The organism is Ulvibacter sp. 2210JD10-4, assembly GCF_058148525.1.
The window spans coordinates 173014-288356 of sequence record NZ_JBYVJZ010000005.1 but is presented as its reverse complement, the minus strand read 5'-3'; the positions used below and the strand labels follow the sequence as shown (position 1 = coordinate 288356).

General features: G+C 36.0%; 98 protein-coding genes and 1 tRNA gene (2 of these 99 only partly in view). 52 read left to right on the top strand and 47 right to left on the bottom strand.

Annotated features, from left to right (window positions below):
- Positions 1-50, top strand: the final stretch of a protein-coding gene (gene fsa, locus ACY2RT_RS13115; RefSeq protein ID WP_490156376.1) for a fructose-6-phosphate aldolase. 604 nt of this gene lie to the left of the window's left edge; 50 of the gene's 654 nt are visible here — the last part of the coding sequence; its start codon lies beyond the left edge, outside the window; it ends in the stop codon at positions 48-50.
- Here the strand turns inward: fsa and ACY2RT_RS13110 are convergent.
- The gene (locus ACY2RT_RS13110; RefSeq protein WP_490156375.1) at positions 47-1450 is read right to left on the bottom strand and encodes a TlpA family protein disulfide reductase; all 1404 of its coding nucleotides are present in this window, start codon (positions 1448-1450) and stop codon (positions 47-49) included. The two genes, fsa and ACY2RT_RS13110, sit on opposite strands and share 4 nt — an antisense overlap.
- A 154-nt stretch (positions 1451-1604) precedes the next feature.
- On the opposite strand from ACY2RT_RS13110, the gene ACY2RT_RS13105 reads away from it, so the two are divergent.
- The 3 genes from ACY2RT_RS13105 (at position 1605) to ACY2RT_RS13095 (ending at position 4755) form a co-directional block, all read left to right on the top strand.
- Positions 1605-3230 carry an ABC-F family ATP-binding cassette domain-containing protein gene (locus ACY2RT_RS13105; RefSeq protein WP_490156374.1) on the top strand — a complete coding sequence of 542 codons (1626 nt, stop codon included), beginning with the start codon at positions 1605-1607 and terminating at the stop codon, positions 3228-3230.
- A gap of 101 nt (positions 3231-3331) precedes the next feature.
- Positions 3332-3910, top strand: coding sequence for a fasciclin domain-containing protein (locus ACY2RT_RS13100; protein ID WP_490156373.1), 579 nt, complete (start codon positions 3332-3334; stop codon positions 3908-3910).
- A 200-nt stretch (positions 3911-4110) separates the two neighbouring features.
- On the top strand, positions 4111-4755 hold the full coding sequence (locus ACY2RT_RS13095; RefSeq protein WP_490156372.1) for an OmpW/AlkL family protein: 645 nt from the start codon (positions 4111-4113) through the stop codon (positions 4753-4755).
- Positions 4756-4903: 148 nt separating this feature from the next.
- Here ACY2RT_RS13095 and pheT read toward each other — a convergent pair whose 3' ends face one another.
- A complete protein-coding gene (gene pheT, locus ACY2RT_RS13090; protein WP_490156371.1) occupies positions 4904-7330 on the bottom strand; it encodes a phenylalanine--tRNA ligase subunit beta in 2427 nt (808 codons plus the stop codon).
- Between the two features lie 105 nt (positions 7331-7435).
- On the opposite strand from pheT, the gene ACY2RT_RS13085 reads away from it, so the two are divergent.
- The 4 genes from ACY2RT_RS13085 (at position 7436) to ACY2RT_RS13070 (ending at position 10867) form a co-directional block, all read left to right on the top strand.
- Entirely contained in the window at positions 7436-7645 is a 210-nt protein-coding gene (locus ACY2RT_RS13085) for a hypothetical protein (protein ID WP_490156370.1), read from the top strand.
- Positions 7646-7657: 12 nt separating this feature from the next.
- Positions 7658-8350: a hypothetical protein gene (locus ACY2RT_RS13080; protein ID WP_490156369.1), complete on the top strand. Its 693-nt coding sequence runs from the start codon at positions 7658-7660 to the stop codon at positions 8348-8350.
- Positions 8351-8435: 85 nt separating this feature from the next.
- Complete coding sequence (locus tag ACY2RT_RS13075; RefSeq protein ID WP_490156368.1) at positions 8436-9662, top strand: peroxiredoxin family protein; 1227 nt, start codon at positions 8436-8438, stop codon at positions 9660-9662.
- 95 nt (positions 9663-9757) lie between these two features.
- Complete coding sequence (locus ACY2RT_RS13070; protein ID WP_490156367.1) at positions 9758-10867, top strand: DUF2911 domain-containing protein; 1110 nt, start codon at positions 9758-9760, stop codon at positions 10865-10867.
- A gap of 99 nt (positions 10868-10966) precedes the next feature.
- On the opposite strand, the gene ACY2RT_RS13065 is transcribed toward ACY2RT_RS13070, so the two are convergent.
- Positions 10967-11542, bottom strand: coding sequence for a phosphatase PAP2 family protein (locus ACY2RT_RS13065; RefSeq protein WP_490156366.1), 576 nt, complete (start codon positions 11540-11542; stop codon positions 10967-10969).
- Positions 11543-11647: 105 nt separating this feature from the next.
- The gene (gene recG, locus ACY2RT_RS13060; protein ID WP_490156365.1) at positions 11648-13753 is read right to left on the bottom strand and encodes an ATP-dependent DNA helicase RecG; all 2106 of its coding nucleotides are present in this window, start codon (positions 13751-13753) and stop codon (positions 11648-11650) included.
- A 130-nt stretch (positions 13754-13883) separates the two neighbouring features.
- Here recG and ACY2RT_RS13055 point away from each other — a divergent pair, with 130 nt between their 5' ends.
- The 3 genes from ACY2RT_RS13055 to ACY2RT_RS13045 all read left to right on the top strand — a co-directional run bounded on the left by ACY2RT_RS13055 (position 13884) and on the right by ACY2RT_RS13045 (position 18347).
- Positions 13884-15272: a peptide-N-glycosidase F-related protein gene (locus ACY2RT_RS13055; RefSeq protein ID WP_490156364.1), complete on the top strand. Its 1389-nt coding sequence runs from the start codon at positions 13884-13886 to the stop codon at positions 15270-15272.
- 106 nt (positions 15273-15378) lie between these two features.
- The gene (locus ACY2RT_RS13050; RefSeq protein ID WP_490156363.1) at positions 15379-17436 is read left to right on the top strand and encodes a M1 family metallopeptidase; all 2058 of its coding nucleotides are present in this window, start codon (positions 15379-15381) and stop codon (positions 17434-17436) included.
- Entirely contained in the window at positions 17433-18347 is a 915-nt protein-coding gene (locus ACY2RT_RS13045; protein WP_490156362.1) for a patatin-like phospholipase family protein, read from the top strand. The genes ACY2RT_RS13050 and ACY2RT_RS13045 overlap by 4 nt, the downstream gene beginning before the upstream one ends.
- On the opposite strand, the gene ACY2RT_RS13040 is transcribed toward ACY2RT_RS13045, so the two are convergent.
- From ACY2RT_RS13040 to ACY2RT_RS13030, 3 genes are read right to left on the bottom strand one after another with little or no spacing between them, the layout of a single operon-like run.
- On the bottom strand, positions 18344-18868 hold the full coding sequence (locus ACY2RT_RS13040; protein WP_490156361.1) for a DUF7935 family protein: 525 nt from the start codon (positions 18866-18868) through the stop codon (positions 18344-18346). The genes ACY2RT_RS13045 and ACY2RT_RS13040 overlap by 4 nt on opposite strands.
- Before the next feature lie 4 nt (positions 18869-18872).
- Entirely contained in the window at positions 18873-20486 is a 1614-nt protein-coding gene (locus tag ACY2RT_RS13035; protein WP_490156360.1) for an FMN-binding glutamate synthase family protein, read from the bottom strand.
- A complete protein-coding gene (locus tag ACY2RT_RS13030) occupies positions 20487-21770 on the bottom strand; it encodes an amidohydrolase (protein ID WP_490156359.1) in 1284 nt (427 codons plus the stop codon).
- Between the two features lie 150 nt (positions 21771-21920).
- Here ACY2RT_RS13030 and ACY2RT_RS13025 point away from each other — a divergent pair, with 150 nt between their 5' ends.
- Positions 21921-24242 (top strand): ATP-dependent helicase, encoded by a 2322-nt coding sequence (locus tag ACY2RT_RS13025; RefSeq protein ID WP_490156358.1) that lies wholly within the window; start codon positions 21921-21923, stop codon positions 24240-24242.
- Here ACY2RT_RS13025 and ACY2RT_RS13020 read toward each other — a convergent pair whose 3' ends face one another.
- Positions 24243-25133: an alpha/beta hydrolase fold domain-containing protein gene (locus tag ACY2RT_RS13020; RefSeq protein WP_490156357.1), complete on the bottom strand. Its 891-nt coding sequence runs from the start codon at positions 25131-25133 to the stop codon at positions 24243-24245.
- Positions 25134-25261: 128 nt separating this feature from the next.
- Here ACY2RT_RS13020 and ACY2RT_RS13015 point away from each other — a divergent pair, with 128 nt between their 5' ends.
- Entirely contained in the window at positions 25262-25879 is a 618-nt protein-coding gene (locus ACY2RT_RS13015) for an L-threonylcarbamoyladenylate synthase (protein ID WP_490156356.1), read from the top strand.
- 2 nt (positions 25880-25881) lie between these two features.
- Here ACY2RT_RS13015 and ACY2RT_RS13010 read toward each other — a convergent pair whose 3' ends face one another.
- The 5 genes from ACY2RT_RS13010 to ACY2RT_RS12990 all read right to left on the bottom strand — a co-directional run bounded on the left by ACY2RT_RS13010 (position 25882) and on the right by ACY2RT_RS12990 (position 29679).
- Positions 25882-26358, bottom strand: a complete 477-nt coding sequence (locus ACY2RT_RS13010) for a nuclear transport factor 2 family protein (protein WP_490156355.1) — start codon at positions 26356-26358, stop codon at positions 25882-25884.
- Between the two features lie 101 nt (positions 26359-26459).
- Positions 26460-27065: a DinB family protein gene (locus tag ACY2RT_RS13005; RefSeq protein WP_490156354.1), complete on the bottom strand. Its 606-nt coding sequence runs from the start codon at positions 27063-27065 to the stop codon at positions 26460-26462.
- Positions 27066-27263: 198 nt separating this feature from the next.
- Positions 27264-28127 carry an OmpA/MotB family protein gene (locus ACY2RT_RS13000; RefSeq protein ID WP_490156353.1) on the bottom strand — a complete coding sequence of 288 codons (864 nt, stop codon included), beginning with the start codon at positions 28125-28127 and terminating at the stop codon, positions 27264-27266.
- 91 nt (positions 28128-28218) lie between these two features.
- Positions 28219-29214: a glycosyltransferase family 2 protein gene (locus ACY2RT_RS12995; RefSeq protein WP_490156352.1), complete on the bottom strand. Its 996-nt coding sequence runs from the start codon at positions 29212-29214 to the stop codon at positions 28219-28221.
- A gap of 15 nt (positions 29215-29229) precedes the next feature.
- Positions 29230-29679: a type I restriction enzyme HsdR N-terminal domain-containing protein gene (locus ACY2RT_RS12990; RefSeq protein WP_490156351.1), complete on the bottom strand. Its 450-nt coding sequence runs from the start codon at positions 29677-29679 to the stop codon at positions 29230-29232.
- Between the two features lie 53 nt (positions 29680-29732).
- Here ACY2RT_RS12990 and holA point away from each other — a divergent pair, with 53 nt between their 5' ends.
- The 6 genes from holA to ACY2RT_RS12960 all read left to right on the top strand — a co-directional run bounded on the left by holA (position 29733) and on the right by ACY2RT_RS12960 (position 35581).
- On the top strand, positions 29733-30737 hold the full coding sequence (gene holA / locus ACY2RT_RS12985; protein ID WP_490156350.1) for a DNA polymerase III subunit delta: 1005 nt from the start codon (positions 29733-29735) through the stop codon (positions 30735-30737).
- Between the two features lie 102 nt (positions 30738-30839).
- Entirely contained in the window at positions 30840-31742 is a 903-nt protein-coding gene (gene menA / locus ACY2RT_RS12980; RefSeq protein ID WP_490156349.1) for a 1,4-dihydroxy-2-naphthoate octaprenyltransferase, read from the top strand.
- A 27-nt stretch (positions 31743-31769) separates the two neighbouring features.
- Positions 31770-32450 carry a metal-dependent hydrolase gene (locus tag ACY2RT_RS12975; protein WP_490156348.1) on the top strand — a complete coding sequence of 227 codons (681 nt, stop codon included), beginning with the start codon at positions 31770-31772 and terminating at the stop codon, positions 32448-32450.
- Positions 32451-33500: an o-succinylbenzoate synthase gene (locus ACY2RT_RS12970; protein WP_490156347.1), complete on the top strand. Its 1050-nt coding sequence runs from the start codon at positions 32451-32453 to the stop codon at positions 33498-33500. It begins immediately after the preceding gene.
- 34 nt (positions 33501-33534) lie between these two features.
- On the top strand, positions 33535-34488 hold the full coding sequence (locus tag ACY2RT_RS12965) for a CPBP family intramembrane glutamic endopeptidase (protein ID WP_490156346.1): 954 nt from the start codon (positions 33535-33537) through the stop codon (positions 34486-34488).
- A 10-nt stretch (positions 34489-34498) separates the two neighbouring features.
- Entirely contained in the window at positions 34499-35581 is a 1083-nt protein-coding gene (locus ACY2RT_RS12960; RefSeq protein ID WP_490156345.1) for an AMP-binding protein, read from the top strand.
- Positions 35582-35613: 32 nt separating this feature from the next.
- Here ACY2RT_RS12960 and ACY2RT_RS12955 read toward each other — a convergent pair whose 3' ends face one another.
- The 4 genes from ACY2RT_RS12955 to ACY2RT_RS12940 all read right to left on the bottom strand — a co-directional run bounded on the left by ACY2RT_RS12955 (position 35614) and on the right by ACY2RT_RS12940 (position 39409).
- Positions 35614-36036 (bottom strand): DoxX family protein, encoded by a 423-nt coding sequence (locus tag ACY2RT_RS12955; protein ID WP_490156344.1) that lies wholly within the window; start codon positions 36034-36036, stop codon positions 35614-35616.
- 72 nt (positions 36037-36108) lie between these two features.
- Positions 36109-36450: an avidin-fold protein gene (locus ACY2RT_RS12950; RefSeq protein WP_490156343.1), complete on the bottom strand. Its 342-nt coding sequence runs from the start codon at positions 36448-36450 to the stop codon at positions 36109-36111.
- A 47-nt stretch (positions 36451-36497) separates the two neighbouring features.
- Complete coding sequence (locus ACY2RT_RS12945; RefSeq protein WP_490156342.1) at positions 36498-37781, bottom strand: MFS transporter; 1284 nt, start codon at positions 37779-37781, stop codon at positions 36498-36500.
- Positions 37781-39409, bottom strand: coding sequence for an acyl-CoA carboxylase subunit beta (locus tag ACY2RT_RS12940; protein ID WP_490156341.1), 1629 nt, complete (start codon positions 39407-39409; stop codon positions 37781-37783). The genes ACY2RT_RS12945 and ACY2RT_RS12940 overlap by 1 nt, the downstream gene beginning before the upstream one ends.
- Positions 39410-39537: 128 nt before the next feature.
- Between ACY2RT_RS12940 and ACY2RT_RS12935 the strand changes: the two genes are divergently transcribed.
- From ACY2RT_RS12935 to ACY2RT_RS12925, 3 genes are read left to right on the top strand one after another with little or no spacing between them, the layout of a single operon-like run.
- Complete coding sequence (locus ACY2RT_RS12935) at positions 39538-39714, top strand: CAL67264 family membrane protein (RefSeq protein WP_490156461.1); 177 nt, start codon at positions 39538-39540, stop codon at positions 39712-39714.
- 26 nt (positions 39715-39740) lie between these two features.
- Complete coding sequence (gene ettA / locus ACY2RT_RS12930) at positions 39741-41432, top strand: energy-dependent translational throttle protein EttA (protein ID WP_490156340.1); 1692 nt, start codon at positions 39741-39743, stop codon at positions 41430-41432.
- On the top strand, positions 41432-42124 hold the full coding sequence (locus tag ACY2RT_RS12925; protein WP_490156339.1) for an HAD family hydrolase: 693 nt from the start codon (positions 41432-41434) through the stop codon (positions 42122-42124). Before ettA ends, ACY2RT_RS12925 begins: the two co-directional genes overlap by 1 nt.
- Positions 42125-42141: 17 nt before the next feature.
- On the opposite strand, the gene ACY2RT_RS12920 is transcribed toward ACY2RT_RS12925, so the two are convergent.
- Positions 42142-44685, bottom strand: coding sequence for a T9SS type A sorting domain-containing protein (locus ACY2RT_RS12920; protein WP_490156338.1), 2544 nt, complete (start codon positions 44683-44685; stop codon positions 42142-42144).
- 90 nt (positions 44686-44775) lie between these two features.
- Between ACY2RT_RS12920 and ACY2RT_RS12915 the strand changes: the two genes are divergently transcribed.
- The gene (locus tag ACY2RT_RS12915) at positions 44776-46812 is read left to right on the top strand and encodes a S9 family peptidase (protein WP_490156337.1); all 2037 of its coding nucleotides are present in this window, start codon (positions 44776-44778) and stop codon (positions 46810-46812) included.
- Positions 46813-46817: 5 nt separating this feature from the next.
- Here the strand turns inward: ACY2RT_RS12915 and ACY2RT_RS12910 are convergent, their stop codons facing one another.
- From ACY2RT_RS12910 to hutI, 3 genes are all read right to left on the bottom strand, one after another.
- On the bottom strand, positions 46818-47759 hold the full coding sequence (locus ACY2RT_RS12910; RefSeq protein WP_490156336.1) for a GNAT family N-acetyltransferase: 942 nt from the start codon (positions 47757-47759) through the stop codon (positions 46818-46820).
- A gap of 104 nt (positions 47760-47863) precedes the next feature.
- A complete protein-coding gene (ftcD, locus tag ACY2RT_RS12905; protein ID WP_490156335.1) occupies positions 47864-49555 on the bottom strand; it encodes a glutamate formimidoyltransferase in 1692 nt (563 codons plus the stop codon).
- A 74-nt stretch (positions 49556-49629) separates the two neighbouring features.
- Entirely contained in the window at positions 49630-50865 is a 1236-nt protein-coding gene (gene hutI / locus ACY2RT_RS12900; RefSeq protein ID WP_490156334.1) for an imidazolonepropionase, read from the bottom strand.
- Positions 50866-50928: 63 nt separating this feature from the next.
- Here hutI and ACY2RT_RS12895 point away from each other — a divergent pair, with 63 nt between their 5' ends.
- The 3 genes from ACY2RT_RS12895 to ACY2RT_RS12885 all read left to right on the top strand — a co-directional run bounded on the left by ACY2RT_RS12895 (position 50929) and on the right by ACY2RT_RS12885 (position 53053).
- The gene (locus tag ACY2RT_RS12895; protein ID WP_490156333.1) at positions 50929-52101 is read left to right on the top strand and encodes a trans-sulfuration enzyme family protein; all 1173 of its coding nucleotides are present in this window, start codon (positions 50929-50931) and stop codon (positions 52099-52101) included.
- Between the two features lie 49 nt (positions 52102-52150).
- Complete coding sequence (bshB1, locus tag ACY2RT_RS12890; RefSeq protein ID WP_490156332.1) at positions 52151-52867, top strand: bacillithiol biosynthesis deacetylase BshB1; 717 nt, start codon at positions 52151-52153, stop codon at positions 52865-52867.
- A gap of 110 nt (positions 52868-52977) precedes the next feature.
- Positions 52978-53053: transfer RNA gene (locus ACY2RT_RS12885), tRNA-His, on the top strand.
- A gap of 102 nt (positions 53054-53155) precedes the next feature.
- Here ACY2RT_RS12885 and ACY2RT_RS12880 read toward each other — a convergent pair.
- The 8 genes from ACY2RT_RS12880 to ACY2RT_RS12845 are packed head-to-tail and all read right to left on the bottom strand — an operon-like array spanning position 53156 to position 68954.
- Positions 53156-53740, bottom strand: coding sequence for a class I SAM-dependent methyltransferase (locus tag ACY2RT_RS12880; protein ID WP_490156331.1), 585 nt, complete (start codon positions 53738-53740; stop codon positions 53156-53158).
- Positions 53733-54542 (bottom strand): 2-oxo acid dehydrogenase subunit E2, encoded by an 810-nt coding sequence (locus tag ACY2RT_RS12875; protein WP_490156330.1) that lies wholly within the window; start codon positions 54540-54542, stop codon positions 53733-53735. Before ACY2RT_RS12875 ends, ACY2RT_RS12880 begins: the two co-directional genes overlap by 8 nt.
- A 44-nt stretch (positions 54543-54586) precedes the next feature.
- A complete protein-coding gene (locus tag ACY2RT_RS12870; RefSeq protein ID WP_490156329.1) occupies positions 54587-55861 on the bottom strand; it encodes a glycosyltransferase in 1275 nt (424 codons plus the stop codon).
- Complete coding sequence (locus ACY2RT_RS12865) at positions 55858-56643, bottom strand: alpha/beta hydrolase (RefSeq protein ID WP_490156328.1); 786 nt, start codon at positions 56641-56643, stop codon at positions 55858-55860. Before ACY2RT_RS12865 ends, ACY2RT_RS12870 begins: the two co-directional genes overlap by 4 nt.
- 23 nt (positions 56644-56666) lie before the next feature.
- Positions 56667-56948: a hypothetical protein gene (locus ACY2RT_RS12860; protein ID WP_490156327.1), complete on the bottom strand. Its 282-nt coding sequence runs from the start codon at positions 56946-56948 to the stop codon at positions 56667-56669.
- A 4-nt stretch (positions 56949-56952) separates the two neighbouring features.
- A complete protein-coding gene (locus ACY2RT_RS12855; RefSeq protein WP_490156326.1) occupies positions 56953-61371 on the bottom strand; it encodes a beta-ketoacyl synthase N-terminal-like domain-containing protein in 4419 nt (1472 codons plus the stop codon).
- Between the two features lie 12 nt (positions 61372-61383).
- Positions 61384-68307, bottom strand: a complete 6924-nt coding sequence (locus tag ACY2RT_RS12850) for an SDR family NAD(P)-dependent oxidoreductase (protein ID WP_490156325.1) — start codon at positions 68305-68307, stop codon at positions 61384-61386.
- A 53-nt stretch (positions 68308-68360) separates the two neighbouring features.
- The gene (locus tag ACY2RT_RS12845) at positions 68361-68954 is read right to left on the bottom strand and encodes a hypothetical protein (RefSeq protein WP_490156324.1); all 594 of its coding nucleotides are present in this window, start codon (positions 68952-68954) and stop codon (positions 68361-68363) included.
- A gap of 412 nt (positions 68955-69366) precedes the next feature.
- Here ACY2RT_RS12845 and ACY2RT_RS12840 point away from each other — a divergent pair, with 412 nt between their 5' ends.
- Positions 69367-69717: a hypothetical protein gene (locus ACY2RT_RS12840; RefSeq protein ID WP_490156323.1), complete on the top strand. Its 351-nt coding sequence runs from the start codon at positions 69367-69369 to the stop codon at positions 69715-69717.
- 68 nt (positions 69718-69785) lie between these two features.
- A complete protein-coding gene (locus tag ACY2RT_RS12835) occupies positions 69786-71888 on the top strand; it encodes a TonB-dependent receptor domain-containing protein (protein ID WP_490156322.1) in 2103 nt (700 codons plus the stop codon).
- A 54-nt stretch (positions 71889-71942) separates the two neighbouring features.
- Here ACY2RT_RS12835 and ACY2RT_RS12830 read toward each other — a convergent pair whose 3' ends face one another.
- A complete protein-coding gene (locus ACY2RT_RS12830) occupies positions 71943-72965 on the bottom strand; it encodes a M28 family metallopeptidase (protein ID WP_490156321.1) in 1023 nt (340 codons plus the stop codon).
- A 152-nt stretch (positions 72966-73117) separates the two neighbouring features.
- On the opposite strand from ACY2RT_RS12830, the gene ACY2RT_RS12825 reads away from it, so the two are divergent.
- Positions 73118-74503 carry an MBL fold metallo-hydrolase gene (locus ACY2RT_RS12825; protein WP_490156320.1) on the top strand — a complete coding sequence of 462 codons (1386 nt, stop codon included), beginning with the start codon at positions 73118-73120 and terminating at the stop codon, positions 74501-74503.
- Between the two features lie 235 nt (positions 74504-74738).
- Positions 74739-75746 carry a T9SS type A sorting domain-containing protein gene (locus tag ACY2RT_RS12820; protein WP_490156319.1) on the top strand — a complete coding sequence of 336 codons (1008 nt, stop codon included), beginning with the start codon at positions 74739-74741 and terminating at the stop codon, positions 75744-75746.
- A 91-nt stretch (positions 75747-75837) separates the two neighbouring features.
- On the opposite strand, the gene ACY2RT_RS12815 is transcribed toward ACY2RT_RS12820, so the two are convergent.
- Positions 75838-77235, bottom strand: a complete 1398-nt coding sequence (locus ACY2RT_RS12815; protein ID WP_490156318.1) for an endonuclease/exonuclease/phosphatase family protein — start codon at positions 77233-77235, stop codon at positions 75838-75840.
- 825 nt (positions 77236-78060) lie between these two features.
- On the opposite strand from ACY2RT_RS12815, the gene ACY2RT_RS12810 reads away from it, so the two are divergent.
- On the top strand, positions 78061-79266 hold the full coding sequence (locus ACY2RT_RS12810) for a serine hydrolase domain-containing protein (RefSeq protein ID WP_490156317.1): 1206 nt from the start codon (positions 78061-78063) through the stop codon (positions 79264-79266).
- Positions 79267-79480: 214 nt separating this feature from the next.
- Here the strand turns inward: ACY2RT_RS12810 and ACY2RT_RS12805 are convergent, their stop codons facing one another.
- The 4 genes from ACY2RT_RS12805 to ACY2RT_RS12790 form a co-directional block, all read right to left on the bottom strand.
- Entirely contained in the window at positions 79481-80380 is a 900-nt protein-coding gene (locus ACY2RT_RS12805; protein WP_490156316.1) for a polysaccharide deacetylase family protein, read from the bottom strand.
- Between the two features lie 17 nt (positions 80381-80397).
- Positions 80398-82791, bottom strand: a complete 2394-nt coding sequence (locus ACY2RT_RS12800) for a TonB-dependent receptor (RefSeq protein ID WP_490156315.1) — start codon at positions 82789-82791, stop codon at positions 80398-80400.
- Between the two features lie 112 nt (positions 82792-82903).
- Positions 82904-84229, bottom strand: a complete 1326-nt coding sequence (locus tag ACY2RT_RS12795) for a peptidoglycan DD-metalloendopeptidase family protein (protein ID WP_490156314.1) — start codon at positions 84227-84229, stop codon at positions 82904-82906.
- Positions 84222-84605: a BlaI/MecI/CopY family transcriptional regulator gene (locus tag ACY2RT_RS12790; RefSeq protein WP_490156313.1), complete on the bottom strand. Its 384-nt coding sequence runs from the start codon at positions 84603-84605 to the stop codon at positions 84222-84224. The genes ACY2RT_RS12795 and ACY2RT_RS12790 overlap by 8 nt, the downstream gene beginning before the upstream one ends.
- A 470-nt stretch (positions 84606-85075) precedes the next feature.
- On the opposite strand from ACY2RT_RS12790, the gene ACY2RT_RS12785 reads away from it, so the two are divergent.
- The 4 genes from ACY2RT_RS12785 (at position 85076) to ACY2RT_RS12770 (ending at position 88670) form a co-directional block, all read left to right on the top strand.
- A complete protein-coding gene (locus tag ACY2RT_RS12785) occupies positions 85076-86476 on the top strand; it encodes an AraC family transcriptional regulator (protein ID WP_490156312.1) in 1401 nt (466 codons plus the stop codon).
- Between the two features lie 53 nt (positions 86477-86529).
- The gene (locus ACY2RT_RS12780; RefSeq protein WP_490156311.1) at positions 86530-86943 is read left to right on the top strand and encodes a hypothetical protein; all 414 of its coding nucleotides are present in this window, start codon (positions 86530-86532) and stop codon (positions 86941-86943) included.
- A 193-nt stretch (positions 86944-87136) separates the two neighbouring features.
- On the top strand, positions 87137-87709 hold the full coding sequence (locus ACY2RT_RS12775; RefSeq protein WP_490156310.1) for a TetR/AcrR family transcriptional regulator: 573 nt from the start codon (positions 87137-87139) through the stop codon (positions 87707-87709).
- Between the two features lie 157 nt (positions 87710-87866).
- The gene (locus ACY2RT_RS12770) at positions 87867-88670 is read left to right on the top strand and encodes an alpha/beta fold hydrolase (protein WP_490156309.1); all 804 of its coding nucleotides are present in this window, start codon (positions 87867-87869) and stop codon (positions 88668-88670) included.
- A 67-nt stretch (positions 88671-88737) separates the two neighbouring features.
- Here the strand turns inward: ACY2RT_RS12770 and ACY2RT_RS12765 are convergent, their stop codons facing one another.
- The 3 genes from ACY2RT_RS12765 to ACY2RT_RS12755 form a co-directional block, all read right to left on the bottom strand.
- Positions 88738-89655: an NAD(P)/FAD-dependent oxidoreductase gene (locus ACY2RT_RS12765; RefSeq protein WP_490156308.1), complete on the bottom strand. Its 918-nt coding sequence runs from the start codon at positions 89653-89655 to the stop codon at positions 88738-88740.
- Positions 89656-89758: 103 nt separating this feature from the next.
- Positions 89759-89992 (bottom strand): hypothetical protein, encoded by a 234-nt coding sequence (locus tag ACY2RT_RS12760; RefSeq protein WP_490156307.1) that lies wholly within the window; start codon positions 89990-89992, stop codon positions 89759-89761.
- A 16-nt stretch (positions 89993-90008) separates the two neighbouring features.
- Positions 90009-90566, bottom strand: coding sequence for a TetR/AcrR family transcriptional regulator (locus tag ACY2RT_RS12755; protein ID WP_490156306.1), 558 nt, complete (start codon positions 90564-90566; stop codon positions 90009-90011).
- A 312-nt stretch (positions 90567-90878) separates the two neighbouring features.
- On the opposite strand from ACY2RT_RS12755, the gene ACY2RT_RS12750 reads away from it, so the two are divergent.
- The 15 genes from ACY2RT_RS12750 to ACY2RT_RS12680 all read left to right on the top strand — a co-directional run bounded on the left by ACY2RT_RS12750 (position 90879) and on the right by ACY2RT_RS12680 (position 106214).
- Positions 90879-92366 (top strand): serine hydrolase domain-containing protein, encoded by a 1488-nt coding sequence (locus ACY2RT_RS12750; RefSeq protein WP_490156305.1) that lies wholly within the window; start codon positions 90879-90881, stop codon positions 92364-92366.
- 613 nt (positions 92367-92979) lie between these two features.
- The gene (locus ACY2RT_RS12745) at positions 92980-93333 is read left to right on the top strand and encodes a single-stranded DNA-binding protein (RefSeq protein ID WP_490156304.1); all 354 of its coding nucleotides are present in this window, start codon (positions 92980-92982) and stop codon (positions 93331-93333) included.
- 74 nt (positions 93334-93407) lie between these two features.
- Positions 93408-93857, top strand: a complete 450-nt coding sequence (locus ACY2RT_RS12740; RefSeq protein ID WP_490156303.1) for a JAB domain-containing protein — start codon at positions 93408-93410, stop codon at positions 93855-93857.
- A gap of 10 nt (positions 93858-93867) precedes the next feature.
- The gene (locus ACY2RT_RS12735; RefSeq protein ID WP_490156302.1) at positions 93868-94065 is read left to right on the top strand and encodes a hypothetical protein; all 198 of its coding nucleotides are present in this window, start codon (positions 93868-93870) and stop codon (positions 94063-94065) included.
- 389 nt (positions 94066-94454) lie between these two features.
- Positions 94455-94853 carry a BfmA/BtgA family mobilization protein gene (locus ACY2RT_RS12730; protein WP_378291994.1) on the top strand — a complete coding sequence of 133 codons (399 nt, stop codon included), beginning with the start codon at positions 94455-94457 and terminating at the stop codon, positions 94851-94853.
- Between the two features lie 12 nt (positions 94854-94865).
- Positions 94866-95894: a MobB family relaxase gene (gene mobB, locus ACY2RT_RS12725; protein WP_490156301.1), complete on the top strand. Its 1029-nt coding sequence runs from the start codon at positions 94866-94868 to the stop codon at positions 95892-95894.
- A gap of 41 nt (positions 95895-95935) precedes the next feature.
- Positions 95936-97480, top strand: coding sequence for a type IV secretory system conjugative DNA transfer family protein (locus tag ACY2RT_RS12720; RefSeq protein WP_490156300.1), 1545 nt, complete (start codon positions 95936-95938; stop codon positions 97478-97480).
- A 95-nt stretch (positions 97481-97575) separates the two neighbouring features.
- On the top strand, positions 97576-100854 hold the full coding sequence (locus ACY2RT_RS12715) for a hypothetical protein (protein ID WP_490156299.1): 3279 nt from the start codon (positions 97576-97578) through the stop codon (positions 100852-100854).
- 3 nt (positions 100855-100857) lie between these two features.
- On the top strand, positions 100858-101361 hold the full coding sequence (locus tag ACY2RT_RS12710; RefSeq protein WP_490156298.1) for a hypothetical protein: 504 nt from the start codon (positions 100858-100860) through the stop codon (positions 101359-101361).
- A gap of 24 nt (positions 101362-101385) precedes the next feature.
- Positions 101386-102462: a restriction endonuclease PLD domain-containing protein gene (locus ACY2RT_RS12705; protein ID WP_490156297.1), complete on the top strand. Its 1077-nt coding sequence runs from the start codon at positions 101386-101388 to the stop codon at positions 102460-102462.
- Between the two features lie 278 nt (positions 102463-102740).
- Positions 102741-103640 (top strand): helix-turn-helix domain-containing protein, encoded by a 900-nt coding sequence (locus ACY2RT_RS12700; RefSeq protein ID WP_490156296.1) that lies wholly within the window; start codon positions 102741-102743, stop codon positions 103638-103640.
- A 112-nt stretch (positions 103641-103752) separates the two neighbouring features.
- Positions 103753-104559, top strand: a complete 807-nt coding sequence (locus ACY2RT_RS12695) for an aldo/keto reductase (RefSeq protein ID WP_490156295.1) — start codon at positions 103753-103755, stop codon at positions 104557-104559.
- Between the two features lie 32 nt (positions 104560-104591).
- Positions 104592-105131, top strand: coding sequence for a VOC family protein (locus ACY2RT_RS12690; protein ID WP_490156294.1), 540 nt, complete (start codon positions 104592-104594; stop codon positions 105129-105131).
- A gap of 5 nt (positions 105132-105136) precedes the next feature.
- Entirely contained in the window at positions 105137-106009 is an 873-nt protein-coding gene (locus tag ACY2RT_RS12685; protein WP_490156293.1) for an alpha/beta fold hydrolase, read from the top strand.
- 1 nt (position 106010) lies between these two features.
- Complete coding sequence (locus tag ACY2RT_RS12680; protein ID WP_490156292.1) at positions 106011-106214, top strand: hypothetical protein; 204 nt, start codon at positions 106011-106013, stop codon at positions 106212-106214.
- A gap of 32 nt (positions 106215-106246) precedes the next feature.
- Here the strand turns inward: ACY2RT_RS12680 and ACY2RT_RS12675 are convergent, their stop codons facing one another.
- The 9 genes from ACY2RT_RS12675 to ACY2RT_RS12635 all read right to left on the bottom strand — a co-directional run bounded on the left by ACY2RT_RS12675 (position 106247) and on the right by ACY2RT_RS12635 (position 113490).
- Entirely contained in the window at positions 106247-106555 is a 309-nt protein-coding gene (locus tag ACY2RT_RS12675; RefSeq protein WP_490156291.1) for a hypothetical protein, read from the bottom strand.
- Positions 106556-106622: 67 nt separating this feature from the next.
- Positions 106623-107492 carry a DUF4138 domain-containing protein gene (locus tag ACY2RT_RS12670; RefSeq protein ID WP_490156290.1) on the bottom strand — a complete coding sequence of 290 codons (870 nt, stop codon included), beginning with the start codon at positions 107490-107492 and terminating at the stop codon, positions 106623-106625.
- Between the two features lie 31 nt (positions 107493-107523).
- The gene (traM, locus tag ACY2RT_RS12665; RefSeq protein ID WP_490156289.1) at positions 107524-108450 is read right to left on the bottom strand and encodes a conjugative transposon protein TraM; all 927 of its coding nucleotides are present in this window, start codon (positions 108448-108450) and stop codon (positions 107524-107526) included.
- Between the two features lie 24 nt (positions 108451-108474).
- Positions 108475-109092: a conjugal transfer protein TraK gene (locus ACY2RT_RS12660; protein ID WP_490156288.1), complete on the bottom strand. Its 618-nt coding sequence runs from the start codon at positions 109090-109092 to the stop codon at positions 108475-108477.
- A 1-nt stretch (position 109093) separates the two neighbouring features.
- Positions 109094-109933: a hypothetical protein gene (locus ACY2RT_RS12655; protein WP_490156287.1), complete on the bottom strand. Its 840-nt coding sequence runs from the start codon at positions 109931-109933 to the stop codon at positions 109094-109096.
- A 2-nt stretch (positions 109934-109935) separates the two neighbouring features.
- Positions 109936-110523: a conjugal transfer protein gene (locus tag ACY2RT_RS12650; protein WP_490156286.1), complete on the bottom strand. Its 588-nt coding sequence runs from the start codon at positions 110521-110523 to the stop codon at positions 109936-109938.
- A 12-nt stretch (positions 110524-110535) separates the two neighbouring features.
- On the bottom strand, positions 110536-112932 hold the full coding sequence (locus tag ACY2RT_RS12645) for a TraG family conjugative transposon ATPase (RefSeq protein ID WP_490156285.1): 2397 nt from the start codon (positions 112930-112932) through the stop codon (positions 110536-110538).
- Positions 112925-113203: a hypothetical protein gene (locus ACY2RT_RS12640; protein WP_490156284.1), complete on the bottom strand. Its 279-nt coding sequence runs from the start codon at positions 113201-113203 to the stop codon at positions 112925-112927. The genes ACY2RT_RS12645 and ACY2RT_RS12640 overlap by 8 nt, the downstream gene beginning before the upstream one ends.
- A complete protein-coding gene (locus ACY2RT_RS12635; RefSeq protein ID WP_378291966.1) occupies positions 113203-113490 on the bottom strand; it encodes a hypothetical protein in 288 nt (95 codons plus the stop codon). The genes ACY2RT_RS12640 and ACY2RT_RS12635 overlap by 1 nt, the downstream gene beginning before the upstream one ends.
- A 173-nt stretch (positions 113491-113663) precedes the next feature.
- On the opposite strand from ACY2RT_RS12635, the gene ACY2RT_RS12630 reads away from it, so the two are divergent.
- Together ACY2RT_RS12630 and ACY2RT_RS12625 are read left to right on the top strand one after the other, a co-directional pair.
- Positions 113664-114305, top strand: coding sequence for an N-acetylmuramoyl-L-alanine amidase family protein (locus tag ACY2RT_RS12630; protein ID WP_490156283.1), 642 nt, complete (start codon positions 113664-113666; stop codon positions 114303-114305).
- Positions 114306-114490: 185 nt separating this feature from the next.
- Positions 114491-115343, top strand: partial view of a helix-turn-helix domain-containing protein gene (locus tag ACY2RT_RS12625; RefSeq protein ID WP_490156282.1) — the 5' portion only. It continues 221 nt past the right edge of the window; 853 of the gene's 1074 nt are visible here — the first part of the coding sequence; the start codon lies at positions 114491-114493; its stop codon lies beyond the right edge, outside the window.

Below are 115343 nucleotides of genomic sequence, written 5' to 3'. Positions count from 1 at the left end.
CCGATATCGGTCTGGAAAAGTTTTTGGCAGATTACAAAAAGGGAAATTAATTTAAATAACCAAGTAACATTTTTTCTAAGGACTTACTAAAAAGATTGGTGTTGCTTTCCAGAATAATTCCATTTTCATCCAAAATGATCGATTTGTTCATCGAGTTGATAACAAGTACCTTTTCAGCCTTATCAATATCTTCAAACTGAAATTCATGCTGATGGCTGTATCCTGAATTTTTAACAGTATGCAACCACTTTTTAAAATGTGTATCTGTATTAATACCTATAAAATCGTACTCGGGGTATTTTGCTTTTAGTTCTGAAGCTTTAGAATGAATATCTTTATAATGTTTTATAGATTGTGAAGACCAAAAATAAAGTACAGTAGGGCGGTTTATAACAGACCTAAGATCTTTTACAGTATTATCTGTCGACAATAAAAAGACATTGGGAATCGGATTTCCGGGTTTAAGCTTAGCTGTTGCCGAAGATAATTTTAAAATTTCCTTATGGTGTGCTTTATTGGTGCTTCCTTTTTCAAATAAAGATATAATCTTTTTATCCTTTTCCATATCCTTACTGTACAACAGGTAACGTACCGTAGCAGTTTTGAGTAAGCTGTTTTTAAGAGAATCGCAAGTTACCAGACTGTCTATCATTTTAATTTTGTGATAATTGTGATGATACGAACTTCGCCCAAATTCTTCTGTACCCTTGTATTGTTGATATGCCAGATTATCAAAATGATACCTCAAGAAACGATAATACGGATAGTAAGAACGTAGCTGTACATTACCGTAATCTACATTTTCCCGAAAAGCATAAAATTCTTGAGGAATCTCATACGATTCACCAGATTCTCTCCTAAGCTCGTTTGCAGAAATATATAATTCTTTTTTGAGATAAAAATTATAATCTATGGATGCCTGAACAATTTTTTTGAAGTCTTCAGATGGTTTGTTATCAAATACAAATTCATCATAAATCTTTCTTCTTATATCTGCTAAAGAGTCTAACTTCTTTTCAAATACCTCCGGTCGTGCATAATAGATACGTGGCATAAAAGCTTTTTCTTCAGCTTCGTTAAGCAAAAACAACTCCATTAAAAAATTGTTGTTTTCAGCCCCCTTCCCTGTATACGATAAGGATTCGTCAAAATCAACAGTATTTACACGAAGCATTAAACTATCCCCGGGTTCAACAAAGAAAATCTGATATTCGAAATGCTGAAATGAATAAAGTCCGGTAGGCATATTTTTAGACTCGTATAAAAAGAAATTATTACGATCTAATTTCACAGTATCCATAATGCAATTGTCTTTTGAGATAATTACAAAATCTGTTTTTGGATTAACAATTTCACCTCCGATCCAGACAGTATCAGAGTTTTGAGAATCGTTGCTATTACAAGATACGATTACCAGTAAACAAATCAGAAAAAGAAGTTTTCTAAACAAAAAACAGTAATATTTGAAGTTTAACAAAAATAACCCACTGTTTCAGGTCATTTTGTTAATTCTGCGTTAAAAGGAATTTTAAAACGTTAATGTTTCTTCGGTAGCAGTTTATTAGCTACTTTTGCGGCGAATTTAAAAATGTAATACAAAGAAAATGCTATCAGTTTCTAATCTTTCGGTTCAATTTGGTAAACGTGTATTATTTGACGAAGTAAATACAAAGTTTGTTCAAGGCAATTGCTACGGAATTATAGGTGCTAATGGTGCCGGAAAATCAACTTTTTTAAAAATACTCTCAGGGAAGCAAGATCCAACTTCTGGTCAGGTACATTTGGAGACCGGTAAACGCATGTCTGTTTTAGAACAGGATCATAACGCATATGATGTACATACGGTTTTGGAAACTGTAATACGCGGTAACAAAGAATTGTTTGCCATCAAGTCTGAAATAGATAAACTTTATGAAGATTATACCGATGCAAATGCCGAAAAGATTGGTGAACTACAGGTTATTTTTGAAGAAATGAATGGTTGGAATGCTGATAGTGATGCAGCTGCTTTACTTTCCAATTTGGGGATCAATGAAAGCCTGCATTATAGCATAATGAGTGATTTGGATGGAAAACAAAAAGTTCGTGTACTATTGGCACAAGCTTTGTTTGGAAATCCGGATGTATTAATTATGGATGAGCCTACTAACGATCTGGATTACGAAACCATCAACTGGTTAGAGAATTTTTTAGCAAATTATGATAATTGTGTCATAGTTGTTTCGCATGACCGTCACTTTCTGGATGCAGTTTGTACACACATTAGTGACATTGATTTTGGTAAAATAAATCACTATAGCGGAAACTATACATTCTGGTATGAGAGCAGTCAATTAGCTGCCCGTCAACGTGCACAGCAGAACAAGAAAGCAGAAGACAAGAAAAAAGAACTTGAGGAGTTCATTAGAAGATTTTCTGCAAATGTTGCTAAATCCAAACAGGCCACCAGTAGAAAGAAAATGATCGACAAGCTTAATGTTTCAGATATTAAACCCTCAAGCAGACGTTATCCTGCAATAATTTTTGAGCGCGAACGTGAAGCGGGAGACCAGATCCTGAATATTGAAAACCTTTCTGCATCATTAGAAGGGGAAACTCTATTTAAAAATATAGATGTCAATCTTGCAAAAGGAGATAAAGTTGTTCTTTATTCAAAGGATTCCAGAGCTACAACGGCTTTTTATGAAATTATTAATGGCAAGGATAAGGCAACTTCTGGAAACTATCAATGGGGAGTTACTACAAATCAAAGTTATTTACCCCTGGATAACAGTTCCTTTTTTGAGAATACAATGTCACTGGTAGATTGGCTGCGTCAATGGGCTAAAACCGAGGAAGAGCGTGAAGAAGTTTTTATTCGCGGATTTTTAGGGAAAATGTTATTTAGTGGTGAAGAAGCTTTAAAAAAATCCAATGTTCTTTCAGGAGGTGAAAAAGTACGCTGTATGCTAAGCCGGATGATGATGATACGTGCCAATGTGGTAATGCTCGATGAGCCAACAAACCACCTGGATTTGGAGTCTATTACAGCATTTAACAATTCACTTAAGAATTTTAAGGGTACTGTATTATTGACTACACATGACCACGAGTTTGCGCAGACAGTTGGGAATCGTGTAATTGAAATAACTCCAAATGGTGTAATTGACCGTTATATGACCTTTGATGAATATATGAATGACAAAAAAGTAAAAGAACTACGTGAAAAAATGTATTCGGTAGGGGTGTAATCATTTATTTTAATTCTAATTTGAAAAATCTTTTAAATATTTGAACACTTTTCACGTTTAGGTATCGTATTTGCTTACTTTTAAGCTATAAATAAAAAGATATGCGACTTAAAACTACTTTTTTTCTACTTGTATTTTCGCTTTTAGTGACCTCTGTCTCGGCTCAAAAATATACCAATTCAAAAGATGTTGAGGTATCTAAAAAGTACAATGGGACTACATTTACTTCTACTAAAACCCTTGATGAGAATATACAAAATGCAAGTCAGTTTAGTTATTTGACTGCTAACAAAGTTAAACCGGAACTATTTGAAAGTATATTAGATGGGTCTAAAATGTATACAGTGTTTTTGCCTTCCAATGATGCTTTTAACGATTTACCGGAAAAATCCAGAGAAGCGTTACTTGCAAACAAATTTCAATTACAGAATGTTTTAAAATATCATATCATTCAAGGTCGTTTAGATAGTTATTCTCTTAAAAAAACCATTGAAAAGAATGGAGGAATAGCCCAATTCAAAACATTACAGGGAGAAAAATTGAATATCAAAGAAGTAAATGGGCAGTTAATTATATTTGATGCAGAAAATAATACTGCTACTATTTCTGCTGTAGACTTTTATCACAAAAACGGATTCGTTCATATGGTGGACGGGCTTGTTTTTTCTTCTTCAAACTAAAAAATTATATAAAAAATATAACTTTTTTTTCTTAACAGGGTAAATTACGTCTTTTCAACTTATTGAAAATAAGCACTTTGTATTTAGCTTGAATTTATAAAAAGTTAAAATCGCATCCCCATTCCGAACAATGATCTTGGTCATAATAACTAGATATTTCGACGCTTAAATTTGCGCTGTCATTTTAAATAAATAGTAATATGAGAAAATTAATGTTAGGAGTATTTTTACTCTTTGGAATGTTTCAGTTATCAGCGCAAGAAAATGCAGATACCAATAAAGATAGTAAATGGCAAGCCAGATTGCGTGTTATTACGGTAATCCCTGATGAAAGCGCTACCATTGAAGCTATAGGTGGTGATGTAAGTATCTCTACTTCGGTTGTACCGGAATTAGATTTTACATACTTTTTTACTGAGAATTGGGCAGCAGAATTGATTCTTGGTACCACAAAGCATGATGTAGAAGCCGTAAAAACTGCTGCAGGTGATATAGACTTAGGTCATGTTTGGTTATTACCACCTACACTAACAACTCAATACCATTTTACCGGAGGTGATTTTAAACCTTATATTGGTGCAGGTGTAAATTATACTTTTTTCTATGGTGTAGATGAAGGACCTACAGCAGATGATGTTGAATATGATAATGCTTTTGGATTTGCAGTACAGGCAGGAGCAGATTATGCCATAAACGATATCTGGTTTGTGAATATAGATGTAAAGAAATTATTTTTACAAACAGATGCTACTGTAAATGCGACTACAGCCCTTGGAGCGACTGTTGGTGCAGATGTAGACATTAATCCATTAGTAATTGGAGTTGGTGTAGGGATGAAGTTTTAAAACATGTCATTCCGAATGAAATGAGGAATCCCTCCACAAAAAGATTCTTCGCTACGCTCTGAATGATACTTCTAACTCTTCATTTCAAGCCTTCAACAAAAAAACAGCCGCTTTTAAAAGCGGCTGTTTTTTTGTGAAATTTACTTTTCTATCGCAAGCTAGCTCCAAAATCTTTTTCAAATCGCTGCTGCAGTTTGTTCATGATCTTATCTATTTGCTTATCAGTAAGTGTTTTTTTCTCATCCTGAAGTGTAAAACTTAAGGCATATGATTTTTTCCCTTTAGGAAGTTTTTTTCCGGTATACACATCAAATAATGTAACTTCTTTCAATAGGTGGCGTTCTGTTTGTATGGCAGCATCTCTCAAGCTGTCAAACGTTACCGAATCATCTAACAATAAGGCGAAATCACGTTTTACCTGAGGAAATTTTGGTATGGGCTGTACTCTAAAATTATACGATGGGATTTCTTCCAGTATAACATCCCAATTAAAATCTGCATACAGTGCTTCACTTTCAACATCAAAAGCTTTCGCGATCTTTTTCTTTACAACACCAAAATCTACAAGTGTTTTCTTCTTTTTAGAAAAAGAAAGCCCTTCTAGAAAAATATCGCTTTTTACAGTTTTTTCACTATACTCTGAAATTCCTAAGCGTTCGAGAATTGAAGTAATGATCCCTTTTAAATAAAAGAAATTACTTTTCTCGGGAAGTCTGGTCCAAGTTTCTCCTAATTTATCACCGGCAATAATAATAGCTAAGTGCTTTTTTTCAGATCGGCCATCCGGGTAATTATGATAGGTCTTTCCAAATTCAAACAACTTGATATTGTTAAGCTTTCTATTGTTGTTGTATATTAATGCCTCCATAGCACCAAATAACATAGATTGCCGCAACACAGATAGATCCTGACTTAAGGGATTTAACATTTCAATATTGTGCTCTTCCTTCAGTAAATCAATTAAATCATTGTATTTAGGTGATGTCAAAGAGTTGCATAGCATTTCATGGAACCCCAAGGCAATAAGCTGTCCCGCTATTTTATTTTGAATTTGATAATCTTCTATGGGAAGCGTAGCAGCTATTGATGCATTTAATTTTTCGGTAAAATTAATTTTGTTGTAACCATAAACACGAAGAATTTCTTCAATAACGTCAACTTCCCTTGTTACATCGTTCCGGTAGGCAGGAATAGTCATTCCAATACCACTTTCGGTAACGTTATTTACTTTGATCTCCAAAGAAGTAAGAATACTCTTTATGGTTTCTCGGGGAATTTCTTCTCCTATTAGTTTGGTAGCGTTGTCAAAGTTCAGCACCACCTGATGATCTTCGATTTTTTTTGGATAAATATCTGTAATATCACTTGTAATTTCTCCACCGGCAATTTCAGTGATCAAAATGGCTGCACGCATTAAGGCATATTCAGTTATATTAGGATCAATCCCCCTTTCAAACCGGAAAGAAGCATCGGTATTTAATCCGTGCCGTTTTGCAGTCTTCCGGATATTTACAGGATTAAAATAGGCACTTTCCAAAAAGATACTGGTCGTGGTTTCAGTTACTCCACTATTGATTCCACCAAAAACTCCGGCAATACACATTGGCTTTGCTGAATCACATATCATTAGGTCTTCTTCATGTAATTCACGCTCTACGCCATCAAGGGTGATAAATTTTGTGCCGGTAGGCAATGTTCTTACATTAACTTCGCTTCCATTGATTTTTGCAGCATCAAAGGCATGCAGAGGTTGTCCCAATTCGTGTAAAACATAATTGGTTGCGTCTACAATGTTATTGATAGGCACCAGGCCAATAGCTTTTAATCTGTTTTGTAACCAGCCAGGAGATTCTTTTACTTCCAAACCGGCTATTGTTAAACCGCAATAGCGGGGAGCCAATTCAGAATCAGCAACGTTTACATCTATTTTAAGGGTGCGATTTTCAACTTGAAAGCTACTGGTAGAAGGAGTAATAAGTTCTAATAAGACTTCTTGTTGTAACAATCCGGCCCTCAGGTCTCTTGCAACACCCCAATGGCTCATGGCATCTGCACGGTTTGGAGTGAGGCCTATCTCAAAAATCTGGTCGTTCTCAATATCGAAAATTTCAGAAGCTAATGTCCCGGTCTTTAGTTTACTATCCAGCACCATAATTCCATCATGACTTTTACCTAAGCCTAATTCATCTTCGGCACAGATCATACCTTCACTTACTTCACCACGAATCTTCCCCTTTTTTATTTTCCACGGTTTTCCTTCGGCATCATATAATGTAGTTCCAATTGTCGCTACAGGCACTTTTTGCCCTTTTGCAACATTGGGAGCACCACAAACAATTTTTACTGGGTCACCCGTTCCAATATCTACTGAAGTGACCTTCAATCGGTCCGCATTTGGATGTTGTTCACATTCGAGGACCTTTCCAACAACAACCCCTTGTAATCCACCCGGAACAGAAGTAAAACTTTCGATCCCTTCAATCTCCAAACCTAAATTAGTTAATAATTCACCTGTTTTTTCTGCGTTCCAGTCAAGGTTAATAAATTGTTTCAGCCAGTTGTATGAAATCTTCATTCAGATAATAATTTATGGGTACAAAGATAAAATATTGCACATACCATTCAAATATTGAATCATAATTCGTAGATTTAAAATTCTATTTATTAAAACGTTTATTTTATGAAAAATGTAATTAAATTTTGTACCATAATATTTATATTGGCATTTACTTCTTCTTGTCGGGATACAAATAAAGAAGAAGAGGCTGAAACGAATGCTGTTATAGAAAAAATTGAAGCAGTTGAAGCTGAAGCCGAAGAGATTTCAGAAAAAATTGATACAGAAGTAGAAGAACTTGAAGAATCATTAAAAGAATTAGATAGCATATAAACCACACATATTATGAAAAACATGAAATACATTTTACTAGCAATTGCAATATTAGTTAGTGCAGGAAGCTACACCACTTTTGCACAGGATAAATCGGGTAAAGTTGATGCCGACATGAAAGAGAAACAAGAGCAACTTCAGAAGCAGAAAGATAAGGGTGAAAAGGTTATAAATAAAGATAAAGAAAAGGAGAAAAAGAAACGTGAAAACAAAAAAAAGCAAACAATAAGCGATGCTAATAAAAAAGCTTCTTCTGTAAATAAAGAGGGGCGGGAAGAGTCTGCAAAAAAATTAAAAGACGCAGAAACGAAAAAAATGAGAGCTGAAGAAGAAAAAGAAAAAATGGAGAAGGCTAAGAAGCAGAAGAGTAATGCTTATGGAAAGGAAAAAGGAAAACTTAGTGGCAAAGAGTTTGGAAAAGCCAGAGCTGCGGATGCCAAGGCCAAAATCGATAAAAAGGCATCAGAACTGGCAACTCACCAAGATCGCATCAGCAGTGCACGAAAAAGAGTTACCGCTGCTAAAGAAAAGCTTGAAGCTGCGAAGGCGGATAACTCTCTTTCAGATGAAGAAATAAAGAACAAGGAAGAAAAAATTGCACGAGTAGAAGCAAATATTGCAAAATTAGAAGCTACAATAAACAAGGCAAAAGAAAAAACGGCAATGCAAAAGCAAGAACTTAGTAGTATGTACGACCAAAACTAAATAGTTAACAAGAAATAATTAATAGGCGTTAATTATATAGCGCCTATTTTTTTGCCATATTTTTACCTTATTAATTACCAAGTTTATGCAAATCTTCAAAAAAAAGCACCTGTTATATTTTCTACTAACAATCTTGTTTGTTGCCTGTAATAAAGAAGTCAAAACTCCTAATGCTGGTACGTGGCAAGTGATTTTAGATTTGGGTAAAGGAAAAGAACTTCCTTTTTTAATGCATTACAATGAAGACAACAGTATTGTTATCTTCAACGCAGAGGAACAAATTGAAATTAGGGATGTGACATTAAATAAGGATTCCATTACCATAAAACATCCTGTTTTTGAGGGTGTTTTAAAAGGAGTTTTTACAGAAGATATGATCTATGGAGATTATATAAAACCAAGTTTAAACAGGGTGGTTCCATTTAAAATGAAATATGGAGAATCTATACGTTTTGATGCAAAAGAAGAAGCAAATCAAGAGGTAACCGGAAATTGGGAAACTGTCTTTAGTCCGAATATTGAAGAAGACCGTTACATTGCTAAAGGTATTTTTAAACAAATTGGAGATAAGGTTACCGGAACCTTTCGTACTACTACAGGGGATTACCGCTATTTGGATGGAGTAGTGGATGGCGATTCCTTAAAGCTCTCAACATTTGACGGTGCACATGCTTTTTTATTTGAAGCTGAAGTGAATGATAGCATAATGAATGGTTTCTTTTACAGTGGGAACCATTGGAAAGAACCTTTTACGGCAAAGCGAAATGAAGCTTATGAATTACCTAAGGCCGACTCACTTACCTTTTTAAAAGAAGGATATAAAAAAATTGAATTTTCTTTTCCGGATACCAATGGGAATATGGTTTCATTGGAAGACAAACGTTTTCAAAATAAAGTAGTGATCGTACAGATTATGGGAACATGGTGCCCTAATTGTTTGGATGAAACCAAATATTACACAAAATATTATAATGAAAACAAAAATGAAGATCTGGAAATCGTAGCACTTGCCTTTGAATATGCTAAAACCGAAGAAAAGGCAATTGAAGCCATTAATAAATTGAAAAGATCGGTTGAAGTTCCATATCCTATTCTGCTGGCACAAGTTGGGTCCAGTAGTAAACAAAAAGCAAATGAAAAGCTACCAATGCTCAACCATGTGTTATCCTACCCAACGAGTATCTTTATTGACAAAACAGGTACAGTTCGTAAAATACATACTGGATTTAATGGTCCGGCAACAGGTGAAAAATACAGGGAATTTGTTACAGAATTTGAACAATTTGCCCTGAAACTTACTGAAGAAGAATAAATTAACAGTTCAGGCCTTTAATTTAACAGCCTAATAACACAGGCCACTTTTATTTGTCTATACTTTTAAGGGAATAATCTAAACTCAAAAGTATCATGGCAAATTTTTTTACATATATGGTGCTCGTTATAGGAGCGATCTTCACGACTACTTTTTCGGCAAATTCGCAAATAAATGCCCCTCGGGCCAGTCAGATGGCTACTGTTTCTCAAACTATTGGAATTTCAACAATATCCATCGAGTATTCTCGGCCCAGTGTTCAGGGAAGAGAGATCTACGGGACACCCATTGTCCATTATGGATACCAGAACTTAGGTTTTGGAACATCAACTGCTGCACCCTGGAGAGCGGGTGCCAATGAAAATACTAAGATCACACTTTCTCATGACATGAAGGTAAATGGAAGAGAAATTAAAGCAGGAACATATGGCCTTCATATAGCAGTGCAAGAAGACAATACGGCAACGATCATATTTTCTAAAAACACTACCTCTTGGGGCAGTTTTTTCTATGATGATGCAGAAGATGCACTAAGAATAGACGTAGAGACTATTGCGGTTCCCGATACCGAGCTATTGACCTTTAACTTTGATGAAGTATCTACAGATAAAGCACGTATACTATTATCTTGGGAAAAACGAGGATTCCCTTTTACAGTAGAGGTTCCGGTAACAGAATTGGTTATGGCAGATATACGTAATAGTCTACGGGATCAGCCGGGGTTTAACATTCAGACCTGGCAGCAAGCAGCAAACTTTGCACTTAATAATGGAGGTGATTTGGATGAAGCGCTAAGTTGGATTGATACTGCTATTGCCGGAAATTTCTTTAGTAAAAAAACATTTGCAAACTTGATGATCAAGTCTGCGATACTTGCCAAAATGGAAAAACAAAATGAAGCACTCACCTTAATGGATGAAAATTTAGATTTAGGTAGTATTTTTGAAGTACATCAATATGGACGTCAGTTAATCACTATGGGGCTGAAGGACAAAGCCATGGAAATTTTTGAGTACAATGCTAACAAAAATAAAGATACTTGGCCGGTACATTATGGACTTGCTCGTGCTTATTCTGCGAAAGGGGATTATAAGAAGGCGTTAAAACATTTGGAAAAAGCACATGCAAATGCACCTAATGGGGCAAGTAAAGGTCGGGTGGCTGCAAATATTGAAAAATTAAAGAAAAAAGAGGATATAAACTAAGGAAATTAAATTTAACGATCATATACTAAGAGCCTTTCTAAATGTAAGGCTCTTTTTTTACAAATTAAATTACAAAAACTCAAGAAAAGCACCATAGCTCTAAAAATGATACTTAAAAATGAGTAAATAGTTTTTTTCTCCGGATGCAAATCCAATATCTATGTGCCCTTCCTGATAAGGCGTGGTGTATAGATATGTACTTCCTATGCCAATTACGGCTCCACCCAAAACATCCCAAATATCATGAAATCCATCCGGGCCTTCCATTCGGCTAACACCAACGATACCTGCCAGGGTATAGGCAATCCATCCATATTTCCATCCATATCTTTTTTGTATGAATGAAGCCCCGGAAAAAGCAGATGAAGTATGTCCGCTTGGGAAAGAATCATAACGATTACGACCTTCAGGCCTTTTACTTTTGATTAAATGTTTTAAGGAATAAGTGATCGCCAGAGTAGTACCATAGGATAGTGCCAATTGTTTTGTGCCTTCATAGTCTTTTTCCAATAGACTTACAATTCCTGCTGTAAGTGGTATTCCAATTTGCAAAACATCTCCGGTGCCTTCCAGGGCATATTCCCACCCTTCATGCGTACCATCTAAACCACCTTGTGCTAAAAAAGGCTGAGACAAAAAAACAAATAGCAAAGTAAGGACGTATAGAGGTTTCATAAATGGTTAGTTTAGTGCTCTAATTTTCTATACAATAGACATTAACATACTCTATATAACGAAAAAAGTGTTAAATCCTTATGGGGCAAATAGATTTTCATTCTACTATGAAATATAATTCCATATATTTTTATACTTGGCTAATTGGGTGAAAGTATTTTTAATGGGAAGATTTTCTGCTTTTGAGAGTGTAGGATCACTTTTTAGCAGTTGTGTTGCATAACTACGAGCTATTTTTAGGATCTCCGTATCTTTTACAATATCTGCAATGCGTAGGTTGAGCACACCACTTTGTTGGGTACCCATGATGTCTCCGGGACCGCGAAGCTTCAGGTCAACTTCGCTTATTTCAAAACCATCATTCGTCCGAACCATTGTTTCCAGACGCGTACGGGCATCGGTGGAGAGCTTATAGCTTGTCATTAGTATACAGTAGCTTTGTTCTGCACCACGGCCCACACGTCCACGTAATTGATGTAGTTGTGATAATCCGAAACGTTCTGCACTCTCAATTACCATAACACTGGCGTTTGGAACATCTACACCTACTTCAATAACAGTTGTCGCTACCATGATCTGAGTTTCGCCTTTTGCAAAACGGTTCATTTCAAAATCTTTATCGGCTGGTTTCATTTTTCCATGGACAATGGATACCTGATATTTTGGTAAGGGAAACTCACGAACAATACTCTCATAACCATCCATCAGATCTTTGTAATCCAACACTTCACTTTCCTGTATTAAAGGATATACAATATAGACTTGTCTGCCCTTTGAAATTTCATCTTTTAAAAACCGGAAAACCTTCAATCTGTTTGTGTCAAAACGGTGTACGGTTTTGATGTCTTTTCGACCCGGAGGCAATTCATCAATTACACTAATATCAAGGTCACCGTAAACACTCATTGCAAGGGTGCGGGGGATAGGTGTAGCAGTCATCACAAGTACATGTGGCGGGTACTCATTTTTGTGCCATAATTTACTTCGTTGAGCAACTCCAAATCGATGCTGTTCATCAATAATTGCAAGCCCTAAATTTTTAAATTTCACCTTGTCTTCGAGCAATGCATGAGTGCCAATTAAGATGTCTAAAGCCCCGTTTTCGAGGTTTTCGTGAATTTCTCTCCTTTTTGAAGTTTTAGTTGAACCTGTAAGTATTTCTATGCTGGTATTCAATTCATTACATAGTTTAACTAATCCATTATAGTGTTGGACTGACAAAATTTCAGTCGGAGCCATTAAACAGGTCTGAAAACCGTTGTCAAGTGCTATTAACATTGATAGTAACGCCACTATCGTCTTACCGGAACCTACATCTCCCTGCAATAAACGGTTCATCTGAGCTTTACTACCCAGATCGTTTCTAATTTCTTTGATCACACGTTTCTGTGCATTGGTCAATTGGAAGGGTAAATGTTCTTTATAAAAGGTGTTAAAATACGCCCCTACTTTCTCGAATGGATACCCCTTTATTTTTGCTTTATGAATTAAATTTTTTCGAATCAATTGTAACTGAATAAAAAATAATTCTTCAAATTTCAGACGGTATTGAGCCCTTGCTAAAAGAGCCTGATTTTTTGGAAAATGGATATTAAAAAGCGCTTCATTTTTAGAGAGCAATTTTAACTGTTCCAAAAACGGTTTTGAGAGGCTCTCAGCAAAGCCATTTTTTGCTTCCAAAAACAGTTGTTGCATTAACCCATTTACGACCCTGTTTGTGATCCCGCTATTGGATAATTTTTCAGTGGAAGGATACACCGGTTGCATAGCGGAACGAATACTTTTTTCATGGGTCTCGAGCAATTCCATTTCGGGATGTGGCATTGAAAAGACACCATTATACCAATTTGTCTTTCCAAATATCACATAAGGAACATTGATCTTTAAATTTTCCTTGATCCATTTATGTCCTCTGAACCATACCAGCTCCATTTTTCCTGTTTCATCGGTAAAAGTTGCTACCAATCGTTTTCCACGTTTTTGTTGTACAGTTTTAAGATGTGTGATCTTACCAGTGACCTGTACTTCGGCATTGGTTTTCTGTAATTGTCCGATCTTATAATATTGAGTACGATCGAGGTACCTATTAGGGAATAGGTTCAATAGATCTTGAAATGTATGTATTCCAAGCTCCTTTTTAAGCAAATCAGCCCGGTTGGGACCTACGCCTTTTAAATAATCAATAGGAGTTTGCAGGAAATTGACATTCATAAAACGAATTTAACAAATCCCTATTAAGTGAAGTAGCCTTCAGAAGATTTTCTAAGCTTGTGTGTAAAATGCGATTAAAATGTGCTTATTTTTAGTATTTTCGACAACTCTAATATAAATACTATTTACAATGAAAATATACTTCGCTCAAAAAGCGGTTTCCTATGTACTCTTTTTTTCAGCAATTTTATTCCTAATTGGTTGTGCAAATGATGATTCTGGTAATCAACAGGTACTAATTGCGGAATTCTCTACCGATGTTTCAGCACTTGATTTTAATGATATTGTGTTGAACGAGATTTCAGAAAGGCAGCCTATTGTTATAGATGCTTCTCACTTAACAAATGAGTTAATTGTTAGCTCTTCAGAAGAACAATTTGAAATTTCCCGAGATGGTAATACATATACAAATGTCATTTCTTTTACTGCTGCGAATATAAATTCCGAACAAAAAACAATATATGTACGCTTCGGTCCTAAAAATCAAAATGTAGGTACTATAGAAGGTTCATTGACACTTAGTAGTGCCGGGACCGCAACACAAACAGTAAGCTTGACAGGAAATAGTGTTTTAGCCCAGCAAGAAGTTATAAATGTAGTTACTTTCCAGGACTCCCACCATGCATTTGGAAGCGGACTTTCACAAAGTCAGACAGGTACTTTTGATTTTCCTGAAGACATGACGCAAATTTCCAAGATCAGTATGTTTGTAAAATTGGTCTGCCCGACAGGTGGATGTAACGCCTGGGATGTGTATGCAAATATTGCTGTTATGAATAAAACAACTTCAACCTGGATGGAAATTGGAAGGTATATCACCCCTTATGGAGTGGACAATCACCAATTGGAAAGAGGTTTTGAAATTGATGTTACCGACTTTAAATCACTTCTAACAGGTTCTGTAGAATTAAAGTCTTTTGTTGAAGTTTGGGGTTCTGACGGTTGGAATGTATCTGTTGATTTTGATGTAACTACCGGAGGAGAGATAGCATATCCGTATTATGCAATTTCTGAAATTTTACAATATAACAAACACTCTTTAGATGGAATTCCATACGGTGTTCCTAATGATTTTGATCTAGATAAAACAGTTACCATTCCTGAAAATGCAGAAGTTACCAATCTACGAACTATCATAACAGGATGGGGTCATGCGACACCAAACGACCCAGGTGGAAGGCCTTGCGCTGAGTGGTGTTTTAGAAGGCATAATGTTTTAATTAACGGTACTCAGGGATTTGAACATTATATGGGGCCTATAGGATGCTCAGCTAACCCGGTATCACCACAAGCAGGGAACTGGAGTCCAAACAGAGCCGGGTGGTGTCCCGGAATGGCAGTGCCAAACAGAATTGATGAGTTTGCTACTTCTATGGCAGGTGAAACTTTTACATTTGAGTACGATCTGGAAGATTGGGTAAGTAATAGTGGAGGTACCAGTAATGCTTATTATGCAATTTCTAATTTTGTTGTGGTAAAAAGTAATACGCCTATTGATGCTCCGATAGTAACAGAATAACAAATTATATTCAACGTTTTTGAAAGCAGGTAATTCTTAGAATACCTGCTTTTTTTGTTAATATTGAATACCTTTAACTATTCTTGATTTTACAATAGATTCATTCATGAAAATAGTAGCTTTTTTTCTTCTAATTTTTAGTTTTAATGGCTTTGCGCAACAGGGAGCTGTTGTTGATTTTTTAAAAGTCGATGCAATTGTGAAACCTGTTACTTCAGACAAAAAAATAAAAGGGACGGTAAGCTATTCGTTTAAAGCACTCCAAAAAACAGATTCTATTTATTTGGACGCAATCCATATGACTATTACAAAAGTTGCTTTGGAAGGAGTACAGGTTTCAGCAACAGAAGATAAGATCTGGTTGTTAGGCAATTTTGAAGAAGGGAGGGAATACAATGCTTTCTTTACGTATGAAGCAAGTCCGAAGCAAACACTCTATTTTACAGGAGGTCAGATATGGACGCAGGGACAGGGTAAATATACCTCGCATTGGCTACCCAGTATAGATGATATGAATGATAAGATTGAGTTTGATCTTACTGTAATTGCACCTTCTGAAAATACAGTAATTGCTAATGGTAAACTAGTATCAGCACTTCAAAAAGAAGATACAACCTATTGGAAATGGGATATGCAGCAGCCTATGTCGAGTTACCTTTTAGCTTTTGCAGTAGGAGACTTTAAAAAGCTCGTCTTATCATCCAAATCCGGAATTCCAATTGAACTTTACTACGATCAAAAAGATTCTCTAAAAGCTGAACCTACTTATCGATATACTAAAGAAATATTCGATTTTCTGGAGGCTGAGGTCGGGGTATTTTACCCTTGGCAGAATTACAAGCAGGTACCGGTTCGTGATTTTTTGTATGCAGGAATGGAAAATACAACAGCTACAATTTTTTCTGAAGCTTTTGTGGTTGATTCTCTGGGTTTTAATGATCGCAATTATGTAAATGTGAATGCACATGAATTAGCCCATCAGTGGTTTGGAAATTTGGTTACGGAAACCGAAGGAACGCATCACTGGTTACATGAAGGCTTTGCGACTTACTATGCATTGCTGGCCGAAAGGGAAATCTTTGGAGAAGAATACTATTACTGGAAGTTGTATAATTCTGCCGAACAACTCAAAGAATTGAGTGATGAAGGGAAAGGAGAATCATTGCTCAACCCTAAAGCCAGTTCGCTGACTTTTTACGAAAAAGGGGCATGGGCATTACATATTTTGAAAGAATATATAGGGGAAGAAGTATTTAATAGGGCTGTTAATAATTATCTATTAAAGCATCAGTTTAAGAATGTGACGACTTCAGATTTTTTAAATGAAATAAGAGCTGTTTCCGAAAAAGATATCTCAACATGGGAAGCAGATTGGTTACAACAAAGTGCATTTAAAGCAGAGCAGGCCTATGAGTATTTAATGAAGTCAAAGTTCATACAACGCTTTTTTGAAATGTCTGCACTTCGAAATGTTTCTTTAAATGATAAAACGATTCAGCTTAAAACCGCACTTACATTTCCTAATGATTTTATTGGACAGGAAGCAATTTATCAGTTAGAAGGTGAACCTATTTCTGAAACAACCGCCTTGTACAAAAAAGGACTCGAGAGTAATAATCTATACGTTAGGCAGGCAATTGCGCTTACTTTGCAAACCATTCCAAAAGAATTACAAGCTCAATATGAGTCATTACTCGATGACCCTTCCTATGTTACCAAAGAAGCAGCGCTGTATAATTTATGGGCTGCTTTTCCGGAAAACCAGCAAGCCTATCTTGACAGAATGGAAAATGTCATTGGTTTTCAGGATAAAAATATACGGCAGTTATGGTTGGTGCTGGCTGTAGTTACAAATAATTATCGGCAGGCTGATAAGACTAAATTTTTAGAAGAATTGAAAAATTTTACCTCTCCCAATTACAGTTTTGAAATACGGGAACGTGCTTTTGGCTATGTAAATGAGCTACAATTGTATGAAGCTTCAGTTTTTGGAAATTTGGTAAATGCATGTGTTCACCATAGTTGGCGTTTTAGAAATTATGCCAGAGCTTTATTGAAAGAGGCTTTAAAGAATTCAGACTATAAAGCAATGATCTTGAGCATGATGGATTCTTTTTCAGTAAAAGAACGAGATTATGTATTGCGTAATATGGAAAAAGAATGAGAGCATTGGTGATATCGGGAGGAGGAAGCAAAGGTGCATTTGCAGGCGGTGTTGCTCAATATTTAATAGAAGAGCTACATCACAATTACGATCTGTTTGTAGGTACTTCTACAGGGAGTTTGCTGATACCACATTTGGCATTACATAAAGTGGAAAAGATCAAAGAAGTGTATACTTCTGTGAATCAAAGCAGTATCTTTAGTCATCGTCCATTCTTAATAAAAAAAGATAAATATGGAGGTAAGCAGATAAGTATTGCCCATCTAAGGGTATTGCGTAATTTTTTTCGCGGGAGTAAAACCTTTGGTGAAAGCCATAACCTCCGCAAGCTAATAAAAGAAACCTTCACCGAAGATGAATTCATTACATTAAAATCCGGACCCAAAGAAGTGGTTGTCACTGTTTCGAACCTTTCACTAAATCAGGTAGAATATAAATCTATCAACGATTTTGAGTATGAAGATTTTTTGGATTGGATTTGGATTTCGTGTAATTATATCCCTTTTATGAGTCTGGTAAAAAAAGAGGGTTGTGAGTATGCAGATGGCGGTTTTGGTAGTATGGTGCCAATTGAAGAGGCAATTAACAGAGGAGCTACTACGGTGGATGTTATTATTCTTGAAACTGAGATCACTTACTACAACAGGTTGCCTTCAAAGAATGTATTTTCGTTACTTACCAATATGCATGCGTATATGCTCGACCGTGTTGAAAAACAAAACATTCGTATTGGGAAATTTGTTGCCGGAAATAAAGATGCGGTGATCAATCTATACTATACCCCTACAGTGCTTACTACTAACTCATTGATCTTTGATAAAAAAATGATGGCAGGTTGGTGGGAAAGTGGCTTTAAATACGCCATGCAAAAGAATACCGAACTCAATGAAATAAAAACACAGGACAGTTAATACAATTCACTCACTTCTTTCTTAACATATAACAATGCTTTTTGTGAAGGAGTGTTCTCTTCCATGAAATTCCGTAAAAGCCATTCTCGCATATGGTCTGCAGTATTACCTTTTTCATGCATGGCAGCTTGTCGTATCACATGTATGGTGGCATTTTTTGCTGCATTAACCAAATTCCAGCATTCTGGCGTTAAGTAGATCTGTTGTGTGAGGTTATGGTCAAATTCCTGCTCAATATTCTTAATAAGGAGCATTTCGTATTTATCAACTTCATCGGCAAATGGTTTTACGCGTATCAATAGTTTATTGGGATCAATACGTTCCAGGAAAAGCGTGATACGTTCATAGGCCTGTAAACGCATCGGTAATATTTTATTTTGCGCTTCTTTTTGAATGAGATAACGCCTGCGGCCCTCCTCATTAGCGGTATGCCCCTTAAAAAAATAATATGCAATAACCCCTACAACGATAGCAGGGAGTAAGTAGGCTACATAACTGATAATCTGAGTTGCTTCTTCCATAATTTTAATATCTTACTTTATCTTTTTTCTTTAATTTCTTTACTTCTTTTTTTGCTTCCTTCAGTTGGTAATTTCCTCCTAAATGCAGACATTCCATGCAATCTTGGACGCTTTCAAACGCTACGGGAGTTTTAGTATATCCAAAGGAATCCTTTAGCGTTTTTATCAAATTCCGGTCGCCTAAACTAAATTCTACATCTTCCATTGTAAACTGACTTGGATGCTCATAACCACAAGCATGGGTTATTTCCAGTAATTCTTTTCTGAAATTCTTAAAATAAAAATGGGCTCTAACGGATTTATCTTGAATATTGATCCCACTTTGCCGCCACTTGTTCTGTGTTGCCACACCACTCGGGCAATGGTTATTATGACATATCTGAGCTTGTATACAACCAATGGACATCATAGCTTCCCGAGCCACATTGATACAATCTGCACCCATAGAAAATGCCATAGCCGCTTTAGCAGGAAAGCCTAATTTTCCACTACCTATAAACACGATCCGTTTACATAAATTGTGTTCCTTAAAAATTTTATAGACATCACTAAACCCAAAAACCCAGGGCAATGCCACATGATCTGCAAAACTGGGCGGAGCGGCTCCGGTTCCACCTTCACCACCGTCAATGGTAATAAAATCAGGACCTTTACCGGTTGTCGCCATTAATTCTGCCAACTGTTTCCAGTCGTCTAGTTTTCCCACAGCCGATTTAATACCTACAGGTAATCCGGTGGCTTCAGCAATGTCCTCTACAAACTGAACCAAGCCATTCACACCTTGAAACGCCGAATGCGTAGGAGGAGAGAGAACATCTTTCCCAACAGGAACATGTCTAATCCCGGCAATTTCTTTTGTGATCTTTGAAGCCGGTAAAACACCTCCTTTTCCGGGCTTGGCACCTTGAGATAGTTTTACTTCAATAGCACGTACTTGAGGATTATCTTTTACCAGTTGCACTAATCTCGACATAGAGAAATTTCCATCCTCATCACGAACACCAAAATAACCTGTTCCAAAGTGAAATACGACATCACTTCCTGTTTTATGATAGGGAGACAATCCACCTTCACCTGTATTGTGATAAGTGTTTGCCATTGCACAACCTCTGTTTAATGATTCAATGGCTCTTGCTGAAAGGGAGCCAAAACTCATCGCTGAAACATTGATCACAGATGCCGGACGATAGGGCCTGCGCCGCTTGTTTTCTCCCATAACTTTTGCACAGGGGAGAAAATAAGGGTCTTTTTTATTGGGATGTTTATCTTCCAGTTTATATGGAAGCATTGCATTATTGATAAAAATATAATTGGCTTTATAGATATCGCGGTCTGTACCAAAACCTTCGTAATTGTTTTCATTTTTAGCCGAAGCATAGATCCAACTTCGTTCTATACGATTAAAAGGAAGTTCCTCACGATTATTTGCGACAATGTATTGCCGTAACTCCGGCCCGATACCCTCCAGCCAGTACCTAAAATGTCCAACAACAGGGAAATTGTGTAAGATGGTATGTTTTTTATTGAAAAAAACATCGCGGATAGCAACGATAATCAGGAAAATAGTAATCCAGGCCCACCATGGAACTTCTAAAAAGAAATCAATAACTCCTTGCATTTATTGTGCGTTTAAGTAGTCAATAGATAATTGTGACATTGTTTTTACACCTAATAATAAGCCTGAATCATCAATAATGAAATCGGGTGTGTGGTGCGGATAAGGAGTTGTATTACCCGGTGTCATTCCTCCTAAAAAGAAATAAAATCCGGGAACGATTTCCTGAAAATAAGAGAAATCTTCTCCTCCTGTTGTAGCTTTCATTAATTGTACATTCTCTCCGCCTGCCAAATTTTGAAGTGTTGGCAGCATCTTGGCTGTTAGGTCAGGATCATTATAGGTAACAACGGTATTGTTTTGCCATTCGATGGTAGCACTTCCGCCATATGCCTTAGCAATATCCTGAGCCATTTCGGTCATTCTTCGAATGATCATATCACGCATATCCGGATCGAGCGTGCGTACGGTCCCGATCATTTCGGCGCTTTCGGGAATAATATTAAAACGTACACCACTCGTTATCTTTCCAACAGTGATCACAGCAGCTTCCTGCACTAAATTGGATTCCCTGCTTATAATGGTTTGAAAGCCATCGATTATTTTTGCTGATATCAGGATAGGATCCACGCCACTCCACGGAGCTGAACCATGTGTTTGTTTTCCTTTTACATTTACTACAAACCGTTCTACCGCCGCCATAGTTCCGCCGGGCTTATAACGAATCACCCCTGTTGGTGTGCCCGAATTGATATGTAATCCAAAAATAGCATCCACATCCGGGTTTTTTAAAACCCCTTCTTTGATCATTAGTTTTGCACCTCCTTCTTCACCGGGTGGTGGGCCTTCTTCGGCTGGTTGAAATATGAACTTTACAGTACCGTTAATAAGATTTTTATTTTTTGAAAGTACTTCGGCAACTCCCATTAAAATGGAAATGTGTGTATCATGACCACAGGCATGCATCACACCGGTTTCTGTACCTAAAAAAGTGTCTTTGACCTCACTTTTGAACGGAAGGTCGTTTCGTTCGGTCACCGGAAGCGCGTCTATATCGGCACGTAAAGCCACTACTTTTCCGGGCTTATCACCTTTTAAGATACCAACGACACCGGTTTTAGCGATACCGGTCTGTACCTGGATGCCAAGGGAACGTAAGTGTTTTGCAATTGCTTCAGCAGTTTTAAATTCTCTATTGGAAAGCTCCGGGTTTTTATGGAAATAGCGTCGCCAGTCAATTACCTGTTGTTCGATTGCTTCAATATCTTTTAGAAGTTTTTTATCCATTTGGGCAAACAAGGCAGTCGAACAAAAAGTAAGGAGAAGTAATAGTTTGTAGTGTTTCATTTTTCCTGAAATATTTCAGCTAAAGATATTTAATTTTCAGGAAATCAAAAATTGAAACAGATGTTTATAAATTCTGAAGAAACCATACAACCATTCGTGCTATTTTCTGTATTTTTCACTTTTATATTTCTTCAGAAATAAATTTAAAAATTGCAAAATTACCTCGAACAATTAAATGATGCACAACGCGCTCCTGTCCTTCAGAAAGATGGTGCCATGATCGTGATCGCCGGAGCAGGTTCCGGGAAAACGCGAGTATTGACGTATCGTATTGCTTACCTGATGTCGCAAGGCGTTGACCCTTTCAATATTTTAGCACTGACCTTTACAAACAAAGCAGCACGTGAGATGAAAAAGCGTATTGCCCAAATTGTTGGGAACAGTGAGGCAAAGAATTTATGGATGGGAACTTTCCATAGTATTTTTGCTAAGATTCTTCGGTTTGAAGCTGATAAATTGGGCTATCCATCCAATTTTACCATTTACGACACACAGGATTCACAAAGTGTGATCCGTTCCATTATAAAGGAAATGCAACTGGATAAAGATATCTACAAATACAAGCAGGTGTATTCAAGGATTTCTTCTTATAAGAATAGTTTGATTACTGTAAAAGCCTATTTCAATAATCCCGAGCTGATGGAGGCCGATGCTATGGCAAAAATTCCACGATTGGGGGATGTATATAAGGCTTATGTTGATAAATGCTTTAAGGCCGGTGCGATGGATTTTGATGACCTATTGCTGAAAACCAATGAGTTATTAACTCGTTTCCCGGATGTATTGGCGAAATATCAAAATAGGTTTCGATATATTTTAGTAGACGAGTATCAGGATACTAATCATAGTCAGTACCTGATAGTTCGCGCACTGAGTGACCGTTTTCAAAACATATGTGTAGTAGGGGACGATGCGCAGAGTATCTATGCCTTTCGCGGAGCGAATATCAATAATATTCTCAACTTTCAGAAGGATTATGACGATGTGAAGGTTTATCGTTTGGAGCAGAATTACCGTTCTACCAAGAATATTGTAAATGCTGCCAATAGTATTATTGAAAAAAATAAGACAAGGCTTGAAAAAGTAGTTTGGACAGCAAATGATGAAGGTGCTAAGATCTTAGTGAACCGTACCATGACTGATGGAGATGAAGGCCGTTTTGTCGCCAGTTCTATTTTTGAAAATAAAATGAACCACCAATTAAGCAATGGTGATTTCGCTATTTTATACCGAACCAATGCACAGTCACGGGCAATGGAAGATGCACTTCGGAAGAAAGACATTCCGTATAGAATCTATGGCGGATTGAGTTTTTATCAGCGGAAGGAAATTAAAGATGTCATTGCTTATTTACGCCTTATTCTGAATCCAAAAGATGAGGAAGCCTTAAAGCGTGTGATCAATTACCCGGCACGTGGAATAGGACAAACAACAATAGAACGTTTGATCGTTGCCGCCAGCCATTATGACCGTTCGGTATTTGAAGTAATGGAAAATATTGAAAAGATCGAATTAAAGATCAATAGCGGAACAAAAGCAAAGCTTCAGGATTTTGTTACAATGATCAAGAGTTTCCAGGTGTTGAACAAGAATTACGACGCTTTTCAAATAGCCGAGCACGTTACCAAAAAGACAGGATTGCTTCAGGAATTAAAGAAAGACGGTACTCCTGAAGGAATTGCCCGCATTGAAAATATTGAAGAACTACTAAATGGTATGCGGGATTTTGTGGAAGAACAAAAAGAACTTGCCGATACTACAGGCGCATTGGCAGAGTTTCTTGAGGATGTGGCACTAGCTACAGATATGGATAATGATAAAGGAGATGAAAATCGTGTTGCTTTGATGACGGTACACTTAGCAAAGGGATTAGAATTCCCCTACGTGTATATCGTGGGGATGGAAGAAGACCTTTTCCCCAGCGCCATGAGTATGAATACACGTAGTGAATTGGAAGAAGAGCGTCGCTTATTCTATGTTGCCATAACCCGTGCCGAAAAGCAAGCGTATCTTACGTATACCCAATCGCGATATCGTTGGGGAAAGTTGATCGATGCTGAACCCAGCAGGTTTATTGAAGAGATTGAAGGTGATTACCTTGAATATCTAACTCCTGTTACCGAACATCGCTACAAACCCTTATTGGATGCGGATATTTTTGACGATATCGATAAAAATAAACTGAGGTTACGAAAGCCAACTGCAGGGACACCTCCAAAAGGCCCTTCCAAGGACCAACTACGAAAACTGCGCAGATTAAAACCTGTGACCAGCAGTGCCGACAAGAATTTTAATGCAAAAGATGCTAATCTTGAAGTAGAAACTATGGTGGAGCATGTACGTTTCGGAAAAGGGAAGATCTTAAAGATTGAAGGAGTTGGAGCTGATACGAAAGCTGAAATTCAGTTTGAAAATGGCGGGCTTAAAAAATTATTACTTCGGTTCGCCAAATTAAATGTGTTAGACCAATAACTACAGAATAGGTAAGTGGGTATCTATAAACGCAGATAGTTGTTCTTGTAGGTCTGTAGTACTCGAAATACCCCAATCAGTTCCATGCCCTCCTTCGTAAACAGTAAAACTGTGTGTAATCTGTGAATTACTTAAAGAAGTTTGTAATTGCCGGCCATTGGTTAGTGGGACTAAGGGGTCTGTGTCTCCATAAAAAAGGATGGAGGGGCTGCTATTACTGTTTACCTGTAATGCCGGACTCACGGCCTCGGCATAGTTTGTACCTGCCGGATATGCACTTTCGTCCACTAATAAGCTCAAAGCAATTGGGAAGGATGGGTCATCTGCATAAAAAGGGTCTGTAAAATCTGTGGGACCTACAATATCGCAAACCATCTTTACACGGTCGTTGGTATCGTAAACATAGTCGTACTGCAATGAAATATGTGCGCCTGCACTAGTCCCTATAAACCCAAATTCAGGTAGAATTTGCAGGTCTTCAGCTTCGTTTACAAGTTTATTGATAACACGTTCCACATCGAGGAATTGGTTAGGGAATGCAGGGATGGTAGTAGTAGCGAGAACGTAATTCATATTTACAATGGCATGATCCGGGTGGTTCTGCTGTATAAGTGAAATAAAATTTGTCATATCTGCTTTATCCCCACCGGTCCATCCACCTCCATGAATAAGAATGATCACCTTCGTTTTATTTACAGTTCTACCGGCAGGCAAATACAAATCATATACTTGCTGCTCATTTTCACCGTAAGAAACATCTAACAACGTTTCTGCAACCAACTGTTGTGAATCGTCATTCAGAGTATCGTCTTTATTACTTTCGGAGGAACAGGAAAGAAATAAAAATTGTAGCGAGATAAAAAATAAAATGATGAAAGGGGTCTTTTTCATATAGAACACTTCTTTTCAATAAACGCAAAAAAATCTTTTAAGTTGTTCATTCGGTTTTAAAATTATTTGTTGATTGTATGATGGTTTATGGTTATCTTTAAGATATCATTTAAAACCCTTCTCAATGTATGGCCGAACTCATTAAGATATATGAAGAAAACCCTAACCCAAAAGACATAAAAAGAGTTGTGGATATTATTCGGGATGGAGGATTGGTTATCTATCCAAGCGATACCGTTTATGCCTTGGGTTGTGATATTACTAACAACAGAGCTCTCGAAAAAGTGGCTCAGATCAAGGGAGTGAAACTGGAAAAGGCCAATTTCTCTTTTGTATGTGAAAATTTAAGTAATCTTTCTGATTATATACGTCAAATAAACACAGTAACATTTAAAATTTTAAAACGGGCATTACCTGGTCCTTATACTTTTATTCTTCCTGGAAATAATAACCTTCCTACGGTATTTAAAAAGAAAAAAGAAGTTGGTATCAGGATACCAGATAACTCAATTGTTCTGGCAATGGTACATGAACTAGGAAACCCCATTATCGCTACCTCTATAAAAGATGAAGATGAAGTAATTGAATATACTACAGACCCCGAACTCATTTTTGAAAAATGGAAGAATCTGGTAGATGTAGTTGTAGATGGAGGTTACGGAGGAAATATCCCATCAACAGTGATCGACCTTACCGGCGATGAACCTGCTTTGATACGAGAAGGGAAGGGCGCTTTGGAGGTTTAAAATTAAGAGTTGTTTTTTTCAAATTTTGACAGCAGTCGGTTGCTTTGCTGATACAGCTTTTTCTTAAAAAAACCGGTCCACCCCATTAAAAACCCTTTAAATCCTAGGGCTTGTTTTGACCATCTGTACAGATCAAAGCGGTCTACATGATCGATGATCTTACCATCTTTAAACTGAAACTCAGCATGTATAATGTTATGAACTTTTCTACCTGTTTTACTGAAGCTATAATGAGCATCCCACCGTGCTTTTCCTTTTTCAGGATCACATTCAATATTTGAGACCTCTATTTTAAAGTTATTGTTTCCCTTTTGTGATTGGCAAAGCATACGCCACATGTTTTTAGCTCTTTCACCTTTTAAAACTCCAAAAGCGGGGTCTTTAAAAGTAATGTCCTTGTGGTAGTAACTTACCATTTGTTCTGCATCTAATTCGTTAAAAGCACGATAGAAATTTTCAACAATATCTCTGGTTTCCATTATAAGGAGATTTAGGATGATACAATGTACACATTAATTGCAAGACATTAAAAAACCCGGCTAAAAGCCGGGTTGTAAATACAGTGATTTATATGGTTGCACTATTCTTTTGGAAAATTCTTGTTTGCTTTTACTTCTTCAATTTGCAATATGTGACGCTCTGTATGCCCGGAAAGAAAAAGCAATGTCTGATATGCATCAAGGGTACCAAACGGGAATTCCGCATAATGATTTCTAAGGTCATCTTCTGTATTTTTCACATACAAAATATGTTCTGCTCTTTTGCTTGTAAACTCTTTCACCGTATTTTCATGAGAGCCAAATTTTCCTGTAGGTTCAAAGGGTGTTTTAGTTTTCACTTTGTTACTTCTATCTGTGATCATAGCTAAAATTTGCTCATCGGTCATCTTTATTTCAGAACGTTTTGTGGGATCAGCAACAACTTCTAATGTTCCTTGTTGCATTCCAAAAATTATATTTTCTGAAAGGGCAATATGTTCAACACATTCTTTAATCGACCAGGATTCCGGAGTACTTTTAAAATTAAGCTGGGCTTCACTTAGTCCATCAATGGTACTTAGTAAGTGATCATGGGTTTTGGTCATTTCAGTAATAGCAAACGCTCTTTCGGCTTTTGTAAGTTTAGCATCGGAAACTGTAAAGCTAACCAATGCCAACATTAGGATGGGTAGAATAATTTTTTTCATGAGAATCTAATATTTAATTGTTTGTTCCTTGATTTATACTACTAAGACGTAAAACAAATTAAAATTTGGACAATCCTTAGCATGAAATTTTAGTAGGATTTTAGTAAGTGTGTAGTGTGTTCGCACTGAATTTACAATGAAACAAGCCAAAAAAAACCCAGCTATAAGCTGGGTTTTAATACTTTATGGCAATAATCTCTAGTTTCCTTCTTCACTTGAAAGCGTTTCCAGTTCCTGCTCGATCATTGCGTAGAACTGATCTATTTTTGGCAATACGAGTATGCGTGTACGTCTATTGATAGAACGATTTTCTGCAGTATCATTAGAAACCAATGGTATATAATCTGCACGTCCGGCAGCAATTAGCTGAGCCGGATTTACACCCAGACCTTGTAGCTCTCTGATAATAGAAGTAGAGCGTTTTACACTTAGATCCCAGTTGTCTAAAAGAACCCCACTCTTGTATGGTACATTGTCTGTATGCCCTTCCACCATAGCTTCAAAATCTGGCTTGCTATTGATAACGGTTGCTACTTTGCCTAAGATCTCTTTGGCTCTTGAGGTTACGTTATAGCTTCCGCTTTTAAATAATACTTTATCAGAAAGAGAGATATAAACAACTCCTTTCTCTACATTTATTTCAATATCTGGGTCGTTAAGTCCTACTTCACGTTTCAAGCTGGTAACCAATGCCAGTGTTACACTGTCTTTTTTGTTAAGGGCATCTTGTAAGCGTGAGATTTTCAGGTCTTTTTCTTTTAAACTCTCTAAAGATTTTTCGAGGTTTGTAGCACCTTGTTGAGTTAACATGGTCAGGTCTTTAGAACTTTGAATCAAGTCTTGATTTGTTTTACGCATTTCTGCCAATCTTTCCTCAAGAGAGGTAGCTCTTGCTTCTGCAGCGGCCTTGTCTGTTAAACAACTATTTAATTTCACCGTTGCAGTATTTAATAAATCTTGCGTATTTTTTTGCTTAGTTTCTAATTCTGCATACTTCTTTTTTGAAACACAGGAAGTAAGTGCTAAACTAGAGCATACAACTAATATCAAAAGTTTTTTCATAATTGTTTGTAAGTTTTAAGTGTTAAATGTTTTTCAAAATTATTAAACAGCCAGCATCCGCAATAGGGATTAACAATACTTTAAGTAAAGTTTAGTAGCCTTCCTTAAAGTTACGTTTTTTTAAAATAAAATAACGCCAAACGATTGATTTTGTTGAAAAATAGTTGATTTTAGAGGCTTGCATCCTTCTCTTCTTAAGGAATTTAGAAAGTAACCCATAAAAACTTAAATGCGCTCTAAGTATAGCATATGTGTGTGAGATTTTTCCTTGAAATAAAAGCTGAATTGCGGCCAGACCATCCAATACCAATCGTATAAATACCAGCCCCAGAATTTTAGTCCCCTTTACATTTTTCACCAAAAGTAAAAGGGTGTTTCTGAAATTGTAAAATGTTTTTTGAGGATTGGCCGAAGACAATGTAGCACCACCAACATGGTATACTTTTGATTCTCCAAAATACTTTATAGTCCCTTCTTTGGTTTGCAGTCGCCAGCAAAGGTCAATTTCTTCCTGGTGTGAAAAAAAGTCCTCATCGAAACCTCCAATATTCCTAAATGCTTCTTTTCTTAAAAACAAACAGGCTCCGGTAGCCCAGAAAATAGTTGCCGTATCATTGTATTGTCCGTTATCCTTTTCTAAACTATTGAAGATACGCCCCCGGCAATAGGGGTATCCCAAGGCATCAATATAGCCTCCTGCAGCACCGGCATATTCAAAATAATCTTTATTCTTAAAATCAAGGATCTTAGGTTGAGCTGCAACAAGAGTACTGTCTTTCTTAAATTCTGAAACAATAGGGGAGAGCCAGTCCTTAGTAACTTCCACATCACTGTTAAGCAATACAAAAAGATCTTCGGAAAGATTTATGAGCGCATCATTATAACCTTTTGCGTAGCCACCGTTCGTGGTATTCCTAATTATTTTCACAGAAGGAAAATTTTCGGAAACAAAGAGTATTGAATCATCTTCAGAGGCGTTATCTGCAACATATACCGTTGCTTCTTTTGAATATGCTACCACTGAAGGCAAAAACTGCTCCAGTAATTGCTTTCCATTCCAATTAAGTATAACTACTGCGATATTCACTCTTGCAAAAATAGTTTATTTGTTACCATAGGAAGGAATCTCTTTTAAAAATATATATCGTTCATTTTCAAAATCCATTTGGCAATAGTAATGTTCCATTCCGTTAGTGACCATCAAATAAGTAGCTTCAACCACAAGGTTATAGCGAGCGATCTGGTCGAAAGTGTCCTGTGTTATTTTTATGGAAGGAGCTTTGCACTCCACAATGAGACGAATACTGCCGTCGCTGTTGTACACTAAGACATCATATCTTTTTATGGTGTTATGAAGCTTTAATTGTTTTTCTACATTGATGTGAGAAGCCGGGTGCTTTTTTTCAGAAAGAAGAAATTGGATTACATGTTGCCGTACCCATTCTTCGGGTGTGAGAATGATAAATTTTTTTCGAATTTCATCAAAAATCAATGATTTGTTTTCGTTACTTTTGAAACGAAATGAATAATCGGGAAAATTGAGTTTCAGCACATGCCAAAATAAGAATTTCCGAAGAAATTTTCAGTATAAAACCAGAAAACCTCGTGCCTTTAGACAAAGCCAAAAGTATAATTAGCGGAATTAAATCAGGAGATGTAAAACCTATTTATTTTTTAATGGGCGAAGAAGCATATTATATTGACGGAATTGCAAGATATATTGAAGACACTGTACTTACCGAAGAAGAAAAAGGCTTTAACCAGATGGTTTTATACGGGCGTGATGTTTCGATAGAAGACATTGTAAGCAGCGCCAAAAGGTACCCTATGATGGCCGAACGGCAGGTAGTGATCGTGAAAGAAGCTCAAGATTTGTCACGTACTATAGAGAATTTAGTTTCTTATGCCGAAAACCCTCAACCCACAACTGTTCTGGTGGTTTGCTATAAATACAAAACGCTGGATAAACGAAAAAAACTGGCAAAGATAATAGGTAAAACAGGTGTCCTGTTTGAAGGAAAAAAGCTATATGAAAATCAAGTACCGGATTGGATTCGGCGTGTACTTGCAGGACGTGGTTACACAATTACTCCCAAGGCATCGCAAATGCTGGTAGAATTTTTAGGGAATGACTTAAGTAAAGTTAATAACGAACTGGAAAAACTACAGTTGATCATTCAGCCCGGTGAACAGATAACTCCGCAATTGGTGGAGGAGAATATTGGAATTAGTAAAGATTTCAATAATTTTGAGCTACAAAACGCTATTGGGGAAAAGGATATAAAAAAAGCGTTCAGGATCATTCAGCATTTTGCTCAAAACCCTAAGAACCACCCTTTGGTAATGACCATGGCTTTGTTATATAGCTTTTTTTCAAAGCTGTTAAAGTACCATGCGCTTACAAACAAAGCAGATGCTCCAAAAGTATTAGGTGTAAATCCGTATTTCATAAAAGACTACCAATTGGCAGCTCGTAATTACCCTATGAAAAAAGTAAGCACCATTATAGCTGCAATCCGTGAGATAGATATGAAAAGTAAAGGAGTGGGTGCTGCTAACTTACCCCAGGGAGACCTCTTAAAAGAACTTCTTGTTAAAATATTTGATTAGTTATTTCCGAAGGAGCACATAAAAGCATAGTTAAAAAGCCTGTTCTAAAATTTAGGCTAAATTTTTATTTTAAACGTATTTTTACAACTTAAACGATCTTTTATGACAAAAGTACGATCCTGGATTTCTGCTGCGAGGTTACGCACACTACCATTATCTATTTCGGGAATAGTCACAGCAAGTGCCGCTGCAATGAAAACAGGCTCGTATACTGTTTTGATTTTTATCCTTGCCTTAGCCACTACATTGGGTTTTCAGATACTCTCCAATTTTGCCAATGATTATGGCGACGGGATAAAGGGTACGGATAATAAAGACAGGGTAGGTCCGGCACGTGCTATGCAAAGTGGTTTATTAACCGCAAAGGAATTAAAATACGGGATGATAATTACTGTGGCAATTACTTTGCTACTTGCCAGTATGCTGATATTTGTAGCTTTTGGGAACGAAAACTTTATTCTATCGGTTGTGTTCTTTAATCTTGGAATTGCAGCACTTATCGCTGCAGTTACTTATACGGTAGGTAAAAAGGCTTATGGCTACAGAGCACTGGGTGATGTTTTTGTTTTTATCTTTTTCGGAATTGTTGGTGTTGCAGGGTGTTATTTTTTATACGAACAAAGCCTTAACAATTATATACTCCTGCCGGCAATTACCATTGGACTGCTAAGTGCTGCAGTTTTAAACCTTAATAATATGCGGGATCGTCTTGCTGATGCGAAAGCGAATAAAAATACATTAGCAGTGGTATTAGGCGGAAAAACCGTAAAACTGTATCACGCTTTGTTAATAGGTATCGCTTTTTTAAGCGCCCTCATTTACTTCTTTTTAAAAGCTGAAAACCATTTGGATTATTTGCCGCTAATTGCTTTTATCCCTCTGTTTTTAAACGTTGTAAAAGTTTTTAAGAACGAATCTCCGGCACTTTTGGACCCCGAATTAAAAAAGGTAGCGTTAAGTACCTTTTTATTTTCAATATTGTTTTTTGCTTCAAATTTCTTTTAGATTTATCTTTAAGGAAAAATAGAAACCATGAAGATTACATTTTACGGTCAAAATAGTTTGGCAATTGAAGTTTCAGGAAAGCATATTGTAGTAGACCCTTTTATTTCAGGAAATCCACTATCAAAAGATAAAGTTGATATTAGTACGCTACAGGCAGATTATATTTTATTAACACATGCACACCAGGACCATATTCTGGATGCAGAAGCCATTGCAGAAAGAACAGATGCAACAATCGTGAGCAATTATGAAATTGCAATGTACTATCAAAATAAGGGCTTTAAAGTACATCCCATGAACCATGGCGGAAACTGGAAGTTCGATTTTGGGAATGTGAAATACGTAAATGCCATACATACCAGTTCATTTCCGGATGGTACTTACGGAGGGCAACCCGGAGGATTTGTAATTGAAGGAGAGCATAAAAACATTTATATAGCAGGAGATACTGCACTTACCATGGATATGAAACTGATTCCAATGAGTACTAAACTAGACCTCGCTATCCTGCCGATAGGCGATAATTTTACAATGGGCATTGACGATGCAATCCTTGCCAGTGATTTTGTGGAATGCGACAAGGTTTTAGGAGTACATTACGATACTTTTGGTTATATTGAAATTGACCACGAAGAGGCAAAGAAAAAGTTTTACGATGCAGGAAAGGACTTAATGCTTTTGGAAATAGGAGCCTCGATCGAACTTTAAATGAAAGCCGAATATTTTAAGCATCTACTAAATTTTAAAATGCCAAGTGGTACTTCGCGTGGCGTTTTAAAAACCAAAGAGACCTGGTTCATTGTTCTGAAAGAAGGTAGCAATTGGGGAGTTGGGGAATGCGGAATCTTAAGAGGACTTTCCATTGATGATCGCCCGGATTTTGAAACAAAATTAAAATGGGCCTGTGATAATATTCAACTGGGAGTATTTTCTTTATATGAAGCCTTAACAGAATTTCCATCTATTCAATTTGGGATCGAAACTGCTTTTAGGTCATTCTCTGCTGAATTGCCTTTTGAAATATTCCCTTCAGAATTTACCGCCGGTAAAAAGGCGATTCCTATTAACGGACTCATTTGGATGGGAGATAAGGCGTTTATGAAGCAACAAATAGCAAATAAACTAAAAGAAGGCTTCCGTTGTATTAAAATGAAGATAGGTGCAATTGATTTTGCTACTGAGATCGATTTGATCAAGACGATTCGCAATGAATTTTCTGCTGAAGAAATAGAACTTCGGGTAGACGCTAATGGCGCTTTTTCTGCTCCCGAAGCATTAGAGAAATTAAAAGTTCTTTCAGATTTGCAATTACATTCCATTGAACAACCCATAAAACAAGGACAATGGCAGGAAATGGCTCAACTATGTGAGCTAACTCCATTACCAATAGCGTTAGATGAAGAACTTATAGGTGTTTTCACATCTAAAAAAAGGCAAGACCTTTTACAAACGATTAAACCACAATATATTATTTTAAAACCTAGCCTTATTGGAGGCTTTTTGGGGAGCGATCATTGGATCTCCCTGGCAAACGAAAATGATGTAGGCTGGTGGATTACTTCGGCATTAGAAAGTAATGTAGGATTAAACGCAATTTCACAATACACCTTCACAAAAAATAGTAAATTGCCACAAGGTTTGGGAACAGGCAGTTTGTATACTAATAACATTCCTTCTCCGCTTGAAGTCAAAGAAGGAGAAATACATTATAGCCCTAATACCAGCTGGAACCTTGGGATTTTAAATGTAACAATTTAGACTTTTGAGGGTCTAACATCCAATAAATTATTTTATGTATATAGCACAAGCTTTTAATTATTTACACGACTGGTGGAGATATGTCGTAGGCGGGATCATTATTTTTTTAGCATCACAATTGGGAGCTTTCCCGTTAGTAGGATTGGCTACTTTAAAACTGATTTCAGAAGGGAAAAGTCTGGAACTACTGGAAGATCCAAATACCTTTATGACCATTTTAGACTCTAACCTGACCTTATTCTTAATGCTGTTAAGTTTTGCTATAGGACTAGGCGTTTTGTATTTAGTGGTGAAGTATTTTCATAAACAACCTCTTAGAGCGGTAACTACTTCACGTAAAAAAACAGATTGGGGAAGGGTATGGTTTGGTTTCGGGCTGATCGCTGTAACCACAATAGGTCTTACAGGCCTAGATTATTACAGTAATCCACAGGATTATGAACTACAATTTGAAATGGTTCCTTTTTTAATTTTGGCAGTGATAGCTATTGTTATGGTGCCATTGCAGACCAGTTTTGAAGAGTATTTATTTCGCGGATACCTAATGCAGGGTATAGGCGTGGCTGCAAAAAACCGATGGATGCCATTGATAGTGACCTCAGTTGTTTTTGGAGGCTTACACTTTTTTAATCCCGAAGTAGATAAGATCGGGAACATAATTATGGTGTACTACATAGGCACTGGCTTCTTTTTAGGCATTATGACATTGATGGATGAGGGAATGGAACTGGCACTGGGTTTTCATGCCGGGAATAATCTTGTTGCGGCATTGTTGGTAACTGCCGACTGGACGGTATTTCAAACAAATTCTATTCTAAAAGACATTTCTGAACCTTCTGCTGGGATAGATGTTTTAGGTCCTGTTTTTATATTGTACCCAATATTTTTAGGAATTATGGCGTGGCGATATAAATGGCGAGGCTGGGGTGAAAAACTTTTTGGAAAAGTAACGGTACCTTCGGAAATTTCTCAGGAAGAAATAGTTTAAAAGAACAATTTTGAAACCAACCTCACAAATACTTCATCCAGCTTTTAAGCTTAATGGTCTCGCATACGAATCGGCAGAAGAATTGCTGAATTTCGCAGATGGATTATTGCGACAGGGAGATGTACATGAAATACAAATGGCCAGGTTCATTGAGGAATGGCTCAATTTTGATGAAGAAGTACATGTCAATACTTCCGGGTCAACCGGAAAGGAAAAGAAGATTGTATTACGTAAGGAACACATGGTAAATAGTGCCAAAGCTACAGGGGCTTTTTTTAAAGTTGGAGCTGGAACTGCTGCTTTATTATGTTTGTCACCAGATCATATTGCCGGAAAAATGATGCTTGTAAGAGCGATGGTTATGGGATGGGATTTACACGTAGTTGCTCCGGAGAAGGATGCACTTACGCAATACGACAACGATTATGATTTTGTCGCAATGGTTCCGTATCAGGTGTTTCATTCGTTAGAGGCATTGCCAAAAGTTAAAAAGCTGATCGTTGGCGGTGGCCCCGTTTCTATGGAACTTGAGGAAAAATTACAAGAGGTCCCTACAGAAGTATTTGCTACCTACGGAATGACTGAAACAAGTACACATGTGGCAATTAAAAGACTTAATGGCCCGGCACGGTCCAATGTGTTTTCTGCTTTGCCTAATGTAAAATTTTCTGTTGATGGCCAGGCACGTTTAGTTATTAATGCTCCGGAGATTCTTGGAGAACCTCTTGTAACTAATGATCTGGTCGATCTGATCACTCCAACTTCCTTTCAATGGTTAGGACGTTTCGATAACATGATCAATTCCGGTGGTATTAAGATTTTTCCTGAAAGTGTGGAAAAAAAACTATCGGAGTATATTGACCGCCCTTTTATTATTGCTTCAGAAAAAGATGAGGAATTAGGCGAACGCGTCATATTGGTATTCCAGAACGACAGAGATGCAGATATTCCTAATTATTCTCAGGCCTTTTCAGTTTTGGAAAAATACGAGCGCCCTAAAAAGGTATATACAATTTCAAAATTTTCCTATACTCCAACCGGGAAAATAAAAAGAAAGGATATACTTCAGGTACTTAAAAAGTACCGTAAATAATGATTAAATGCTGCAATCTGCCTACAAATTCTTTACTTCTGCATTTTTAAATAATAATCAACAGAATGTTTCCCAGATCCATAGAACAAAAAGAAAATACAAAGCAGGAGGACAAGAATTGATAAAAGCAGATTGGTGGTATTCATTTCTCCTAAAAAGTTTATCAGGACCGCACCGATCATAATTGGAAGTTGTGCAATCACTGCCCAGCGGGTCAATAACCCAAAAGCAATCAAAAGTCCACCAATAAAATGTGCCGGAGCCACATAGTGAATAGTAACCATTCCGCCTACCAGGCTTTGAATAGGTTTTATAAGTTCCATGAGCATTTCGCTATTTCCCATAAAATCTATTCCTTTAATAAAGAGAAAGGCACCCAAAGCTATTCGTAGTAGATCTAAGGGATAATACGTATGAGCATTTGCCCATTTATTTAAAGATTTTATTGTTCCCATGATTGAAAGATTGAAGTTAGACAATCATAAGGTACTCATTTTTAGCGAAATGGTAAATAGTTTGAAGTAAATTTAGTTTTCAACGAACTGTGAAACTCCTTTGCCATTTCCATCATTCAACCACTTCCAATATAGCTGCATTTTCATTTTACCGTTTTCCGTAAAACTTATGTTCGAAACAGCTTTTCCTGCTTTTAACTCATCGTTATCGGTTATACACTCATATAACATATCGAGTTGAGTACCTCGAAGTTTTGCTATAATTTTCCCATATTTTATTGGCCCTCCATAATAATCTGCAGTGACAAGATCTCCATCTTGTTTGTATTTGAAAACAGTGTCCGAGTTTACTTTTCCCTTATCAGAATTTTCAACGAGTGAAAAAGTCTTGTTGTTAAAATCAATTGAATTCATAAGCTTCCGTATTTCTATGTTAATGTATCACAGAAAGTTAAGAAATTTTATTGAACTTTTTTGGTTTTCTTTTTTGAAATTTTGTAAAAAAATACTGAGGCCAATAACCCTATAAAAGCAAAGACCGAAAGCATTATAAATACATGTTGGTGTCCAGGTTCTCCAGGAGAATTGTCCAGAAGATACCCCATGGCAGGACCCATAAAAATATCCGGAGTATAACCTATAAGAGAAATAAGCCCAACTGCTGTTCCGGTAACTGCAAGAGGGATAAGCCCTTCCTGCATAGCTGCAAAATAAAGGGTTCTAAAGGCATAAACACCTGTCGCAGTGATAAGCAAGGATATTAAAAAGAAAATACCCATAGAAGGCTCTATCACACCAGAAGCAAAAATCAAAGCTCCAATAAGCATTGTTATAAAACCAAGGATCATCATAAGTGAAGTTTTGGTCCTATCTGCCAGAAAACCTATAGCAATACCAACGACCGGTCGAATGTATAATAAATAGGTACCCACTTTAGCCGATTTAATTTCATCGTATAACATCACTTCTTTGGCATATAATGAAAATACATCAGTGATTTTATAACCAACATACGCACAAAGGATAATGATCATGAGAAGCCAAACCGTTGGAATTTTTATAACAATACTGAAGTTTGAAAGTATTTCTATCCAGGACTTTCGGGTTACGATCGTTTCTCTGGAAGGATTATTCTTCAGAAATAAAAGAACCAATAGCCCGATACCTCCTATAATAGCAGAAGAAATAAGAATTACATACCGAAAGGCCTCTTTGCGTTCACTGAAGGCAGCTTCAGTAATTTGAGTAGTGATAAATATAGAAAAGATCAATACTCCCAGTGATCCAAATCCGGCAGCTACCAATCCACGGCCTCCATCCAAAAACCCAAAGGCACGCCCCTGACTTTTAACGCCTCCCCAAACACGGGTAGCTTTTATCATTGCTGCCCAAAACAGGAAAATAGTGGTAAACCCCCAATAACCATAGAGAATTTTTAAAGTAGCATAGGACGGAAATGTAGCCAAAACGATACCTCCTGCAGCTGTCAAAAACAAAGCTGATGCAATAAGGATCTTTGGTTTGAATTTATCTGCCAAAGTACCTCCAAAGAGATACGAAATAAAAGCTACAATACCATAAATTGAAAAGCACGTACCCAGCTCCAGATTGTTGAGGTTAAAAACATCGAGAAAAGTGGGCCGAAATACCCGAGCCAGAACAAAAGGTAAAATAAAAACAGCTTCTCCGGCTAAAATGAGCAATAGAATTACATAAATGGGTTGTTTGGATTTTTGAGCGACCATTAAACTTGAATTACACCTAAATTAAAGGGCTTTTCAACAGGAGCGTGATTAGCGGCCTCAATTCCCATAGAGATCCATTTGCGGGTATCTAATGGGTCTATTACTGCATCTGTCCAGATTCTTGAAGCAGCATAATAAGGTGAGATTTGATTGTCGTAACGTGCTTTAATTTCATTGTACAGTTCTTTTTCAACTTCGGGAGTAATGGTCTCTCCTTTCTTTTTCAGGGAAGCGGTTTCAATTTGCAATAATACCTTTGCAGCACTATTGCCACTCATAACAGCCAATTCAGCACTAGGCCAGGCAACAATTAGTCTTGGATCATAGGCTTTACCACACATCGCGTAATTCCCTGCACCGTATGAGTTTCCTATAACAACTGTAAATTTGGGAACTACACTGTTACTTACAGCATTCACCATTTTAGCTCCGTCTTTTATAATTCCTCCGTGTTCACTCTTGCTTCCTACCATAAAACCAGTTACATCCTGTAAAAACACCAACGGAATTTTTTTCTGATTGCAATTGGCAATAAATCGTGTGGCTTTGTCAGCACTGTCACTATAGATTACCCCACCAAATTGCATTTCACCTTTTTTGGTTTTTACTAATTTCCTTTGGTTGGCAACAATACCAACTGCCCAACCATCAATACGTGCATACCCGGTAAGGATGGTTTTTCCATACCCTTCTTTGTATTCAGTGAAATCACCATTGTCAACAAGACGGTCTATAATTTCACGCATGTCATACTGGTCGGCTCTGGATTTTGGCAACAAACCATAAATATCTTCAGCATTAAGCAGGGGTTGTTCAGATTTTTCTCTATTAAACCCGGCTTTGTCATAATCTCCAATTTTTGCAACGATTCCTTTTATAGTATCCAGAGCATTTTTATCGTCTTTTGCTTTGTAATCAGTCACACCACTAATCTCACAATGTGTGGTAGCCCCGCCTAAGGTTTCATTATCAATACTTTCCCCAATAGCTGCTTTTACAAGATAGCTTCCGGCAAGAAAAATACTTCCGGTTTTATCTACGATCAAAGCCTCGTCACTCATAATTGGTAAATATGCGCCACCGGCAACACAGCTGCCCATTACAGCAGCAATCTGTGTAATTCCCATACTACTCATTACAGCATTGTTTCGGAAAATACGCCCAAAGTGTTCTTTATCCGGAAAGATCTCATCCTGCATAGGTAAATATACCCCGGCACTATCTACTAAATAAATAATTGGTAATCTGTTTTCTATGGATATCTCTTGTGCCCGTAAGTTTTTCTTTGCAGTTATAGGAAACCACGCACCGGCTTTTACAGTTGCATCATTTGCAACCACAATGCATTGTTTTCCTTTTACGTATCCTATTTTAACAACAACTCCACCACTTGGAGCACCTCCGTGTTCTTCATACATTCCATCACCGGCAAAAGCACCTATTTCAATAGAGGGTTTTTTTGCATCCAATAAGTAGTCTATACGTTCTCGAGCTGTCATCTTTCCTTTTGAATGATGCTTTTCGATTCGTTTTTGACCACCACCTAATTTTACTTTGGCAAGTCTTTTACGTAATTCGGAAACTAATAGTTTATTGTGGTCTTCGTTTTTATTGAAGTTAATGTCCATTCTATTGCGTGATTTGCTCAAAAATACAAAAGTATGGTATTATGAATACTGAAAAATCTATTTTATTACCGATATTTGCGTTCGCCCATTATTGCTTTAGCACGATGGGTAGTAAAATTAAATATATGATGAATAAAAATACAGTATTGGGTTGGGCTACATTTATAATGATCATTGTAGGTGTTGGGCTCATTTCACTAGGTGCTTTTAAATATGATGATGTGGCCGGTTGGGGATTTGCTTCTGTTGGAATTGGTTTCTTTGCCATTGCCTGGGTTTTTAATGCTTTAAAAGGACGCGTTTAGTAATTAACAATAAATTTTTCTGAAAAATGTCTGACGATAAGAAAGTAATCTTCTCGATGTCCGGAGTGACAAAAACGTTTCAAAACGCACAAACTCCGGTTCTCAAAAATATATATTTAAGTTTTTTCTATGGTGCCAAAATTGGGATCTTAGGACTTAATGGTAGCGGTAAATCTACATTGCTCAAAATTATAGCCGGGGTAGAGAAAAATTACCAGGGTGATGTCGTTTTTGCTCCGGGTTATACTGTGGGTTATCTGGAACAAGAACCGCAGCTGGATGAATCTAAGACCGTTATTGAAATTGTAAAAGAAGGAGTAAAGGATGTAGTTGAGGTATTAGATGAATACAATAAGATCAATGATATGTTTGGGCTACCGGAAGTGTATGAGAATCCTGATAAAATGCAGGAACTTATGGACAAACAAGCAACTTTACAAGACAAAATTGATGCGACAAATGCCTGGGAACTGGATACCAAGTTGGAAATTGCCATGGATGCCTTGCGTACACCAGAACCGGATAAGCCTATTAGTGTACTTTCCGGAGGAGAACGTCGCCGTGTTGCTTTGTGTAGATTATTATTGCAAGAGCCGGATGTATTGTTGCTGGATGAACCTACTAACCATTTAGATGCCGAAAGTGTACACTGGTTGGAACATCACTTATCTCAATACAAAGGAACCGTAATTGCAGTAACGCACGACCGTTATTTTTTAGATAATGTTGCCGGGTGGATTCTGGAATTGGACAGAGGAGAAGGAATTCCCTGGAAAGGAAATTACTCTTCATGGCTGGACCAAAAGTCAAAACGTTTGACGCAAGAGCAGAAACAAGCCAGTAAGCGTCAAAAAACCTTGGAGCGAGAATTGGAATGGGTTCGTATGGCTCCTAAAGGAAGACAGGCAAAACAGAAAGCCCGTTTGAGTAATTACGATAAATTAATGAGTCAGGATCAAAAACAGTTGGATGAGAAACTGGAGATCTATATCCCTAACGGACCACGTTTGGGAACAAATGTGATAGAAGCGAAAGGGGTTGCTAAGGGATATGAGGACAAGTTGTTATATGAAGACCTTAACTTCAAATTACCACAAGCTGGAATAGTTGGTATTATTGGACCCAATGGTGCTGGTAAAACTACTATATTTAGAATGATCATGGGAGAAGAGACTCCGGATAAAGGTGAATTTGTAGTGGGAGAATCTGCAAAGATCGCATATGTGGATCAGGCACATTCCAATATAGATCAAAATAAAAGTATCTGGGAAAATTTTAGTGGCGGGCAGGAACTTGTTATGATGGGAGGGAAACAAGTAAATTCCCGAGCCTATTTAAGTAGATTCAATTTTAGCGGAAGTGAGCAAAATAAAAAAGTTGCTATGCTCTCGGGAGGTGAACGCAACCGTTTGCATCTGGCAATGACCTTAAAGGAAGAAGGAAACGTATTATTATTGGATGAACCTACCAATGACCTGGATGTAAACACATTACGAGCTTTGGAAGAAGGTTTGGAAAACTTTGCAGGCTGTGCAGTAGTAATCTCGCACGACCGTTGGTTTTTAGATAGGATTTGCACACACATTCTTGCTTTTGAAGGCGAAAGCCAAGTGTATTTCTTTGAAGGAAGCTTTAGTGACTATGAAGAGAATAAGAAGAAACGTTTGGGGGGCGACCTACTTCCAAAACGCATTAAATATAAGAAATTAATACGCTAATGCCTCTTTCCAAAATAAAGGCCATTGCATTTGATGCCGATGACACCCTTTGGGCGAATGAAACCCTTTTTAGGAATGCTGAAAAGGAATTTTGTGAATTAATGAAGGATTACCTACCTGAAGAGAAGTGCAATCAGTTACTTTTTGAAGTTGAAATGCAAAACCTTCCATTGTATGGTTATGGGATCAAACCTTTTACACTATCTTTAATTGAAGCAGCCATACGTTTTTCGGATGGAGATATTCATATGAGTGCTATAAGCGAATTAATTCGCAGAGGTAAAAAAATGCTTGAAGCTCCTGTTGAATTATTGAGTGGTATAGAAGATACGCTTGCTCAATTATCCAAAAGATACAAATTGGTTATGGCTACTAAAGGAGATCTGCTGGATCAGGAAAGGAAGCTCATAAAATCCGGCTTAGAACCTTATTTTCACCATATCGAAATTGTTTCAGATAAAACCGAAAAGCACTATCAGAAACTGGTAAATCACTTAGATGTTTCCAACGAAGAATTTTTAATGGTTGGTAATTCGGTGAAAAGTGATATTCTGCCGGTATTGAATATAGGCGGTCATGCTTTCCATATACCATTCCATACAACATGGATACATGAAGTTGTTCAGGAGCCTGTTACACATAGCAATTATCGACAATTATCTGCCGCTACCGAAATGTTGGAATTACTCTAACCTTTTGGCAAATTGCTTTATTGAACTCCTAACTTCTTAGTGACAAACTGATTTCCGCTTTGTAATTTTACGAAGTAGATACCTGATGTTAAACCTGAAGTTGAGAAGGTCATTTGTTGTGCTGATTCAAAATTTCCTTCAAAAAGGGTTTTTATTTTCTTTCCGGTAATATCATATAAGACAATATTCCCTTTGGAAGTTATGTTATGTTGAATCGTAAATTGAGTTGCTGCCGGATTTGGATAGAGAGCAATCTCCTCTGCAGCAATCAAATTATCATCTATGCCTAACACGATATTAGACAGATCGTAACTATGCATGGACCGCCCAAAAGTACCTGCATATAAGGTACTAGTAGGTTCATGTAGTTTTAGGTCCCGTATAATGGTCAACGGAAGGTCATTACCTAGAATATCCCAATTTGCCCCGTCATTTTGTGAATACCAAACGTTAAGGTCTGTAGCAACTATTAAAAGATTTTCAGCTGAATTAATAATAATATCATTTACGGGAATACTTGGCAGGTTAGAAGAGATGTCGATCCAATTTTGTCCTCCATCTGTTGTTTTAAAGACATGAGGATCGTAGTCTAATAAACCGTAACCGGAAAAAGTAACATAAGCTGTTTGGTCATCGCTTGGTGAAATAGCTATAGAAGTGACATATCTATCTGGTAAGGCTCCACTTATATTAGTCCAGGTGGTACCTCCGTCAAAAGTTACATTCACGTTTCCATCATCACTTCCGGTGTAAATAGCATCCAGATTATTATAAGAAGGAGCTATAGCAGTAAGCGTTCCATAGGATAATGAACCGCTGGGATGCTGTCCGTTGGTTAGGTCCGGACTTATAGCCGACCAAAGTACAGCTCTATCAGAAATGTATAACCTGTTACTTCCGTAGAAAGCTTTTTCAGAATTGAAAGGAGATAAAACCACAGGAGTATTCCAATTGGTTCTATCGGAGCCGCTTATTCCATCTGTTGCATTTGTAAAGTTACTTCCTCCATTTGTTGACCTGCGCAGGTTACCCCATTGAGACTCACCATATACATAGCTATTGTCATTAGGGTCTACATTTACATGAAAACCATCTCCGCCTATAATTGCAGCCCAGTCATTTGTGCCTGCAGTTAATGTTCTTATCGTATTGTTGTCTTGTGTTCCTCCATATAATCTTTCTGGCTGGGTGTAGTCTACTTCAATGTTATAGAATTGTGTAATTGCAAGATTCGTAAACTTAGCCCATGAACTCCCTCCATTTTGAGAAAGATAAACTCCACCGTCATTACCGGCTAAAATACGATCGTTATTACTTTGGGAAAATTCCAATGCGTGATGATCCACATGCATTCCGTTTACCTGTTGCCAGTTATTACCACCATCAGTAGTTTTAGACATTAGCTGTCCCAATACATAGACTTCATCCGGATCGGTAGGATTGACCCTAATATTTCCAAAATACCAGCCAAAAGAGGCATCGATACCATTTAGATCAGCTAATGTGACCAGTGTCCAATTAGCTCCGTTGTCATCAGATCTATACAGTCCGTTAAATTCATTTGTAATTTCATTGGTAGTAAATCGCGCATAGATTGTAGATGGATTGGACTCAGAGATTGCCAGGCCAATTCTTCCGGTTTGAGCATCGGGAGCCGGCAGGCCGTTTGCGGCACCTAATTCTTCCCAAGTCGTACCACCATCAACAGAACGATGAATAACAGAAGTGACACCACCATAATCACGCTGCCACGGCTTACGGGTACGTTCCCACATAGCAGCAAAAACAATGTTGGTGTTTTGGGGATTCATTGCTACATCAATAGCCGATGTAGAGTCTGTTACAAAGAGTACCTGTTCCCAGCTGGTACCACCATTGGTAGTCCTGTATACTCCTCTTTCCTGATTGTAACCATATAATTTCCCCGTAGCTGCCGCAAAAACCCTATCCGGGTCTGTAGGATCAACTACGATACGCCCAATATGGTCACTGTCATTCAAACCAATATTATTCCAGCTGACACCGGCATCATCAGACCGATAAATACCATCACCGTAAAAAGCACCGGATGTTGCACTTCCGTTAGCTTCTCCGGTCCCCACATAGATTCTTTGTGAATTGGAAGGTGCAATGGCAATATTTCCAATAGAAGGCTTCCCTATTTCGTCGAAAATGGGTGTCCAGCTAACTCCTGTATTGGTAGTTTTAAAAACCCCACCAACTGCTGTTGTCACATAAAAAATATCGTCGTCATCCGGAGAGATAGCAACATCGGTAACTCTTCCTCCTGTATTGAATGGACCAATTAACTCCCAGTCACTTCCGTTAGATTCAGGGCGAGCAGAAAGAATATTCTTTGCCTGAATCGTCGCATCCTTAATAGCTTTACGGTTAATATAGTTGTTGGGATATGCACGTTGGTTGTACATCCATTCGTGCGGATATTCGCCAATTAACGGCTCATTTCCAGTAGTAGTTGATTCTTTTTCAGAAAAAAGTAATAGACCGGTTATGACTAGTATTGAAATATAAAAAAGCAGTCTTAGGGTATTGTTTTTCATAGCATTGCATTTTATCCAAAGATAGTATAACAAAACCTAATTTGAAAAACTTCTTAAAAGGAGTATCTTTAGCTTCCTAAATTTCCAGATATGCAAACCAATTTTCGCCTTTACATCTTCATTATTATATTCTTACTTTTTAATTTTCAGCTTTCGGCTCAACTTCAGAAAAAATTTGAACCTTTAGATGTATTTCAGCTAGAATACACCGGAGACCCACAAATATCACCTAACGGAGATTATATTGTATATCGCCGTACAGGGTTTGATATTATGAAGGACCGTAGTAAAGGAAATCTTTGGATACTAAGTACCGATGACCGAAAGATCCATCATAAATTATCGGCTCGTGAAGGAAGTGAGAGTAATGCGCGGTGGTCACCTTCAGGCGATCGAATTGCCTTTGTGAGCAGTACCGATGAAGGAAGCGAAATCTATTTATATTGGACCTCTACCGGAGCCATAGCTAAACTATCGCAGCTTGAAAACAGCCCATCGGCAATAACATGGTCCCCGGACGGAACTAAGATTGCATTTACGATGAAAGTAAATGAAAAGCCTCCAGTAATCGCTAAAATGCCTCCTAAGCCTAAGGATGCAAAATGGGCAGAATCTCCCAGAATTACAGACAGACTCAAGCATGAAGCAGATGGTACAGGGTATTTAAAACCCGGGTTTACACATGTTTTTGTGATTCCTTCGGAAGGAGGGACACCCCGGCAACTGACCAGTGGAAATTTTAACCATGGAGGTAGTTTGTCGTGGTCGCCAAACGGACAACTCATTTATTTTTCGGCAAATAGGAATGAAGATTGGGAATACGATTTCAGGAATTCTGAGGTCTATTCGGTAGATACAAATACAGGGCTTATAAATACCCATACCGACCGTAATGGGCCAGATCGTTCGCCTAAGGTTTCTCCTAACGGTAAACATATTGCTTACCTGGGATTTGAGGATAAGGTGCAAGCTTATCAAATCACACAACTGCAGTTGATGGATGCAAACGGAACTAATAAACGGACGCTCTCTTCCGGTCTTGACCGAAGCATAAACAATATTACCTGGGCAAAGGATAGTAAGGGACTTTATTTCATGTACAATGACCTGGGTGTTACCAAGATCGGGTATATCGATTTAAAAGGCAGGGTAACTGATATTGTGAACAATGTAGGTGGGACAACACTGGGAAGACCTTATTCCAGTGGTAGTTTTAGTGTTTCTAACCAGGGAAAGATCGCCTATACCATTTCACGTACGGACAGGCCTGCTGATATTGCTATAGTAGAAAAGGGTTCCAGCTCTAAAGTTTTGACAGGTGTGAATGATGACCTTATTAACTACCGGAATATGGGAGCGGTAGAGGAGATATGGTATAAATCTTTGGTAGATGGAAGAGACATACAGGGATGGGTAGTGTATCCGCCAAACTACGAAAAAGGATCCAAAGCACCTTTATTAATTGAAAACCATGGAGGACCGATTTTAAATTACGGACCTCATTTTTCAGCTGAAATTCAACTATATGCAGCAGCAGGTTATGTAGTTTTTTACCCTAATCCAAGAGGAAGCACCAGTTATGGAGAAGAATTTGGTAATCTATTGTTCAATAATTATCCCGGTGAAGATTATAATGATGTGATGGATGGAGTAGACGAATTGATCAAAAAAGGCATTGCTAATGAAGATCAATTGTATGTTACCGGAGGAAGTGCCGGAGGAATCATGACCGCGTGGATCATTGGGAAAAACAACCGATTTAAAGCTGCTGTTGTGGCAAAGCCGGTAATGAACTGGATCAGCAAGACCCTGGTGGCAGATAATTATTATGGTTATGCCAACTCGCGTTACCCGGGACAGCCCTGGGAAAACTTTGAGAACTATTGGAAATTCTCTCCTATCTCATTAGTAGGGAATGTAGAGACGCCTACAATGGTTATGGTAGGGATGAACGACCTACGCACTCCACCAAGTGAAGCCAAACAATTATACCATGCTTTAAAATTGAGAAAGATAGAAACGGTATTGGTAGAGATACCCGAAGCTTCCCATGGTATTGCATCGCGCCCCAGTAACTTAATAACCAAAGTAGCACATACTTTGGCTTGGTTAGAGAAGTATAAATAATAGGTTTAAAACACCAATTCCATTTTTATATTACTCCGTTTGTAAGGCCTGTCAGGTTCTACAGGAATTTCTATAAAACCGTATTTACGATAAATATAGATAGCGTTTTCCAGTTTAGTATTTGAATAAAGGACAAGTTTTTCAAGATTGTTTTGTTTTGCAAAATCAATACAATATTGCATTAATTTTTGCCCAATTTTTTTACCACGCTGGTCAGGCGATACAGCCATTTTTGTGAGTTCGTAGACACCTTCTTCCATTTTCATTAAAGCTACCGTACCAAGAGCATCATCATCTTCGACTGCGAAGAAAATATGCCCTCCGGGTTCAAGAATATATTGATTGGGATTACTTAAAACCTCTCTATCCAGATCTTCTACATAAAAATAGGTTTCAACCCATTCAATATTAAGGTCATAAAAAGCTTGCGCATATTTCTTTTTAAAAGAAGTGATCCGGATCGTCTTTTGTTTTTCAATCTTTTCTTTCAGCGTTTCCATAAATCTTCCGGAATGTAAACTCTGCTCGAACATGGCAATATGCTCTATTAGAGTATTGGCCGGACTACCTGTATATTCTTTTACAGTTTCATCCATGATCTTCCATAACGGTTTTATTTTCGAAAGAAGGGAAATTCCTTTTTCTGAAAGTGTAATTTGCTTCTTCCGTTTATCCATAGCATCTTCTTCCAGAAGTACCAGGCCTTTTTTTAAAAGCTTGTTAATAGTTTGAGTAACGGCAGGCTGAGATGTTAAAAGTGATTCCCGTAAGGTTGTATTGGTAATTTTTTCGCAGGATGCGATTTTATAAAAAGCAGGAAAGAGATAAGGGTCAAAATCGATATTCTGATCATTATACACCAATTGGATCTCTTTCATTAGACTTTCACTGAGCCTTTTGAGTCTGGACCCCAGACCTATTTCTCCGAGTGCTTGTAATGTATCCATATAAGTATTTATATAAGCGCTTATGTAAAAATATAAAAGAAATCGGAATCAACAAAATTCTGATAGTTTTTTTTGAAATTTTTATCTTTTACAAAGAAATCAATTTACATTTTGGAATCGATGTATGCCATAGTTTCTTCCTCTATTGCGATAGTTGCTTTGTAAATATCGGCTGCTTTGGAAAGAATAGCATCCGCAAACTCACGGTCTTTTATATCTTTTGCATTGATACGCACATTGAAATAGGCTCCTACTACTGCAGTTCTGGCACAAAGGATACCTACACCTGCGTCTGAGAGCGAGCTTTGTAGTCCTTCTTTTACCATAGCCTGCATCACCTCCATAGATTGGTAGGCAGTTTCCATAACCTGAAACGGAATCTCCGTTGCATATTTGGTTGCTTCTTCAATAGCTGTTTTTCTGACCTCCTTTTCTGAATCTGTACCTTGTGGCATTCTGAAACCATCAATTATTTTATTGAAGGCATTGGTGTCCTCATCAACTAAAAAAAGTAACTTATTCTTATATGTTTGCCCTTTTTCTGCCCACTGTGAGTAGAATTCCCATTTGTCATCCCAACCGGCTTTATGAGCAGACAGGTTGGCTACCATAGTCCCTAAAGAGACTCCCAGAGTACCTACATAAGCTGCGATAGAACCTCCTCCCGGAGCCATAGATTCTCCTGCGGTTTCATCTGCGAAATCATCTAATTTGAAATCTATTAACTTTTTTTCTCCATCATCGAGCATATACTCAATAATTTTTTCCTGTGGGTTAAAAGGTTTCAGGTCATCCAGTCCAAGGGATTTTATTGCAATTTTAATTTTTTCACTTTCAGCAATTCCCAGCGAACGCTCTTGTTTGATCAAAAAATAGTCGGCAGCATCAAGCATAGCCTGTAAAGGTATCAGGCCGATCAATTCAGACCCTGTAACCCGTAAACCTCTTTTTTCAGCAGCTTTACAGGTTTCGTCAAAAGCAACATGCATTGAAGTGATTGAAATATTCGTAAGGTTGTACGAAATTTGAGCAATCCCATATTCATCGATATACCATCCAATACCTTTAACTGCTTTTAATTTTCCGGGAATACGAACCGGCTCTCCATTGGCATCCAAAACTTTCTTTCCTGTAATGGGATTTCCTTCCCGTTTTACACGTCCGGCTTCTCTAATATCGAATGCAATTGCATTGGCCCTCCGGGTGGATGTTGTATTTAGATTGACATTGTATGCTATTAAGAAATCACGTGCCGAAATAGCAGTTGCACCGGTTCTTGCTAAATCTTCATTAAATTCTGAAGGGCCAAAATCCGGCTTCCAGTCCAAGTCCGATAACTTTTTCGGTAAACCTTCGTACTCTCCCGATCGGCAATTGGCTAAATTTTCACGTTTCTCTTCTTTCGCAGCTTTTTCATAAAAATATCCAGGGATTCCTAGTTCTTTGCCTACGCGTTCACCTAATTTATGAGCATACTTGGCGGTTTCTTCAAGACTAATATTTGAGATAGGTACTAAAGGACAAACATCTGTAGCGCCAAAACGAGGATGCTCACCACTATGTTTACTCATATCAATTAATTGCGAAGCTTTTTTAATAAGCCTGAAAGCAGCTTCTATTACGGGTTCCGGTGCTCCAACAAAAGTAATAACGGTTCTGTTAGTAGCTTTTCCGGGATCCACATCCAGTAGTTTTACACCTTCCACCGTTTCCACGACACTGGCAATGGCTTGTATTTTTAGATTATCACGGCCTTCACTAATGTTTGGCACACATTCTATAAGTTGTTTCTGCATGATCTCTGTTTTGAAGCCCAAATTTAGGTATGTTTTTTTATTTGGACGGAATCATTTTTAAAAAAGAATTGGGTTTAAATCACTTTACCGTTAAGTAATACCTTATCAACTAAATTACTTCCAAAAGCATAAGGTAAATAACCATAGGAAGGAATCTCTTTGGTGATAATTACATTTGCTTTTTTCCCTTTGGTAATACTTCCATGTGTCTTGTTCAATCCCATTGCATAGGCTCCATTTATAGTAGCTGCATTGATGGCCTCCTCTGGGGTGAGTTTCATTTTTATACAAGCTGTGGCAACCACAAAATTCATATTTCCACTTGGTGTAGAACCCGGATTGTAATCGGTTGCAAGTGCTAAAGGTAGTCCGGCAGCTATTAATTTTCGCCCCGGAGTATATGGAATACTCAAAAAATAGGAGCAGGAGGGAAGTGCTACCGGCATAGTATCAGAGTCTTGCAAAGCTTTTACATCATCATCTGTCAGAACTTCCAAGTGATCAACACTTAATGCCTGGTGTTTTACACCCATAGCAATACCTCCGAGGGCGGTAAACTGATTCACATGAATTTTTGGGATGAGGTTGTATTTCTTTGCTTCGGAAAGAATGCGGTCGGTATCTTCCACAGAAAAATAACCTTCTTCACAAAAGACATCTACATATTCGGCAAGCTTATCTTTGGCCACTTTCGGAAGCATCTCATTGCAAAGTATATCTAAATACCCTTTTTTATTTTGTTTGAATTCAATGGGTAGTGCATGTGCTCCCAGAAATGTAGTTTTAATTGTAATTGGATAATTTTTTCCTAGTTTTTTTGCTACCCTTAGCATTTTTAATTCGGCTTCGGTGGTAAGTCCGTAACCGCTTTTTATTTCAATAGCTCCCGTACCTAAACGCATTACTTCTTCTAATCGAACAGCCGATTGGCGGTATAATTCTTCTTCCGAAGTATTTTGCAATTTTTTTGCACTGTTCAAAATTCCGCCGCCTTTTTCAGCAATTTCCTGATAGCTCAGCCCATTGATCCTATCCACAAATTCCTGTTCTCTGTTTCCTGCGTAAACCAGATGTGTATGAGAGTCACACCAGGCCGGAAGAACGATCTTTCCTGTACAATCTATAGTTTCGGAAACCTGGAGTTGTTTTAAGATTTCCATCTTTCCGAAGTCTGTAATATGGCCATCTTCCATTAGCAACCAGGCATTTTTAATAGTTGGCAGCTCTTTCATGGCCGCACCACTAATTTTTGCCGGTGAATCTTCCCTAACCTGAAGCAGTTCTTTAATATTTATTAACAAAACTTTCATCGGCTAAAGATAGCAAACCTGAAAATGAATTTATAACTTAGAGCTTTAAAAAATATCTTTTAAATGAAATCGAATAAACCGGGGGTAAATACTATTTGCACACATGTTGGAGGGGTAGAAGACAAGGAGTTTAAAGGCGCAATCTCACCTTTGTATATGGCAAGTTCGTATGCTTATGAAAATGTGGATGTTAAGCGATATCCACGTTATTTTAACACACCCAATCAGGAGGCTTTATGTAAAAAGGTAGCGATGCTGGAGCATGCGGATGCAGCTCTGCTATTTGGAAGTGGAATGGCTGCTGTAAGTACAACGATGCTTGCTTTTTTAAAGCAGGGTGATCATGTTGTTTTACAAAAAACATTATATGGCGGGACGTTCAATTTTGTTTCGGAAGAGCTAAACACCTTTGGGATTGAGTATACTTTTACTGAAGGATTTTCTGAAACCGATTTTATTTCGGCTATTAAGGAAAATACCAAAGTGATCTTCATAGAAACACCTTCTAATCCGCTAATGCTAATCACTGATATTGAAATGATCTCCCGTATTGGAAAAGAGCAAGGTATTATAACAATGATAGACAATACTTTTGCAACCCCTATTAATCAGACACCTATTGACCTAGGTATTGATATAAGTATTCACAGTGCTACAAAATATATGGGAGGGCACAGTGATATTTCTGCAGGTGCAGTAGCAGCAAGTGAAGAACACATTCAACGTATTTGGAACAAAGCCAAAAACCTGGGAGGTAATTTAAGCGATTTTACAGTTTGGCTATTGGAACGCAGTATGAAAACAATGGCAATTCGTGTAAAAGCACAAAACAGGAATGCCAAGAAAATGGCAAAATGGTTGAATAAACATCCTTTGGTTGCCAAAGTTCATTATCCCGGATTAAAGACTCATCCGGATCATCAATTGGCAAAAAAACAAATGAAGGCTTTTACAGGTGTTGTTTCTTTTGAATTAATTGAAAATACAGATGCCGAAAAATTTATGGAAGCACTCAAATTAGTGAAACAATCTATGAGTTTGGCAGGTGTTGAATCTACTATATTATCACCCAAAAAAACGTCACATGCTTTATTGAGCCCGGACGAAAGAGCACGTCAGGGAATTTCAGATGGTTTATTACGGCTTTCGGTGGGAATAGAAGACAAACAGGACCTGATAGCTGATTTTGAACAGGCATTTGAAAAGGTCTCAGCAGAACATTTTGAAAAAATATAGATAATTTTACGTTCAATTTAAAAGATATCCGTCCTTACGGAAAACACATATGAAGTTAGATATACTTGCTATTGGCGCACATCCCGACGATGTTGAATTAGGTTGCGGTGCTACTATTTCTAAAGAAATAAATAACGGTAAAAAAGTAGGAATCCTCGATCTTACCAGAGGAGAATTAGGAACAAGGGGAAATGCTGAGATTCGAGATAAGGAAGCAGCTAATGCTGCCAAAATATTGGGCGTTTCTGTACGTCTTAATCTGAAACTTGCAGATGGGTTCTTTTTGAATGATAAAGCCTCTCAATTGGAGATCATCAAAATAATTAGAAAATACCAGCCGGATATAGTTCTCTGTAACGCAGTTGATGACAGGCATATTGATCATGGTAAAGGTAGTAAGCTTGCCAGTGATGCATGTTTTTTAAGTGGTTTGCGAAAGATCGAGACCAAGTACGAAGAAAACTTTCAAAAACCCTGGCGTCCAAAACAGGTGTATCATTACATCCAATGGAAAAATATAGAACCGGATGTGGTTGTAGATGTTTCCGGATTTTTGGATAAGAAATTAGAGGCTGTTTTTGCCTATGAGAGCCAGTTTCATAAAGAAGATGTAGATGAACCTGAAACTCCTATTTCATCCACTAATTTTAGAGACAGTATTAGCTACAGAGCCCAGGACATGGGGCGTTTGATTGGTGTTGCTCATGGAGAAGGGTTTACGGCAGAGCGTTATATAGCTGTAGATTCATTATTTCATTTGATCTAAAAAATCTTGAAGTATGCTATTGTGCATACGTAGTAAATACTTTATATTTGCATCCTCCTATGTAAAGCGTTGCTTAGCTACGGAGGGCACAGGTCTAAAAACTGTGACATGGTGGTTGTAGCTCAGTTGGTTAGAGCATCGGTTTGTGGTACCGAGGGTCGCGGGTTCGAATCCCGTCTTCCACCCATAGTAAATAAAGAAAAAGTCGAGATATAATATCTCGACTTTTTTGTTGGGTACCATATTAGTACATAGAGGAGTCAAATAAGTAATATTTAAGCTCTAGGGCTATTTTTTAATTAATTCAAGGCAAAAAACACGATGCTGAACAGGAATGAATTTAAAAATTTTGAAATCTTTGCTTTTTGTTATCATCAAACCTTTACTGGTAAAATAATCCTCCCATTCGATAGTCTTTTTAAAGTTGAAAGGGATGTTCATGTCTTTTGATACTAATCTATTTTCTACATAGTCAAAAAGGCAAACTATTTGCCTGCCAAACCAATTTCTATACACATCCTCAATGATTATAATTTTTTTGGCAGCTACTCTTATAATTTCAGACATAACTTGTTCTAAGTTTTCACAGTGATGCAAGACAAATATTGCTGCTACCACATCAAAACTATTATCTCTATACGGAAACGTCTTTCCATCATAATAATCAAGAGGAATTTCTAATACTCTGTTAGGAAGGGTTACTTGAACATCCAGCCCTCTCACAGTTAAAGCGTATTTTCTTTTGACTTTTAGACTTACCTCTCCATCTCCATCTCCGACAGACAAATAAGTTTCATTTGGTTTTACAAAGTTTGCAAATTGACTAACTATAATTTCAGATCGTTTTTCTAATATTTTATTTATTTTACTCATAAAAATCTTGTTCTACGTATTTTTTAAACACTTCAATAAAGCGATATGCATCTGCTCCATCAATAACATCGTGATTCATACAAATTGTAATATGTATTATATCACGTATCAATATTTTATCATTAACTACCCAAGGTTTTTTTACAATGCTGCCAACTATAATGCCCAGATTGTCCATAATATTACTACTCACCCAAGCCGGAAGTTTGCTAATGCTTCCCAAATTGGAAAAAGCAAAGGTTCCATAATGTGTTTTGCGTTTAAAAGGGTTACGACGCACATTATTTATTAGACCTATTCGAATAAATCTTGGAATGGAATAAAAAAGATTCATAAGTACTACAGATCTACGTCGAGAAAGATCAAAATCACCTTCATTGATAATCACCTTTTTTTTTGCTTCATCTATTTCAAGCCAGATATCTTCAATCGACTTGTCTTGTATATTTTTAATAATCTTACTTAAGGCTATTGAACTATTCTGATATTCTTTTTCTACTACTATTAACGCATCAATTTCTTTAAAGACGATAGACTTACTTTTTCTTTTGATCATAGCTTGTACTAAAGGATTATCTTTTATAGCCTCAGCAAATTTTTTCAATAAAAAGGATGTAAGTGATATTTTTATGTCTTTTTCTTTTTTTTCTCCTATAAATTCTAAGACTTTGGTGACATCTAGTTCAATAAAAAAATTGAGTGCATTTTTTTTAGATTGAATAAGCCCCATGTCAGCAATTGGGATACGACATTTTGGGATGTTATGAACCGTATATAAATCTTTAGGTAGTTTAGTTTTCAATGTATTATATGTTATACAGGATAAATATTTTTATTAATTCATTCTTAAGACTCATTTCCTATCTCATTGATTATTTTGTGAATAGGGCCAAGATCTAATTCAGATTTAAAATAGCGGCTTAGCTTTCTTAATTCTATTTTGTATTTATTATCATTTAGAAGAAGTTCTATTGTTTTAAGAATTGTAATTTTCGAGTTGAAGGCGAATGGCAATCTTTCCCCTACTTTATAGCGAATAACCGTATCTGCAATTCTCCCCTGATCAAAACCAATTGGCAAAACCAACATAGGAACTTCGTTTGCTATACATTCAGTAAAGGTGTTAAATCCTCCATGAAAAATTATTAGATCAAATTCTTCTAACAAGAAGGGCTGATTGATAAATGCCTCTGCGATGACTGTTGCTTTTGTTTCTACTTCTTTTGATACTTCATAGAATATTTCCAAAATACCGGAATAAACTATACAATACTCCGGGTCATCCAAAGCTTCTAAAGTGTTTTTAAGAAATGTTTTAAATTTTTCTATTGTTTTTTTACCTCCCAGTTGTCTTAACCATATAGTTCCAAAAGAGATTAGAATCTTTTTTTTATGACTTTTTTTTAGAATGTTTTTAAATGAGATATCTGCTGTTGAACCGGAACTTTTTGTAGTTGCGGCACCAATAAAAGACATGGGATAGTGTACACCATCATATAAAGAAATAATACCTTTTGTATGGTTGCCTAATGTATTCCATTCGGTTATTTTTTTAGGAGAAAAGCATATATTTCCTAATTCTGAAAAGGGATAGCTTGGTATGGGAAAGTTTGTTTTTTCAGTCATACCTTTTAAGAACTCGCTATACTTTTTCTTTTCAACCATTACTTCCATTTTTGAACTTAAATTTTCAGTATTTCTGTCAATCAGAAAAATATCCGGTGAACTATATGCTATGATATAAGGAACCTGTATTTCTTTTGATGATATAGTTCCTATTCCGAAGAAATGATCAACAATGATTAGATCTGGTTTATATTCTTTTAGTTGTGATAAAGTTGGATGATATATATCTAAATAGAATTCAGCAAAAGGAGATAAGAGTTCCTGATAGCCTTCTTTGGAAACATTAAATAGTTTTTCGTTAAATGAATTTGGAATGTGAACAGTTTTTATATTTCCTTGAAAAGGAATTCTTTTTGAGAAAAAATCAAAGAACAATACTTCAATATTTGAATTTTTGATAAGTTCAAACGATAATTGCCATAGGGGTTTTGCATGGCCCGAAAAAGGAGGGGACAATATTGCTATCTTGGTAGAGGTATTGTTCTCTAAGTTCATATTTTAGTATTTATTTGTGAATTAATTATATCGATGATTTCCAGATTGTGGGTTTTTATAAGCTGGTGATCTGCTTCAAGTATGAAATGGGAGCATTTTAAAAGATGCTTTTTTATTTCACTGGCATAATTCAGACAACCTCCTTTTGTGGCATAAATCAGAGTAATGGAAGAAGAAATGGAATTTAACTCATTAATTGTAAAATTTGTATCTGAGATCACTTCATTTCTAAATGTTGTTTCAGATAATTTTTTTAAACGATTACGGTAGGATAAATACTGTCTTTTGTTCTTATTATTTGAATTTAATTCACTTTTAAATTCTATAATCAATGGGTTTTCTGATGCAACTTCTTCATTGAATAGAAGTGATTTTAAGTCAAATAATAGTTGTATGTCGGAATCATTTATGTTTTTAGGGTCAGGAGCATCTAATATTACAAAAGCATCTTCAGGACATCCAAAAGTGATTGCATATTGTAGGGCCACACACCCTCCATAACTATAACCAATAATATATTTTTTACCACCTAGTTTTTCGTCTATTATAATATTATGAAGATCTGTGGCATGATCTCTTAAATAGTATCCTTTTTTTGGATAATCTGATTTTCCATGACCCCTTAGATCATAGATTAAGATTTGATAATCTTTAATTAGATGTATTGCGTAGTGAAAAAACCAAGAACCAATGGATCCTCCTATTCCATGTATAAAAACCAGAGTAGGTACATTTTCTTTTTTAAAAAGAACTTTGTTAAGAACCACTTTTTGTTGAACCATGAATAAAATATATATTGATGATTTTATTCGTAACTTTTCTGAATAAATTCGGCAAAATCTTTGACCTTTATCTCCAGGATTTCGTCAACCTCCATTTCAGATATCCAATCTACTATGGGAGCCTTGTCATATTTATTTAAAATATATTCGAATACTCTTGTAAACTCAACACTATCCAGATCCAGATCTTCAGACATTTTGGAGTTTTCGGTTATTTTTAGATCAATTTCATATTCTTGACCCGCAATAGTTAGAACAGCTTCATTAATGTCTCTAATCACTTGAGCAATTGTTATTTTTTCCATTATTTTATGTAATCCAGGTTATTATTATATCTTCTTTAAATTGAATACTTTTAAAGTCTATTTGGTTGTTTATGAGGCCACTATATCTTTTATATAAGGGGTTAGCTACCTTCTCTTCATTAAGCCTAATATTGCTGACTTTGACATTGCTAAAAATCAGACGGTCTTTTTCTTCTGTTTCTTCCTGACTATATTTTTTAAAATAGGCCTCTTTTGCAGACCATATAATGGTTTTAATAAGAGCAAACATTTCATTCTTTTTTATGAGATCTAATTCTGAGCTTGTAAAAACAAGTTTTGAATCAAGTTTTTCTGCTATACTTATATATTCTACATCAATACCTACTGGTGTGTTGCTACCAATAATGGCAACACCAATTTTTGCTTTGTGAGATATTGAAACCGGAATATTTGTAATACCTAACTTTTGTATATTAATAAAAGGAGCTCCATTTTTATTATAAGCAACTTCAATCTCATTGTGAAATAATTCATCTTTTTCAGATTGCATCAAAGATTTAACACCATCTTTTATCGCAACCCTGCCAGATAAAAATGCCCGTTGTTGAAGAGGGTTCTTTATTAGGTCAAATCTGTCTCTATCGTAACTATTTAAATAAAACGATCGTACAGTATCCCATGACCAGGCACTTTTAAAGTTTGCTTCAAAAATAAAAATAGTATCAGTTATCTTTTTTGATAAAATTGATGTATTCTTTTCCGGGTAGCGGTATACTTTTTCTATTTCGGGGTTGGTTTCAAAGATTTTACCTGTAAACCCTTTCAGTCTTAACAGGATAGAGTTTTTATGTATTAAATCAAAATCATATTTAAAAAACTCATCATTTAATTCTATTATGGATACATAACAATACAATGGGCCTGTTATATTGTTAAAGAAAGTAGCAGATGAAGTAAAGAATTCTATCGAATTAACTCTAAAAGGAAGAATTAATGCATTGTCATCTTGTGTAAGATCATACCAACACCCAGCAGCCTGAAAGCATGCATCTAAAAGAGATCCATAACCTCCTGCATGCTTTACTTCGGCAATTAGTCTTTTTGAATCATAAGATTTGACCTTTTCGATACCTTGATACGATTTTCCATGGAAAAAAACTCTCTCTTCATAAGGGTTATAGTTGTTAATATGGATCATCTCATCCATCCAAGTAGAGACATTAGCATCTAAACTATTGATTTTGTGTGCTATGCTTACTGTACAGAAAAAATTATCTCCCCATGTAATTTTAAATTGGTTTTCATTGATTTTATTAAATGTTATGTCTATTTGTTTCGGTTCATCAACAGTTAGAAAGCGTAAAGCGCCTATTTTACTTACTTCAAGTATGTTGTAGTCTTTAAGTTTATTTATTAGTAATTCACATGATTTATAAATTAAAAAGGTAAAAGGAACTACACCAGATCTATATTTTTCAGATAATTCTTTAGGATGTCTATAAAGTTCATGATCAAACAATTCGGGAAAAGCCTTATAACTTACTTCTATCTTTTCTTCAAAAAAATCTAAAAGCTCTGATTTCTCTTTTTCTTCTGAAACTCTATTTTTTAAAGAATCTACATTGGGATGCTCTATTTTTTCAAAACTTTTAATAACATCATCTTGTGCCTTTATAAAGCTTAAATAGGTATTTTTGAATATTTTATCTAATGAGCCATCTTTGAAATTAACTTTTTGATTTACAGCACTTTCTATAGAAGTTGTATTAAAATGAAGAGAGGTGTCTATAGATTCATGTATATTTAGATTAATAGTAAAATTAATAGGAGAATTACTCTTTTTGTAATTTAAAAATTTCTGTTTGATGTCCGAAATGGCAGCTCCTTCAACAAATAACTTTAATATAGAATGATCAATTGTAAGAAAGTTATCTTTTGCTGAAACCATATCGACGGTTAAAAAAGACTTCTTATTATTGTGCAAAGTATCTGTAATATAACTGGAAAGACCACTTATTCCGGGTATTAAAAAAACGCGATGTCCATCTTTGTATAAATTTTCAATCAGCTCTTTAAATTTCACTTGTGTGAATAAATTTCTGTAAATCACATCTTTTATAGTGCTATGATCTTGTTTAAATTTTTCAGTAGTTATTGAAGACCAAATAGAATAAGATGGCTCGTTGATCTTTATGTTGTCAATTATTGGTTTTAATTTGTTGATTAAGGGTTCATTTAAAATTGTATGATTTCTGGTATTAATACCTATATCAAAGAATAAAATCTTCTCTTTTTTTAACCTGTCTGTAAGCTCTTTTTTATTTTCATTTCCTACAGATACAATGACGTTATTAATTGAGTTTTCAATAGCAATAAATGTATATTCCAAATCATATATGATCTTTTCAATTGCTTCTTTATTTTTATTTACAGCTAATAATGTGCAATCGTTTTGCTGAAATTCAATTTTTTGATTGAGTAAATCTATACTTCTTAAAATGTCTTGAATATCTTCTTCCTTAATTAACCCACTTGCTATTAGTGCAGTATATTCACCTATGCTATAACCGGCAACTGTATCAATATTAACACCCTCTTTTTCAAGAACTTTAAAGTTTATAAGCGATGATATTATAGAATAAACTCCTAATTTTTCTATTTTATTTGAGCCAGTATCACCCTCTGTCCATTTAGAAATGTCAATATTGTAATTATTAGCTATGTTCTTATAAATTCCATTATTTGTTCCAACTACACTTACCCCGGGGAAAATAACAGCTATTTTATTTTTGGAATCATTCAGGAGACCATTCGTCTGAAAGAATATGTCATTCTTCCCATAAGAAGGTTTATTTTCATTCACAATTTTTAAAGCTTCTTGAATTTTTTTGTCAGTTGGATTAATAATTGCTAATCGTACTGGACCATTATCCCCAAAGGAATAATCTTTTGTAATAAGAGCAGTTTTAAGATCTTCTATACTTGATCTCGCTATAATTAAAGTATTACTCCTTATTTCAGATTCAACTTTCAAATTTTTTCCAGTATGAGTACCATTGATTCCGGTCCTTTTATTATTTGAGGCAGATGAGAGAATTATATGACTGTTTACTCCACCAAACCCAAATGCATTAACAGCAGCGTACATAACATCTTTATCCTTGTAAGGAGTTAATTTATTTTGAATATAAAATGGACCTTCATTTAATAATTCGATAGGATCATTACAATTTAAAGAAGGTGGAATTTGGCGTTCATTTAATGCATGTACTGCTTTTATAATTCCGGCGATTCCTGCAGAAGAAAGCGTATGTCCAATCATTGATTTAACACTTCCTATAGGAGTAGGGGACTTCAAATAACTTCCAAAAAAGGAGTTTAAAGCATTAATTTCTGAAGTATCTCCCAATGGCATTCCCGTACCATGACATTCTAAAAAAGTTAGCTTACCCGGATCAACATCAGATTTTCCCCAAGTGGCTTCAATAACTTTTATTTGCCCTTTGGTAAGAGGTGCCAGAATACTGGTTCCTTTCCCATCGTTATTGCTTTCAATAGATTCTATGACTGCTAGAACTCTATCATTATGTTGCACAGCGTCTTCTAATCTTTTTAAAACAATCATTCCTCCTCCTTCACCTAGTAGAAGACCATCAGCAGACTTATCAAAAGGACTTATTCTACCTTTATGTGATAATGCATTTAAAAATGAAAACCCCATTGAATATGGATAATTAATAGGATAGTATACTCCTCCGGCAATCATAATATCCGTATTACCGGTTTGTAACTCTCTTACGGCATTTTGAACTGCTATATGTGAAGAAGCACAAGCAGCGTCTAAAACATAGCTGGGACCATTTAAATTCAATCTATCAGATATTCTGGCAGAAGAAAGATTAGAAATAAGACCAATACCCTTGCTACTCTCAAAGTTTCCTTTTTCTTTGATATATGCATTCTTAAAATTTTCAATAGATTTTTCATCTATATCGGGTATTGAATTTTTAAGAATATTTATCATTTGAGGCAATGTTCTCATTACATCAACAGCTTTTAAAGCTATCGGACCAACATGGGTTACTTTTCCTATGATAATACCACAAGAGATTTCACTTAAATTTTTCCCGGATCTGTTTATTCCGGCATCATTTAAAGCTTGTTTTGCCAGGTTCAAAGCTAAAAGATGATCTGGATCTAATTCTGAAAGTTCTTTTGGGATCATTGAATACTCCAGGGGATCAAAAGGAATGTCAAAATCAATGACACCTCCTCTGTTACAATATGAATGTAATAAAGAGGGTTTTGCATTTGAGAGGTATACTCCTTTTCCCCATCGACTTTCGGTTGGAAGAATACCTATTCCATCAACACTATTTTTTATGTTATTCCAAAATTGTCCACTTGAAGGAGATTTAGCAAAACAACAAGCGGTTCCTATTATGGCTATTTTATTTTTCATATGTAAATAGAATTATAATAGGACTTTTTCGTTGAGTACCTTAGATAGAAAGTTATTCTCCTCTATACGGCTCTCACCAATTGCCATGATTAATGTTGGATTTCCTTTAATGGTATTGATTTCCTTTAATAAAAAGTCTACTCCCATTTTTTTGTCAATAGGATGCAATCCAAGACCTTCCAGATGTTTTTTTAATGCAAGGTCTATCATTCCGGCACCTTCCCAAGGCCCCCAGCCAATTGAAAGAAATTCTGTTTGTGTAGTTTCAGCCTGTTGTTGCAATACTAATTTTTCTAATGCATTATTTGCCGCTGCATAATCAGTTTGCCCACGGTTACCCATAGTACCCGATAGGCTTGAGTATACTATAATAAATGTTGGGGTATAGAAGCGTTTAATTGAATTAATAACATTCAAAAAACCGACTACTTTTACATCATAGATATTTTTAACATCAGATAGCGTTTTGTCTTTTATAAATTTATCTTTTATTGCTCCGGCACCATAGATACAGCCATCAATATGTTTATATTTTGAATATATATTTTCAATAACAGTAGTAAGGTCATCTTTATCCAAGACATCTACAGTGTGGTATTCAACCTCTTTGGCATATTGTTTAAGGTCATTTATACCTTGTACTAATTTTTGTTGATTAATAATTTTAGCAACCTCATGTTCTATTTCTTTAGGAGTTAATGTTTGAGAATTATTTTTGAGAAGTACTTGTCTCAATTCGCTTTCAGAATTAATTCCCATTAATTCGGAAGGAACTTCATTAGATATTTCAGACCTGCCCAGTACAACAAAATTGCAACGATATTTTTTTGCCAATTCTGAAGCTAACCATTGCGTAATTCCTTTTGCTCCTCCTATAATCAACAAGACGGAATCACTATTCAAATGGATATCACTTTTCTCATTCTTCTTTTCAAGATTATTTTCTATTCTACTAATATTCCTTTGATGCCTTACATTTTTATAATATGAAACAGGAAACATTAAATGTTCTTTCCTTTCAGTTTTGAGTTCGTTAATAATGTGAAAGCCCCAATTTTCCTGACTTACATCTTTCTTATTATCATGTTCGGTGATACAAATTGTTTTTACTAAAGGCCATTCCCAATGAAGACTTGCCATACATCCACTTACTCCACTTCCTGTAAGAGGGCCTTTATATATGTCTTCAACTATGTATGGAATCTCATTGGCACACAAAGCGACAAAATATTTTAAATTTTCCGGCTCAATAGTTTTTGCCAAATTGAAGACTTTAATAAAATCATTATACCTATTGTTATTTTCATCAATAGGATTTGTGATACATATAATACCATCAGCATCCGAATACGTATCCCAATTAAATAACTCAAATGTTAGCGATTCAACAATAATTCCTTCATTTTTAATAGTGTTCTCCAGCAAGTCATATATTTTATCAGCCACTATATAAAACTTAAGTCCAACTAAGCTTTTGGAACTATATTCAGAAATACTATTTTGCTCATAATCGATGGAATATTTGTTTATTAAATTACCAGTGTGACTATTAATCTTTGATTGTATATTTAAATCAAGGCTCTTAATTTCAGTATGAGATTTCTTATTCTCATTATTTATAATTAGGAGCATCCAATCTGCAATTTCATTTACTGTTTTTAGTGATGCTACTTGTTGCAGAAGTTTTACGGCTTCTTCACTTTCCTGATCTATATCATCAGTACTAATAGATATCCCTAATTCATTATTCACGTTGGTAAGTAATTCCATTCGTTTTATGGAATCAATTCCCAAATCACTTTCCAGATCAAGATTAAGTTCGATCATGTCTTTAGGATATCCTGTTTTTTCTGAAATACTTTGGATTAGAATATCTTGTATTTCCTTTTTCGAAGGGCCTTTTGTAGTACCATTTAGTTTAGACGTTTCTGTTGTCGTTGTTGAAGACTCTTCTTTTCTCGATTCATATAAATCATTATCAATCGATGAATCTGGATGAGTACCATTTGTTGGTAAGAGAAGTGTATTTTTTCTTTGAGAGGATTCGGAGATCACACCACCCTCCAAATAATTAACCATAACCTCTTTCTGGTTTTCTACGAAATTATTTATGGTTTGCAAATAGTTTATTATCAAAGCATCACGTGAATACATATTGCTCAATGGTTTATCTGTATTTTCAAAGGCTTCTTTAACTAGAGAGTGTAATTTAGCAGACTTCACTTTTTCAGGATTAAATCCTCCATTGGGAATATCACCTTTAAAAGGTTTTGAAAATTGTCCGTCAATAAGCCATGTAGTGGCAGAATATTTTAACGGAGAATCTAAATCATACGCTTCTAATTCTCTAATTTGAAAGAAGTAATCAATGTTTATTGGTATTCCGTGAATTGCCAGCTTGCTTATAGATGAAAGTAGTGAATATAGAGCCCCTTTATTTTTATGAATTGTAGGGACGATGATTTTTGACTTTTCATGAAGAATATTCTCTACAAAACCAGATTGGATCGATCCGGAGCCTACTTCAATAAAAACTCTTGCGCCGGAATCATACATTCCTTCAATAACTGAGGTATACTTTACAGGAGAGGTAAGCTGTTCGGATAGATTTAACTGTAAGGATGCTACATCTTCATTTTTATATTTGGAACCCGTATAGTTTGACCATGTATCTATCTTTAAAGGGTTAATGTTTATAGAATCAATAGATTTTTTAAAATTAGTATTTGCACCTTTAATTAAATAACTGTGAAATGCATGCGATGTAGCTATTATAGTGGCCTTAAAACCTTTGTTAATAACAAAATCTTTTAACTTGACAATTTCAAATGTATCACCGGAGAATACAATTTGATTTTGTGAATTGATATTAGCAATATCAATTAACTCAAAGTCTTTGGCAATTTTTTCTGCATCATCTAAACTACAGTTTACTGCAAGCATGTTTCCTTCCTTTTCAGAAGCATCCAAAATAGCTTTAGCTCTTTTCTCGCTTAACGGGAGTAATTCTTCTTCTTTAAATGCTCCTGCATAGTATAGTGCAACTAGTTCTCCATAGCTATGACCCGCAACCTGATTTGCTTTTATGCCAAGCATATTTAGAATGTATGTAACTCCTAAGCTTAACATCCCAAGTATCGGTTGAGCAATTTCTGTTTGGGTTATTGCTTTGTGATGTAAGTTCTCTTCATTTTCTGAAAAACTTCTTTGTGGGAACCATATATTTCTATAATCTTTCGCATAATTGACAAAGTTTCTGATGTCCGGAAAAAAGTTAAATAACTCAAGTCCCATATTGGGGAACTGTGAACCTTGCCCTGAAAATAAAAAAGCAATATTTTCAGAATCAAACAATTCTCTATTTTCATGTATTAATATGTCATTTATGGATTCTTTCTTATTTTGAGCTTTAGATATTTTTTCTAATAAATCATTTACACTATCAGAAATGATAGTTAATAATACAGGCTTATTTAAGTCTTGATTTTTGTGAACGGTATAAGACAATCTGGAAAGGAATAATTTTTCATCAGATTGTAAAATAAATTGTTTTAATACTTCTAATTGGGCAATAACATCATCGTAGTTATTTCCTCGGAATAGGAATAATTCGAAAGGCCAAAAATTTGATGATTTTAAAGATCTCTTCTTCGGATTTTCTAAAACAAGATGGTAATTGGTTCCTCCAAAGCCAAAAGCGCTAATGGCAGCCTTCCTATCATTATTCAGCCAAGGTTTTGCCCGATCATTAAAATAGAAAGGGCTTTCATTTATATTATATGATTTGTTTGGCTTATTTATGTGTAGGGTAGGAGGTAAAATACCATACTTTGTTGCCAAAGCACTTTTAATGAGCCCGGCAATCCCTGCAACACATTTGGTGTGTCCTATTTGCGATTTTACAGAACCCAAAGAAACTGACCCTTTATTTGTTCCTGACCAATTGTATATTTCTTCCAAAGAGGTTAGCTCTGTTTTATCGCCAACCACTGTGCCTGTACCATGTGCCTCTACCATCCCGATATTATTTGCTGAAATACCGGATCTTTGATAGGTTCGTAACAAAGCTTTCTTTTGCCCCACTTTCCTGGGAGCTGTTAATCCAAGAGACTTTCCATCGCTAGAACCAGCTACTCCTTTTATAACAGCATAAATAGTATCATTATCAATAACAGCATCTTCGTAGCGCTTTAAAACAACGGCTGCCATTCCTTCTCCAAGTGCGATACCATCTGCATCATCACCAAATGAGGAGCATTTTCCTTTCTTTGAGAGCGCATACGTACTACAAAACATAATATAATCATGTATACTATTGTGAAAATCTACCCCTCCAGCAACAACTAAATCGCTCTCTCCATAGCGAAGTTCTTTTACAGCAGCATCAACAGCTGCTAAAGAAGAGGCACATGCAGCATCGATCGTAAAATTTTGCCCTCCCAAATCTAATTTATTGGTAACTCTACCGGATACAACATTGCCTAGTATTCCTGCAAATGAATCTTCATTTAATTCAGGGAAGTTTTTCTTAAAATCTTCTATCAAAACCGGATTCTCTCGAAAATATCTGTTAATTAATATCTTAAATCCATAGGCGCCAGATATATCACTTCCTGGTTCATATCCGAAAATCACAGATGTCTTATTGGTAGTATTCTTATCGTGTAGATAACCGGAATCTTTAAGCGCATCATTAGTAACCTTTAATGCAGCAATCTGGCTGGTATCAATAGAACCTAGAACCTTTGGAGGTATTCCATATTCTAATGGATCGAAAGAAAATGGAGAAAGAAACCCACCCCATTTTGAATATGTTTTTTGATTTTCTCCTCCTTTTGAGTCGGGGTCAAAGTATATTTCTTTTGACCATCTGTCTTCAGGTACTTCAGTAATTAAATCTTTCCCATTAATAATATTCGACCAATATTCATCTATGTTTTCTGATTGAGAAAAAGTTGATGCTATTCCTATGATAGCAATATCACAAGAAGTGTTTTTGAGATTTCGATAAGTTGTTACATTTACTTTTATATCATTAAATGCTTTAAGATTTAAGGGCTCAAAACGGATAATATCTTCGTGTAGTTGGTTGATTTTTATCACTTTATCTCGCAGTGTAGAGACAGATCCGATCATATACATACCTTCTTTCGTCTGTATAGATTCATTTACTTCTATTAATTTTCCATCTACCCTTTTCAGACCTTTTGATGCAATCCTTAAATGTCCTACGTTTAATTGCTCTAGTGCCATAAAGATTTCATTCTTGGATTTTCCTTCCTTTTCCATTCGTTTTCTTTCCTTATTGAGGAAATCCACATATGGCGTTTTAGCACAACGAGTTACATGGCCAGGACCTGTTTCAATTTCTGAAGTTTCATTGCATTTTATTGTTAAGTCTTGATATTTGGGTAGTATGGCGCCGCTTTCAACAATTTCTTCTGTAAAAAGATATCCGGTGCCAACGATAGTAGCTATGTTGGCTCCTCTTTTAGATAATTGAGCTGTCAATACTGAAATTATAGAAGATGATAAGCTGTCATGTATTCCTCCGGCAAACACTAAATTTAATCTATTTATATTGTCTTCATTAAGTAGAATTGTTGCTTGGCTCTCCCAAAGTGTCATTGATGATAATGGCCCTATGTGTCCTCCACATTCTCTCCCTTCGAAAATGAAACTATCAACTTTATCCTTCAAGAACTGTTCTAATAATTGAGGAGAAGGGCAATGAATAAATGAATTAATCTTTTTCTTTTTGAAGAAGTGAAATTGTTCTGGTCTTCCACCAGCGATAACTACTGCTGTCGGATTATACGCTATCAATGCTTTTATTTGCTCATTGAGCAATTGAGGGGGAAGAAAACCTAATATTCCGGCAGCCCAAGACTTACCCTTTAATTTTTTAGTAGTTTCTTCCAATATGGATTTGATGGTTTCGGGTTTCAAAACTGCCAGGGCAATGGAAGGTAATGCACCATTTTTTGCTACTTGATAAGCAAATTCAGGCACATCGGAAACTCTGGTCATAGGGCCTTGTATTATTGGATATTCAATTCCAACCGTTTTACAAAAAATGGACCTTTTGGCAATAGAAGGATTCTCACTTGCAATTGCATTATTGCCTATTATTGCTTCTTCGGTTAAAAAAACCAGTGTCTTAATATCTTTATAGGTTTTTTTAAACAATGAGGCCAATACAATATCTGCTCCTGCTAAATAAATATTCTCATCCTCAGTCAGTTTTTTGAAAAGTTCTTTTTTGTTTTTAATTCCATGTAAAGACCCTAATAAACCATGTTTTAAAAACCTATACCCTTCGCCTATACTTGTTTCTGACCCATTTAAGCTCTCAAATATTTTTACCAGCTTTTCATCCTTGGAATATTTTCCCATTAAAGCCAGCTGGTTGTCATAAACAATACCTTTAGCTCCTGAGTAGACTGCAGCAGCTGCAGAATGAGGTCCCATACCTCCTTTGATCCAATAAGGTATTTTTAATTTGTTATACGCTTTTTGCATAAAAATAAAACTAGGGGTGTTTCCAATTCTACCCCCACTTTCACTTCCTTTTAATATTATAGCGTCTATAGACATTTGTTCAGCCTTGTAGGCTTCTTCCATTGAGATTACCTCACAAAAAATAGTAATACCCTCTACTTTTTGAACATCCTTTAAGTCTGAATAAATGATAGACGAGATTTTCTCTTTATTTTTTAATAATAGATCAGGGTTTATGGAAACACCTTGTGGAATTCTTATTCCGAAAGGACTTGATGAGTAAGAAGATAGATAGTCAATAGAATCAAAAAGATTTTGATCAATTACACGACCAATATCTAAAACAGGATAAGCCGTTGTTTTTGATATATCTATTATTAATTTTTTGTCAACCTTTTCAAAAGGTGTAATTCCTATGATTGGGGGGAACTTCATAGTCTTTTTTTTTAATTGTTATTTAAAATTTGGTGTTATCACAAAAGAGTCTTTTAAAAACCCATGAATAAGGCAGTGAAATAAAATTGACCTCCCCAGCAAATACCCAAAGGGCCTTCGCTGTTTAAATCTGTTCTTGTGATGTTCACAGTTATCGAATCACTCGAAAGATCTGCATAATTGAGGGAGAAGGTATCCGGGAAATTAGAATTGTTGTAAGCTATTAACGATACTCCATCCGGAGTAAATGGTAATGAAGGGGTAAATTTATAGTCTACTTGTAGTCTTTGTGCTTCTTGGGGTGTAGCATCACCAGAGGTGCCGGAGTTTTTTATGTTTACGATCCAATCGACTTGATAACTTGTTCCTTGCACATCTAAAAAAAAGACACCGGTACTACCCTCGCTGATAAATGCACAAATGGGTATTGCCATATCTTTTATGGCATATATGTTAGGGACAAATGTTTTTGTTATGATCCCATTTGTGCCAACAGTAAGGACTTCATTATTGGAAGGATCTAACTCAATTGATCGAACGGCCAAATTGCCATTTACATCCAGAGTCGCTTCGGGGGTAATGGTATTTATACCTACTTGGCTGTATAAAAAGATAGGGCTTAATAGCATCAATAAATGTAATTTCATAATTCTTTTTAATTTTATAACATGTGCAACATCTGAATAAAAAAATAGATGCTAGGTGGTACCCTGACACATTGGAAAAATGTTTTCGATGAAATACAAAAATATCGTGCTGAAAAACTGATTTATAAGTGTGATTTTTTATATGAATATTTTTTTTATAGAAAAAATAGTTTAATTGCTTTATTAAGTTTTGACTGAATTTGTAGTTATATGGTATTTCAAACCTATAACTTATCTGCTCTGATCTGTACTTTCCAATAGATACTTGTGCATCGGAAACTTCAACTCATTTATGCTTTAAGATTTTATGTCATACAAAGTGAATTTCACATAAATATGATAAAGATCAGTTTTAAATCTATTGCGTGATTTTATCTTTGCAGATATGAAAATAAGCACCCGGATATTTTCTATGCTTTTAACAGCACTAATACTTGTTAATAGCATGAGAGTACCCATTACTTTAGCTTATTATAAAATAGACCCTATAGGATTTATTGAAGCTTTTTGTGAAAATAAAGAGCAACCTGAATTACAATGTAACGGAAAATGTCAATTAAAAAAAGTGTCTAGCGCTCAAAACAAAGAGCAAAATACCCCAGAACGCCTTGTTGATTTTAAAGAATTGCTGGTTTACCTGAATTCGATCGCAGATATTGATCTCTTATATCAAAACCCCATTGAAAAACAATTCTTTGAAGAATATCAAAACTTATATTCATTCTCCACTATAAGGGATTGCTTTCACCCTCCAAGAGTATAGACTTCTTCTCTCTATCTGTAGTATAAAGCTACAGCAATCACTTATTTTAAACATTAAATATTCTATAAATGAAAACATTATATAGTGTGCTTTTATGCGCGCTAATTACAACTGTATCTTTTGGGCAAGATCAAACCGAAACCCAAAAGGACAGTACAGAAATGAAACAAATTGAACTGGATGAAGTAATAATAACCGGAAACGTAAGGACAAACCCTGTACTAACTACTATCTCAAATGAGTATGTGGAAAAAGTAGTACAACCTAAAAACGTAGCCGACTTGTTTAACGATATTAATGGATTCTCGGTTATTAAAAGGGAAAATTATGCTATTGACCCCTCGTTTAGAGCTTCACAATACGAGCAGCTCAATATTCAATATGATGGAGGAACAAAGGTAATGCATGCTTGCCCTAATAGAATGGATCCAATTACAACACATATTATTCCTGAAGAAATTGCAAAAATTGAAATTATCAAAGGACCCTATACAGTACGATACGGAGCCACGTTTAGTGGTATAATTAATATGGTAACTCAAAAACCGGATTACGAAGATCATGGCTTACATGGAAAAGTATCCACCGGATATGAGAGTAATGGAAGCTCCTTGGTAAGTATGGCTCAACTTCAGTATATACAAGAAGAATATGACATTGTCGCAAATGCCGGGTATAGAGATTTTGGTAATTATGAAGATGGTAATGGTACTGAAATTCCTTCTTCTTTTAGAAGCACGGATTATGGCGTTAAAGTAGGTTATAACTTTACTGAAGACCAGCGTTTCCAAGCACATTGGAGACAGTCTTTTGGACGGGATGTTTTACACGCTGCCTTGCCAATGGATACAGACTATGATAACAGTAGTATTATTTCTTTGAGTTATAAATTGGATAATCTTTCAACGATTGCAAAATCAATCACGGCAAAAGCATATTATAGTTATGTTGACCATTTAATGACTAATTTCAAGAGACCTTCGTTTATGATGGTGGAAGCTACATCTGCTGTTGATGCTACAACAATTGGTGGAAAATTAGAATTAAGATGGAAGCCTGTTAAGAAACTCAATGTATTCTCTGGAGTTGATGCGATGCATATTGCCCGGGATGGTGGTAGGATAAGACTGGTAAAAGCCATGAACGGCAATCCATTACCAATGCCTATGACTTTTAACGATAAGGTTTGGCAGGATTCATACATTTCAGACTTTGGGATCTTTACCGAAGTAAAATATAGCGTAAATCCTAAAACCATTTTCACGGCAGGAATGCGTTATGATAATGTTACTTCAGATATAAAAGACCCTGAAGCGGATTTTGCTGAGATGTACGATTTGGAAAAACGCACAGAACATAATGTAAGTGGAACTGTTTCAGTTAAAAAGTTAGTTTCAGATAGTTTTACAATAGAAGCTGCTTATGGACGAGGTATTCGTGCTGCCAATATGGTCGAGCGATACATTAATCATTTTACAGTGGGGCAAGATCCTTACGAATATATTGGTAATCCCAATTTGAAATCTGAAGTGAACAATCAATTTGAAATTGGTTTTAAAGGCCGTGAAAAGATGGAGAACGGATTCGACACCTTTACATACGAAACCTCTTTTTATTATTCTTTTTTCGAAAACTATATAGTTGGAATTGTAGATGAAAGTTTAAACCGAAAGTTTATGCCAATGGCCGAACCCAGACACCCTAAAGTTTTTAGAAATCTGGATGAAGCCTATAAAACTGGATTTGAAGCAACAGCAAGGTTTGATTTTCTTAGTAACTATTTCTTCAAAACCGATTTGTCTTACGTTTATGCAAAGAACAAGGATTTAGCAGAATCCTTACCGTTAACACCTCCTTTAACCACTAAATTATCAACAGGTTTTGAAAAGGAAAAATTCTGGGTTAATGCGCAATATAATGTGACCTCTAAACAAGACAATATTTCAAAAAGCTTTGGAGAAACTAAAACCGACGGTTACCAAACGTTAGATTTATGTTTGGGAGGTAAGCCTATTAAAAATGTTACTGTGGGTTTAGCAGTATTAAATGTATTTGATGAAACATATAATAATCATTTAAACTTTTCATTTACCAATCAGGCAGACTTTGGAAGAACACCAATTACAGAACCAGGTCGTAACTTCTCTGTTTTTTTACAGTATAAATTTTAGTAAACCAAAGAGAGGGCTTTTTAAGCCCTCTCTTTTTTATTGGTGTACAGAAACCTATAATTTATCTGCTGTGATCCGTCCTTCCCTGTTAGCAACTTCCCAGGCAGTCTGAAAGATAAGCTGTGCCCTTTTTGCCATCAGTTCATATTCGATCTTATCTGCAGTATCGGTTGGTTTATGGTAATCTTCATGGGTTCCGTTAAAGTAGAAAATTACCGGGATGTTATTTTTTGCAAAGTTGTAATGATCACTTCGGTAATAAAATCTATTGGGATCATTCTCATCGTTAAACTTGTAATCCAATTCCAAATTGATATACTTTTCATTTACCTCTTCGGAAAGGTCATGCAATTCCTGGCTCAATTTATCACTGCCAATAAGATAAATGTAATTAGGGTTTTCCGTTTTATCCGGGTCTATCCTTCCTATCATATCTGTATTTAAATTGCATACCGTATTTTCTAATGGGAAGATTGGATTTTCAGTATAATATTTAGAACCATAAAGTCCAATTTCTTCTCCTGTAACGTGTAAAAATAAAATAGATCTTTTTGGTCCGTTACCATCTTTTACAGCTTGTTGAAAAGCTTCAGCAATCTCTAATAATGAAACGGTTCCACTTCCGTCATCATCGGCACCGTTGTAGATATTTCCATCTTCATCTACCCCTACATGGTCGTAATGTGCAGAAAGTACAATTATTTCATCCGGTTTTTCAGAACCTTTAATATAGGCGACTACATTTTCGGAATCTTTTGGATCATTCATTCGTTCAAAATAGCTGGCAGGGATATTCTGGTAATAGTTCTTTTCTTCAATTGGAGAAGGAATACCTTCATCCATATAAAAGTTACGAAGATATTCTGCCGCAAGTTTTTGCCCTTTCTGCCCTGTCATACGGCCTTTCATAGGGTCACCGGCAAATATATACAAGTGTGTTTTTAATTCTTCAGCAGTAATTGTTTTCGCATAATCGGTACGACTTAGATTTTCTGTTATAGTGTTGGATGTGGAATTTTGAGCCGAATTACACGAAATCGCAAGTACGGTTAGAAGTGATACGAGTAGATATTTCATAATAGAATAGTTATGTGGAAAATTGATTTCGTTAAATATACAAGAACTTCAAAGGGGATATGTGAAAATTATGTGAAAAATGATGCAACATTTGTAAAAGGTTAATTTTTTGAAGTCTAACAATTACTATCTTTGTGCAAAATTCAAAATTTATGAACATCGAACAAATTTATACAGGATGCCTGGCACAAGGGGCTTATTATATTGAGAGTGAAGGAGAGGCTGCAATTATAGACCCTCTTAGAGAAACTAAACCCTACCTGGAACGCGCTGAACGTGACAAGGCAAACATCAAGTATATTTTTGAAACACATTTTCATGCGGACTTTGTGAGTGGACACGTAACACTCTCCAAAGAAACCGGAGCTCCTATAATATATGGTCCTAATGCAAACCCTTCTTTTGAAGCTATCATTGCCGAAGATGGACAAGAGTTTACCATTGGAAAATTAAAAATTGTTGTATTGCATACACCCGGACATACTATGGAGAGTACAACTTATCTCTTGAAAGATGAACAAGGTAATGACCACGCTATTTTTAGTGGCGACACCTTATTTTTGGGAGATGTTGGAAGGCCTGATCTAGCTCAAAAGGCCAATGAGGTTACACAGGAAGACCTTGCAGGGATTCTATACGATAGTCTTCGTCTTAAGATCATGCCTTTAGCAGATACTGTTGTTGTATATCCTGCTCACGGAGCCGGTTCTGCTTGTGGAAAGAATATGATGAAAGAAACGGTAGATACTTTGGGCAACCAAAAGAAAATGAATTATGCACTGCGGGCAGATATGTCTAAAGAAGAATTTATTAAAGAGGTTACCGAGGGATTGTTACCACCACCTGTATATTTTCCATTAAATGTGAAGATGAATAGAGAAGGGTATGACGATATTGACGAGGTACTTTCAAGAGGAACTCATAAATTATCTCCCGAAGCGTTTGAACAATTAGCAAATAGTAGTGGCGCTATTGTATTGGACGTACGTCACCAGAGTGATTTTATCAAAGGGCATATTCCCCGTTCTATTTTCATTGGACTACAAGGCGGTTTTGCCCCTTGGGTAGGTACATTAATCGCAGATGTGCAACAACCGATCTTATTGGTAGCTCCTACAGGAAAAGAAGAAGAAGCTGTTACCCGCCTTTCCAGAGTAGGTTTTGACAATACATTGGGCTATCTTGAAGGTGGAATTGAAGCATGGAAGGCTTCCGGAAAAGAAATAGATACAATGGAATCTGTTTCTGCTGAAACGCTAAAGAATAGAGTGGGGCAAGACGCTCCCGTTTTTGATGTTCGTAACGATGGTGAATTTAAAACAGCTCATATTCCCGAAGCAGTACACACACCACTCAGCTTTATAAATGATCATTTAGATGATTACCCTGATGATAAAACCTTCTTCATACATTGTGCCGGAGGCTATCGTTCTGTAATTGCAGCCTCAATTTTAAAAAGCCGAGGCATCCATAATGTAGTTGATATTGCAGGAGGATTTAAGGCTATTAAGGAAGCTGGTATTCCCGTAGTTGCTTAACTACATACTTTTTCCTGAACTTATCTTTTTATGATGTAGTACGATCTATTTGTAATAGGTCTGTACGCTTTTCGAACTCCCCATTGCAAGAATAGAAAACTCTGTCAAACAATGACAGAGCAGGGATATTTTTCGTTGCTTTAATTGTTAAAATTATACTAAAACAAAAATAGTTTTTAGGAAAACAAAGGTTTCAGTTGTTTCATAGCTGAATGTTAACCTAAAAAAGTATATTATGAAAAACTTATTACAAATTCTTGCAGTAGCTTTAATCTCGGCTACTGCTTTTTCTCAAACCGCACGTGTACAAGTGATACACAACTCTGCAGACGCAGCTGCTGCAGAGGTAGATGTTTATGTAGATGCAGCAAATGCAATAGACAACTTTGCTTTTCGTACTGCTACTGCTTTTCTTGACCTTCCTGCCGGTGTTGAAATAGAATTGTCTATTGCTCCGGGAAATAGTACCAGCGTTGCTGATGCACTATTAACAGTGCCTGTTACATTAACAGAAAACGAAACCTATATTGTGATAGCAGACGGTATTGTAAGTCCGACAGGCTATGACCCTGCACCGCCACTTGGTCTTCAGATCTATGCAATGGGGCGCGAAGCGGCTTTAGACCCTGCTAATGTTGATGTATTGGTGCACCACGGTTCAACAGATGCTCCTACGGTAGATGTTGTTGAAACAGGTGTTGGAGCAGGTACTATTGTCGATGATATTTCATATACAGAATATCAGGGGTATTTGGAATTACCTACCGATGACTATGTACTGGAAATACGGGATGAAACCGGAGCAACAGGAGTAGCTGCTTTTTCTGCTCCTTTAGCAACTCTAACGCTGGATGGCGCTGCGTTGGTTGTTGTAGCTTCTGGGTTTCTTGATCCTTCTCAAAATTCTAATGGGCCAGCTTTTGGATTGTTTGCAGCAAGCCCTTTAGGTGGAGCATTATTAGAATTACCTTCTGCACCGCTTGGAGTAAATGATTTTGATGTGACTAGTTTTGCTATCTATCCTAATCCTGCAACTGATAGATTGAGTATTGCGGTTGACGGGTTTAATCTGGCTGATTATACTATAGCAATTACGGATATGTTAGGACGTACAATTTCGCAGGATGCTTTAAGGCTGGCTAATGATACAATTGATATTACTGCATTTAGATCTGGTGTTTATCAGCTAAGTATTATGGATGGTACTACTGTTATAGGTTCTAAAAAATTTCTGAAGAAATAAAGAACCATATGTTGTTAGATTGATATAAATGCAAAGCCCACTTTCGAGTGGGCTTTTTTCTTGTGGTTTGCCACAAGAGTATACGTAAAAGTTAAGATATATCAGTCGATTTAATTTTTTCAAGGTATTCATCGCTGAAGTCAGTCCGTAATTCGATCCACATTGGTAAATGATCGGACATTTTGTAGGTACGCCAGGTGCTATATTTAGAAGTAGGTTTTAAACCGTTACCAGGAGATTCCTTTCTAAATAGCGCTTCATCATCAAGTGTAAAAACATGTTCAAAGAAGTCGAAGATATTGGCACCTTGGATATCCAGGCAGGCATATTCAGTAATTCGTGACGGCGGTTCCCAGAAAGCAATCTGGTCATACGCCATGGTTCTTGATACATTCGAACCAGGAATGGATTTTAGTTCTTCAGGAATAACAAAATCATTGGATTCCAGAGCTTCCATAGTAGGATGGTCCTTACCAATGATATTGAAATCACCCAAAACTCCCAGAAAAGATTCAGAATCGTTTTTAAATTCACCTTTTGCCTTATCTGCCAATGCAGCTGTTAGCTGCTCTATCTCACTGCGTCGCTGTTCCAATTTTTTTTTATCAGTGGCATCGCCATAATATATATGTACTGTACAAAGATTTATTTTCAGCCATCCGGATTGGAAAGAGATAAGAAAAGGAGTCCGGGCAAACTGTCGAAGGGAATCGTCAAATGAATTTTCAGGGAAACGTAAGCGGTATTTCTCTCCGTTAATGGTCTTTGGAATAGACACCGTTGCTTTGCCCCGGTCAGGACTTGTTACCTCAGTATTTTTTACAACAACCAGACTGGCTCCTTCAGGAAGTTCAATATTTGTTTTTTCCGGTAATGGAATCTCAAGGTCTGCTGCAAGTTTTTTAGTGCCGTTTTTTGAAGTCTTTAACCTTGCTTTATAGGTGCCTGAAAGTGTTGATGCACTATCAGGAAGTTGCACCTGTATCCCTTGTTCCAATTTAATACGTTCTCCAAACGCAGCTTTAATTTTACCTTCTTCTTTGAGAGTTAATTCTCCCACAATATGGTCAAACTGTACTTTCCTGCGATTGTAAAGAAACACCATACGTTCCCCGTTACCGACATTTCCATCCGTTACATCGGTAGCAATATAGGACCAGTCCGGGCCAAGTATTTTTTTGAGGTTTAAAAACTCTCTAAGATCGGACCGTACTTCCTGGAGTGCTACAATATCAAAATGAGAAATGATCTCGGCGATATAATAAAGAGCTTCAAAACCTCTTCCTCTATACTTACCTGCTCCAAAGTCTCTAATGTTCCAGGTAGCAATTCTAACTGATTTTCGGTCATCAGAATTAGTTTTGGATTCATCAATGTGTTTTTTTATAACAGCTTGAAGTTTCTGTATTCTTGATGCCACGCGCAGTTTTTTAGCTTTCATGACCGCACTGTCCCATTTTCTGATTTTTAGTTTTGTGTAAAATGGCATAATTTAATGTTTTAATAAGTTAGTAAACGATACTATTAATAGTTTGCAAACCATAAGTATGGTATGAAACAATATGCTTTATTAAAAAATTAGGGAGAGGGCTAAGAAAATTTCCAACAATAGTCCTTAGGCCAAATAATAAATAAAAATCCCCAATCACCTGTAAATTAAGGTGTTGGGGAGTTTAGCTGCGGAGAAAGAGGAACTATCCATAATTTTGAAAAACAAGTGTTTACAGCGGTCAATGGAGAATGATATTTTAATACGCACCGAATTACGCACCTGGCCTCAGAACCTTAAGTTTTTGAGTATTAAATATATTCTTAAGCAATTAGCACGATTGTCGTTGGCTTGAGTCTTGTTCCCTCTAAATGTAAGCCTTCATAGAAATGTGAGGGCTTTTTTATTCCTTGGGCAAACATCTTATTGTTTTCTTTATAACATTCTTTTTAGTGACAATTAATACTAAATGATATAATTTGAAATTTATTCATTACTTTCTTATAAAATTAAGCTTTCATAACCCACTCAACCAATTCCCTTAAATTGCACAAAAGCCCAATTTCAGGAAAGGAACTTCATGACACAAGTCTTGAACACAATCCCAAATTTTAGCTTTCCATTTCGTTAATACTTCTGAATGCTGTGAGAAGGAACGCTTCACTTTAGCCCTGCTTACTACCTGCCTTGTCTAGAAAAACTGTGCATAGAGACTACCTCTCTTAGTTAAAAAAATAACCTTTAATTTTTATAATCTAAGTACTGAGATAAGGTTATATTTACTGATTGTAAAACAAGCCAGAGATGATTTTGTCAACCAAGAATATGAAACAAATCTTTTTACTAGTATCACTTTTCCTGTTAGGATTAACTTCGTGCAATAACTCAAAAAAATCTTCTGAGTTATCTCATTTAAGCGACTCAGAGTATATTCAATCAAACCCCATATCCGATAAATTTGGCGATTATAAATTATACGAACGAATGGAATATTACAAAATTCCTGGCATCAACATATCAGTTGTCAAAAACGGAAAATTAGTTTGGAACCAAGCTTATGGAATTTGTGATTTAGAAAACAAAAAAGAGGTCGATACCCTAACTTTGTTCCAAGCAGGTTCCATAAGTAAGCCAATTGCCGCTTTGGGAATATTAAAACTGGCTGACCAAGGCCTGGTCGATTTGGACGAAGATGTAAATAAATATCTCAAAGGCTATAAAATACCTGAAAATAAATTTACAAAAGACACTAAAGTAACATTGAGAGCCATCCTTTCTCATACTGCTGGGTTAAATGTTGGTGGTATTGAAGGCTATCAAGAAGATGATAAATTACCAACAACGGAAGAATTAATAAGTGGAAAAGGAAACATAGAAAAAGTTGTGGTTGAGAATAAGCCGACCATTAATTGGAGTTACTCAGGTGGTGGTTATACTATTGCACAAAAGGTTATTGAAGATGTAACAAACCAATCCTTTGAGAATTTTATGCAAAAAGAAATTTTCATACCACTTGGTATGAATATGAGTACTTATGAGCAACCGTTGCCAGAAAAATTTCGTAAAAATGTTTCTAATGGATATGCTGTTGATGGCGTAATGATTGAAGGGAAATGGCAAGTATTTCCGTCAAAAGCAGCGGCAGGACTTTGGACGACACCAATTGATTTAGCCAAATACTGTATCGAAATGCAAAATATATATAACGGTAAGCAAAACGGTCTTTTTTCAAAAGAAATGGTGAATGAAATGTTTTCCAATCCATATAATGTACCTTTAAACGAGGCGTTACCACCTTCCCTTAAAGATGAATCTGATGATTATTGGGGACTTGGCCCAATAATGATAGGCTCGAGAGATAATCTCATTTTTAAACACGGTGGAAGTAACGCAGGGTTCAAATCAAATTATACTGCATTTGTAAATATGGGAGATGCTATTATTATAATGACAAATGGCGATAATGGATATTTATTGATTTATGAAGTAGAAAAAGTCTTATCTGATTATTACAAAATGGCTATTCATTAACGAACAACTCGATACAACAAAAATATAATAGTTTGCAGCTGATTCCGTTTTAGAATTCCCAATTTCACCTTTTCATTCTTTAAATCATGACATATACTCTTACGAAGACTACTACATTCTCGAGCCAAAATTTTGAATAACGTCTCATAAAAAATAAACTTAATTTTTAAGTATTTCTGTTACTTATAAATGAGGTAATCAAATCAAAAGCAAATTACAACCCCAACATATCCATCTTCTCTTTCTCATACCGACTATCTTCTGCTGGATAACGCAGGATGCTTTCATATTTTCCAGAATCCTTGGCAAGTGCATATATTAGGCTCTCACCTGCATAGGTGGGAACTTGACTATAGATTGTATCTTCATAGGCTTTTGATGCTGGGACTATTTCCCATCCCTTATTTTCAAACATCTGTATGAGGTCATCAATAAATAAGGCTGCTGCTAAATTATGGTGTAGCAACAGTGTATGGCTAATGTTTCTACCATTTAATTCTAAAGATAACTTCTCATAAAATTGAGCACGTTCCCAAATATGCTGTAGGTAGTAATCTCTAAAATCACTAATATCTGCATCCGGGTTTTTCCGTAGCCTTTTTAGTAACCTACTATCGATGTACCAATCTGAGGCATCAATAGTCACGTATCCATTTCTATATTCTTGATTTTCCAAAAATTTACGGAAGCCATTTATTTTCTCTTCTATATTTCCTTCTTTTAGGTAGGGAAATCTAAATAATTTAGTATAGTTGGAATAGGGTTTTATAATGGAATCAGTCCTCATTAATTCTTCTTTGAAATCTTCTAAGGTTACCAATTCATTATTAAAATTGGGATGTGTCCAGGTATGATTGGCGATTTTATGGCCTTTATCATCCCAGCTTTTTAGCAGCTGTTTTCCTTTTTCGGTAGTTTTGCCTTGTCCTTTTACAAAAAACATCGCCTCGACATTGGCATCTTCAAGTTTTTGCAAAAGCATGCCGTTCCACTCTTCAAAGGTATAGTTGGGGCGGTTACCCAATGCGCCATCGTCAAAGGTAAAACTCACCTTTGACTGACTAAACAATTGTATAGAAATTAAAAATAGTAGTGTGGTTATAAGCTGTTTCATTTTATCTGGTTTTAATATCATCGTCTATCGTATTGCTGTCCTTTTTTACCTTGATAACGCTTTTGGTTCCATCGATAGATAAACGATATATTTAGTTGCGGTACTCGAACTTGAGAAACGATTTCCTGTGAGAAATTCTCACCTTTTGTCCTTATATTCCATTCCCAGCTATCAAAGATATCCTTAAAATTTAACGCAAGTGAAGCATTATCGTTGAACAAACTTTTACTCATTCCAAAATCCAATCGATATAGTGCTTTTCTGGATAGCTGACCTCGATTATCTGCACCTCTAAACCTGTTTTGAAATTGAAATTTAAAAGAATCCGAAATTTTAAAATCGAAGTGTAATCGACCACTTAAAGCAAAACCATTGGCATCAAAAACTGTGTTCTCATAACTTCCGCTTTGATTGTAGTGACTAAAAATAACTTCATTGTACAAACTGAACCACTGTAAAGGTTTGTACCTAAAACCTAACTCAAACCCAATGGTTTCGTCAGTACCGATATTTACGGTTCTAGTCACAAAGACTTCCTCTGGATTTCCATTGATGGTAATATTTTCTTTTTGGATAAAAAAGTCCATCGCCTGCTCAGTACTTCTTAAAAATAGGGCTGGGGTCATTGAAAATTTGTTACTCAGTTTAGATTCGTAGCCCAATTCAGCAAGAATAACATAGGCGGGATTCACTTCGGGATTCCCTACAAATATGTTTCTGGCGTCGCTGAAAGAGGAAAAGGGTACCAATGCATTTCTGTTTGGTCTTTGGATTCGGCGTGATAGGGAAAATCGGATGCCATTATCCTCATTAAATTGATAGTCAATGAATCCAGATGGGAAGATATCGGTATAGCTACGTGATACCTTTTCAGTATTAAAATTAGAAAATATATCGATGGTGGTCATTTCCGTTCGCAGACCCAACTGAAATTTCAATTTGTCAAACCCTTTGGCAAATTGCGCATAAAATGCGGTTATGTTTTCGCTGTAATTGGTGTCATCGGTAAATTCAGGAATAGTCTCTAACGCATTATCAACTAATCGCTCAACACTATAATCATTATCAATATTCGTGAACCTGCTTCTTCCGCCAAATTCCAGTTGTACTTTGTTTCTTAAGATTTGTACATAATCCGCAGCGACAGTAAAGCGCTTATCGTTGACGTCATTTTTTATAAAATCATTGGCATTAATTGATGGTTCAGGAAATATAGTCTCATCCAGAATTTCTGAATTTCCATCTTCAATAGAGGATTGTGTGAGTGCACTCAGCTTAAGTTCAGAGCCTTTGTCATTTAATGCGATTTTGTATTCGCCAGTCACTTGAAAGAAATTGTTTTTGAATGCTTCTGAATCCAGACGTTCTGATGATACAGCTAAGTTATTGTTCTCAAAGTCGTCGTACCTAATCAAATGCATAGTATTCAAATCGGCGAAGCGATACGTAATGTCTGCCGAAACAGAATGCTTGTCATTGAATTTGTACGTACCACCAATATTGTTCAGAACATACAATTGTTCTAGAATTTTTTCTGAAGTCTGAAAGCTTTCCGAAGGAAAAGATTCAAAATTGTTCAGGGCTAATGAACTGGTCGCTTTAGGTTCTGAATATCCTGTTCCAGTATTAATATACCACGAATACTTGTCATCTGCACGGTTGATATTGATATTCAACCCTGAGTTGATACGTACACCCGAAAAAGCTTCGAAGCTGGCACTCATTCTTTTTTTCTTGCCTTTTTTCAGAACTATATTGATAATACCACCAGAACCTTCGGCACTGTACTTTGATGACGGGTTTGTTATTACTTCCACTTTCTCAATAGATGCTGCTGGAATGGTTCTTAGCAAAGATGCGGTATCTGTAAGTCCACTAATGCGTCCATCAATTAAGATACGGATACTACCATTACCTCTAATGGTCACTTGCCCATCTACTTCTACCTGAACGGAAGGAACATTTTGCATCACATCGATTAAACTTCCACCAGTGACCGAAAGGTCTTTTGAAACATTATATACTTTTTTGTCCAATTCGATTATATAATTGGAAGCATCAGAGGTCACCACAACTTCATCAAGGGATACATTGTTATTAATAATGATGTCCCCAAGGTTTTTTTGATTTTCAGAATTGCTTACATCCAATAGTGAACGCGTAGGTGGCAATCCTACTATCGATATTTCTAGATGGTAGATTTGCTTAGGCAGGTCAATGGAAAAATTGCCATTCTCATCCGCCAAGGTTCCATAGATTTTCTCGGGATTTTCCACAGCTTTAAAAATAACATTGGCGTATGGCACTGCTTCTTGTTCTTGATTTTTAATCGTTCCTGAAACTGTGATGTTTTGACAAAACAAACTGCAACTGCCCGATAGAAAAAAGAAGAAAAAGCATATTGATTTCATTTAAAAAATAGGTAGAAATTAGAAAAGAAAGTCCTGTCCGAGGATATCGGATACAAAATGATGATATTTAAAAATTAAACTTTGGGTTTCGCTTTCACGAAAGTGAAATTCACTATTCTAAATAGTCCAGAGGATTCACTTGCTTCCCATTATGTTTGACTTCATAGTGTAAATGTGGTCTGGTAGAACGACCAGTATTGCCTACATATCCGATGATTTCACCCCTTTTGACCTCTCGATTTCTCTCGATATTAAAACCTTGTAAATGCGCATACCAAGTTTCATAGCCATCGGGATGTGCAATGATGATTAAATTTCCCCAATCGCCCTCGTTGTTCGCCTTTGTAATGACACCATCTGCGGTTGCAATTACTGGTGTTCCCAAATTTGCTCTAATATCGATTCCTGTGTGCCGAACATTTTTATTTAACTTAGGGTGCTTCCCCTTTTTTCCAAAGAATGCCGTGATATCTTTCTTTGTTGTATTCTGTACAGGAAACAATGAAGGTGGCGAACTTACAACCTGCGAAACAACTTCTATATTGAGATAAGTACTGTCTTGAATGGTTGGTCCTTTAAATGCGGAAATCAACAATACACTTAGCGGAAGTAATAAAAGGTATGTGAGTTTGGTAATGTTATTCGATTTTGGTTTTGTCATCATAGTAACTCGTTTTTTTAATGTAGGTTGATTAAAGTAATGATATGAGATATTTGGTTTTTGTACAGCAAGACTTTCAAGCAAGAGTTGCATATATTCAGAAGTTTTTAGTCCATTTCGTAATACGCCTTGGTCAGCTTGATATTCGTGTACAGATTTTAAAGATTTTCTGTATGGATAGACCAAAGGATTAAACCAAAAGAATGCGATGTATACTTCGGTGAGAAGTACATCCCACGAATGCTTTAATTGAATATGAATTTTTTCGTGTTCCAAAATTTGTTGGTCAAGGTGTTCAAATTTATGTTTGGGAATAAAAATCCATTTGAAATAAGAAAAGATTTCGGAAACATCTGCAAGTATAATTTGATGTCCATCCAGTTTTTGCAATGTAGCCCTTTGCTTCAAGCGATATGTGTTTATCATTGTCATTACAATCCGTAGTAAAAACACAGCACATATAGACCAGTAAATAGTTAATAGAAACGCCGAAAAACTTATGGTTGAACTTGACAAAGATTGTTCGAGATTCGGTTCTGAATTGCCTACAATTTCAAATGAGATAGGTTCAAAATAAGGAACCTCAATAATTCTAAATGCCTCAGTAGGAAATAATTCCGATGAAAACGGAATGAGTATAGAAACAGGCAATATTAAGAGCAAAACAGCTCTATTTATAGTATGAAATGTCAACCTACTCAGGAACAAACCATACAGAGCATATAGCGTTGCAAATACTATCGTTACTTGTATGATATATGGTAATATATTAGTCATTCTTATCTTTTAGTTCGGATATTTTGTTTTCAAGCATACCCTTCATTTGTTCAAGTTCTGTAAGGTTTAAGTCTTCGTTATTGGCAAAAAATAAAGCGAATTTACCTGTTGAACCATTGAAGAAGTTTCCTATGACCTCTTTCATATGTTTTTTGAAATACGCCTCTTTTGAAATAGTAGCGTGGTATTGTCTTATCTTACCAAAGGACTCATATTTTAAGAACTCTTTTCTTACCAAGACCCTTACTACTGTTGATATAGTTGTATAGGCAGGTTTGGGTTCTGGAAACTGTTCAACAATATCTTTTAGAAAAGCTTTTTCAAGTTTCCAAACATATTGCATTACTTGTTCTTCGGCTTTTGTCAATTCTTTCATAGGGCAAATATATCATTTATTTTGAATTTATGACTATAAATATAGTCATATTACTATTTTTATAGTCATAACACATTTTTAGAACCTATAAAAAATGTCTTTGATTATGTTAGTATTTGGTTTTTGATTAAGTAATCTAGCCTATTCCTTATATTTCTATAATATTATATTGTAAGTAATAAGTTTTGGCATTCGAAGTTTTTGGATTGGATAATGTATTTATTTGAGCGGACAACGCGCCCAAAGGAAAGTTAAAAATCAATAGTGTCATCCGAATACCTTTCGGCAATTTTTTTTAGGGCATTTCCTATTCGCATCGGCAAGTTACATCACTACCGAAATCTTTGGCCAATATTTTTGCTATGGCATCTATGGTCATCCTATTACGTCTACCCTTTTTTATTATCTTAGTCTCTTACGTTACTGATTATGTACAAACCGTTGTGTGGCATTTGAAAAACTGAAATAAAGTGAATGAATCAAGGCGAGAATATCTCAAGCTGATAAATTTAGTATTAGATTTAATTGAAAAAAATCTGGATACTGATTTATCACTCGAATATTTATCTCAGAAAGCCAATTATTCACCTTATCACTTCCATAGAGTATTTTTAACAGTAGTGGACGAAAGATTAAACCAATTCGTTACTAGAAAACGAATTGAACGAATAGCCTCAATATTACTGGTTAAACCAAATTCTTATCTAAAAGACTTAGCGTATCAATACGGTTTTAATAGTGGTAATTCTTTTTCAAGAGCGTTTAAGAAATATTATGGTATTAGCCCAACCAAATTCAAATCTGAAGGTAAAGAATTACTTAGCAAGATTGGTATAGAACCTTTTTCATCTGAAAAATACCTTTGTTCCATTGATAACATTAAACAATGGACTGAAATGAAAGCTCAAATCAAGATAAAAGAACAGCCAGAAATTAGACTTGCCAGTATATCTCATATTGGAGAAGTTGATAATGCTGGTGAAATGTTTCAAAGATTGATGGAATGGGGACATCAAAAAAAAGTATTGGATACTTCAAATTTCAAAGCAATAACTATTTATCATGACAATCCTAATGTCACTCAAACCTCAAAGTTAAGATTCAGTACCTGTGTTACGATTAGCAAAAACATAAATACAGATGGAGAAATAAGACAAATAAATATCAGAAAAGGTATTTATGTTATTGGATGCTTTGAAATAAAAGCAGTAGAAATTTCAAAAGCGTGGAAAAGTATGTGCATTTGGGTTATTGAAAATGGTTATGAATTTAGACATGGAGATTATTTTGAAGCATATCATAATGACCACAAGACGCATCCCGAACAAAAACTCATAATAGACATTTGTATTCCATTAAAAAAAACAGAAAGCATTAAACTTGGAAAAATCAATACTGTGAACTTTTCAGAGCATAAAGTACAACCTAAACACTGCGAAAACGACCTGGACTATCATGAATTGATAAACTACATGAAAGAATTAAAAACATTTTTTGATAAAGAATATGATTCTTATTTTAAACTAGGGAGCGTTTATCAAGGAAACCCTGATTTTTCTTATTTCTCTTTAACAACAGCGGAATTAAAAAAACAGAAATTGAAATTTGTTATTATCTTAAATCACAAAGAATTGTCTTTTTCAATTTGCCTATCAGGCCAGAACAAAAGCATACGAAAAAAGTATTGGAAGATTTTTAAAGATAGTGATTGGAATAAGTATCATTTGGCAGGATCAATAGATAACAGTTTATCGATTATAGACCAAAAAATTGTTGAAGAGCCTGATTTTAGGAACAAAAGAAGCTTAACTCATCAAATTGAAAAGGAATCAATGAAGTTTGTAAAAGGAATTATAGATATATTTAAATAATGTAAAAACTATCACAAAACAAATGGGCAGTGCGAAACTGTCCATAGATAACTATGACACTATATATAGAACCTTGTGAAGTATTTAAAAATAAATCAGTAACTAAAATGGAAAATTTCAATCAGCTATTCAAAAGTACTAAAGCCAAAGAAATGGGAATCAAATTAAAGAGCATCATTGAGTCCCATTTCAATAATATCGAAGAAAACATTGTAGGTGGGGCAAAAGTGAAATTGGTGCTTTATTCAAGAAATGGAAAGAATAATGTGTTATGTGGAATTCAGGAAGGCAGTGATGAATCTTGTATGCTTTATGTGCATCACGTAGATGAAATTAATCACGAAAGATTGAAGTTTAGTGGTAAAGGTAAACACGCCAAGCGAATTAAATTTATTGATATTAATGATATTCTAGTAGATGATATCAAATGGTTGTTATCCAAAGTAAATGAGAATGCCCCATTTTAATAATTAAAATCTTCTCTTAATAATTATAGTACCAACAGCCAGTTAGTAGTCTATCAGACACAAGGTCAACTATAAAATTCACATTCTACAATACCCTTAATCTGAGTTTTGCTTACAACGATTTGTTGGTGATAAATCACATGAATTTATAGATAAATTTCAATATATGAATATTTATTCATATATTCGATTTATGTCTGACACCAAAACAAAACGTTTGAATCAAATTTTTGATGCAACCCTTAGACTTACTGGAAAAGTTGGAATTGCAGGTTTGAAAATGTCTAATATTGCTAAGGAAGCATCATTAGCTACTGGTACACTTTACATCTATTTTGAAAATAAAGAAGAACTGCTGAACGCTTTATGTTTCAAGTTACAGAAAGAAAGTGCCCCTGCCATTATCAATGATATTAGCCATCTTGCAATAAATATTCAGCTGTATAAGATGTGGAAAATTGCCCTAGAGCGTCTGGTTGATAACAATCTTAGAATAATTTTTTTAGAACAATTTGTCATTTCACCATACATATCAGAGTCCAATAAACAAATAGATATTAGGTTCAAGAATTACTTGAAACAGATATTAGAACAAGGGAAGTCAGAAAATTTGATTAAGGATATTGACAGCGATATGCTCATTACATTGATAATCGGCTTTGTAAGAAGTTTTTCGACCCATATAGTTAACGATTGTAGCGGACAGCTCACTGAAAAATCCATTGATGAATCGTTCTCTCTATGCTGGAATGCCATTAAGAAATAAAAAAATTTAACTATAAAATGAATATATATTCATAAAATGATAGATTATAAAATTGAAAATAATCGTGCTGAACCTAATAATCCCCATAATTTTTATAAAATCCTATGCACAAATTTCAAAATCAAAAACTCACGAACATCAAAAAAATAATTTCACTATGGACAAAACAAAGAAAATTGATATCAATGGCGAAAGCCTAGCGTATTTTGACAATGAGAAAGGAAATACAACATTATTATTTCTTCACGGCGCATTCATTAATAAGGAATATTGGGACGCGCAATTATCTTATTTCTCAAAAAGCTACCGTGTTATAGCAATCGATTTACCAGGTCACGGAAAATCGACTCATAATATTGAGGATTGGACAGGCCCGAGATTTGGAAACGACATTGGCAAATTTATTCAAGAGTTGGCATTACAAAATGTAATAATCATAGGACACTCTTTTGGTTCGGACGTAATGCTCGAGACCGTTGCCGTGAATGATACCAATATTATTGGTTTGATTGAAATCGACCATATGAAGAACGTAGGGATGGAATTGCCTCAAGTGGTCATTGACCAATTGGTACAAGGCTTGAATGCGGACTTTGAGAATACATGCCAGCAATTCGCTAAACAAGCATTGTTAACCGAAGCAACGGACCCAGAAATTGTGTCAAGATTATTGACGGATTATAAAGAAATGAATCCCGAAATAGGCATTCCCTTACTTGAGTATGGTTTTAGTTATCCAAAGCGCGAAGCAGAACTCTTAAAGGGGCTAGAATTAAGGTTATATTCCATTCACGTGAATTATGCACCTACCAACGAAGAAAGTCTTAAAAAACATCTTGGTGATAATTATGAATTGCACACTATGGCAGGTACTTGCCACTACCCGATGTTAGAGCATCCCTTAATATTAAATACATTACTTGGAAAGCTAATTGGAGAAATAATAAAGAGTAATATTTAGATTATTTCGTTTTAGTTCCATTCTTGAGATTTTATAATTAAATTCAGTTTCCCAAGGCAGGTAGATGTTAAGAACTTGTCCAATCTTCCTGTATCATTTCCATATTAGAAACACCACCCGAAAGATTTCCAGCATATACCGCTTGGGCGACCGAACGTATCAAAGTAGTGTTGTCCCCACAGGCGAACACACCAGGAACCGATGTTTTTTGGAACATATCCACTTCGATATATCCTTGCTCGTTGAGTTGACATCCCAATGTTGAGGGTATAGCAGAATGCTGCTCAAATGGCACTCGTGCATAAAGAGCGTTTAGGCTTTCCGCGGTGCCATCCTTGAACTTTAGTTTTTCAATATGACCTTCTGTATGCTCAATAGAAGCGATTGGCTTTTCAATTACAACGATATTTTTTTTGCTGAGTTCATTAACTTGGTCCTTATTCAATTCTGATTTTCCATTGGTGTAAATGGACAGTTCGTCTGTCCAGTTTGAAATCAACTTTGCTGTTTCAAAAGCACCGTCCCCATTTGAGAGGATACCTGTTTTTACCTTCCGTACTTCATAGCCGTGGCAATAAGGACAATGTACTGCAGTGATTCCCCAGCATTCGGCAAAACCATCTATTTGGGGTAGAATATCCTTTATACCAGTAGCAAAGACAAGTTTTCTACCCCGAAAAGATTGACCGGATTGCGTTGTAATTTCAAAACCATTTTCTATTTTTTTTCCTTGTACTGCTAAATCCTTTAAAAATTGTACCGTTGGATATTCCAAAACCTGTTCTTTTGCTTTAGCTGAAATAGATGCGGGGGTAGCGCCATCTTGCGTAATAAAGTTATGGGAATGTGGGGTCTGCTCGTTGCAAGGATTTCCTGCATCGATGATAAGGACGTTTCTAAGTGACCTTCCTAAAGCCATTGCAGCAGAAAGGCCTGCATAACTACCGCCTATAATGAGTACATCAAATTTTGTTTCTTTTGTCATAATATCAAATTTTTTAAAAGCAGATAGCGGCAAGGGTAGCATTACTACCGCTGACGTAAATAAGCTTTGTTTTATAAATTTTCTTCGGTTTCCCATTTTGTTTTCAGATTAAGCTATGGTGTAAATCATTAATGGCTTCTTCGATAGAATCCCCATAACCTTTTAAAATTCTATTACCATTTAAATCTGTAAGTACCACGGTATATTTGGAATTTAGGACTTCTATTTTTAAGTGTTTTAAATCCATTGGATTTATAGAACAACTTTTTACGTTTTCTTCTAAAGTTTCAATCATTGTCGTTTCATAATTTTTAAATATGTCACAAAATTGAGACATTTAGTTTTAAATTTTTTTAAGGTGCTATACCTTTAATAAATGAATTCCAAGCAAAATTTTTGATATTGGATTTTGATGATTTTCTGGTTTCATTTATGTTTACAGTACTATTAATAATTCCAGCGTGTAAATTTTGAATCCACTGAACCGTCATCTGTTTATTGATAACATTGCTTTCCTGTAAGTTCTTAACTATGTTCGAAAAACTGTTAAATATAAAGTCGTAGTCAGCACAATCTTTATTATTCTTATTGTGGTTATGACCATCTCGCTGATGAAGTTTGTAGAAAAACGAATACTTTGCACCACAATCAATACCAGCGTACAGCATATTTTCCAGTTGAATCAATGGCTCGTTAGAACTTTCAATGGCAGTTATCATTGCTTTCTTACAACTTACTTCCATCTCACGCTCACAGGTTGTGACAAGCGCTTCCCTATCCTTAAAATAGCGATGCAAGGTTCGTCGCGTAATCTTGGCATTATCTGCTACCTTTTGTAACGGTGCAGAAAAGTCCTGATTGAAAACTTCAATAGCTGATTTGATAATACGGTCTTTAGTTTCTAGTAACATATAGGGCAAAGTTAATACTTTTTTTCAATATGTCACAAATATGTGACATGTTTTGGAATTTCTTCATAACCCACTCAGCACATTCCTCTACATTCCGCGAAAAGCTACATTTTGGGAAAAGAGCTTCACAAAACAAATCTTGAACGCAATCCCCAATTTTAGCTTTCCATTCCGTTAACCCTTCACGATGTTATGGAAAAGGACACTTTATTCCCGAGCCAAAACAAGAAATAAGTAGACCCATAAAAGTAGAGCTTCTTTTATGTAACAAACCAAAGTGTCTTTCGTCTTAACATAAACACATAATACTATATGCATAAAACCGCGTTTAATTCTATCCTGGCCCTTTTAATTTTATTTACCGTACAACTATCGTCTCAAAATAGTTATACTACCAAAATTGATTCATTAATTGAAATTTGTCATAAGAGGGGGATTTTTAACGGCAATGCTTTGGTTGTCAAAGGGGATACTATTATTTACCGTACCGAAAAAGGTTTCACAGATGGCAGCAAGGCCCATCATCTCAACAAAGCTTCAATATTTGACATTGGTTCTATATCTAAAGAATTTAGCGCAGTAGGTATAATGATGTTAAAGGAAAAAGGCCTGCTTGATTTAGGTGATAAGCTATCTAAATTTGACTTAGGTCTACCCGATTGGTCAGAGGACGTTAGTGTGAAACACCTTTTAAAGTATAGTAGCGGATTACCATCGGTAGATTGGCAAAATGTGCATAGTGATAAAGATGTCTTTGAAGATTTAAGAAATCTGAAATCATTGGAATTTGAACCTGGAAACGGATATTTATACAGCAACAATAATAATTTTTTACAAAAGCGAATTATAGAAAAGCTTACTGGTAAAACTTTCAATATGTTCGTGAAGGAAAATATTTTCCGCCCTCTTGAAATGAATAGTTCTGTGATTGACCATCAGTATGATAATCCAAATTTTGTAAGAGCATTCAATAGTAACTATGTAAACGATGAAAAATTAGAATTGAAAATGTCAGGCTCTGTCTGCCCTTCAATAGATGATTTGTCCAAGTGGTCAAATGCGCTGATGTCATATAAATTGATTTCTAAGGAATCATTGAATCAACTATTTGAAGCGTATTCAGAGGAAAGTCAATCCGCACTCGGAAACAGCGGTTTTGAAAACGGAAAATTGATGATTTATACGCATCACGGTTCTTCTATAAATTATGAATCAATTGTACATTACAATCTGCAAGAAAAAACAATGATTATTTTAATGACAAACAGTAAAAGCTTGAAGATTGACGAGATAAGAGGGGCTATTTCTAATATATTAAAAAACGAAGATTATAAAATTCCACAAAAGTCTGTATATATGACTATTAGAGAAATAACATATGACGATGTCGATAAAGGAATTACGCTCTATAAACAGTTAAAAGAGGATTCTTTTGAAACCTACAACTTTTCTGACCAATGGGAATTGGCCCGTTTATCATATAAATTATTTGAACAAAATCAAGAAAAATCTGCAGTGAAAATACTTAAACTCTTGATTTCTGAACTACCGATAAAATCTGAGGAAGTCTTAGAGTTTTTAGGGACTCGAATTTTAAGTGAAAATCAAGTGGATAAATCCATTCTAGTTTATAAGCTTATGGTTGCCAAATTTCCTTCAGGAAAATCTCATAGTGGTTTAGGTGATGCTCTATTTAAAAAAGGACAAACAGAAGCTGCTTTAATAAGCTATAAAAAGTCATTAGAATTAGAACCTGAGAATGTAAATTCCAAAAAGATGATAGTGGAAATAGGAAACTAATTACTCACCCGTAGAATCCTATTAAAATAACTATTCAATAGTGGAATCCGCTCAGCACGTTCCCTTTCATTCCGCGAAAAGCTACATTCTGGGAAAAGAGCTTCACGACATAAGTCTTGGACACAATCCCCAATTTCGACTTTCCATTCCGTTAACCCTTTCCGATGCTCTGGGAAGGAACACTACATTCCCGAGCCAAAATTGTGAATTAAGTCCGCTTTTACCAAGGAAAATTTCATATGTATTTTGTTCCACTTCCGATGCTTTTGTATTTCTCAAGAAGTTTAGACCCGCATCCTAAGCCATCACCGCTATCCCTTTTTTTGACAGCAAAATAACAACATTCACTCTTGGACGACGGCATAAACCAGGCTCGTACCTCGCTCTTTTTTATACGTCTTACCAAGCTTGAATATTGAACGCCACCAAGTAACAAAAAAAGGTAACAGTGACGGCTCTATGGGAAGTAAATCTAAAATGAATCTTATGAAATCTTACAAAAACATCAAAAAGGAAGCGGAACAAAAGTTAAAAAAACAGCAAAAGGAAAACGCTCTGGATATAATAAGTAAATCAATAATTCAAACAAATATTAATCTTTAAATCTTTTATTATGAGTACGCTAAAAAACAAAGTACAGTTAATCGGAAACGTAGGAAACGAACCCGAAGTTAAAACCTTAGAAAGTGGTAAAAAAGTGGCTAACTTTTCAATGGCTACCAATGAAACCTATAAAAATTCTAACGGGGAGAAAGTGCAAAACACCCAATGGCATAATATCGTGGCTTGGGGTAAGATTGCTGAAATTATCGAGAAGTATGTCGGTAAAGGAAAAGAGGTAGCTATTGAAGGTAAATTAACTTCAAGAAGTTACGAAACCGAGGCAGGAGAAAAACGATATGTTACTGAAGTGGTAGCAAACGAAATCTTGTTATTAGGTATTAAGGGCGAAGAAAATGCCGAGTAGTTAAAAAGATAAAGAGGGCGTTCCTGTGGAAAGATGCGCCCTCTTTTTCATTTATAATCTTAAAGAAAATTACAATGAAGAACAAAGTTAATGAAATAAAAATAAGTTACGAGGGTGGTATCAAATCCAAAAATTGGGTACAAGTATCTACCTCGGAACAAGCTGCGGAAGTCCTATTTGAACATTGGGATAAAAGCACAATGCAATTACAAGAGACGTTTAAAATTGTGCTCTTAAATAATAGTAATAAAGTGAAGGGTATTTGCCAAATTTCGCAAGGCGGAATTGCAGGAACTTTGGTAGATATGCGCATCCTTTTTGCAACGGTTTTAAAATCGCTTTCAGTGGGTTTGATATTAGCACATAACCATCCAAGCGGAAAGTTAGAACCGAGTGAAGCGGATATAAAATTGACTAAAAAAATCAAGAAAGCAGCATCGGTTTTTGATATCCGATTATTAGACCATTTAATCTTTGCACCTGATGGCGATTATTACAGCTTTGCCGATAGTGGGAGACTTTAAATTTTGTGCTATGGTCTATATAAATTTTACAAACCTAGATAATGAGACACAGCAAAAATTGTTGTCTGATTCCAAGGAAGATGTTAAGAGGAAATTTGGAAATCAATTGAAACGATATGCTCAAGAAAATCATATTAATTATGATGCACTTTTGGAACAGGAAGCGATGCGGAATTTATATTCTTACAATTTCGTTTTTAATATTTAGAACGCACTATTTTAACCTAACAGACCTTTGAAATTTCAAGGGTCTTTTTTTGTTTCATTTTGAAATTCGCAATGAAATTTCCAATCCGTTAGAAATTGTTTTAAAATACCATTTTTCACTTCTTAAAAAACAGAGCTTTCTTTTTAAGCAGATAAAAAGCCATTACATTTTTGGATGTAATGGTACTTGTTTTTTGTCCCGCGCGCGGGACGAAAAGGAATAGCAAGAGGGTAACACGCTAGCGCGATGTTTCATTTTTTCCTTTTCTCCGAAACCCTTATAAATAGGGCTTTTTGAGCCATTACTTGTTTTGAATTTTGATTTTTAAGCTCGGTTTTTTCTGAAAAAACGCCGTCAGCCCAATAAAATCAAGCAATTTTTTCTGAAAAATGGATAGAGGTTATGAAAAAGAACGATTTGAAAAGCTGGGAATTAAGGTTTCCGTAGCGCAGAAATTTAGGCAATTCTGTAAAAAAATGTCGCTATCTCAATCGATGACTTTGTTGTTAATGATTGAGTTTTTTGAGGATAATGGCATCTCACCACACGAGTCGGTAGGACCAAAAATGCAGACACTAGAATCTTTAATCAAGAAACGAATTAATGGTGTGATTGCCATTATGAAGGACATCGAAAAGAATCAAACCAAACCTACGGTTGCGATGATACAATCGCTATTTCAACAGGCAAAACCAGAACAAAAAAAGCTGCTTTTGGAAAAAGAAATTCCAGAGGAAAAGAACACGATACGCTTTCGTGAAAAGCTAGAAACAGACAATGAATTGTAAAATAAAACAGCTATGTATATCACAATTACAGCTCAAAAAATAGGTGCTAATTATTCGCAAAGTGCAGGTGATTTTGTTGCTTATCTGGAGAAAGAAAATCAAGGTTTGGAACAAGAAGAAATGGAACATTTTTTCAATCAATATGGTGATGGAATTGGAGCTGCAGAAGTGGTGAAAGATATTGATAGTAACACCGCAAAACTCAAAAAGAAAGAACCAAAATTTTATTCAATAACTGTAAGTCCTAGCAAATACGAATTGCGAAAACTGCAGAATAATCGAGAAGATTTAAAACGCTATACAAGAGCAATAATGAAAGACTATGCTGCATCTTTTAATCGTGAAATCAACGGTAGAAAAGTAACAGTAGATGACATAAAGTATTACGCCAAAATCGAACATCAACGCACCTTTAAAGGAACAGATAAACAGGTGCGAGAGAATCAACCTTTTGCAACTAAAATCCTAAAGTTGAAACAAGAGGTGCGCAAAATTCAACAGGGAGAAATAACTGGAAATATTGAACGATTGAAATTGAAAATTGGCAAACTAGAAAAAGAAGCACCACATCAGCAGGATGGGAAGCGTATTGTTCAAGGAATGAAAAAAGCGGGTAACCAAAGTCATATTCATATTATCGTGAGTCGAAAGGATATATCTAATTCTGTAAGTCTATCGCCAGGGAGTAAATACAAAGCTTCGGAAGTAATGATGAATGGTAAAATGGTAAAGCGAGGATTTAATAGGGATTCATTTTTCGCGAAAGCGGAACAAACATTTGACACAACATTTGGGTACAAACGTAACTATGCCGAATCCTACAAATCGAAAAAGGATTTCATTAAAAATCCGAAGCTCTACTTCTCAACCTTACTTGGATTGCCAGCGAGTGAAAAAGCAGTTGCCTTTAAAATATTAGGGAAAGCAGGTGTGCCTATGGCGAGTATTCCAACGAATAAAGTACAACTCGCCTTAAAGACGATTCGGTATTTGAAACGAGGTGTGGATATAGCAATAAAGGCTGGCTCGATTGGGATATAGTGATGGAAGGATGGGTATTTTGCATAGCGATGTATTCGGGGATGAGCTTAGTATTTTACAGCTTGTTTAAGCTGACACGCTATGCTTTTACATTAAATCTAATATTAGTAGCGGGAAGTTTTGTCTTCCTATTTCATAATGAGTTATTCCTGTCGAGCTTCTTTCATTTTGTGTTGTATTTGGGCTGTCCACTTTTGTTGACCAATACGGTTATGTTGGTGTATTTGGTTAAGGATAGTAAACCAAAATCAGGAGATAAATTCCAAGTGCATTTTAAAACCAAAGGTGCATCATTTAAGGTAGATAATATTAAACGCGGAGCATCCGTAATAGGTGCAGCTGGTAGCGGAAAAACAGAAAGTGTAGTGTACACCTTTCTGTCTCATTTTAGTGCTCATTCTTTTTGTGGTGTCATTCACGATTACAAACATTTTGAAATTACCGAAATGGCATTCCCACTCTTTCAAGAAAATGGGGTTGATTTTAAGATTGTATCGTTTGATAGAATTTTTAATCGTGTGAATCCCATTGCACCTCGATATATGCAAACTGAAGAAAGCGTAAACGAAGTAGCACGTGTTTTGATTGAAAACCTTTTGGAGCAGAAAGAAAGTGGAAGCACGGGAACAAGCAAATTCTTTAATGATGCTGCCGAAGGCTTAATCGGTGGAATGATTTGGAAACTGCGTACTTCTTATCCCCAATACTGCACCTTACCGCATCTCATAGCGATTTATCAATTACTTGACACAGATAGTCTCATTGCTTTTTTAAGTTCTAACACGACCTCTAGAGCGATGGCAGATGCTTTTATTAGCGGGAAAGATTCTGACCGACAAACTGCAGGCGTAAAAAGCACCCTGGCCAATGCGCTCAAAAAGATAAGCACCAAACGAATTTTTATGGTGCTCTCGGCAGATGAGACACCTTTGAATGTGAATAGCCAGGAGCGACCGATGGTCGTTTCGGTAGTTAACAATCCACAATTTGAAACCGCCTATTTCCCAATCATTGCAACCGTTATACACACGATTACCAAGCAAATGAGCATTAGAGCTGCAACACCTTCTTTTTTAATGATGGAAGAAGCACCCACCATTCGATTACTGAATATGCATCGTATTCCTGCAACTTTACGCAGTTACAACATCGCTACGATTTATGTGATGCAGGACAAAATCCAGAACGATATGATGTATGGTGACAAGGCAAGTAAAGCGATACTAAGCAATCTTTCTTATCAGTTTTTTGGAAAAGTAAACGACCCTGACACTGCCAAATATTACGAACGCTTTTTCGAAATCATTAAAAAGGAAACCACAAGCATAAGTCGCGGACACAATCTCAATTTTGATTCTAGAATTACCACAGGAGAACGTGAAGTTGCTAAAAGGCGGGCTGATGTGTTTTTTAGATTAAAGCAAGGAGAGTTTATAACTTTTTCCGATGGTGAGGACAAGAAAATACAGTTTAAACTCCTTAAGATTGTGAAGCAATTACCATCTGACGGTATAGATTATACTGAAGCTGATTTGAATGAGAATTTTGAACGGATTTATAGGGAGGTGAGGTCGATTTTTAAGTAGTTAGTAAAAAATTAAAAGTCTTATTGTATTACTTTTCTAGTTCATTTTGATATATTATATATAGGTTTCATTTACACACCAAAAATTCATCAAGATTGAACATTTCTAAACTACATATTTTTGCAAGAAATACTGATGCTACGGCTTCCTTACGAGGGTATCATTACCAAGTGTTAAAGACACTTGAAACTCTTATCGATAACTACAACGATGAAAAAGAGGATGAAATTTATTGTGATTTCGAAGAAGATATTTTCCAAAAAAACGAAATAGATGGTACTACCAAATTTAGGCAAATCAAATTATACTCGCGTAATTTTTCATTTAGCAGCGAAGAAATACAGAAGTGCTTAGTTCATTTTTTCATGCTCCATGTTAAAACAGACCACGCTTCTCTAGGAAAAGAATTTGTTTTTGAAACGAACACAAATGTAGCCGGTGTCCGAGGGAATAATGATGCCAAGTTATTACAAGAATGGAATAGTAAGCAGGATAACTTAAGTGATGAATTGGTACAAAAGTGTGCTTTAAAGACCAAACAGATTATTACTGAATATATAGAGAAACAGGTTGAATCTCTTAATAAAGAAGATGATAACCGACTCATTGAAGAGGCATATAAGGTTTTTAATGAGCTTCAAGAATCAGATTGGGTTGAGTTTGTCAAAAAGATAAAATGGGTTTTCAAAGATATCAGCTCTGATGAAGAATTTGCTGGTTTACGAGTAAACATAGAACAAAAGATTCTAAACCTTCCATTCCAAATCAATGTAGACAATCTTCCATCCGTATTTGGTGAACTTCACACTTTGATTTGGGACAAGGCTACCAGCAATGAAATAGAGGGAAAAAAAATTACTAATGAAGATTTAACCCAAGTTCTTTTAGGCACATCCGGCAGGGCAGATAAATGGTATTGGGATATATATGAAAGATGGAAAGATGTTGAAAAAATCGAAACATTTAGTATCGGTCAATTTTATGAGTTTATAGACGCGAGCAGACATTGCAGGGTAACCAGTTATCTTACAAACCACAAAAGCCACTGGCTAGGGTTACTTAAGTTATTTATAAACAATATAGATGATAGCTATAAGAGGGTTGCTATTTATGAATATTTATGGCTCCTTTTGCGACCCCTTGATAAACGAGAAATTCCAGATGGGGATTTGACTGGAGAGGAAGAATATTTTCGATTTTATTTCAAGGATTTTGATGATTTTAAGACTGCTAGAGAATTAGAGGATGCCCAAAGTCTTATGAATATTGCTGTTGCCGCTGGTTTTATGGGTAAGACCAGTCTTGAAGGAAAAGAGGTTCAGGGTTGGTTCGACCAAATGCTAGAAACTTTAAAAATTAGAATTGGTGCAGAGACTGACTCTAGTAAACTGTGCCACCTACTAGAAAATCTCGCTAGTTATCATCTTTTTATTAATTCAGGGAGGAACAAAGAAGATAAAAATGTCCAAGAAGTAATTGAACCACTAAACCAAATTTTAGGATTACTTGACCAAGCAGAACTCTACAATGTGTCCAAACTAAACTGGAGATTGGATGATTCTGTTGAGCTAATGATAGAATCCGGAGCAGAAGATAATATTGAAATTATAGACGCTCTATCAGGTTATGGTGAAAGGCTTAGCCCATTTGTTGAAAAGCGAGATGGTAGTTTCAAGTCAGCAAAAGTTGAGCTTAACAAAGGAGTTAAATACCTTCATAGTAATGTGCCTAGACTTTCGCTAAAAGCACTTGAAAGCTTTCATAAGGCAAAGACTAAATTTAAAAACGAAGAAAGTTTTGAAGGTTATGTTCTAGCTCAAATCAATATTGCACAGTTATATTCTGGAATTGGAATGAATTTGGCTGCCAAATATTACGCAATGGGAGCAGCCTGGGCCTGTATTCACAAAGATGATAGAAAACTATTAAAAAGAATTGCGGATGCTTTTGGAATAATTTTTTATGCTGATTTTAAGCAGGGTGCGTGGATGAATGCGATAGTATCTTCAAAAGATTACTTGAGTGCTAGAAACGAATTCAAAGGAACGCCACTCGACCCAGAAAAAGAAGAAATGCCCTTTAAGATTATGGCAGATTTAGCTCTGGTGTTTCACTTAAGCCCCAAATTGGTGCCAGAACTTCAGGTAATGGTTGATTACGAAATTGATAGCTTAGGAGAATTGGGTAGTGATTTTATTAGACCCGCTCTACTTGAGTTAGGAGAAACCCATCCAACATATCAGAAATTAATACCTGCTTTAGAAAGACAGCATACTGATTTACCTCTTAACGACCTTGGACCTACAAGGTTGGTTCGTTTTAATGCTTTGGGAATTGAGTGGAAAATTTCGTTTCCGAATACCTATGAATTTGCACCTCAAGCGGAGGAGTTTTGTGCAATTGCTCAAATAACGATTGCTGAGATTGCTCTTTCTAAGTATGATTTCCATCTGATAAAAGGTAATGTAAACATAGAACTTGAGCTCTCAGACAATTTTAAAGCCCCAGAACAACAACCCTCTAATGATACTATTATATGGAAAGCTTGGATAAGATACCTGGACAGTCAGGATGGTAAAGAGGTTGTACTCAATATTGCAAGTTGTGTTACTGTTGTAAGGGAGATTCTCAGTCGATTAAGCCTTCTTCCTTTCGAAGAATATGACACCCTTTTCTGGACTTTGTTCAAAGAGTCTGATTTAGCAGAAAAAACTAAGATTGAAGGATTGTATCAGAGAATGTATAGATATGCCTTTAGACAGGCAAATTTTGACAGTCTACAACGTCACAGTTTTAATCCTGCGCCGCCATTTAATGACATTGATTTACCAAAAACCAATAAGGTTATGGAATGGGAGAATTCCATAAGTGCAAAATATAATAAAGAAGCATCAATCAAAAATATTGAAGGACGTTTTACCAAAATGAAAAATATAGCACACATAACCATTTCTGAGTTGGTTAAAAACAATGACTTTATTGCGATACTACATTCCTTGAGGGATGAGGGATGGCAAGATTGGCAAATATTTCTTGGTATCACAAATTTTATTATTACGGACAAATTGAATAGGAAATTAGGAGGCGTAGTATTTGAGAGCCAAGAAGAGCAAGATAGAGCACTTCAAAATACTCAAAACCAGTTAAGAAAAATGGATGAAAGTGAAATGATGGTGAAATTTCCTGTAGAGGCTTTCACTTCAGAAGTATTTCGATTTCAATTGAAACATAATTTAATATCAGTGCTTGATTCTTTTGGGCTCGCAAACCCATCTAAATACCCGAATTTCAAAGCTGTAAAAGAGTTTTTGGATATTAGGTTCAATGTCGCTAACGATGGTTCGGGAGAATTAAATCCATTTAAAGACATTTAGAATATGACCATTCAATATATTTTGAAACCTCCCCTGCAGTTTTCAGATACCGAAAAAGAGGACTTTGAATACTTGTTGTATAAGCAAGGACAGATAGATAAGGTTGAAGGAAAACTGGAGCGATGCTATAAAGTATGTCTTGTAAAACTAAACGGGGACTCTATCGGAATTGGTGCTTTAAAGCAGGTATACAAATCACCTTTTGCATATGCTGGTGTATCTGAGATACAGCACAACTACAACTACGAAATAGGCTATCTGTTTGTTGACAATGAATCTATTAACAAAGATTACGGAAGCTTAGGCGTTGGTAAATATATTACACGCTTACTATTAAGCCAAGTGACTGGAGAAAATGTATTTGCTACTACGGAGTCCAATGATGAAAATCGAATGCTTTACATATTGAAATCTTTTGGTTTCAAGGTTTCGGGAAGCCCATACCTAGGTAGGACGACTAAAAAAAATATTGTTTTAATGACATTGGACAGAAAAAAGATAATGTAAAAAAACAAACTCGATTTAACATAAATGAATTTTGAAATAATAAATAACCTTACCCGAGAAAACCATTTTAAAAAGCTGATTGAAAACTTTAAAGTTTCAGATGAGATTATAATTATTAGCCCTTTTATTTCTACGGATGAGAATTTTTTTCCTTGGCAAGATTTTACTTGCCTGAAAAAGATAAAGCTTGTAACTACCTTAAAACCAAAAAGCTTAGACCAATATAACAAAGTACCATTTTTTAAATATTTGTGTGATTTCTGTAAAACAAATTCTATCGAGCTTGAAATTTTAATTGAAAACTCTTTGCACGGGAAAATTTATATTTCAAAAAGTCAAGAAAAGTATACTAGTGCAATAATTACTTCTGCCAATTTTACAAAGAATGGTCTACGTTTAAATAATGAGTGGGGCACTGTAATCAAGGATAAGATTCAGATAGAGCAATTAGAATTTAATGTTTTAGATAAGGTTGTTCTTCAGGCCTTATCTGAGAAACAAATTGATGACTTTATACAGGTTCTCAAAAAGAATCCATTACCTAAAGAAAGAAATCCTATAAATATTAATCTGTCTAAACATCTTCTTTATAAAACGAATCCACTTAAAGTTCTCGGCAAGGTCAATTATTGGTTAAAACCAATAGGTGTAAGTGGAGATTTTATTTCTTTTGACCAGGTTTTCGATGAGATTGATAGTAATTTACATTTTTCGAAGACAAGACCAACAGGTGTTAAGGTCAATGACATTCTTATTGCCTATGCCGTAGGTCATAAAAATATTCTGTCCATTTACCGTGTCAAATCAGAAGTGAAAACTACTCAAATAAAAAATGATAGATGGCCTTATTTTGTTGTAGGTGAAAACCTCACGCCATTTTATGGCCAAGAATGGAGTAGTTATAAAATCGGTATATCAAACCAAAGAGATGAAGTAGTAAAAAATAGACTTTTTGACGTGACACCAAGTGGTAAGAATAGTTATGGGAGTTTGATGAGAGGAGCAGATAAATTAAGAGTTACTCCTGAATTTGGACAATACCTTATTGATAAAATTGTGAAAATAGATACAGAAATGAGAACTCAATCTAATATTAACTAAGTGTCTAGCAGAGTGTTTTTTGCCTTAATCTATGTAGTCTAAGAGCCATACAGTTTATGTTGAGCAATCCTAAAAAGGCGAAACCTCACGTCGTCCTTTTTCAGTTACCTTCCATTATCCATCTTCCTTCCGAAGATTTTTAAGAAGTTACCATCTGATGTTATAGACTACACCGAAGCTGATTAGAATGAAAATTTTGAGCGGATTTATAGGGATGCTAAGGGTATTTTTAATTTTAATTAACCCTAAATCTATGGTTTTTGTAAATTGGGCTTTGGATGTCTAAGCAAAAATACTATCAGAATATTTATGCATTGCTTAAAGGATTAAAAACAGTAAAGCCTTTAAGTGAAAACTTTCACATACATAAATTTTCTGATACACCTAATACTTGGATAAAGGAGACAAGTATTTTTAGAAGTGATACTTATTCTATTATTCTTTTAACCAAAGGAGAAGCAAAATATAAAATTGGGTTATCTGAGTACCATATTAATGATGGCAGTATTTATTTTCAAGCACCACAACATTTGCGTTATTACAATAGGTTGTCTGACTGGGAAGGTTATGTAATCGTATTTATGGATAGCTTCTTTGAAAATCACTCTACCTTAAAACAATTAGTAACACAGTTTGAAGGTTTCAAAATAGCTTCAAAAGTAGTCGTCCCATTAGAGGGAAAAGTTCTTGCCGAAACAGAACAGATGTTTCAACACCTATACGATATTAGCTACTCAAATAGTGTAAATAGATTTGACAAAGCAAAGGCTTTGTTAGAACTTATCTTACTTCAATGTACAGAACATTATAAACTACGCTATCAAAATGTTAAGGAAACTAAACAAAACCATATCGTAAAACAGTTTGAGGGAATTGTGGAAGAGCATCTTTATAATATCACTCAGGATAAAGTAGAGCGGTTAATCACTATTTCAGAAATCGCTGAACAAATTAATATAAATGCTACCTACTTGGGCGAGGTTCTAAAGAAAGTAACAGGCAAGACCCCAAAGGAAATTCTTTCAGATAGAATTATTCTTGAAGCACGTTCACTTTTGAATAATACCGATATGGCCATAAATGAAATAGCCTACTTCTTAAAATTTCAAGACGCCTCTAACTTTACTAAGTTTTTTAAACTAAAAACTGGTGTTTCACCATCAGAATATCGAAATTAAATCCAATTTTTATTAAAAAACTGGAAAATTTACCAGTCATTCTGATTTCTTCACCATAAAAAGCACTCTTATCCATCTGATATTTGTACTGTAATTAAAAAAACAGTATAAAATGAAAACAGATAATACATTCAAATTAGGAGATTTCGAAATCAACAGAATAGGCTTCGGAACAATGAGAGCTTCAACCGGAGCTGGTATTTGGGGTGATAACCTGAATAAAGAAAACACTATTAAGGTCATAAGAACCGCGATTGAAAACGGTGTCAACTTTATTGACACAGCGGATTCTTATGGTCCGTATACTTCAGAACTTTTGGTTCAGGAAGCCATAAGACCTTTCGGCGATAAAGTGATGCTTGCTACCAAAGGTGGTGCAGTAAAATATAAGCCAGGTGCAATTATCGCAAACGGACATCCTTACTACTTGCGTACTGCAATAGAGGGTAGTCTAAAACGATTGGAAAGAGAAACCATCGATATGTATTTCCTACACCGTGTAGACTCTAATATTCCGATTGAAGAATCAGTAGGTGCTTTAGCTCAATTTCAAAAGGAAGGTAAAATAAAGCATATCGGTATTTCTAATGTGACCGTTGAGCAATTGGAAAAAGCGCAAACCGTTGCTAAAATCGAGGCGGTTCAAAATGCCTTCAGTTTTAAGGACAGACGTTATGAAGCCGTTGTACAAAAAACAATGGCAGAGAACATTGCTTTTGTGGCACATACACCGGTGGCGGTCAACAATTGGGATGATGCCACTTTCACCAAAGCAAAAGAAGCGGGTATATCTACCAATCAACTTTCCCTTGCTTGGTTGCTTCATTATGCACCCAACGTGATTTCAATTCCAGGGACATCTTCAGAAAAACATCTATTGGAAAATTTAGCTTCCTACGATGTAAACATCAAGTTTTAAAATAAACGATAACATATCAAAAATCAGAAATAATGAAAAAAGTAATAACAATAACAGCAATAGTATTTGTGGCACTAGGAATTTATGGATTCGCAACCTTAGAATCCAACGAAAAAAAGGACAAAGGTCTTGCCACCTTAAGTTCAGACCACATAGCGATAGGGGTAACGGATTTTGAAGAATCGGTTACTTGGTACAAGGAAATCTTAGGTTTTAAAGAAGAGTTACGGTGGGAAGTTGACGGACTTGACGGTTTGAATTTTGCTTATTTAGTGACCGATAACTATAGAATTGAAATCATAGGCAATAAAAATGTAACAACCACAAATTCGGGTCCTAAAACTTTTGGAGACCACCTTTCACAGCAAGGTTATGTTCATCTAGCTTTTGAGGTAGAGGATATAGATTTAGCCTTTAAACAACTGGAAGAAAAGGGACAAACCATTTTTATCCAGCCTTTTACAGCACCTATGCATACGACGCACGAAAGACGTATTGCATTTATAAAAGACCCGAGTGGAAATGTGATTGAGTTTGCAGGAACTTTCCATCAGTTAAAGAATAAAAAATAGAAATAATGAAAACGATATTTATAACAATAATCGCTGGGCTTATGTTGCATCCAACATTAGCTCAGCATAAAAATGGAGGTTTTGATTACCAAAGCATAGAAGTTTTTGGACAAACCTTAAAATACATTGAAAAAGGGCAAGGAGAGACCTTGATTTTATTACACGGTTTGGGAAGTAATTCCGAAAGATGGATAAAAAATATAAACGTACTATCTAAAGAGTACAACGTAATTGCTTTGGACCAAATAGGCTTTGGCTATTCGGACAAACCTCTAATGCCATACAAAGGGTCAACTCTAGTTGAGTTTTTAAATGAGTTTATAATTCAAAAAGGAATTAGTAAGGCGACACTTATAGGTAATTCTATGGGAGGTTGGGTCGCTGCACTCTTTGCAATACTGCATCCTGAAAAATTGGACAAACTGATTTTGGTTGATCCAGCATTTTTATTAGGATTACCAGATGATGCCGATATCCACGAAATATATGCCTTTGCCAATCCAACAACAGTTGAAGATATGGTAAACTATATAAAGCGAATCTACTATCAAAATGAAGATTTGTTGAAAATAGAAAATCTCAGAAAAAGTTTGACAAAGAAGTTGAGTTGGAACGATGGCTATACAGTATATCAAATAATAAAATCTTTAATTCAGAAGAAAGACTTATTGCTAGATTCCTTAGATAAAATAAAAGCAAAAACTTTGATAATCCACGGAGAAAAGGATGCTGTAGTATCAATGGAAACCATACAAATATTGAAAAAACAAATAACTAAAAGTGTTACTGTAATCTATGAGAATAGTGGGCATTCCCCTATGTATGAGGAACCAGAAAGATTCAACACCGGAGTATTACAATTCTTAAAGGAAAAATAAAATGAAAAAGTTAAAATCAATATTCATAGTTTGGATAGCGATTTATCCACCAATAACAATAATTCTATCACTCTTTGGGGAATACCTGAATGCATTGCCCATACTGATAAGAACCTTTGTTCTTACGATTGTATTAGTTCCGACAATGGTGTATGTTTTGATTCCGTTTTGGACTAAGATTTTTGAAAAGGTAAATAAAATTTAGGCGATTAGTGTTTATTGCCTTCCTGAAATTTTTTAAAAAGGACTTACTTCACGTCTCCCTTTCTCAGTAACCTTCCATTGTCCATCCTCTTTAATTAACTTGAAGATTTCCGGTGTTTCTTCATAGGAGGTTGAGAATTGTACCCAGGCAATGTAACCATCTACAGTTTCTTGCAAGACTTTAAAATTTGATGCGCCTTCAGCCGGGTCACCAGGAGCCATCACAGCTTGTATGGACATAAAGGAAGCATAGCTTTCCGATGTGGTATGTTTCTTTAGTTTGCTATTGTCCTTTTGGTAGAAACTTTCTACGACAACCTTGGCCGTATCGGTATGAGACAATTGACCTTGACTGCAAGCAAGCACAGCCAAGGTCAGGAGATAAAATGCTATTTTTTTCATAATACTATCAATTAGGATGATTTATAAAATAGTCTGCTATAAATAGTGCCAAATTACGTTCGCCATTGGTCTCATTTAATTCTAGTACCACTCTGCGTTCGTTACTAATAGAAAACTTGGGTAGTGCAAAGACCATTCTAGCTGATGTGCCTTTCTTTATTTTAGTGGGCTTTTTATGAACATAACTCGGTGTTTGATATAGCTTCTGCAAAGACTTCTTTTTTCCTTTTTTACGAGTGGTAATGGAGAAGTCTATAAAATTGAGGTCATAGTCTAACGACGACCTATTATCGACTTGTACAACGAAGTACAATTCTTCCTTATCAAAAACAATATTCTCAACGGTCATAACGATACCGCTTTGTCTTGTTCTTATCCTTCCGATGCGCTGTTTTCGCTTTATCAGATATGAGCAAAATCGCTCATAGTATGCCGATTTATCAAAGCGTGACGCAGGTAACGTATCAAGGTTAGTTAGTAGGTCTTTCTTTCGCTTTTCATTGCCAATTGCCGTCGAAAGCGGTATAAAGTAGTTGTACCGTTTTAAGTGGTTTTTATACTTTACAATATACGAAAAAATATCACCATTATTGTTGATTATCAGCAAATTACTTTCCTTTCCAGGCTTGGCTTGAAGCAATCCAAAATGCTGTTCTTTTTCACGGTTATAAGTAAATATGAAGTGATTTGCTCCAGTAATTCCCTGGCGTATGGGATTAGGGAAAAACAAGGCTACGTTCATATCATCATTGGCATAAATAGTGTCTAAAATTTCAGTAGTGTGTTTGGCGGTTTGCGCTGTAGCTTGTGCCGAGCATAGTCGAGGTGCGAAAGCGGTACATAGTAAAAGACCACTCAATAGGATTAACTTTTTCATATTGTATAATTTTAATACCCTTAGAGGGTGATTATTCTTGTTTTAAAATGAGTTTGTAATTGTTTACAATCGTGGCTTTTACATTACGATTACTACGTTGGAATAGTTGTTTGATGCCACTAACTTGTGGTACACCACCAATATTGATATCGTTTACTACATCTTCTACAATTTCACGTCTGGCATCAGCCCGAAAGCTATTTTCTACATAAATACCTTCACTGCCATCCTCATAATCGAATGCCGTTAGATTTACTGATGTATTCTGAATATTTTCAATCTCAATTAAAACACGATTGGGCTGAAAGCTTATAAAGCCAAACACAGGTGTGTTTTTTGGGATGAGCCTGTTATTTATTATGGCATCCTTATAAAGTCGCATACGTAATCTGAAATCCGCTTTAACGGTCTGATTGCCGTCTACAGCTACATATATCTGATTGTCAGTTTTGATATTGGTAGATTGTTCGTTTTTAAGAGGATTGGAAGCAAAAAATAATTGATGTTCTAAGCCTAGTTCTTTTGTTTCAATGGTTTGGTCAACCTTGGGAATGATGCTATCCTTTTTGGGAGTAATAGGTTTTGCTTTGATTTTCGGAGCGGCATCCCGATATCGATTTTCTTTGTAATCAATTTTTCCAAGTCGGTAAATGCTATCTACAATGCGCTCCTTTTCTTTGATGGCATTTTCTGGGTCATAGTAACCAAGGGAGTCTAAAAGGCTTTCATCGTAAATACTAGGAGCATTGGTTTCGCGTACTTCCTTCAGGTCGTTAATGGCATCCAATTTTGAAGTGTAATCTTCCTGCTCTTGTTCTAATTCAGGTACAAGGGTTTGTTTTAGGTTTTCGGTATCAGACTCATCATCGCCCAAAGCAATAAATGAGTAGGAAATCAAGAAAATCACTACGATTCCGATGATAGCTCCAAAGACTAATTTGTTCTTTTCGATTTTCATAATTAAGTGTTTTAATCCCTATGATTAGGGGTTAGTGTTTTCAATCTTCTTTAAACTACTTTCAAAATAGTTGGTGATAAGTAGTCCGTGCGTATTATGCGGAAAGTTGCGATTCACATTGATTAAGTTTCCTGTGGAGACCAATTCGTAAGTATCGACTACAGTACCACGATTAATTTCAAAAACGGTAGTGGTTCTAAAAGCAAAGGATTCTGCATTCAGGTCGAGTTGGGTTTCAATACTCAATACTTTTTGTACTAGGGAATATTGAAGTAATCGGTTGTAAACCCCATCTGCTTTTTTCTGTCGGTATAGATTATCAACTGAGCTGTTGCCAAGCCACAAAGCTTTCTCCAAGTTCTTCTCGTAATTACTTGCATCGATATTATAGAAATACGTATGAAATAACTCCAAATGCGCTAATGCTTCCACCTGAAAGTTTTCCTTTTGCGCCACCCATTTCAAGGGTATGACTGTACCATCTGTATTAATGGCGAAGGAGCTGTTCAATGCTTCGGTGTGGATTTTGTGAATTAGAAACCCACAAAACCCACTTGTCCCCAAAGCACACACAACAACCGATAACACGATAAAGCGATTGATTCTTAATACAGCATATATGTTTTTATAAGACGTTTTCATTTTAAGTAAAGAGTTTAAAGGTGAAGGTGGTGGCACGTTTGTATAGCTTGAATTTTAGGAACACAATGAAGATGATAGACCCAAGTTCCACCACAGGAGCAAAAAAGTTGCTGCCTACGTCAGTACCGAACAAGTCCACCCAAAAGGAGGTATTGATTTCAGTATAAATGGCATTGATAAAAACATTGACCAAAAAGAACGCTGGAACGAGCATATATACCGCAGCATATAACTTGAAGAAGTTATAGGCCATAGACCTGAACTTTTCAAAAACTGCAAGACTCAATACTAAGGGGAAAAAGGCTTGCATTATGCCTAATAAGAAATAGCGTTCTGCAAGGAAAAGCGGATAAATGAAAAGGTCCAAAATCCATAGTCCTAAACTGATGATGAACGATATGATTTTCCAACCGAACAATGGTGTGACCAAAGCATCATAAAGCAGCGCCATTGCCTTTTTGGCGGCTTCCAATGCGCCCACATCCTCTTCAATAGGAATGTCCTGTAATTGTAGTGGAAGGAGCGCAGGAGCCGTGTTTCGGTATTGCCCCTCAATGGCTACTAAAATGCCATCGAAAAAACCGAGGACTTGTGTGGAGAAGATAACCAGGAGAACTACCGCAAAGTTTTTGGCAAGTTCCCCTGGACTCAATCCCCAAGTATAACCATCCTTGTTTGCAATACCTTCATTGTACTTCTTTAGAATATTGACCAAGAAAAACAGCACCGCAAGGGTTTTCATTCCTGCAATGGTATACTGCGAGAAGTCACTGTTTTTTATCACTTGAAAAACAGCATCGATATACTCTAGTCCTATTCCTAAAAAGATATTTGCTGTCATCTTTAATATGATGTTGCGCGATTATTAATTTTATCCTGCATTTTTCTAAAGGAGATAATGTCTTGATAGCGTTTTGTCTTTTGGTTGATTTCGGCAACCATTTCAGCAGACTCACGTTCTTTTGCTTTCAGAATTTCGGCACGCTCAGCATCTGTCATTTTTAAATAATCGCTCGATAGAATTTCGTCAATAAAATCTACGGTGTCCAGTGAGCTTTCCACGATAGTATTAAAAGAATTGGTAATGGCGTTTACTTCCTCTACTTTGATGTATGGGGAGCTTAAAATATCATTGAGGTCGTTTTGCAATACATTGAACAGCTGTTGATGATTGTTGGCTATTTCCTGTACAGCTTTTAACTGTCTCACAACGTTTGTCACTTTCTCGATGCTCTCCTTGGCGTCTTTCATAAACTGAACAGTCTTTAATAACTGTGAAGTTTGCTTTGCAGATTCTATAAGCGACTTAGCGAGGCTTATAAAATTGGTGTTGTCATATACTGGCATTCCTTGGGCGGTAGCACCGCCAGGCAATAAAAGGGCTATTGTAAGTGCTAACCCGAATACTATTGTTTTGATTTTCTGTTTCATAGTGTTTTTATTTTAAGATGAATATTCAGTGATGGCTTTCTCCATATCTTTATGTTTATCGAAAAGCCGCATTATTTCTTCGTTCTCTTCGCCATCTGTGAGGTAAGCCGCGAAAACTTTTTTAGGAACTTCTAGCCGGAATATGTTACTCTCTTTGCCAATCTTGATGAACATTTCGGTGTACTTTCGAGTTCCTGTGAGGTTATTTTTGATGGATTTTAGTTGGTTTAAATCGTGGCTTGAAAGGTTGAGACGTTTTTGTAATTCGTCATAACCTTTCTCATTATTCAGACTGTAAATGACTTGCGTATTTTCTAGTATACTTGCCGAAGTTGAATTATTGGGTAACTGATTAATCGACTGTAAAATGATACCAATGGCACCGTTCTGTTTTCTAATCGCTTGATAGTAGAATTCCACACTTTCCAGTACATTATCGAACTTCAGTTGTTTTGCAAACTCATCAAAAAGGATAATGCCTTTTTCTGCACGATTTCTCCAAATGGTCCGTTGGATGGCAGACTTAATGAGCTTCAGCATTACCGAAAGGATTTCCTTGTTATCCTTTACTTCATCTAGCTCAAAAACGATTAAACGTTTGTCTTCAATTTTGTAAGTCTGGTCTTCACTCACTTCAAAAAGAAAACTGTATAATCCGTCACCTACATACTCAGACATTATGTGCAAGAAGTTGGTAATGTTGAAATAGTCCTCGTGTATTTTCAACTGCTGCAGTAGTTGTCCTTGATTGGCTTCGATAAAGGCGTAAAAGTTATTTAGGGAATGTCCAAATGCAGTTTGTTTGTAGTAATGGCGAAGAATCTTTTTTACAGAAACCGATTGCGCTTTGGTCACTTTTAAATCTGAAGCAAATAACTCGAATAAGAAAACCGAAAGGTCTTCTAATCGTTCTGGTGTGATATCTTTTTGATTGCTGATGTAAAACGGATTGATACCAAGGTTCTTTCCGCTTTCATAGCGAAGTACTGTGTATTGCTCAGGATAGAGTTTGGCAAACTTGGTATACGAACCACCTAAATCAATAATGACCAGACGCACACCACTTTCAAAGTATTGACGTAGGATGTTATTGGCCAAAAAAGACTTTCCTTCACCCGTTGGTGCAAAAATGGCAAAGTTTCGTGCCTTTATACGTTTCTTGCGCTCGTCCCAAACATCCTTTAGAACAGGAATATTATGTTCACGGTCATTGAAGATGATGCCTGTTTTATCCGACTTATAATTACTGTTGTTAATCAACAAGCATAAGGCGTGTTTCAAGTCGGTTACGTACACATCCTCATTAGAAAAGTTTGAAGAATGGCAGAAGTAACTATTCAAAAAATAGTTTTTGCGTTCTTCGCCTCGAGGATAATAAGGGATGATATCTAGTTCCTTAAACTCGGTTTTGATTTTGGATGCTATACGGTTGAGTTGTTCTGGATTCGTATGCCAGTACACAATATTCAAATGCCCTCGAATAACACGAGCACGGTCATCGGCATTAATCTGGTCTAAGATGTGTTGTATTTTTCCAAGAACGACTTTATTCTGTGAACCAAAGTTGGAGCTCTTATTAAGCTCTTCTACTTTCTTATCGAGCAGCTTACGCCACTTTTGCTTGTCATCTAGATAGATGATTTGATTTACAATATGATTCTCATTTAAAGTCAATCCCAAACCATCAATATATCCTTGATGAAATACAAAATCGTCTGAAGTAAACTTGTCATTCGTTTTACTCGTTTGTACGCTTTCGCCAAAGCACAATTCGCTATTTACGCCAAGGGCATCAAAGTAATGCTCACCGATATTAGCATTGGCTTTATCAAGAATAATGTCAGTATCCAGACCATTATTAAAACCGTTGAAGTAGTTGTTGGTAAGCGTATGGATTTCCTGTTCTGTTAAGGGCAAGAATTCCATTTTCCGACTATTATTAATAAACGATATGGAATCATTCACAGCCCCAACAAAGGCGTTGACATTATCATCCATTTCCCGAATTGCTTTTTCAGAAACTTTGCGAAACGGATTTACATATTTGCTGTTATTTAATGCATTGTTTTTGGTGAGAATAAAGAACAGATAGGATTGATGTTCCATATACTCCCGACCTTTAAAGTGTGCGTGTGTTGCTTTTTCAAGAAAGGTTTTGTTAGGTATTTGTTCCGCATTATAGTTTTGTTTTATGTACACATCTTGCTTATGAACCACGCAACCAGTGGGTAACGATTTTAAAGCCTGAAACCAAGAACCGTGCATATCTTCAAAGTCCTTTTCAGATAAGGAATAGATTTCGGGTAAACTGCCTTTATAGCATAGTATCACATTGCCATTGTTGGCAAATACCACATTGTCTTGAATGTCAATGATGGGATGATATGCAGCGAGATTTATTTTATTCATAATACAGGGCAGATGATTTTTTATTACTGATAATTCTTGGGAACACCTTTGCGAATTGAAGTAGCTGCGGATTGTGAGCAAATCGAGTAAGACCTATATAAAGCCCTGCATTGAACACAAGTACGCCAATGATGATACCGAAGCTGAATGAGAAGATGATGACTAAAAGCGATGCAATCACCGCCACCATCATTAGTGCAAACAGGGACACGGGCAATCCAAAAATCATTGCCCGCTTCCTGATATTTTTATAGACTTCGAATCGCTTCACTATACTACGATGCCTATTAAATAAGTGAATATGCCTACTACAGCTCCTGCGATAAGCACAAATACCAATACTCTGGTAATTCCTTTCTTCAGGTCGGCATTCTCGCCAAAGAAATGTCCTGCATTAAATAGAAAACCGACAAGGAAGATGACACCTAAGAGAATCGGGAAGATGGCTCTTATAGTATCGCCAACATCGTTTACGGAGTCTTCAATACCACCAATTTGCGCGAAGCTAGGAGCCGTTACAAAGAGTAAAGCCAATAGCTTAAGAATTGATTTTTTCATAATGATTTCGATTTAGCCTTACGGCGTGATTATTAGAATTTTACGAAATCTATTATGAGAGGATGGTTATGTAGAAAATCCCCTAAAATTTAACGTAGCGGGCTGTTAAATTTTGGAAGATTCCTATGGAAAGGAGGAAATCATTGCATTTTGTGTAAAACAGAATTTAAAAAATGAGAGTTCATCTGCTTACCATACTATGTTTAATTTCTTGTGGTATAGTAATGCCTATTCAGAGTCAAAGATTGGCTAGAAAGCCAATCGTAATTATTGACCCTGGACACGGCGGAACAGACTATGGAGCGGTTAGCGGTAATAGTATCAAGGAAAAGGATATAGTGCTGCATATTGATTTGAAGATTCAGCAATTAAACACATTGGTTTTCGAGAATAGCTTTGAAATATATAATACTAGACATACGGATACATTGATATCTCTTGGGGATAGAACCAAGTTAGCCAAGATTTTAGAACCAGACGTTTTTATTTCCCTGCATTGCAACCAAGCGGATAGCGCTTTCGCGAAAGGAATCGAAGTGTATGTCTTTGACGATAGTATTTACAAAAGAAGTTCGATGTACCTAGCCTTTCAAATCCAAGCAACAGCAAAGACGAAATTAGGTCTAAAATCAAGAGGTATAAAGCAAGCCAATTTTCAAGTGTTGCGAGAGACACAATCGGTTTGTCCCGCGGTTCTGGTAGAGTTTGGGTTTTTATCCGCAACAGATGAAGCTGATTATTTGGAACGAAGTGATAAGCAGGATGCACTTGCCTTAGTGGTTCTGCAATCACTTATTGAATATTTTGAGTTATGAAGGAAATATTTTTAGCAATTATTAAGAGTTTGAAAGAGTTGATTAAATCATTGATTTCAGTAATCACTACTCTGCACAAGACAGGTGTTTGATAAATTACTATTTAGCTTGTTTTCAGATAATTATTTTTGTATTGGTTGACATATTAATATTTTTTTGTAAGTTTGTCAACCAAACCAAATGAAATGAAACAGGAGCAACTTGAAATATTTGGAGCTAGACTAAAGTCTGCCAGGATGATTGCTGGGCTTTCATTGCGAGAGCTATCCGAGAAAATAGATAATGAAGTTACCAAACAATCATTAAGTAAATACGAAAAGGGTCAAATGTTACCCACTCCAAAAGTTCTACAAGCTTTAGCCAAAGCATTGAATCAAAAAATCGATTTTTTCTTATTTAGTTCATTTACTGAGTTTAAGAGTGTTTCATATCGCAAAAAGCAAGATTTGCCAAAAAAAGAAGAGGAGGCAATTTTAGAAAAAGCTAGGGCATATTACGAAAGTTACTTAGAAGTTGAAACTATCCTTGGACTGAAAAACGAATTCGTAAATCCAGTTTCCGACCTAATTATTAATGACTATGATGATGTAGAAAAGGCTGCAGATATTTTACGCGAAGAGTGGAATTTAGGACTGCAGCCGATAAGTAATTTGATAGAAATGCTCGAATCAGTAGGGATTAAAGTTTATGTTATTGAACATAGTGACAAAATTGATGGAGTCTCTATTGAAGTTGATAATGGAAGCCCATTGGTAGTAATTAACGTTTCGGATAAGCCATTGGAGAGAATTCGGTTTACCATATTACACGAACTTGCTCATACCTTTTTAAGGTTCACCGAAGCCATAAAAAACTCTCCAAAATTATTAGAAAAGTTATGTCATTATTTTGCAAGTTGTCTACTGTTGCCTAAAATCAAACTCCTTGAAATGATTGGCGGGCAAAAAAGGAGCTACATAAAAATTATTGAGTTAGAATCCATTAAAAACTATTATGGGATATCAATTAGAGCGATAGTTTATAGGTTAAAGCAAATAG

Bases quoted from the DNA above. Each gene is read 5' to 3' on its own strand.
- ACY2RT_RS13055 (WP_490156364.1), top strand. From the start codon at position 13,884: ATGAAAATATACTTCGCTCAAAAAGCGGTTTCCTATGTACTCTTTTTT.
- ACY2RT_RS13105 (WP_490156374.1), top strand. From the start codon at position 1,605: ATGCTATCAGTTTCTAATCTTTCGGTTCAATTTGGTAAACGTGTATTA.
- ACY2RT_RS12810 (WP_490156317.1), top strand. From the start codon at position 78,061: ATGAAACAAATCTTTTTACTAGTATCACTTTTCCTGTTAGGATTAACT.
- hutI (WP_490156334.1), bottom strand. From the start codon at position 50,865: ATGAAAGTTTTGTTAATAAATATTAAAGAACTGCTTCAGGTTAGGGAA.
- ACY2RT_RS13065 (WP_490156366.1), bottom strand. From the start codon at position 11,542: ATGAAACCTCTATACGTCCTTACTTTGCTATTTGTTTTTTTGTCTCAG.
- menA (WP_490156349.1), top strand. From the start codon at position 30,840: ATGACAAAAGTACGATCCTGGATTTCTGCTGCGAGGTTACGCACACTA.
- ACY2RT_RS12955 (WP_490156344.1), bottom strand. From the start codon at position 36,036: ATGGGAACAATAAAATCTTTAAATAAATGGGCAAATGCTCATACGTAT.
- ACY2RT_RS12730 (WP_378291994.1), top strand. From the start codon at position 94,455: ATGGATAGAGGTTATGAAAAAGAACGATTTGAAAAGCTGGGAATTAAG.
- ACY2RT_RS12830 (WP_490156321.1), bottom strand. From the start codon at position 72,965: ATGAAATATCTACTCGTATCACTTCTAACCGTACTTGCGATTTCGTGT.
- ACY2RT_RS13050 (WP_490156363.1), top strand. From the start codon at position 15,379: ATGAAAATAGTAGCTTTTTTTCTTCTAATTTTTAGTTTTAATGGCTTT.
- ACY2RT_RS12630 (WP_490156283.1), top strand. From the start codon at position 113,664: ATGAGAGTTCATCTGCTTACCATACTATGTTTAATTTCTTGTGGTATA.
- ACY2RT_RS12755 (WP_490156306.1), bottom strand. From the start codon at position 90,566: ATGTTACTAGAAACTAAAGACCGTATTATCAAATCAGCTATTGAAGTT.
- ACY2RT_RS12700 (WP_490156296.1), top strand. From the start codon at position 102,741: ATGTCTAAGCAAAAATACTATCAGAATATTTATGCATTGCTTAAAGGA.
- ACY2RT_RS12975 (WP_490156348.1), top strand. From the start codon at position 31,770: ATGAAGATTACATTTTACGGTCAAAATAGTTTGGCAATTGAAGTTTCA.
- ACY2RT_RS13095 (WP_490156372.1), top strand. From the start codon at position 4,111: ATGAGAAAATTAATGTTAGGAGTATTTTTACTCTTTGGAATGTTTCAG.
- ACY2RT_RS12845 (WP_490156324.1), bottom strand. From the start codon at position 68,954: ATGAAATTACATTTATTGATGCTATTAAGCCCTATCTTTTTATACAGC.
- ACY2RT_RS12945 (WP_490156342.1), bottom strand. From the start codon at position 37,781: ATGGTCGCTCAAAAATCCAAACAACCCATTTATGTAATTCTATTGCTC.
- ACY2RT_RS12770 (WP_490156309.1), top strand. From the start codon at position 87,867: ATGGACAAAACAAAGAAAATTGATATCAATGGCGAAAGCCTAGCGTAT.
- ACY2RT_RS12750 (WP_490156305.1), top strand. From the start codon at position 90,879: ATGCATAAAACCGCGTTTAATTCTATCCTGGCCCTTTTAATTTTATTT.
- ACY2RT_RS12835 (WP_490156322.1), top strand. From the start codon at position 69,786: ATGAAAACATTATATAGTGTGCTTTTATGCGCGCTAATTACAACTGTA.
- ACY2RT_RS12965 (WP_490156346.1), top strand. From the start codon at position 33,535: ATGTATATAGCACAAGCTTTTAATTATTTACACGACTGGTGGAGATAT.
- ACY2RT_RS13080 (WP_490156369.1), top strand. From the start codon at position 7,658: ATGAAAAACATGAAATACATTTTACTAGCAATTGCAATATTAGTTAGT.
- ACY2RT_RS12655 (WP_490156287.1), bottom strand. From the start codon at position 109,933: ATGACAGCAAATATCTTTTTAGGAATAGGACTAGAGTATATCGATGCT.
- mobB (WP_490156301.1), top strand. From the start codon at position 94,866: ATGTATATCACAATTACAGCTCAAAAAATAGGTGCTAATTATTCGCAA.
- ACY2RT_RS12860 (WP_490156327.1), bottom strand. From the start codon at position 56,948: ATGGAAAAAATAACAATTGCTCAAGTGATTAGAGACATTAATGAAGCT.
- ACY2RT_RS12870 (WP_490156329.1), bottom strand. From the start codon at position 55,861: ATGAACTTAGAGAACAATACCTCTACCAAGATAGCAATATTGTCCCCT.
- ACY2RT_RS12790 (WP_490156313.1), bottom strand. From the start codon at position 84,605: ATGAAAGAATTGACAAAAGCCGAAGAACAAGTAATGCAATATGTTTGG.
- ACY2RT_RS12760 (WP_490156307.1), bottom strand. From the start codon at position 89,992: ATGTCTCAATTTTGTGACATATTTAAAAATTATGAAACGACAATGATT.
- ACY2RT_RS12765 (WP_490156308.1), bottom strand. From the start codon at position 89,655: ATGACAAAAGAAACAAAATTTGATGTACTCATTATAGGCGGTAGTTAT.
- ACY2RT_RS13100 (WP_490156373.1), top strand. From the start codon at position 3,332: ATGCGACTTAAAACTACTTTTTTTCTACTTGTATTTTCGCTTTTAGTG.
- ACY2RT_RS13035 (WP_490156360.1), bottom strand. From the start codon at position 20,486: ATGCAAGGAGTTATTGATTTCTTTTTAGAAGTTCCATGGTGGGCCTGG.
- ACY2RT_RS13000 (WP_490156353.1), bottom strand. From the start codon at position 28,127: ATGAAAAAACTTTTGATATTAGTTGTATGCTCTAGTTTAGCACTTACT.
- ACY2RT_RS13015 (WP_490156356.1), top strand. From the start codon at position 25,262: ATGGCCGAACTCATTAAGATATATGAAGAAAACCCTAACCCAAAAGAC.
- ACY2RT_RS12915 (WP_490156337.1), top strand. From the start codon at position 44,776: ATGCAAACCAATTTTCGCCTTTACATCTTCATTATTATATTCTTACTT.
- ACY2RT_RS13030 (WP_490156359.1), bottom strand. From the start codon at position 21,770: ATGAAACACTACAAACTATTACTTCTCCTTACTTTTTGTTCGACTGCC.
- ACY2RT_RS12855 (WP_490156326.1), bottom strand. From the start codon at position 61,371: ATGAAAAATAAAATAGCCATAATAGGAACCGCTTGTTGTTTTGCTAAA.
- ACY2RT_RS12705 (WP_490156297.1), top strand. From the start codon at position 101,386: ATGAATTTTGAAATAATAAATAACCTTACCCGAGAAAACCATTTTAAA.
- ACY2RT_RS12880 (WP_490156331.1), bottom strand. From the start codon at position 53,740: ATGAGTAAAATAAATAAAATATTAGAAAAACGATCTGAAATTATAGTT.
- ettA (WP_490156340.1), top strand. From the start codon at position 39,741: ATGTCTGACGATAAGAAAGTAATCTTCTCGATGTCCGGAGTGACAAAA.
- ACY2RT_RS12735 (WP_490156302.1), top strand. From the start codon at position 93,868: ATGGTCTATATAAATTTTACAAACCTAGATAATGAGACACAGCAAAAA.
- ACY2RT_RS12925 (WP_490156339.1), top strand. From the start codon at position 41,432: ATGCCTCTTTCCAAAATAAAGGCCATTGCATTTGATGCCGATGACACC.
- ACY2RT_RS12685 (WP_490156293.1), top strand. From the start codon at position 105,137: ATGAAAACGATATTTATAACAATAATCGCTGGGCTTATGTTGCATCCA.
- ACY2RT_RS13085 (WP_490156370.1), top strand. From the start codon at position 7,436: ATGAAAAATGTAATTAAATTTTGTACCATAATATTTATATTGGCATTT.
- ACY2RT_RS12710 (WP_490156298.1), top strand. From the start codon at position 100,858: ATGACCATTCAATATATTTTGAAACCTCCCCTGCAGTTTTCAGATACC.
- ACY2RT_RS12840 (WP_490156323.1), top strand. From the start codon at position 69,367: ATGCTTTTAACAGCACTAATACTTGTTAATAGCATGAGAGTACCCATT.
- ACY2RT_RS13040 (WP_490156361.1), bottom strand. From the start codon at position 18,868: ATGGAAGAAGCAACTCAGATTATCAGTTATGTAGCCTACTTACTCCCT.
- ACY2RT_RS12950 (WP_490156343.1), bottom strand. From the start codon at position 36,450: ATGAATTCAATTGATTTTAACAACAAGACTTTTTCACTCGTTGAAAAT.
- ACY2RT_RS12805 (WP_490156316.1), bottom strand. From the start codon at position 80,380: ATGAAACAGCTTATAACCACACTACTATTTTTAATTTCTATACAATTG.
- ACY2RT_RS12740 (WP_490156303.1), top strand. From the start codon at position 93,408: ATGAAGAACAAAGTTAATGAAATAAAAATAAGTTACGAGGGTGGTATC.
- ACY2RT_RS12815 (WP_490156318.1), bottom strand. From the start codon at position 77,235: ATGCCATTTTACACAAAACTAAAAATCAGAAAATGGGACAGTGCGGTC.
- ACY2RT_RS13005 (WP_490156354.1), bottom strand. From the start codon at position 27,065: ATGAAAAAAATTATTCTACCCATCCTAATGTTGGCATTGGTTAGCTTT.
- ACY2RT_RS12935 (WP_490156461.1), top strand. From the start codon at position 39,538: ATGAATAAAAATACAGTATTGGGTTGGGCTACATTTATAATGATCATT.
- ACY2RT_RS12635 (WP_378291966.1), bottom strand. From the start codon at position 113,490: ATGAAAAAATCAATTCTTAAGCTATTGGCTTTACTCTTTGTAACGGCT.
- ACY2RT_RS13075 (WP_490156368.1), top strand. From the start codon at position 8,436: ATGCAAATCTTCAAAAAAAAGCACCTGTTATATTTTCTACTAACAATC.
- recG (WP_490156365.1), bottom strand. From the start codon at position 13,753: ATGAATGTCAATTTCCTGCAAACTCCTATTGATTATTTAAAAGGCGTA.
- ACY2RT_RS12940 (WP_490156341.1), bottom strand. From the start codon at position 39,409: ATGGACATTAACTTCAATAAAAACGAAGACCACAATAAACTATTAGTT.
- bshB1 (WP_490156332.1), top strand. From the start codon at position 52,151: ATGAAGTTAGATATACTTGCTATTGGCGCACATCCCGACGATGTTGAA.
- ACY2RT_RS12670 (WP_490156290.1), bottom strand. From the start codon at position 107,492: ATGAAAAAGTTAATCCTATTGAGTGGTCTTTTACTATGTACCGCTTTC.
- ACY2RT_RS12850 (WP_490156325.1), bottom strand. From the start codon at position 68,307: ATGAAGTTCCCCCCAATCATAGGAATTACACCTTTTGAAAAGGTTGAC.
- pheT (WP_490156371.1), bottom strand. From the start codon at position 7,330: ATGAAGATTTCATACAACTGGCTGAAACAATTTATTAACCTTGACTGG.
- ACY2RT_RS12650 (WP_490156286.1), bottom strand. From the start codon at position 110,523: ATGAAACAGAAAATCAAAACAATAGTATTCGGGTTAGCACTTACAATA.
- ACY2RT_RS12745 (WP_490156304.1), top strand. From the start codon at position 92,980: ATGAGTACGCTAAAAAACAAAGTACAGTTAATCGGAAACGTAGGAAAC.
- ftcD (WP_490156335.1), bottom strand. From the start codon at position 49,555: ATGCAGAAACAACTTATAGAATGTGTGCCAAACATTAGTGAAGGCCGT.
- traM (WP_490156289.1), bottom strand. From the start codon at position 108,450: ATGAAAATCGAAAAGAACAAATTAGTCTTTGGAGCTATCATCGGAATC.
- ACY2RT_RS12775 (WP_490156310.1), top strand. From the start codon at position 87,137: ATGTCTGACACCAAAACAAAACGTTTGAATCAAATTTTTGATGCAACC.
- ACY2RT_RS13045 (WP_490156362.1), top strand. From the start codon at position 17,433: ATGAGAGCATTGGTGATATCGGGAGGAGGAAGCAAAGGTGCATTTGCA.
- ACY2RT_RS12660 (WP_490156288.1), bottom strand. From the start codon at position 109,092: ATGAAAACGTCTTATAAAAACATATATGCTGTATTAAGAATCAATCGC.
- ACY2RT_RS12680 (WP_490156292.1), top strand. From the start codon at position 106,011: ATGAAAAAGTTAAAATCAATATTCATAGTTTGGATAGCGATTTATCCA.
- ACY2RT_RS12865 (WP_490156328.1), bottom strand. From the start codon at position 56,643: ATGGTTCAACAAAAAGTGGTTCTTAACAAAGTTCTTTTTAAAAAAGAA.
- ACY2RT_RS12720 (WP_490156300.1), top strand. From the start codon at position 95,936: ATGAGCTTAGTATTTTACAGCTTGTTTAAGCTGACACGCTATGCTTTT.
- ACY2RT_RS12970 (WP_490156347.1), top strand. From the start codon at position 32,451: ATGAAAGCCGAATATTTTAAGCATCTACTAAATTTTAAAATGCCAAGT.
- ACY2RT_RS12690 (WP_490156294.1), top strand. From the start codon at position 104,592: ATGAAAAAAGTAATAACAATAACAGCAATAGTATTTGTGGCACTAGGA.
- ACY2RT_RS12895 (WP_490156333.1), top strand. From the start codon at position 50,929: ATGAAATCGAATAAACCGGGGGTAAATACTATTTGCACACATGTTGGA.
- ACY2RT_RS12910 (WP_490156336.1), bottom strand. From the start codon at position 47,759: ATGGATACATTACAAGCACTCGGAGAAATAGGTCTGGGGTCCAGACTC.
- ACY2RT_RS12800 (WP_490156315.1), bottom strand. From the start codon at position 82,791: ATGAAATCAATATGCTTTTTCTTCTTTTTTCTATCGGGCAGTTGCAGT.
- ACY2RT_RS13010 (WP_490156355.1), bottom strand. From the start codon at position 26,358: ATGGAAACCAGAGATATTGTTGAAAATTTCTATCGTGCTTTTAACGAA.
- ACY2RT_RS12820 (WP_490156319.1), top strand. From the start codon at position 74,739: ATGAAAAACTTATTACAAATTCTTGCAGTAGCTTTAATCTCGGCTACT.
- ACY2RT_RS12695 (WP_490156295.1), top strand. From the start codon at position 103,753: ATGAAAACAGATAATACATTCAAATTAGGAGATTTCGAAATCAACAGA.
- ACY2RT_RS12795 (WP_490156314.1), bottom strand. From the start codon at position 84,229: ATGACTAATATATTACCATATATCATACAAGTAACGATAGTATTTGCA.
- ACY2RT_RS12645 (WP_490156285.1), bottom strand. From the start codon at position 112,932: ATGAATAAAATAAATCTCGCTGCATATCATCCCATCATTGACATTCAA.
- ACY2RT_RS12825 (WP_490156320.1), top strand. From the start codon at position 73,118: ATGAACATCGAACAAATTTATACAGGATGCCTGGCACAAGGGGCTTAT.
- ACY2RT_RS12780 (WP_490156311.1), top strand. From the start codon at position 86,530: ATGACACTATATATAGAACCTTGTGAAGTATTTAAAAATAAATCAGTA.
- ACY2RT_RS13070 (WP_490156367.1), top strand. From the start codon at position 9,758: ATGGCAAATTTTTTTACATATATGGTGCTCGTTATAGGAGCGATCTTC.
- ACY2RT_RS12920 (WP_490156338.1), bottom strand. From the start codon at position 44,685: ATGAAAAACAATACCCTAAGACTGCTTTTTTATATTTCAATACTAGTC.
- ACY2RT_RS13020 (WP_490156357.1), bottom strand. From the start codon at position 25,133: ATGAAAAAGACCCCTTTCATCATTTTATTTTTTATCTCGCTACAATTT.